The sequence below is a fragment of the Pedobacter sp. UYP1 genome (assembly GCF_040547305.1).
Classification (GTDB): domain Bacteria; phylum Bacteroidota; class Bacteroidia; order Sphingobacteriales; family Sphingobacteriaceae; genus Pedobacter.
Genome location: NZ_JBEPPL010000004.1, coordinates 346,028 through 447,599 on the forward strand (window position 1 = coordinate 346,028; position 101,572 = coordinate 447,599).

Below are 101,572 nucleotides of genomic sequence, written 5' to 3' on the forward strand. Positions count from 1 at the left end.
CCAGACAAACTGGTTATATATGTGTCTTGTGAGAAATTCTGTCAGCAGTTTGTAGAGTCTCTGAAGAACAATACAATTAATGATTTCGTGAACTTTTACCAGGCAATGGATGTAATCATCATGGATGACGTCCATAATTTTGCCGGAAAAGAGAAGACGCAGGATATTTTCTTCCATATTTTCAATCACTTACATCAGTCGGGTAAACAAATTATTATTACTTCAGATAAAGCGCCAAAAGACCTTTCGGGTGTTGAGGAACGCTTGTTAAGTCGTTTCAAATGGGGGCTTTCAGCTGATTTGCAAATTCCAGATCTGGAAACAAGGATCGCGATCTTAAGGAAAAAAATGTATGCCGACGGGATTGAACTTCCTTCGGATGTCGTTGAATATGTAGCGAATAACATTGATAACAATGTACGTGAGCTGGAAGGAGCAATGGTTTCCTTATTAGCACAGTCTACGCTGAATAAAAAAGACATTGATCTGGGTTTAGCTAAATCAATGCTGAAAAACTTTATCAAAAACACCACGAAAGAGATTTCAATGGATTATATCCAGAAACTGGTTTGTGAGTATTTTGAAGTGCCTGTGGAGATGGTTAAATCACCAACCCGTAAACGTGAAATTGTACAGGCACGCCAGATTTCGATGTATTTATCGAAAAGTCTGACTAAATCTTCTTTGAAAAGTATTGGCGCCTTTTACGGTGGAAGAGATCACTCTACAGTAATTTATGCCTGTCAAACGGTTGAAGATCTGATTGATACTGATAAGAAATTTAAAGGATATGTGAATGATATCCAGAAAAAATTAAAGATGAGCTAGATTAATCCTGCTTAAAAGCCGGTTTTCCGGCTAAAATAGAAAAAGGCATTCGTAATTACGGGTGCCTTTTTTGTTGAATTGAATTTTCTCAGGGTTTTAAAAACCTTATATTAAGCTTAAATTATTTAACATGAAAGTAGCCGTTTTTAGTACACAATCTTATGATAAACAGTATTTTAATCTTGTAAATGAAGATTTTGATCACGAATTTGTATTTCTGGAACCAGCCTTAAATGCGGATACAGCAATTTTAGCCAGTGGATGTCGTGGGGTTTGTGTTTTCGTAAATGACAAAGTGGATGCAAAAACATTAGAAATACTGCATCAGCATGGTACAGATACGATTGTACTCCGCTGTGCAGGCTTTAATCAGGTAGACCTTGATTCCGCTAAGGGATTGGGGATAAATGTTTACAGAGTGCCTTCTTATTCGCCAGAAGCGGTAGCAGAACATGCGGTTGCCATGATTATGACTTTGAACCGCAAAACACATAAAGCTTATAACCGGGTAAGAGAGGGGAATTTTTCTTTAGAAAGGTTAATTGGTTTTAATCTGAACGGCAAAAAAGTAGGTATTCTTGGCTTGGGACAAATCGGGCTCGCTTTTGCGAAAATAATGCAGGGTTTTGGTTGTGAAGTGATTGCTTATGATCCGGTAGTAGCTAATGCACCTGCTAATGTTAGTCTGGTAAACCTGGATACTTTGATGACAACTGCAGATCTTATTTCAATTCATTGCCCTTTAAATGAGCATACGCATCATTTGATTAATCAAAAGCGGTTTGAACAGATGAAGAGGGGAGTGATGCTGATTAATACCAGCAGAGGAGCAATTTTGGATACGCATGCTGCAATTGAAGCCCTTAAGCAGGGAAAACTGGGCTACCTGGGGATTGATGTTTATGAGCAGGAAGACAAGCTGTTTTTTAGGGATCTTTCGGAAAGCCTGATTGAAGATGAGCAGATTCTAAGGCTGATGAGTTTCTCCAATGTACTGATTACTGCGCATCAGGGATTCTTTACTACAGAGGCTTTGACTGAGATTGCCCAGACTACTTTGCAGAACTTGAATGCTGCAGAATCGGGCCAGTCTACAGGAAATAAACTGGCCTGATTTCAGGTTTAAGAACTGCAGGATAAGGTAGAACTTCCGGGCTGGTCACTGGCCCATTCCGGTCTTAGTTTAAAGAATTCTTCTTGCGTTGCAGCATAAGGGTTTTTGATGGCTTCCTGCAGTTTTATAAAGAAGGTTTGATCTCCTTTTTCTAATTCTTGTATGGCTTGCAACAGCAAATAATTCCTTAAAATAAAGCGGGGGTTTGTTTTTCTCATCAGCTCTTGTGAAGCTTCAGGTGAAATTTGGTTCTCTCTGATTCTCTTCTGATAAGACTTTATCGTTTGATGAAGCTCTTGTTGTGTAGCTTTGTTGGGAAGCTCATAAAATGAGGGTGAAAAATGAGCCGAAATTAGTTCTTCGGTATCAGTCTGAGCAGGCAGTGTGATCAGCAGCTGATAGAAGATAGTCATATCGGCTTTGAGTAAATTCAGCGTCTTTTCTACCATCTCAATGAGCTCCTGATCGGCTGCTTTGAACTCGTCCAGGCCAAGCTTATTTGCCATCATCGCATGGTACTTGGAGAAGTAAATCGTCTTGTAGTTTTCGAGTGCTGCTGACAGCTGTTCAGTTTCTTCAAACAGGGGAGCGATAGCGCTTGCCAGGCAACCTAAATTCCAGTAGCCGATGGAAGGCTGACGGCCGTAAGCGTATCTTCTTCCTGGAAGATCTGTGGTGTTCGGGGTAAATTCAGGATCATACTGATCCAGAAAAGAGAAAGGGCCATAATCAATGGTGAGCCCAAGGATTGACATGTTATCGGTATTCATTACGCCGTGCACAAAACCTACTCTGATCCATTCTACCATCAGACCAGCTGTTTTCTCTACCACCTCTTCAAACCAGGCCAGTGTTTTGTTTTCCCCTGTCAAATGCGGAAAAAACTTGTCTATAGTCCATGAAGTCAGTTTTTGCAGTTGAGGAAGCTCTTGCCGGGCAGCAAGCATTTCAAAATTCCCAAAACGCAGGAAACTTGGCGCTGTACGCATCACAATTGCACCTTTTTCATAGGCAGCGTTTCCATCGTAAAAGAGATCCCGCATAACCTGGTCACCTGTAGTGACCAGTGCTAAAGCTCTGGTGGTAGGGATACCAAGATAAAACATGGCTTCACTCATTAAATATTCACGTACAGACGATCTCAGAACAGCTCTGCCGTCTCCTCTGCGTGAATATGGCGTTGGACCTGCTCCTTTAAGTTGAAGCTCGTATACAGCCTTATTTGAGGTTTCCCATTCTCCCAGGGTAATCGCACGTCCATCACCAAGTTGTCCTGCCCAGTTTCCGAACTGATGTCCTGCATAACAAGCCGCATAAGGATACATAGAAGGGGTGACCAGGTTTCCGCCAAGGATGCTCACATCTTTGTCATCTGGTTTCTGAACTTGAAGCTCTTGGGCCAGTTCATCAGACCACGCTATTAATTCGGGGTTTTTAACTGGAGCAGGTATTGCTTTACTGTATAAAACACCAGGAGTTTGTCTGGGTGGAAAATTTCCGCTTTCATCACCGTCAAATGTGCCGGTAAATTCATTTTTAAACGTTTTTGTACTTAGGTTTTCCATAAAATCCTGTTTCTTTTTTTCTAAACAAAGGTAGATCCATTTGATGGGGTTTAATAATCTTTCCATTTATTTTGTGTTCTTTTTAAAGTTGATGCTTGTTACTGTCAGGAATTTTTATTAACTTATAAGCGTGTTACCAGTGGGTTGAGATGACTGATAAGGCACGGATTATTTCGGGGAAACCAAAATTATCTCTTAGAAAAAATGAACGGAATGAATGGTGATAATCTATTGCGATGCTTATTGTAAGGCGGTAAATTTAAATAATTACTCAGGTTAAATTAATTAATCATATGAACAGATCCTATAGTCATAAAATTATGGTGATTGCCAGCGATGCCAAAGTTCCTGTTCAGGGAGGTTCATTTGAAAGAGAAATAGTCCTGGAATTAAAGGCACAAAATCAGTTGTCTTTTAACCGGCTATATGTAGCTTATGCAGCTATGTTATTGGGGGTGATCTCCAAACTAGTTTCTTCCAGGGAAGTCGCTGAAGACATTTTGCAGGAGACATTTATCAAAATCTGGAAATCAATTGATCAATACGATGAAGAGAAAGGCAGGTTATTTACCTGGATGGCTTGTTTAGCACGCAATACTGCAAAAGACTACCTCAAAGGGAAAAACTTTGCAAAGAGTATCAGAAATGATGACATTGACAGTGTCTATTCCAAAGTCAATGATTTTCACTATTTTCGTTATAATACCGATATCATTGGCTTGCGTGAGCTGATGAGTGTGTTGTCAGATTCACAGAAGCAAATTCTTAACCTGGTCTATTTTCAGGGCTATACGCAATTAGAAGTATCTGACAAGCTTCATATTCCTTTAGGCACCGTAAAATCAAAAATCAGACTGGCTGTAAAAGAATTACGGTGCTATTTTTAACGGACTATTTGTAAACTTCCAGTTCTGCAATACGCATCAGCCTATTTTCACTATTTTGTAATCTCAGGTATCTTGCTGTTGTTTTTGCAGCTAATGTGATGCGTTGTAAAATAGGGTTGGCCTTAATGTTTGAAAATTCTCCGGTGGCAATCTTCACCCAGCTTTCGCCATCTTCACTACTGAATAATTCATATTTTTCAATAGCTCCGGTTGCAGTTCCATCTTGTCCGGGCAGATAACCTACTGCTGAAAATACCAGGGATTTTCCAAAATCAAAGTCAATATAGTTGCTGCTTTTTGTTTCAAAATAGGTTGATTTATTATTGTCTATACTGTTTTTTAATTCAAGCTGTGCTGTAGCTGAAGAACCAGAAACAGATGCTTTCCAATTTGTTTTGGGATAAGCATTGTCTGCCGTTTGCGTATTTTCTGGTTGAAGTTCTGGTTCCAGGTAAAGGCCAATTTCACTTAAAGCAATAGCTACAGGCGCATAAACATGGATACGGATCTTTGCAGAGGTTTCTGGCTGAGGCAAACGGATGATCCTGTTAGCACCAATGCTGGTTGCTTTTGCCAGTATTTCCCAGCGGTTGTTTTTAAAGACTTCTACAGCCACGCTGTCTATCCTTTGTCCAAGTTTAATATTTTCGCGGAGTTGTACGATACTGAATTGTACAGGTTTCTTAAAATCAAGCTGTGCCCATGCGGAGTGAACAACGTCGTCTGTGGCCCAATAGCTGTATCTGTTTGCGTCGGTAAGGTTGACCGCACCAAATTCGCCTGACTGTTTGTTCCTCGTGTTAGACAGGCTTATTTTAGCTTCTTTAGCCAGGTTATGTGCAAATACTTGTTGAAGTAACTTTCCAAATGCAGCTAGTGTACTGACATCTTTTGGATGAAGAATTCCTTCGGTCGTTGGAGAAAGTCCAAGATCGAGTGCTCCGCCATGACCAACTGATTTACAATAAATGTTAAATAATTCAGCTACAGTTTTAACCTGTCCATCTTGTTCAGCATGATAAAACCACCCCGGACGTAGTGATACATCACCCTCAAATGGTATCCATTGTTTCCCATTTCTTGTACCACTGCCCAGGTTTGAGTCTTGCAGGAAACCGGGCATTGGTGGTTTATTTCCGTTTCCTTTCAGGGTGATAGTTGACCAGCTTGTTTCTGGTGCTATCCCTTTTTCATTTCCTACCCAGCGAACGTCGAGACCGATATCGCTGAAAATACTAGCATTTGGTTGCAGTTTTCTGGTGATTTCCCAGGTATTCAGCCAGTCGTAATAAGTGGACTGGTCTACTTGTCTTTTCTCATTTTTTCCTCCATAAGAACCGTCTCCGCCATTTGCGCCATCATGCCAGCTCATAAAAATATCACCATAATTGGTATACAGTTCTTTAAGTTGATTCCGGTAGATGGTAAGGTAAGCTGGTGTTCCATAATCGGGGTTATTCCGGTCCCATGGGGAACAATAAACTCCGAATTTCATTCCTGTTTGCTTTGCTGCCTGCTGAAATTCTCTGACCATATCGCCTTTACCGTTCTTCCATGGGCTTTCACTAATGTTATAGGCCGCAGTTTTTGTTGGCCAAAGGGCGAAACCATCATGGTGTTTAGCAACGTATACGATCCCTTTAAAACCTCCTGATTTAGCTGCGCTGACAATTTGAAGGGCATTGAATTTAGTGGGATTAAATATTGCGGGGTCAGCATCTCCATAGCCCCATTCTTTGTTTTGAAAGGTAGTAGGAGTGAAATGGATAATACAATACATTTCTGTTTCCTGCCATTTGAGCTGTCTCTCTGTAGGAATAGCGCCATAGGGTTTTGGTGCGCCAGCCACGCGCTGGGCATAAGTACCTGTGGATAATAAAATAGCAGATAGGATTAAAAGATGCTGTTTGTTGAATAACCTCATGTATGATCAATTGATATATCTAAGATAGTATTCTTCTGTTTCTTTTGGCCTGTTTGTCACAGTTTTATCACCTTTTAGTTAAAAAAGGAATTGATCGGCATTTGCAATAATCCTTTTAATTGCTGGGTAGTCAAAAAAGCAAATTGATTCATTTCATTATGAAAACTCTAAATTTTAAATCGTTAATAGTTGTGGTTGCCTTGCTGGTATTCAGCGGACTGACAACAAGTGTTTTTGCGCAAAGAGGTGGACGGGGCGGCGGGGGTGGCGGCAGGTCTTTTCATGGTCCCTCAAGAGGTTCATTTGGCGGCGGCGGCTCAGTGCATATCGGCGTTCGTGCCGGTTATCATTACCGTCCGGTTGGTTGGGGGTTTAGAAGACCGTACTATTCTTACCGCAGTTTTTACAGACCTTATCTGGGTTTTGGTATTCGTATTTTGCCTTTTGGGTATTATCCGTTTTTTTATGGAGATAGCCAGTTTTATTATTCTGGCGGGTTATTCTACAGACAATATGATGATACGTATAAGGTTGTTGTTCCGCCAATCGGAGCTTCAGTTCCTTCATTGCCTTCGGATGCGCAGCAGGTAGTGATTAACGGACAAACATATGATGAATATAAAGGGGTGTATTACAGCGAATCTCAGGATCAGGACGGGAAAACGGTATATATCGTGGCCGGTAAAGATGGGGTGCTGAATACAGACAATGGAAATGATAATCAGGATAACGGCCCGCAGATTGGCGATGTAGTGAATCAGCTGCCTGAGGGTTATAAAGAAGTAATGGTTAAAGGTAATAAATACTATGTTTCTGATTATGGGGTCTATTATGAACAGGTTTTTGGTGATGATGGAAAGGTTTCTTATAAAGTGATTGGGAAATAATTTATAAGGTAGCAGAGAAGTAATCTCTGATCAGATCATTAAGGAGTGGGGTGTGCTTGATTAATTTTTCATGCCCTGCTCCTTTGTAGTTTTCAGACTTTATCCATGGCCGCTCTTTTAAAAAGAGATCAAGATAAGCTGAGTTTACTACAGTATCCTCTTCATCAAACGCAATCCAGTGGTTCAGGGTGTGATCAAAGTTATAATAGGTATCCAGGTCATAATCGGATGCAGGTCTGTTAAAGGTAGCCTGAAAAGAAATAAAAAACTTGTCCTGCAGGTTCTCAGGGACATTCACACTATTCATCATATTACAGAACAGGGCTTTTAGTTTGATAACTGGTGCAATACTGATCAGTACATCGGGCTTGATACCTGCTTGCTGCAGCGCAATTACATTGGCCATTGCGCCCAAAGAATGTCCAATAACGGCCGAAGGCTTTCCATATTGATTGATAATCTTTTTGATAGCTTCTATATAAAGAATCAGATTTGATAGTTCTGCGGGTGAACTTCCATTTCCTGGCGCATCAAAGGCGATGATTTCTGCATCTTCGAGTTTAAGCAATTCTTCCAGTAGTGCAGAGAAATCTGCTGCTTTAGAGCTCCATCCATGGGTAAGCAATATTTTACGGCTTCCTGTTCCCCATTTAAATCCGTTAAATACGAGTTCCTGTTTGGTAAAGTATGTGTCTGTTACCGAGAGTTGAAAGTGTTCAGCTGTGTCTAAGAGTTGCTGTTGTGCCAGTCTCAAAGGGATTTTTGGGGCGTAACAGATCAATTTCCAGAGTAAATCATCAATTGCTGAGCTTTCCATTTGAGTCAGGTCTTTGGCTTGCTGATAGATTTGTCTGTAATGTTTCATCGTAATTTCATGGGTTGGTGGCAATATAGGGCTTCTATTTGAAGTGCTTTTCAACTGAATGTCAAAATTGAGCTAAACTGCTACCTTTGCAGCAATGGAATATTTCAAAAAACTGCTTGATTTACTCAAAACTGAACGTGAAGAAGATCAAAATGCCTACTTAAAATTAACGGAGTCTTCTTCAGTAGCAGATCGCCGGGCGAATGGTTTAACGTGGTACCCGATTGCAATCAGAGGATCTGAGATGAGCCGGGGTGATTATCTGACGGTGGAAATGGAGCGTACTTCTCATCAGGATATTAGTCATCAGCTTCGGTTTGGGGCATCAGTAGTCCTGTTTTCTAACCATGATCCAAAGGTTGACCGGGTTGAGGGAGTAGTTTCTCACCAGTCTGGTAATAAAATCAAGGTTACTTTACGCACGGATGAATTGCCTGATTGGTCGCGCGATGGGAAGTTAGGGTTGGATGTGCTTTTTGATAACAATAGTTATGATGAGATGCAAAATGCGCTTAAGATGGCAGCTTCTCCTTTTGAAAAGGAGGAGGACGGAAGGCTTGTCAGGATTTTGACGGGTGAGTTGTCTCCGTCGTTCAATAGTCAGATTCCTTTGTATCGTATTCCTTCTTTAAACGAGGTTCAGCAGACTGCGGTGGATCAGATTTTGTGTGCAACTGATCTTGCCATTGTTCACGGGCCTCCGGGGACGGGTAAAACCACTACACTCGTTCAGGCGATCAAGGCTTTGATTAAACAGGATCATCAGCAGATTTTAGTGGTTGCTCCGAGTAACACGGCAGTCGATTTACTAAGTGAAAAGTTGGCTGATGAGGGATTAAACGTGTTACGTGTGGGTAATCCGGCAAGGGTTTCTGAGCGGTTAACAGCCTTAACGCTGGATAGTAAAATGTCTGAGCATAGCAGCATGAAGGAAATGAAAAACTTGAAAAAGCAGGCAAATGAGTATAAGAACCTTGCACATAAGTATAAGCGTAATTTTGGTAAAGCAGAGCAGGAACAACGTAAGGCGTTGTTTAGTGAAGCGCATAAGATTATGAAAGAGGTAGGCAATACCGAGCAATATATTATTGATGATCTGGTAACAAAGGCTCAGGTGATTACGGCAACTTTGGTGGGGTCTAATCATTATACGGTCAGAAACCGTCATTTTCATACAGTAGTAATTGATGAAGCCGGGCAAGCGCTTGAGCCCGCTTGCTGGATACCAGTCTTAAAGGCCAGGAAGGTGATTTTTGCGGGAGATCATTGCCAGTTGTCGCCTACGGTAAAATCTAATGTGGCTGCGAGAAACGGGCTGAGTACTACTTTATTGGAGAAATGTGTGGCTTTGCACCCAGAGGCAGTAGTTCTTTTAGAGGAGCAGTACAGGATGAATGAGCAGATTATGGGGTATTCTTCAAAGATTTTCTATGAGGATAAGATGAAGGCTCATGTTTCTGTAGCTACCCGGGTATTGCTGGATGGGGAAGAGCCTGTTGAATTTGTGGATACGGCGGGTTGTGGTTTTGAGGAGAAATTAGCGGGAACAAGTACGACAAATCCAGAGGAAGGCGTGTTTTTGATGAAGCATCTGACGCAGTTGGTGAATAGGGTGAAGGATAGTGGAGTGGCTTTGGCCGATTTTCCTACTATTGCTGTGATTTCACCTTATAAGCAGCAGGTGTATTTGTTAAAAGAGCTTTTATTGAATGCGCCGGAGTTAATGGCTTATGCTGATAAGATTGCTGTGAATACTATTGATAGTTTTCAGGGACAAGAAAGGGACATAGTATATATAGGTTTGACAAGGAGTAATAGTGAAGGAGTAATCGGGTTTTTAGCTGATGTGAAAAGGATGAATGTTGCGATTACCAGGGCAAAGAAGAAGCTTGTGGTGATTGGGGATAGTGCGACGCTTTCCAGGTCGGAGTTTTATAATGGGTTTATTGGGTATGTGGAAGGGTTTGGGGGGTGGAAGAGTGCGTGGGAGTTTGTGGAGGGGTAATCAAATTAAAAAAATACAAGCTATGTGAGGCCGACATTGCCTTCGCCGAAGAGGCTCGGAACGAATGTCCTCACATTAGCTTATATTTTTTTAATTGATTATCCGGTTGGTTGGTGTGGTGGGTTGGAGGATTAAAGAGGATTGTTACTTGTTTGGAGGTGAAAGAAAAAGCTTTTTAGTACTGATAAACTTCTTAAAGTCAATTCTGAAATTGCGGTGTGGGAAAATTAATGGAATGAACAGAGAAAGAACAGAAGTCAGGAATAGAGTGTCAGGGGCTCGTTTTAAGTGGATTATTCTTATTTTATTGTCAGGAAAGGATAATTTTTTTTAAGATATTTCTTTTTATTGCCTTTTATAATTCCATATATTAGATGTTATGGTTTGGTAATCAATGTCTTGTTTGAGAAGATAAACCAAAGCCCTGAAAATATACATATATGGGATTATTTGATTTTTTAGATACCAATGAGAATGATGCTAATGAGCGCGGAGACGATCATCCTTCTTATTTCAGGGGTACTGATATGGGTTTTGTAGAGAATCTGGTTAGCTTATTTGCAAGTAAACCGACTGTACTAAGGGCTTATTTTGGTTTATTGTATGATGAGGAAAAGGATGACAATGATTTGTTTTTGGCGATAGCGCATCTGGGGGATGGGGAAGGGTTGAAGAAGATGACGCATCATATCAAAAAGACATTTATGCCAGATGTTTCTATCTTTTATACCTCTACGGTTGATCAACCGGAATTACTGGATTTTATTGAGGGAAGTAACTTCCCGTTTTATGTAAAGGACAAGCCTCAGCCGCTGAGTGTATTGGTGATGAAACAGTGGTTCGATCCTTCTTATAAGAAGAGTTTTGTAGAGAGGATCAAGCTTTCAAAGGTCACTTCTCTTTTTAAGGATTTTGACCCGCTAAGTAATGGGATCGATTTTCAGACTTTTGTGAGGGAAGGAAAGGAGTTTATTCCGCTGTTTTCAACCAAAGAAATGGTATTCAAGAGTGGGATGACCGAAGTACCAAGTGATTTGACGGTTGCTGAGTTCGACTGGCGAAAGATCGATGAAGCAATTGACGGAAGTTTAAAATCACATTTTTTTGTTCTTAATCCCGGGACATCTTTCGAAGTAGAATTTATTACTTAGGGCAGCTGAAGGCTATATTACTGATGTGACGCAGTAATGATACCTTTTGGTTTTGAACAAAAAAATAGATACGTATCTTTAAAAAATCTTAGAGTCTGTTTGAAGTTTATCTGATAAATTTTAAACAGGCTCTTTTTTAGTCTCGTCTAATCAACATTGCTTTTATTGACAAATGAATAGAATTGAAAATTATGTAGAAGTTTTTTCAGAAAAGATCATCAGTGGTCTGCCAAACTTCATTCTTGCTGTAGTTACCCTTTTAGCCGGTATCTGGCTAATCAAATGGTTTCTTGGTTTTATCCACCGGCACTTTCAACGCAATACAGTTGATATTTCTTTGAGTGAGTTTTTAGTCAGTATTATCAGGGTTATCCTCTATATTTTACTGGTTATTTCCTGCGCTTCAATGATTGGGATACAAACGAGCTCTTTTGTTGCTGTACTTGCTTCGGGCGGTCTGGCCGTTGGCCTGGCTTTACAGGGCAGCCTTTCTAATTTTGCAGGCGGCGTCCTGATCTTGCTGTTTAAGCCTTTTAAGGTTGGACATAATATTAGTGCTGCGAATAATGTCTCCGGAACGGTATTAAAGATTGATATTTTATATACCACCTTGAAAGCTGGGAATGGTACAACGATTTATGCACCTAATGGCCCGCTGGCAAATGCTGTAATTAATAATACATCAGATAATGAAATCCGCCAGGCAGAGTATAAGATCAGTATTTCTTTTGATACAAATATTGATAGTGCGCGTAAGGTTATCCTGGCTGTACTGGAGAGCGATGCGTTAATCCTTAAAGACCCTAAGCCTGTAGTGCTGGTTTCTTCACTGGAAGATAGTGCCGTCGTGTTGTTAGCCAGGGCATGGGCACCAAACGGGAACTTCTGGGCTGTTTATTATGATAACTATCAAAAGATCAAAGAGGCGCTAGAAAAGAATCAAATTATTTTATCAAAAAAAGCTGAAGTATATGTGATGACAAATCGCGTATCTTAAACATTTTAAATCCACCTATAATGAACGAAGAATTTTATCTTCATATCTACAAAAAACAAAGCCAGATTGAAGCCGTGCCCTCTAACCTTGAAATTGCGGAATGGGCTGTGAGCCTGTTAAATTTAGTTTATCCCGAACGTTTAACTAATCCGAGCCATACTTTAGAGGAAATTAAAAAGTATTTTAACCATTCTGAACAAGAATTACTTCATATTCTACAAAAGACAAAGGCTTGTACGGCCTGTAATCATCATGTGATTGCGGAAACTTTTTACAATGAGCTTCCGGAGTTATTCCGCCAAATGAATACAGATGTTACCGCTACGCTGAGTGGTGATCCGGCAGCAAGAAGTGAATTTGAAATTATCCGGACTTATCCTGGGTTTCTGGCGATATCAATCTATAGAATAGCTCATAAGTTATTAAAAATGGGTATTCCATTAATTCCAAGGGTACTGACTGAGTATGCGCATTCGGCAACGGGTATTGATATCCATCCGGGTGCAGAAATCGGGGAGTATTTATTCATAGATCATGGTACTGGTTTAGTGATTGGGGAAACAACGAAAATTGGCAACCATGTGAAATTATATCAGAATGTTACCCTTGGGGCTCTCAGCGTTGAGAAATTCATGGCGGATACTAAAAGACATCCCACCATTGGTGATCACGTGATCATTTATTCGGGTGCAACCATTTTAGGTGGTGATACGGTGATTGGAGAAAATAGTGTGATCGGGGGAAATGTGTGGCTGACTAAAAGTGTTCCGTCAAATTCAACGGTATATCATCAGTCGGCAATGAAAGTGATAGAAACAAAAAGCAAAATTTAAGCATGGGAACATTAATAGATTGCATAGGAAATACGCCTTTAGTGGAAATTACAAAGCTAAACCCTAATCCGGCGGTTCGGATTTTTGCTAAACTGGAAGGAAATAATCCTGGCGGAAGTGTGAAAGACAGAGCTGCTTTAAATATGATCCGCAGTGCGATGGAACGCGGTGAGGTTACAAAGGATACAAAATTAGTCGAAGCGACCAGTGGGAATACTGGTATTGCATTGGCAATGATTGCTTCTATTTATGGACTAAATATTGAATTGGTCATGCCTTCAAACTCTACCAGGGAACGTACGCTGACTATGGAGGCTTTCGGCGCGAAAGTGACATTACTGGAATCTATTGAGAAGTGCAGGGACTATGCAGAGGAAAAAGGTGTTACTCCCGGGTATTTTTTGTTAAATCAATTTGCAAACCCTGATAATTACCTGGCACATTATAAGTCAACCGGGCCTGAAATATGGGAAGATACTGAACACAAGATTACACATTTTGTGAGTTCGATGGGGACTACGGGAAGTATAATGGGGAACTCTATGTATTTAAAGGAGAAAAATCCGGCAATTCAAATTGTCGGTTGCCAGCCTACAGAAGAATCCTCAATCCCTGGTATCAGAAGATGGCCAAAGGAGTATTTGCCTAAAATATTTGATGCGTCAAGGGTAGACAGGATAATGGATGTTTCGCAGGATGAGGCTTCGGAATATACCAGGCAAATGGCAAAAGCAGAAGGTATCTTTGCAGGGATGAGCAGCGGTGGAGCTTTAGCTTGTGCGCTTAGACTGGCTTCGGAGTTAACTTCGGGAGTAATCGTTTTTATAGCCTGCGACAGGGGAGACCGGTACCTGAGCAGCGACTTGTTTTTAAGCAAATAAACTCATATAATTAAAAGAAAAAGCCTCAGCCGATTTGAATCAGCTGAGGCTTTTCGTATATAATGGATAGTAGCTTATTGTGCGTCTACTACAGCAATTGTAATCATATTCACGATTTCTCTAACAGAACTGTCCATTTGTAAAACGTGTACTGGTTTATTCAGACCTAAAAGAATCGGGCCTACTGCTTCTACATTTCCAAGTTCCTGTAATAATTTATAGGCGACGTTTCCTGATTCCAGGTTAGGAAAGATTAAAGTGTTTGCAGGACTTCCTTTTAAGCTGGAGAATGGATAATTGCTTTGCAGCAATTCTGCATTCATCGCAAAATTAGCCTGCATTTCTCCGTCAACAATCATATCAGGATATTTTTCTTTTAGCAATGCAGTCGCAATTCTCATCTTATCTGGAACAGAGCCAGTGTTAGAACCGAAGTTTGAGTAAGATAATAAAGCGATACGCGGCGTGATGTTGAATTCTTTGATAGTTTCATTGATCATTCCGGTAATATCAACCATATCTTGCGCTGTAGGATCAGGGTTTACAGTCGTATCTCCTAAAAATACAGGGCCTTTTTTTGTCAGCATCATGTACATACCAGCGATTTTTTTAACGCCAGGTTTAGTACCGATTACCTGCAACGCAGGTTTTAAAGTCGATTTGTAGTTTTTAGTCAATCCTGAGATTAATGCATCAGCCTGTCCGAATTCTACCATACTTGCACCATAGTAATTACGGTCACGTACCAGTTTTTTTGCTTCGTATAGGGTAATACCACGTCTCTGACGTCTTTGGAAAAGGTGATCTGCATATTTATCAGATTCCTCAGTTCCCTGCCATGGATCAATGATTTCAATTTCGCCAAATTCAATTCCATGTTCCAGCATGATTTTCTGGATTTTGGCTACATTACCTAATAAAATAGGAGTTGCAATACCTTCGTCCTTAACAATCTGTGCAGCTTTTAATATTTTATAGTTATCAGCTTCAGCAAATACCACACGTTTAGGGGCAGATTTTGCTTTGCTGGCAAGGTTTCTCAGGATTTTATCGTCAGCACCTAATCTGACTTGTAATTCTTCCTGGTAAGCATTCCAGTCTGTAATCTGTTTGCGGGCAACGCCAGATTCCATCGCCGCTTTGGCAACAGCTGTAGAAACAATACCGATTAGTCTTGAATCAATAGGTTTTGGAATGATATAATCTTTTCCAAATTTCAGGTTTTTTGCTTTGTAGGCAAGGTGTACAATTTCTGGTACAGGAAGTTTAGTCAATTCAGCAATTGCTCTCACTGCTGCAAGCTTCATTTCTTCATTAATCGATGTAGCACGTACATCAAGTGCACCGCGGAAGATATATGGAAATCCTAATACGTTATTTACCTGGTTAGGGAAATCAGAACGTCCGGTTGCCATAATGATATCTTTACGGCTGTTAATTGCAAGATCATAAGCGATTTCAGGATCAGGATTCGCTAATGCAAACACGATAGGGTTTTTAGCCATGGACTGTACCATTTCTACTGATACTACATTAGCTGCCGAAAGTCCTAAAAATACGTCTGCACCTTTCATGGCTTCAGCTAAAGTGCTGATATCTTTTCTTGGTGTAGCGAATTCCATACGCATTGGGTCAAGATCGGTACGGTCAATATTTACGATGCCATCCTTATCGAATACCAGCATATTTTCCTTTTTGACACCTAATTTAAGGTATAGTTTGATGCACGATACTGCCGCTGCACCAGCTCCACTTACGACCAGCTTTATTTTCTCTATTTTTTTATGCTGCAATTCACAGGCATTCAATAAGGCTGCACTGGTAATAATTGCTGTTCCATGCTGATCGTCGTGCATGACCGGGATATTCATTTCTTCTTTTAAGCGCCGCTCGATTTCAAAACACATCGGCGCAGCAATATCTTCCAGGTTTACACCTCCAAAAGTTGGTTCTAAGGCTTTAACTACATTTACAAATTCATCAGCAGTAGTCGCATTGATCTCTAAATCGAAAACATCGATATCGGCAAAGATCTTAAATAATAATCCTTTACCTTCCATTACTGGTTTACTCGCTGCAGGGCCAATATTTCCTAAGCCCAATACCGCAGTTCCATTGCTAATTACTGCTACTAAATTACCCTTAGCTGTATATTTATAAACATCATCCGGGTTTCTGTATATTTCCATACAGGGTTCCGCTACTCCAGGTGAATAGGCAAGTGCTAAATCTCGTTGTGAATTTGTTGGCTTGGAAGGTACGACTTCAATCTTACCTGGCCGGCCATCAGCGTGATAATCTAATGCGTCCTGTTTGCGGTTTGTTGCTTTGTTCATCTTGTGTGTGTATCCTTGATCTTTGTTGTGCTCGGGGGAGTAGATTACTCCAGAAAGCTAATAAGTGGTCGAAAGTAGGTATATGTTTAAAATAATACTAGAAAATAATGGTGAAATTACCTGAAAGTGACCGTTAGGTGTAAGAAATTTTTATATAGTAGCTGATTTGTGAAAAATCTGACGTACTTTCACAGGAAAAACTAATTGTAGTCTATGGCATTTTTGAGTATAGTATTGGATCCACCAACTTATGGATGGACTGATACTAATGGTAATTTATCGAAGCCGACAACTCGTCAGCTGTTGCAGGAATTCTTTAAACGTCTGAACATTTTTAAAAGCAAGAAAAACTGGCTGCCATTCATGAGCTGGTTAAAAGTTATCATTACTATCCCTTTTCTTTACTTTTTTATCTTTGAATACTTTAGCTGGAGCTTATTGATTGTTGCCTTCTTATATAGTATGATTATCATGGGTACCCATGGTACGATATGGCACCACCGGTTTTGTACGCACAATGCTTATACTTTTAGCAATAGATTCTGGCGCTTTTTTACGCAGAACCTCACTATATCAATGATTCCGGAAGAAATCTATGTGGTTTCGCACCACGTTCACCATGCAAAGTCTGATGCTCCCGGTGATCCTTACAACGCTTCCGGAGGATTTTTATATTGTTTTCTGGCAGATGTGAATCATCAGCCGATAGCGAAAGATTTAAGTGAAAGAAATTATCACCGTGCCGCCAGGTTAATGAAGCATACCGGTGTTCAGCCAAATACATATACTCAATATTTAAAATGGGGTTCTATAGCTAATCCGGCAAGGACAGTTCTTGCCTGGGCTTTAAACTGGGGTTTCTGGTTTGGTATATTCTTCCTTATTGGTGGTTTTGGGTTGGCTTGTACTGTTTTCGGTGCTGCAGGTATCTGGGCAGTAGGGGTTCGTACTTTCAATTATGAAGGACATGGCAAGGGAAAGGATATGCGCAGAGATAATTATGATTTCTCACGTGAGGACATGTCTATCAACCAGCTTTGGCCGGGTATAGTTGCCGGAGAGTGGCATAACAATCACCATTTATATCCAAAGAGTGCAAGAACAGGGTTTTTACCTCACCAGGTAGATATCGCCTGGTATTATATCCGTTTTATGTATGCAATAGGAACTGTTAAATCTTTTAAAGATTCCAAAACAGACTTTTTGGAGACGCATTACAATAAAGTAGCGCTGATGGAAGATGAAGAAGCATTGCTTTTAAAGGAAGAAAAGATGCTGATCTTGCAAAAAGATAAAGGATAATTTACTGCTAAAAGGATTATAGAGTTTTTTAATGTATTCTAAGGATCAGGTTTCCAAATTGAAACAGGCTTTCTGGACGGCCTTTGGCCAGTATATTGCCCCCCAGCTATCTGCTGAGGGGATGAGGATTAACTGGATAAATTACAAGACAGGGATTAAGCACTTGAATTTTAAGTTGCATGCAGATCACAAGTCTGCTTTTATTGCAATTGAGCTCTCTCACCCTGATACTGGTGTTCAGGAACTCTTATTTGAACAGTTTATGGAATTCAAAAATATTCTAAAAGGCTATTTAAATGAGGATTGGGAGTGGGAACAGCATTTGCTGGATGAAAATTATAAGCCTGTAAGCAGGATTTATAAAACATTACCTGACGTCAGTATTTTTAAGGAGGAAGACTGGCCGGAAATCATCTCTTTTCTCAAGCCAAGACTCATTGCCCTGGATGAATTCTGGTGTGATGCGTCCCACAGCTTTGAGCTGTTTAAATAAAATTTACCCTTTCAAATTAAATCATTTGATACATTTGTGGCTTATCAGTGTTTTAACTGATCAGGATTATTATAAATGTATATGTACGATATTTGTTGTGTAGGTCATATTACGCTGGACAGAGTGGTTACGCCAACTACTGAAAAGCATATGGCAGGAGGAACATCATTTTATTTCTCGAATGCTATTCGTAAGATGGGAATAAATTATAGCCTGGTTACAGCTATAGCTCAAAGTGAGATGCCATTTGTATTGGATTTACGTACAAAGGGTACTGAAGTTGTTGTTTTTCCGAGTGTAAAAACCGTTTATTTCGAGAATATATACACTGGAAATCTGGATCACCGTACACAGCGGGTATTGCAGGAATCTGATCCGTTTACTGTGGAGCAGTTTAAGGCTGTTGACGCTAAGATTTTCCATTTGGGGCCGTTATTATCAAATGATATTCCTGTGGAGCTGATCAAAGCGTTAGCGGGCAGGAGCAGGGTTTCCTTAGATGTCCAGGGATATTTGCGTGAAGTAAAGGGGCAAAGTGTTTGTGCAATAGACTGGAAGGATAAAAAAGAAGCGCTTCAATATGTACATACAGTAAAGGCTGATGAAGCCGAATTGGAGGTGCTGACGGGAGTTGTTGGGATTAAAGAGGGAGTGAAGATTTTAAGTGACTGGGGTGTTCAGGAAATCGTGATTACCCGTGCAAGTTTGGGCTCTGTAATTTATGGGGACGGTGTGTTTTATGATATCCCTGCTTTCAGACCAGTAGCTGAAGTAGATGCAACCGGATGTGGTGATACCTACATGGCAGGTTATTTATCTCAAAGAGTAAAAGGGGGTGGTATACAGCAGTCGGGTGAGTTTGGTGCAGCTATGGCCAGTTTAAAAATGGAATCTTATGGGCCTTTTGATGGTACCGAAGAAGATATAATTCAACTGTTAGTCGCAGACAGGGGCTAAGTTCAAAAAAATAATGTCTATTTCCTGATTACAGAGCATGATTTGGGTTTAATTCGTCATAGAAATGTTTTATTTAAAATAATCGTTAGTGTAATTTGTACACTATATAAAAGTTGTATATATTTGTATCAGAAAATAAGCAGTAAATATTTTCCGGATCTAGGATGAGTCATTATAAATGACAGCAACACTGCCGGAATTTTAAAGAGAAAACCCGTTCATACAGGTTTATATTTGGTTAGAATAGGGATGTGTCTGGATGGAACAACCCTTTCTTTTTTTTAAGACCTTTTGTAATGAACTAATAAACTCTTTTTCGAAGGTTAAAACTTAACATTCCTCCTCTATCATTTTTATCTTATCTCATTTTACTAAAGTTGTAATTGATAATCATAATCAATCTCTTTACTATGCTCCAAAGTTTAAACTAGTTGATTATATGAAAGTTATGCTTATTTTTATTGCAAATAAAAAGATACGAAACTAATTAAACGGATCAAGTCATAAACTTGTGGAGCAGGCTCTTTTTTAAGCATAAATTTTGACACGCTAAACAGAAAGTCTTTGCGATCACGGATGCGCTTATGCCTCTGGAAGTTGCGCTGAAAGCTTTCAATTTGCATGGGAATGACTCAGGGGAAACAAGGCCGGGCTGTTAGTAAATAAATTCGAAATAGCTAAATAATAAATCTATACCGGCCGGGTACTGCCTGAGTACTGCCTGAGTAGTCGTTAGGGTAAGAGCAGTGCTAAAGTAACGCGAGAGCATGGCAAGTCTAAGTCAAAACAACTAGTTGAAATGACCTAGACCTGCCATGCTTACAGCCCGTTTACAACCTGGTGTCACCCCGATCTCTATTCAGGCACAACTCAATCATAACCGGATGAAGATTAATGAAATTATAATTTTCCATTGGACTAACGCACGGACAAAGCGGACAATTGCAGACAGCTGCGGACAATTACGGACATTTTTTACGCATCAGGATAATCTTTAACGCTAATAGCCTACATTGGTGGAAAGGCATTTATTTATTATGGGAAGTTTAACGGGTAAATTTTTAAAGGGAATCCTGGGCGATTTCATTTTTAAAGCAGTAGTTTGGAGTACAGGTTGTTTCAAAAGTTCTGTACTGGGCACAATGAAACAATCAATGGAAACCGAAAGGCATCAGAGACCTTTCGTAAAAGTAGCAAGCCTGGAAAAATCAGGATCTTTCCTCCCCCTGAGAATTCCGCTGAAGCGTTGGCCGATCTCTGATCAAAGTAATCAGGAGCGTTTAATAAGGATAAATTGAACTATAAAATCAGGAAGTAATTAGCTTAGTAAAGAATCGTAACCAGCTGCTTTGAACTAAGAAAATATCAAACCAAAACTTGAAATTTAATCCCTGATCCACAAGTTTATGACTTGATCCTTAATATGCGCAAGTCTTAAATTAGCTGATTATGTGAAAGTTATACTTACTTTTATTGCAAATAAAAAGATATGAAACTAATTAAACTCTCATTCCTGATTGCGATATGTTTATTCGTATTTGCAACAAATGCAAAGTCACAGGTTAATCCTTCCAGTACTTACGTATCTGGTTATACCAGAAGTGATGGTACCTATGTAAATGGATATTACAAAACAACTCCTAACAATACTAATAGGGATAACTACACAACCAAACCTAATACAAATCCTTATACTGGAACTAATGGTTATATCCAACCCGATAATAAACCTTTAAATAACGATTATCAAAATACTTCACAGGAGTATAAGTCAACCACTTCGTCTTATAATTCAGAGACGTCATCTTATAAATCAACAACATCATCTTATAATTCAGCACCGTCACCCTATTCAGCACCTGTTTCAACAGGATCACGTGGGGGGCAATATTATATAAATAGCAATGGTAATAAAACCTATATCAAGAGACAATAAGTTCTTTAGTGGATATATAATATTAAAACAGAAGCCTTTCTTATTGAAGAGCTTTTTAATATATCTTTTTTCGGATTTGTATTGTTGATACTAATTTTTTCTAATTTATGTAGTTAATTACCTTGTTGTTAGTATATTAAAATCAAAAGTGTAATCACTCACGGGAATACCAGTTATGGAAACATTAAAAAAATATTCACAGAATGGATCTTTCAGATTTCACCTAAGAGATAAATTAAGCGAATGCTTTATGGACTGCAATGCACCTACTGATGCCAGTGGAGTGTATCTGATCTATGGCATTAAAAATGGATTTGAAGAATTAGTATACATTGGTATATCAGGAAAGCTTTTGTTTAATGGGGTAATTCAACACAGAGTGTCTGGATTAGGCGGATTAAGAGATCGTTTAATTAATGGAAAGCACAGGTATTCAAGTACAGGTAAAAAAGTTACCAGATATATTTTTTGGAAAGAGACAATGGCAAAAGAGGGCTTTGATCAGTTAAAGATTGATTGGTATGCTACTCATCGTTCAAATATTTATGATTCACCAGCTGAAATTGAAGAAAGACTTGTCAATAAATATAAACCCAGATGGAATAGAAAATAACAACAAATAATTACAGTAGGATTAGTCGGTCAATAGGAGTCATCTAAGTAAAGGCAGAAAAAGAAGAATAAGGTCTGTGACACAGTTTGTGGTACACCCTCCAGCCTACCGCATAAAAAAGGCACCAGCTTTTCAGCTGGTGCCTTTTTGAAATTTTATCAGGATCAGAACATTAACCACCTGATCCCATCTTCAAATTATTTTTCTCCTTTGAACATTTTAGTCAAACCTTGTTCAATCTTTACAACGTCTGCTTCAATAATCGCTTTAACTTTTGGAGTTACAGTAGCATTAACCTGAGCTTCGATGCGAATTATATCCGACTCGTTTTTAAGTTTAATATCAAATCTGTTATCACCAAATTTAAACTGAGCAGCAAGCTCCTCTATGTTTTTTTCTGTTGTCTTTAAAAATTCATAACTATCACTTAGTTCATTGAATGATTCTTTAACTGCTTGAAATATGAAATCTGTTTCAATAGTCAGGTCATTCACAATGATCGTAGTAGCTTGTAATGCTTTTTTTAGAGCTGCATCACCTTTAGCGCTATCTTCTATATCTTGCAGCGTTTCTAATAGATCCTCACTGAATAATATTTCTTTTTTATCAGTAATGAAAATTGTAGCGATATCTTCATCAGTGCTATCAAATAATTGTTTAATATGAATTGAATCATTCCCATCTTTTATAATTGAAACGCTTTGTGATTGCGCATCAACTTTAGAATCTGCAATCGCATTCTTAATTACATTTACAATATGTTTCAGAACTGGGTACTGTTTAATTTCGCTCATTGTTTCGTGTGTTTTTTGCAAAGATAACTAAAGGAGAAAATATTCTTAATGTTTGAGATACTTTTTCCTCAGTAATTCTTTGACAATTCTATAATAAAAAGGGTTGTAGCTAAATATACGCTAAATCTATAAAGCCCCGTATGGTAAAATCTGAAAGGATAAAGCTTATTCCAGCCAGGGTTCTAAAAACTCTACTGCTTTATCGGTGATCTTGTAAGGCAGGAAGCAAGACCCTGCAGAATTGGTATCTGTACCACTGAATTTGGCGATCAGTACATTTGTTGGCTCCGGATATTGCTGATTAGTAATGGTAGCCTCATAAACGATTGAATAAGCAGTGATTTTTCCAGCCGATAAGCTGTTGGTGAAATCACTTTGTATCTGATCTACTAATACATTTGCAAGCGGGAGGTCTTCAGTATCGTCTTTGCTTAATCTTTGCATAGTTTTTCCTTCCTGATCGATGCAAACACCTATAGGATAGAATTCGCCTTGTTCTTCCAGAAGGGCTTTCGCCATGGAGTAGCTATAATTTAACAAATTAATAATTGTATCGGGCAGTGGATCCATTGTGATGATTAAATTGAATAGAGCGCCAAATATAGTCGTTTACTTACGCATTAGCTCAAATCATTTAATAATGGAAAACTCAATTGTCTATCCGAAAATCTGATTTCATTGATTTAACTATTAATATGCCTATCAGACTTATTAATACAACCATTATGGTTTCTCCGGTAACGAGTGCCAAATTATAAAAGGGGAAGGCTCCATCTGTGAACTTAATAAAGAATACCAATAAAAGTAGAGCGACTTCTAAAGTGGCGGTTACCAATATAGCTTTTGATAGATTTCCCATGATTAGCCTTGTTTATTCTTAATAATAGGGATATATTATAAGGTGTGCTATTTTATTACGTGAACAGCTACTTTGTCAATGTGAATTCGGATTTATCAGGGTATCTAAACGGAGGAAAAGGGGGTGTTTGTTGCTTTAACGCAAATTTATGAGGTTACAAAAGCTCAATAAACGACCACCTGTCTCAAGTGATGCTCTAAATGCTGTACATAATCATCGAATACAAAGGCCAGGGTTACAGTTTGTTCACCTCCTGTAAAACATAACCGCTCTAAGGCGGCTTCGGGCATCAGTTTAATCAATGCTAAGATTTGCTTGTTATAAGCTATCCAGAAAGAAATGATTTGCTTACCATCAATCTGCTGATAATAATTATAGGTATTGCAATTATTCTGGTCATAAGTGATTCTTGGCATATCTTCAAACTGCCCTCTTACAAAACGCTGATGATTAGTCACAGCGCTATCAATAAGATGACCGATGATTTCTTTCTTACTCCATTGGGCAGGAGCGGGTTTTAAGGAAAATACAGGAGCGTCAATTTTATCCAAAAGCTGAGGTATAGTATCACATAAGTATTGTAGTCTTTGAATTGATTGTAGGGTCATATATTTTCCAGTTCCCGTTATTTTTTTGTTTTCGTTATTTTTCAGGAGTATCTTTTTGTGCTCCTTTTACTTTTATTCTTTTTGCGCTTTTGAGGCTATTATTCAACATCCACTCAATCTGACCATTAACACTACGAAATTCATCAGCAGCCCATTTCTCTATAGCCTTCATCGTTTCTGAATCTATCCTTAACGCAAATGATTTTTTCTCCGACATACTTATTGATTTAATGTCCCGGTATTGATAACGGGTTTTGTCTCGCTATCACCACAAAGGACAACCATTAAATTACTGACCATCGTTGCTTTTCTGTCATCATCAAACTCAATGATTTTCTTGTCAGCCAACAATTTAAGCGCGCTTTCTACCATCCCGACAGCACCTTCCACAATTTTATGACGCGCTGCAACCACAGCAGAGGCCTGTTGTCTTCTCAGCATAGAATGTGCAATTTCAGGGGCATAAGCAAGATATCCGATTCTTGACTCTATAACCTCTATACCGGCAATGTCAAGTCTTTCTGCCAACTCTTTTTCCAGCGCAATATTTACATCATCAAAATTTGTACTTAAAGTAATCGTAGCCGTTTCGTCTTCAAAATGATCATATGGAAAAGAACCCGCCAGTTTTCTTACTGCTGAATCTGTTTGTATCTTGATAAATGTAGTATAATTGTCTACCTCAAAAGCTACTTTAAAAGTATCTTTCACTCTCCAGACCAGGATTACACTAATCAGAATCGGGTTTCCCATTTTATCATTCACCTTGATTTTTTCACTTTCAAAGTTTCTCGCACGCAGGGAATAACTAAACCTGGTATATAATGGATTGATCCAGAACATCCCATTATGTTTAATGCTCCCTTTATACTTCCCAAATAGCAGCAGTACTTTTGAGCTATTTGGGCTGACAATAATTAAGCCCTTAGCCAAAATAATAAATATAGGAATACAGGCTATAATCAGGATGATTTGCTGTTCACTTATGGCATAAGCTAATAAACCCGCAGTCGCAATTAAAAGGAAGATAACCAGATAACCATTAAAGGGAGTAACGATCTTTTCTACTTTCATAAATATAGTATTTAAATGATATTAAATTGATATCATAAATTTAAGTATTAATTAAGCATAATTCCAAATATATTGATTGGTATTTATATCAAAATCAGTTTTTTAAGGAAGTTGATTATTCCAGTCCTGTTTTTTGAGTACTTTTAAATCATCCAGAACATTGATTGCAATATCAACTCCAGCCTTCTTGAAATCTGCTTTTTTATCTTCGCTCTGTATGCAATTGGAAAAGTAATAAACATGATCATTTTTAGTAATATAACCCACATACCAGGAAACATAAAGATTTCCCTGTTTGCCATTTCCGGTTTTAGCTCTGATCACATAATCTTTTGTGGATTTTATGATCATAATATCTTTCACAATATCCATTGAGCGCGCAGAAAACGGAAGTTTATTCTGCTGCAAATTCTGAAGAAAATCTATCTGCTGAGCAGGAGTAATGCGCAGAGCTCCCCATAACCAAAACCCATTTATTCCCCCGGTAATATCACCATTGCCATAGTTTGCTTTCTTTAGCCAGAACTTCATTTTCTCCTCTCCTACGCGTTTAGCTAGTTCCTGATAAAACCAAACCGTTGAATTCTTAAATGCATTCCGCATATCTGTATCTGCATTCCAGGCGGGTACTGGCCGTTCCTTCTTATCCCATTTTGAAACAGTATTCTCGTCTTTAACTGCGCCCGTTTCCAATGCAATCAGCGAATTGCAGATCTTAAATGTCGAGGCAGGGGTAAAGGGAGTATCTTTCTGTTGCTGATTATAATAGATGTATTTGTCATTTTTCTGATCATACAAGATGAAAGAACCTTGTACCTGACACTCATCGTAGTATTTCTTAAGTCCGTCCTCAGGGGAAGCTTTAGACTCAGATTGGAATAAAACCAATCCAAATGTGATGACCAGCAGGAATGGTTTGTATTTAAATAACTGCATAGAAATTTATGAATTAAAGTCCATCACATTATCCAAACCTCTTTTCAAACCAGTAAAAGTATCAACTTTCCTGATGGCCAATAAAGCTCCCTGAACATAAGGTTTTGCACTATTCCCAGCTTCATGCTTAAGGATCAGTTTTTCATCCTCCATTCCAAAAATAGTTTCCAGCGCAATTACATAACCAGGTAACCTTACCGCATGTACCTGCATTCCATTGATGTCTGCACCACGGGTTTCTTTAATTCCTTTTGTATCTTCAATCTGAATAGTCTTGTTGGATGCGCTAACCTTAGCTAACCTGTTTGCAAGTTCCAGCGTACTTCCACTTGGGGAATCTACCTTGGTATCACTCGCGTAATCAATAATTTCCCAGTTCGGCATGTACTTCGCGGCCATTTCTGCAAACTTGTTTAACAATACCACACTAATTGCGAAATTCCCAACGGCCAGTACAGACTGTTTGTTTTCATCAGCTACCGTACCGATCTCTTCATAGTCTGCATCAGAAAGTCCTGATGCCCCAACGACAACATTAACTCCACGCTGAATGGCTGTAATCACCTGATGCTTTGCAATGTCAGGCTTTGTATAATCTACTAAAACATCGCAGGGAATAGTTAAAGCCTCTTCTATTGTTCCGAAAACCGGAATGTTTTGCTTGTTAGATAAGTTCAGTAATTCATTCAAATCTTTACCTGCACTTTTACGCGATACTGCTGAAACCAATTCAAGATCGGCTGTTAAAACAATCCCTTTACAAAGTTCTGAACCGGCCCAGCCAGTTGCTCCAGCAACACATACACGTATTTTTTTCTTCTTTGTCATATTTCTAAGTTCAAATAATAAAGGGCGTAATTCAGTTAAGTAATAAGTAAAATACACTTACTCCAAGGTACTTGATTTTTTCATGGAGAGCGTGATATTTAAGTCAAAAATATGTTAGCTTTGATTTTAAAGCCATATAAATTACATGAAGAAAATTACGCTACTAATCTTTGCAATGCTGTTCTCTACCTTGTCATTTTCGCAAGATATTATTAAACTGTTTAACCGCTCTACGGACTTTTTTGAGCTGATGAATCAAAAGAAATTTACCGAAGCACAGGCATATTTTGATCCAAGCGTATCCTCAAAAATTTCTGTCGGAGATTTACAGAAACTTTGGGATGTTTTTAACGAGAAACTAGGGAAGTTTGAATCTGCCAACGGTGTTGAAAGTAAAGTTAATGGTGACTTTTTTATTGTTATTGTGGACGGGAAATTCGCGAATGCTACGCAGGGTTTCAGACTGATCTACAATAAAGCCGGAAATATGATCGGTTTTACTCCTGCGCCCAATAAATCAGAAGCAAAATATCTGAATCCTGCTTACGCAGATACTACCTTATATGCAGAAAAAGAAATTTATGTAAAGACTCCCGGGCACAGCCTGGTTGGCATATTAACCACACCAAAAAACACAAAGAATTTTCCAATTGTAGTTCTGGTACATGGTTCAGGGCCTGGCGATATGGATGAAACAGTAGGCCCGAACAAGCCTTTCAAAGATCTTGCTGCTGGTTTTGCTGCAAAAGGAATAGCCAGCATACGTTATGTCAAAAGAACAAGGATTTATAGCGGTGAATTTGGAAAAGCATTCACAGTGAAGGAAGAAGTGCTTGATGATGCGGTGGCGGCAGTAGCTTTGGCTGCTACAATTCCTGATATTGATAAAAAACAAATTTACCTGATGGGGCATAGCCTCGGAGGAATGTTAGCTCCTAAAATAGCTGCATTAACACCTGAGTTAAGTGGATTAATACTAGCCGCTGCTCCAGCCAGAAGTTTTACAGATTTAATTGCTGAGCAGGAGAAAGCTGTATTTGATGCATCAAAAGATACCACACAAGCCACTAAAGTAAAGTTTGCTGAGCTAAATAAAGAGCTTGACAGAACCAGATTGGTTGCTTTAGGTAATATGAAACCAGACTCTGCGATTTTAGGTCTGCCAGTATCTTATTGGATCGACCTGAATAAATATAACCAGGTTGAAACTGCAAAAAAAATAAACAAACAACGTATACTGATTGTACAAGGAGGGAACGATTTCCAGGTTTCAACCCGTGATTATGAGTTATGGGATGCTGCATTGAATAAAAAGAAGAATGTAACCTTGAAATTATATCCTGATTTGAACCATTTGCTAAGTTCTCAGGTCGAAAAAGGGGATATTAGTCAATATGCAACAGCATCGAGCGTATCTGAAACATTTATTAACGACCTTGTGGCCTGGATAAAATTAAATAGTAAAAAATAACCCTGTTGATGACGAAATTTAAAGCACTACTTTTTGATTTAGACGGTACACTTGTAGATTCAGAACATTTTCATTACCGGGTATGGAATGAGATATTGGCCGAATCTGATATTCAGCTCGAATACTCAGATTTCCTTAGGAACTTTGCTGGTATCCCTTTGCCGGGAAATGCTAAAAGGTTAAAAGAGTTATATGAAATAGCATCGCCTCTGGAGGTGCTGATCACAAGAAAAGAAGAACTAACTAATGAGCGCTTAAGGACAAGTACTATTGAGCTGATGCCCTATGTAGAGGAAACAATGGATTTCTTTTTATCAAAAGGTATTGCTATGGCCCTGGTTACAGCGAGTAAAAGACCTGATGTAGACGAATTGTTTAAGAAAAACGGACTTGGAAAATATTTCAAACTATTAGTGACCAGGAGCGATGTGACTAAAAGTAAGCCAGATCCGGAATCTTATAATCTTGCTGTTCAGGGAATTGGATTTCCTAAAAATGAATGCCTGGTGTTTGAGGATACGGTAAACGGGTTACTGGCGGCTAAGAATGCTGAGTTAACTTGTTTTGCCATCCAGGGTGAAGAAGAAAGTCATGTAAAGCTTGCCGGCGCTGACCGGATATTTAAAGACTTCAGAGCGGCTACAGCCTATATCAAAGCAAATGAACTGATCTGATGCGCAATTAAGGAGCCTGATAATGAGCGGTAATTAAATCAAGAAGATCTTCGTTGATTCCTGTGCCATTATCAGCCTTCCATTTGTTTTCTTTAGTCATTTTGATTTCGAAATTCTCATGGTCATCTATAGAAACGATATGATTTGTTTCCTCACCATCGGTAACTGAATGTACTGCGACCGGAACAGATTTACCCTCAAAATTAACTTCAAATTTGGTTACTTTATAACTCATTACGCAAAGATATAAAAATGTGTGCACGCTATACCCTTACTAAAGCCCAAAAGGAATTATTAATCCGTTATCAGGTCAAATTTCCTGCCGATTACAAACCTAACTATAACCTTGCACCGACGCAAAAAGGATTGGTGATTACTGCTGATGAACCAGACACCGCACAACTGATGCACTTTGGACTTGTTCCGTACTGGGCCCAAAGTACTAAACTGGACTTTTCTACACTGAATGCACGTTCCGAAGAAATCATGGGTAAGAAAACGTTCGCACCGCTGATTACACACCGTAAAACTTGTTTAGTGCTGGCAGATGGCTTTTATGAATGGGACAAAAAAACCGGAGAAACTTTGCCTTATCGTTTTGTAGTGAAGGACAGGGATTTATTTGCTTTTGCTGGACTCTGGAGCCAATGGAAAGATCAGTTTTCAGGCGAAATCTACCGTTCCTTTACCATTATGACTACGCAGGCTAATGAAACCGTGGGCAAAGTCCATGCGCCTAAATTCAGAATGCCGGTTATACTCAGCAGGGAAGACGAAGCGCTTTGGCTGAGTAAAGATCTGGGAACTCCCGATCTGTTGAATCTTTGCAAAGCCTATCCGGATGAATTGATGGATTGCTACAGAGTAGACAAAGCTGTAAATGCAACGGTGATCAAAGGGGTAATTAATAACCGGCCCGAGCTGATGCAGGCAATCAATTGATAGAAGTATAAATGAATTCACTTATACTTCTATCCTATATTTTCTAACCTTTCTTGTCTCTGTTTTCCAGGTAAACTGTTAAAACACTTTTTAAGTACAATTCTGGCTTAGGCATAGTAATAATTGTTCCAGGCTCTTTATCCTGTGATTGTTTAATGTAATTTGCTTTGATCTTTCCCCAGTCTTTTGAATAAAGCTGGATGAAAGTTTCCACAAATTGTTCATCTGTATAATCTTTTGGAAGCTTACTTAGCACAACTTCTATTTTCTCTTCTTTTCTATGTAATACTGCCATAATGAATTTTAAATGTCTCCAAAGCTATGGAACTAAAAGTGATTTACGTAAACTTTTCTGAGTTCTGATTGTTTTAATACCGTTAATCCTTATAGGATCCGTTCCTAAAAGAAATTAAATCATTGCCTTATGGTAGATCAACTCAGAGCGCAAGGCTTGCAAGATTTCTTTATTCAGTGTTTGCAAGATTTGTATATAGCCGAAAAGAAACTAGTTAATTGTGCCGCAGCACTATCTATAGCCGCATTTACTGAAGAATTGCAACGCGCATTAATCGCACAATCGGAAGAGGCCAATTTGCATGTACAGCGGTTGGATATGGTATTTGAGAGCATGAACCAGCAAGCAGGAGAGGGAAAATGCAATATTATCGAAATTTTAAGCGATAAGGCTGCCTCTATAGTGAAAACAGTAGAAACCGGTACTGCATTGAGAGATGCGGCAATAATTTATGCTGTTCAACTGATTGCGCATTACAAAATAGCAAGTTATGGAAGTTTAATTTCCTTACTGGCAGAACTGGATTATCCAAAAGCTAAAATGCTCTTAAAAGATTGTCTTGCTGAGGAGAAAGCTGCTGATGCTTATTTAACGAAAATTGCAGTTGAATTTATAAATCCAGCAGCACAAAGTGAATCTGGATAATCGATTTACTATAGCTCACCGAAGCTATCTTTTGTAAATTTATCAAGAACTTTATCTGCTAGCGTATAATATTTATCACGCCAATAGTTTCTTTCCTTTTCCATTTCTTCATAACTGATGATGTCTGTAGAATTGCTGGTATGAACCGTTTTCTCTTCAGGGTATTCACCAGAAAAATCATGTCTAAGTGCTTTTCCGTATTTCGAGATTATTTTATAAGGTAATTGAGCTTCCAGGATATGGTTATAATAACTAGTTCTGTCATATCCTGCAGCTTTAGCTACAGCCGTTATCGTCATCCCCGATGTACGGACAATGGCATCTAAAAGCTCACCCTTATGGTTCTTAATATCCTCTTTTTTCACTAAAAACAAGGTAAACCAATAATGTTTAAGAATATTCTACATTTTATTAGTATAATTCTACAATTATGTTGATATTAGTATTTATAATGTAGAATTATACTTTTATTTGAATAATTACTCTACAAATTTGTTTACTTATTTAAATTAATACTATGCGATAGAATATAGATTGATACAAATTTATAATTTTGCAGTTCTTCAATTGAAATGAAGGACTGCTTGACGAGCCTCGTAACAGAAATCTGGTAAATTTCATATAATACCCTACGAGATAAGTCAAGCAGCCTGAACCTATAAATATGGGGTCGGTTGCTTGCTTAAGTTTATTGTAGGGTATATTTTGCAAAAAATATATAGGTTTACCAGAACCTCTGTTACATTAAACGGGCAAGTAGCCGACCCTGTTCTTTTTCCAGAATCCGTCTATTTGCACCGCAGCTCCGTATAAACACCAATTACCTTGATTAAGAAATGGGGTGTGCGGCCGGCAAAATTCTCCTGGTTCAACGCGTAAAAGCTGGCCGCCACGCCTTTTCTATTCTCTTTTATTTCTGAATTAAAAAGCGCTTATGAATAAATATATAGGATCTAAAACAGTGAAATGGGACATCGGTCTGCCAGAAAAAGTTTTTCATATTAAAGGAACAGTCTCCGTTTCCAATAAACTATCAGTACCCGTTAAAACCATCAGGAGGCTATGGGTAAATCATTTAGAAATATTTCCGGAAACTGCTACAGTGCTGCGTCCATTTTATGATTGTAGCTTTGAATGGGGGGAGCTCGGCCAGAATGCCTCTTATACCGCGGCATTGTCGATTTGTTTAGCTATATTTAATAGCGAGCGGCTGGCCGAAAACCTGTTTATCTGTTTCAAAGAAGAATTTGTTCAGAATTTTCCTGATGGCAGCTTTGAACTGGTCCTGGAAGTCACCAGGTTTTTAAATAAGCATAACGATAGATTACATCCCGATTTGTACAGCCGGTTTTGCTTTTCTGCAATCACGAATTCAAGGGAAATTCTTTTGTATAAGGACCCCGAAACTGGTTTAATCACAACCGATCTTGCAGAGAACTATGCAATGCATAGAGAATACATGCCCAATGTAACGCTGCGGAAGCTCAATGAACGTAAACAAAGACTCTTATTCAAACTGTTTGCAAAAGATAATTACATCATCAGTGGCTATGAGTTTCCAGAAGTGATGCGCAGAGTAGAAGATATGATGGCCAGATTTTACTGGAGATCAGTAGAGAAGATTATTACCAGGAAAATTGCAGAGCGCTATGAAGATTAACTATGAGCTATTCCGCATCCAATTCAAAGTATACTCCAAACCTTTTTCTACATCATATAAAGGAGCGTAACCCAGGTCTTCTTTGATCCTGTTTATATTTGCCAGTGAATCATGAATATCTCCTGCCCTGGATGGACCATAAGTCTGTCCGGGGTCAGTACCATGGAGTTTCTTTATCAAGGCCCAAAGCTCATTTAGCGAAATCCGTTCACTATAAGCTACATTATAAATAGTATGCGGAACATCACCAGCAAATAATAAGGCTTTAATATTCGCCTGTACTACATTTTCAATAAAAGTGAAATCCCTGGTCTGGCTACCATCGCCATTAATAACAGGTGCAGAACCAGTCAGGACTGCTTTCATCAATAGTGGAATAACTGCTGCATAAGCGCCTCCGGGATCTTGATTAGGGCCGAAAACGTTAAAATATCTTAAACCTACACTATCAGTTCCGTAAGTCTTTCTGAAAACATCCGCATACAGCTCATTGACTAATTTAGTGACTGCATAAGGAGAAAGGGGAGCGCCGATACGTTCTTCTGTTTTGGGTAATTCCTTACTGTCGCCATAGGTAGAAGAAGACGCTGCATAGACCATTCTCTTCACCTGTTGTTCTTTAACTGCGACCAGCAGGTTTAAAAAGCCTTCTATGTTAACCTGGCTGGTTGTTAAAGGATCTTTAATAGAACGCGGTACAGAACCTAATGCTGCCTGGTGCGTTACATAATCAATTCCCTTGCAAGCCGACAGACAGGTAGCGGGATCACGGATATCACCATTGATAAATTCAAAAGCAGGATTGGCTTCAAACTCTTCCAGGTTCTTCCTGAACCCAGTAGATAAATTATCCAGTACACGTACTTGTCCGGCACCGTATTTTAAAAGGTACTTGACCAGGTTTGACCCGATAAAACCCGCTCCTCCAGTAATCAGGAAAGAAGATTTACTCAGATCCTGGTTATGATAGGGGGTAGTATAAAGTTGATAGTTAGAGTCTTCCATGAGTGAGTTCTGCAGGTAACATCCCTTTTATATCATATATTACTGTATTTTCTTTACACAGCTGCTGTACATCAAGCTCTTCAAACTCAGTATGCGCAACAGCACCAATTATAGCATCAAACTGACGATCCTTAATTGCTTCATTCTGACAAGTAATACCATATTCCTGGTAAACATGTGCAGGATCAGCCCAGGGATCAAGAATACAAACATTTACATGGTACTCCTTTAAACGTGTTACGATATCTATTACCCTTGTATTGCGTACATCCGGGCAGTTTTCTTTGAAAGTAAAGCCTAAAATCAAGACTTCGCTGCCTGTAACCTGTATTTGTTTGCGCACCATCAATTTGATCACTTCGTCGGCAATATATTGTCCCATTCCATCATTCAAGCGTCTGCCGGCGAGGATGATTTCTGGATGATAACCAGCTTCCTGTGCCTTTTGAGCAAGATAATAAGGGTCAACACCAATACAATGCCCACCTACAAGTCCTGGTTTGAAATTCAGAAAATTCCATTTAGTACCTGCAGCCTCCAATATATCCAGCGTATTCAAACCAATCAGATTAAAGATCTTGGCCAGCTCATTGACAAAGGCAATGTTAATATCACGCTGTGCATTTTCAATAACTTTGGCTGCTTCCGCAACTTTAATACTCGGGGCTCTGTAAGTACCAGCTGTAATAATGGTGCGGTACAATTCGTCTACCTGGTCTGCAGCTTCCGGTGTAGAACCAGAAGTGATTTTTAAAATCTGGGTCAGCGTATGTTCCTTATCTCCGGGGTTAATTCTTTCAGGAGAGTACCCGCAATGGAAATCAACGTTGAATTTAAGTCCCGAAGTACGTTCCAGTACCGGCGCACATTCATCTTCGGTCACTCCCGGATAAACCGTCGACTCATAAATTACTATATCTCCCTTTTTTAAAAACTGACCAACTGTTTCACTTGCCTTATACAAAGCAGATAAATCAGGATGATTAAACTTATCAATAGGAGTAGGTACGGTAATGATATAAATACGGGCCTGCTGTAAAGCATTGATATCATTGCTGAATAATAAATCAGACTTGACGTCCAATAATTGTGCTTCAGTGATTTCCAGCGTGCTATCGTAACCGGTATGGAGTTCTGCTATGCGTTTTTGTTTAGTATCGAAGCCTGTCACCTTGAAATACCGGGCAAAAGCTACTGCCAGTGGTAAACCAACGTAGCCCAGGCCAATAACGGCTATAGGTGTGTCTTTGTCAATCCTTGTCATCTATAATCTTCTATTCTGCTTGTTTTTCAACAAACAGGGCGCAATTTATTGAAATAAAACTGAATCTTAAGCATTAATAAAGCTGCCGGAGCTCAGATCATAAAGAATTATAATTAGATGCAAATTTAGAAATGGTTTCTTAGTAGATTTGGTTAAACTAACTGATAACAGATGAATAATTTAAAACTCTCTTTGGGTGTACCCATCATCGCAGGCTCCCTGCTGGTTTTGGCGGCATTCCAATCCTTTCATTCCACAGGAGATCCTAAATCGGGAATTATCCTTGAAAACATGGATAAACAAGTTGTTCCGGGAAATAATTTCATGGAATATGTGAACGGGACCTGGATCAAAAAAACGGAAATCCCTGCAGACAAACCTTCTGCAAGTATCAGCTCCCTGATCAATGATAAAGCTCAGGAAGATGTCAAAGAAATTATAGAGAAAGCCGCATCAGGGAAATTTGCAGACGGTTCTGAAGAACAGAAAATAGGAGACCTTTATGGCTCTTACATGAATATGACTGCAAGAGATGCAGTTGGCGTAAAACCTTTGGCTGCTGATTTCAAAAAGATCGATGGTATTAAAAACCAAAAAGAACTGGCAGTTTATTTCGCTTATGCAAATAAAATAGGCAATATGGTACCGTTCAGCGTTGCGGTTACTGAAGATTTTAAAAATCCTAAAAACTACATGTTGCTAACCTGGCAAGGTGGTTTAGGTCTTCCGGACAGAGAATATTACTTTACTGATAATGCGAAGTCTAAAGAGATCAGAACAAAATATGTGGCGCATATTGAAAAAATGCTGACACTTGCAGGAGTTACTGAAGCTAAACCAAAAGCATCAGAGATTATGGCTTTGGAAACTTTGCTGGCTTCTAAACAAATGAAGAAAGAAGAAACCAGGAATATGGCGGGTTTATACAACAAATATGCGGTAAGTAAGCTGAACACTTTAATGCCGGATTATGACTGGAAAGGTATGCTGACTGAAGCAGGTGTAAAGAATCCGGACAGTATTGTCGTTGCCCAGGTAGCTTATACCAAAGATCTGAATGCGATCATTAAAGATACGCCACTTGCTACCTGGAAAACCTATCTGAAATGGAGCCTGGTTAAAGGTGCTGCTGGTGCTTTGAACACTGCGCTTGATGCAGAGAATTTCAATTTCAATGGGACTACATTAAATGGTATACCAAAACAACGTCCGCAATGGCGCAGAGGCGTTGGAATTGTTAACGGTTCTTTAGGGGAGATGGTTGGGAAGTTATATGTAGAGAAACATTTCTCTCCGGAAGCCAAAGCACGTATGCTGGTTTTGGTAGGTAACCTGCTTAAAGCTTATGAAACCAGTATCAAAGAACTAGACTGGATGAGCCCTGAAACTAAAACTGAAGCCCTTAAAAAGATCAGTAAGTTTACACCTAAAATCGGTTATCCTGATAAATGGAGAGATTATTCCAGCCTGAAAATTGTTAAAAATGATCTTTATGGGAACCTGACCCGTTCTACAGCTTTTGAATACAACCGTATGATGAAAAAGTTGGGAACTCCGGTTGACCGTACAGAGTGGGGGATGACTCCTCAAACTGTCAATGCGTATTATAATCCACCATTGAATGAAATCGTATTTCCGGCCGCTATCCTGCAACCGCCATTTTTTGATATGAATGCAGAAGATGCTGTGAACTATGGTGGTATCGGTGCTGTGATCGGTCACGAAATTGGTCACGGATTTGACGATCAGGGCAGTACTTTTGACGGAGACGGGGTGATGCGTGATTGGTGGACAAAGAATGATTTAAGTGAATTTAAGAAAAGAACCAATGCTTTAGTTGCACAATACAGCGGCTTTAAAGTATTGAGTGATCTGAATGTAAACGGCGAATTTACTTTAGGAGAGAATATCGGAGATCTTGGTGGATTAACTATCGCCCTGAAAGCTTATCATGCTAGTTTGAATGGTAAAACAGCTCCTGTTCTGGACGGTTTTAATGGTGATCAGCGTGTTTTTATTGGTTGGGGACAGGTTTGGCTAAACAAATCAAGAGAACAAGCTTTAAGAAAACAAGTAGGTACAGATCCGCATTCTCCGGCAAGATTCCGTGTGAATGGAATTGTCAGGAATATCCCGGAGTTTTACACTGCATTTAATGTGAAACCTGGAGATTCCTTATATCTTGCACCAGATAAAAGAGTTAAAATCTGGTAAACAGGTATAATCGTGAAAACCTAAAAAGCCGCTGTTCCATTAGGAGGCAGCGGCTTTTTAGGTTTTGAGCTTTAAATTTAGCTGAAAGGCTAAATCAGATCGCCTGATTAGTTTTTAACGAATTCAGTATTGGCGTTAAGTGTAATCTCATCACTTAACATTGCATTTGGATATTTTGAACCTAAAGCAAAATCAGCTCTTTTAATAGTTCCTGTTACTTTGAAACCAGCAGTAGCTTTTTTAGACATTGGGTTAGTAGTTACACCTCTTAAAGTTGCATCTAAAGTAACTGGTTTAGTTACACCATGTAATGATAATAAACCGCTTACTTTAAATTTGTTACCAGCTAATTTTTTAACTGAAGTACTTTTGAAAGTTAATTTAGGGAATTTTTCAGCATCAAAGAAATCAGCAGTTTTCAAGTGCCCGTCTCTTTTCTCATCTTCTGTATTTACTGAATTGATATCAGCACTTAAAGTTACCACTGCATCAGAGAAATCATCTTTTGAAGCTGTGATTGTTGATTCAAAGTTTTTAAATGAACCTTCAACATCAGTGATCATTAAGTGAGTGACAACGAATCCTAATTTTGAATGCGCTTTATCTGCAGTCCAGGTATTAGGCCCGACAGGTTTAAAAGCAAATAGTGCAGCTGATGCTGCTAATAATAATACAACTAATTTTTTCATGTCTGTAATTTTTTTATACGACAAATATGGTATAATTAAATTGTTGTTGTATTGATGTATGGTAAGAAAATCGTCAGAAGCAGAAAAATAGTAAAGGATTAAAAGCTCTTACCTTCTTAAAAGGTAGTTGACCCCAGATTTCGGATGTTTATACTGGTGGTTAATTAAATAAACCTCTTAAATTTGGAGTGAATTAATCTCTCTCTAAATAATATGAAATCATTGGTAGATATGGCTCCTAAAAATTTACTTTGCTTTTCACATCTCCGCTGGGACTTTTTGTTACAGCGGCCTCAGCAATTGTTATTGAGATTTGCTGAGCATAGCAATGTCTATTACTTTGAAAACCCTGTTTTTGATGCAAAAGAAGATCCTTATTTCTCGTTTGAAACCAGATCAGAAACTTTATGGAAGATGGTTCCACATTTAAGGCCTGGGCTCACTTCCAGTCAGATCACCAAATGCTTAAGTCAGTTAATAGATGGATTCCTGGAAAATGTAAAACTTGAAGATTGGACATTCTGGTATTATACAGCCTCTGCTTTATTGTTTACGAAAAAATATAAACCTGGAATTACTGTATATGATTGCATGGATGAAGTTTCCATGTTCAGACATTGTCCTGAAGATATGAGTATCCTGGAAAAGAAACTGGTAGAAAAAGCAGATCTGATCTTTACACAAAGTTATACTATACCAACCTGTAAAAAAGTATTCCATTCCTCTGTTTACCCATTTCCTTCTGTCGATTCACTACAAAATACTGCTCAGACCTTATCATGGAATGATACCTATAGAGCGATGTCACACTTAATCAGAGATACTTCAGCAGGAAAGATCAGTCAGCAAAAATCCTTTAAAAGTAAACGCCATACGGGGCAGCTATTCAGTATTTTTTAGCATACTGATTCCTGCTTTTTAAGTGGAGTTTTATTTTGTATGTCAATGGGAAGATTAATAATTGGTTAATATGAAGTTTATTTGAGAAAAAAAATACTATTCTTATCATTTGAAACATTTCTTTAAACAACGGTGCAGTAGTTACGTTTACAAAAATCACACCTGTAAAAGCTATGGAGCGCACGCTATTGTCATAATTGGAATATGCAAAAGGAATGATTAATATTGTTCCTGAAGCTACGTTGGTTCTGGACAAAGACAGATAAGCACTGGTCGTGAATAATTTGGTTTAACAGCAATTTAATTTAAAAGAGGAAGAAATTATAGAACAATCCTTTATGGAGATTGTTCACAACAAATGGAAAACCAATAAGCTTGACAGTTTGCTCTTACAAACAAGCCCTGCTGACGTATTTATACAACATAATTTCCAGTAGATAAGGCCTAAAGATGTTTTTGTAAAAACCCAACCTGTAAATAAGGTTGAAGAAGGAATAGATTGAGTATCGTTGATAACCTTTAGAAATCAAAACAGTGGATAAAAGTCAAAGTTCAGCGAAAGAAAATAATACATCATTAATTGGTCGTTTATCAGAAAAACTGAAGTATAAAAATGAGAATTTTTCTTCAAAGATAAGTCTGACACTTGATGACGTTAATATCCTGCTCAATGAACTTCAGGTATACCAGCTAGAGCTGGAAATGCAAAATGACGAATTGAAAACTTCCTATTTGACACTGGATCAGGAAAGAGCCAAATTTGTAGGCTTATTTGACCTGGCGCCCGTTGGTTATTTTATTCTTGATTATCTGGGAATAGTTGAAGAAGCAAATCAGAATGGTATAGATCTGCTTAACACAGCCAGACAGACCATTATTTACCAGCGATTTCAGAGTTTCATCTCACCGCAGTCCTGGGAGGATTTTTACAATTTTCTGTATAGGATGCAATACAATGATACCAAGCAAACCGCAGAAATTAAGTTGAAATTAGCTGGTGATCAGGTGATTTTTACCCGGATGGAAGGACGGGCGATTTCAAGCATCACCGTAACAGATGTCAAATATTATATTACCGTTATTGATGTAACAGAAAGCCGTAATGCACAACAAGTTTTAAAAGAGACAAAGGAACGGCTCGAAATGACACTCAGCGCTTCTGCAACCGGTACCTGGACTATATGCGGTGAAACAAGTTCTGTTTTCCTGGATCCACATAGCCATAGTATTATGGGGATCAAAAGCTGGGATTTTAATGGAACTATTTCAGGGTTGATTGCTTTAGTTCATTCCGATGATCAGCAAGAGGTAAGCAACCATCTTCTGGGCGCTATGCAAGGAGTGAAAGATATCGATCTTGAATTCAGGATCGCAACCGGAGAAGACAACTTCAAATACATTGCTGCAAAGGGACATGAAATTAAAATGCAGGAAGAATTCAGTTATTTTGCCGGAATACTTACAGATATTACCGAAAGGAAAAGATTAGAACGTGAAGCTGAATTGTTGAAAAATGACCAGCAAAAGCTAATTCTCTCCGCAACGCTGGTTGCACAGGAAAAAGAGCGTAATCTAATCAGCAGAGCTTTGCATGATAGTGTTTGTCAACTGCTTTATGGAATTAAGCTTAACCTGGAAAGTGTGGAAAGGACTAACTGCCTGAAAGGGGAGTTTAAAAATGTAAATGCATTACTGGATCAGGTTATTAAGGAAACCAGACAAATTTCTTATGAACTTACGCCAACTGTATTGAAAGATTTCGGCTTTGTTGCAGGGATTAAAGAAATGGCGCAGCGTACCAGTACAAACCATTTTCATATTGAGACTTATATCGATAGCGCAGCAGATCATCTGCGATCAGAAGTACAGCTCTATATTTTCAGGATGATACAAGAGCTGATCAGTAACTGTATCAAACACGCAAAAGCGACAAAAGCAGAAATTAAGGTTCGGTTAAATGAAAGCTTGGTTTCTATAAAGGTGGCGGACAATGGAATTGGGTTTATTCCGTGTACAGAACAGGCGGGCCATATCGGATCAGGCTTAAGTGGAATTAAAAACATAGTATACCTATTAAACGGAGAAGTTAAATTTAATAACACTAAACAGGGTTTAGTCGTGACTATTACATTTGAAAATACAGCTGAGTTTTCGGTATAATCCAATTCAAATCACAGCATATGAAAGCAGAAGAAATAAAGAACATTATTACGATTGGTACTTCGGCAGGTGGATTTTCTGCTATCGCAAAATTGGTAGCAAGCTTTAAACAGGATCTCGATGCAGCAGTATTCATTGTGATTCATCTGTCGGGTAATTCAAACTCAGAAATAATTCTAAAGGGAATTCAGAAGCATACACTTTTAAAGTGTAAGGTTGTTGAAGATCAGCAGGAAATCGAAAATAGAACAATTTATCTGGCTAAAGCAGATCATCACCTGTTATTAATCAAGGACAGAATTCTAGTGAGCAAAGGTGCTTTTGAAAACCACTGGCGGCCCGCTATAGATGTACTTTTCAGATCTGCCGCGGCAGCATATGGCAGTTGTGTAACAGGAATTATTTTAACAGGACTACTGGATGATGGAGTTTCGGGAATGTATGCGATCAAAAGGAGCGGTGGATTGTGTATTGTTCAGGACCCTGAAGAAGCGGAATTCCCTGATATGCCTAACAGTGTATTAAACGCTATGGAAGTCGATTATAAAGTAGCGCTGAATGAAATAGGACATATTTTAACCGATAGATTTTCTCACACTCCCTGCGTAGCAACAGAGGTTCCTGCAGACGTAAAACTGGAAGCAGAGATTACCAGAAGAATGACTACAAGTATGAAAGATTTGACTAAATTAGGTGACTTCAGTCATCTTACTTGTCCGGAATGTGGTGGTACAATGGTTAAAATAGCCAATGATACCATACCACGTTACCGCTGTTATACAGGGCATTCATTTACAGAGCGGATTTTTGAAGATCAGCAGTTAAAGGGCATCGAAGACTCTCTGTGGATTGCGATAAGAATGATGGAAGAGCGAAAAAACCTGTTGCTCAATATGGGCAGGCCAAGACTGGCAGATCAGAATTTACCTGTTGATACCACAAGAAATGAAAGGGCCGAAGGAATACAGGTGCATATCGACAGGCTCAGGAAGATGCTGATGGATCTGGGGAAGTTGCCAGCAACAGAAGGATGATGTGTGGTGATATAGAAGAGAATTGTTAAAGTATAAGAAATTAAAGAACGTTTATGTTAAGCCTGATATTAGCAGAAGATCATAATATTGTACGCAACGGGATTCGTATGTTGCTAGAGGCTGACAAAGAAATCAGTATTGCCGGAGAAGCTACGAATGGTTTGGAAGTATTGGAGATTATCGACAGTGGAATTAAAGTTGACATTGTATTGGCTGACATTAATATGCCCGATATGGACGGGATAGCATTGATTAAGGAATTGAAACTGAAAAGCCCGGCTATACAGGTCGTGATGCTTTCTATGCTCGATAATGATAAATATGTTTCTCAGGCCTTTTCTGAAGGGGCATCTGGTTATCTGCTTAAAAGTGTAAGTGCTGATGAACTTATATTTTCTTTGAAACATGTCAGTTCCGGAGGTCAGTATTTATGTGCAGAATTAGCTATGCGTTCATTGAATAAATCAATTTCTACAGTTCCACTGAACCGGATCAATGATAATGTGGAGTATTCTATGCGGGAAATTGAGATTTTAGATCTGATTGCCGAAGGGTTAACAAATAATGAAATGTCTGCCAAACTGTTTATCAGCAAGCGTACTATAGAAGGGCATAGACAAAGTCTGATCGAAAAAACAGGAGCGAAAAATACTGCCGCTCTGATCAGATATGCAGTTTTAAGCGGAATTATTCAATAAATTCATAAAAAGCTCAGCAATTTGTAGCCTAGTTTTTGTGCTTCAAAATTAATCTGGGCCTTTCCCTGCTGATCAAAATAAAACATCCCCTTTTCTGAAATATTCTGAATGTCTTTATCTTCAAGACTGATCTGAAAAGGATATTTTCCTGAATGATCCGGGGTCTCTGAGATGAAAGAGACTTTTCCGGAAATACTGAAAACTTCCTCGTTCCGTGCCACACTGATGGTTACTTTGTGCCCGGTTTCCAATCTGGAAACGTTGAATTTATCGGCTGCTGCCGTACAATAAACCTCTCCCTTGGTCTTAATATCAGGCATGATATAAAATAGGGTATCATCTTTACTGACATAGGTTTTGCTTTTGAACTCAATCTTATTAGGCAGATAATAGCCCGCTTCCGTTGCATACACTGATGTTTCTTTTTGCGCAGATAAATCATAAATGGTAAATAGAAAACTATTTGGCTCGATAGCATCGTTAGTATCAAAGATGTCTTTTTTGATAATACCATTGTAAGGGCTGATTACAGGGACAATTCTGTGCTGCGTATGAAACTGAGCATTGAAAGATATACTATCCTTATAGGGGATCATAAGCGCAGCCAGGACAATTAAGATCATTGAAAGGCATGTTACCACCACATCCCAGTTGAAAAACCATTTCCATAGTTTACCAGCATTAGCGCTGTCTGTCTCTTTCAGTTTCATCAAATTACTATTTCAGTTAGGCCAGCCAGAATATAAAACAAGCCAAGGAGCTAGACCTCCCTGACTTGTCCTTTTCATAGGTAGAAAAGTTATATTTTTGATCAAATTATTGATATAGTCTGGTATTCTGAAATAATTTGGGTTAAAGTAAGTATTTGGGAGGTAAACGTAATTTTTAAGAGGGTTAAAAAAATCTCAAATGAATTATTTAATCAGGTGGATATATAGTACATTCATCGCACGGAATACCAGCTTAAGACTAATTTAAATTGACCGATGAATATTACCTGCTATATTGTTGACGATGAGTATCATGTAATCAGTACTTTAAGAGAGTATATTAGTGAAGTTCCTTATCTTGAATTGGTTGGGTTTAATAGTAATCCTGAAAAAGGGCTGATTGAAGTAAACAGGCTGGCACCAGATCTGGTTTTTCTTGATATTAATATGCCTGCGCTGGATGGAATGGATTTCTGCCAGCTGATTACTACGTCAACTAAAGTTGTTTTTGTAAGCGGATACAGAGATTATGCTTTTGACGCTTTCAGTCATAATGCGGTAGACTACTTATTGAAGCCGGTGTCCCATAAAAGGTTTATGCAGGCTATTCATAAAGTGATCAGTTTTGTCCCGATGTTAAGTGGAAAACCATCGGCTCAAAATTTGCCATCTGCAGTTTCTCACATTTACATTAAACATGGCGTTAAAGGAAGGCTGATCAAGATAGAATTTGATGATATCTATTATGTAGAATCAAATGATAATCAGGTGGTTTTTAACCTGGAAAATGAAAATTACATTGCCTACGTTCCTTTAAAAAATGTCCTTCCTCAACTACCGGAATCGAGCTTTCTGCGTATCCATAAATCCTTTGTAGTGAACCATAAAAAGATTAGCCATATAGAAGGGAATATGGTTGTTTTAAAGAATAAAACTATTCTGCAGCTCGGAAATACCTACAAAGATTCCTTTTTTAAGTACGTGGGTTTAAGTGTGTTAAAAACTAATAAATAAGACCAAATCAAGACTTCCCGATTTCATCCGGGAAGTCTTCACGAAACTTAAAATTGAATACAAATCTTTCCAAAATGATTTCCTGCCTGTAAAGAATGGAAAGCTTCCCTCGCTTCACTGAACGGAAATGTTTTGTAAATGACCGGTTGCATCTGGCTGGCTTCTATGGCTTTATTCATTCTTTCAAACATTTCCTTAGAACCGACTTCAATTCCCTGTAATTTGATTTCTTTGGACATAATTTTCGCGGTATTAATATTTCCATACAGGCCATTGATCACTCCGATTAATGATACCGTACCATCGAAGGATACGACATCAATTGATCGGTTAATATGGTCGCTTCCGACAACTTCAACCACGTGATCAACTCCTGAACCATTTGTTAATTCCAACACCTTATCTTCCCAGTTCGGGGTTGTTTTATAATTGATCAGATGCTTGACGCCCATTTTATTGGCCAGATTTAACTTTTCTTCACTGCTGGAAATAAGAATAACCTCAGCACCCGCCATTAAGGCAAATTGCATGGAAAATATAGAGACTCCGCCTGTTCCCTGAATCAGTACAGTATTTCCTTTATTTATCTTTCCTTTTTCAATTAATCCGTGCCAGGCCGTAAGTGCAGCACATGGTAATGTGGCCGCTGCATCATCAGTTAGAAAAGCTGGCACTTCGATCACTTCGGTTTCACCAAACACAACATATTCCTGTAGCAATCCATCGTGTGCCCTTCCACCCAGGGAATTTGTAAGTTTTTCAGGTCTGAGTTTACCTTCAATCCAGTTCGGAAGAAAAAGACCTGCCACACGGTCACCAACTGCCAGTGAGCTTACCTGGTTCCCGACTTCAACTATTCTGCCAACACCGTCAGAAATAGGTACACGTCCAACTGGTGGTTTCCAATTATCGATACCATTAATGACAAGCAGATCCCTGTAATTCAGGGATACCGAACTCATTTTAACCAATACCTGATGAGGTAATACTTTAGGGTAGTCCTTCTGTACCAAAGCCAATGTTTCTATGTTATAATTTTCTGTAATTTGATAAGCTTTCATTTGAAATAATATTTAGTTTTACTGCCTCAAAATTATGGCTAATTGCTTGTTTAATATATCCTTTTGCCGATTATGAGTTACTAATAATTAAGTGAGTATGAGCACCAAAAAATTCAATTCCACCAATACGCTGAATGAACTTTATCTTGATGAGCGTTGTACCCTGAACAAGGTTTTACGGATCATTGGCAAGCGATGGGTTTCAGAAGTACTGGTGCTGATTAAAGAAGACGTATCCAGGTTTTCTTATCTGAAAGAATGTCTGACTGGAATCTCGGATAATGTATTGTCAAATGTTTTAAATGAGCTGATTAAATCCGAACTAGTTAAAAAGGAAATTTTTAATGAAGTCCCTTTAAGAGTAGAATATAAAATTACAGAAAGTGGGTTAGCGTTAGTGAATGTAATGCACGATTTATGTAGCTGGGGCAAAAAGCATATTCCATACGAAGTCCGGATTAAACCCACATTTCAAAAGAAAACCATTTAAGATATTGCGTAAAGTAGAATTGTCTGCTAATTAACTATTAATACTGAATTCATTATCAGTGGATTGTATACTATTTTCATTTTAATTTGTAATTAGTCTAAATAACTTCTTATACTTGCAGAGTTATTTAAAATAATTCTAAATAGGTTTTTGAATGAAAATTGGTTACCTCCTGATTACAATATTTATATCCACTGCAACTTCTTATGCGCAGAACAAAACTGCTGTTAGTCAGCAGAAAAAAGACACTGTTGGCAATAAATTAAAAGAAGTAGTGGTTACCGGTGAGTATCAGCCACAATCATTAAAGAATTCTGTTTACAGGACCCGTATTATTAACGCAGAACGTATACGTCTGAAAGCGGCAACAAGTATTCAGCAAGTTTTAAATACAGAACTCGGATTCAGGTTTACCAGTGACCCGGCTTTAGGTGTCAGTGATGTACAAATGATGGGGATGAGCGGCCGGAATATAAAAATCCTGCTGGATGGCGTGCCTATGATCGATAGAAATGACGAACGTGAAAGTTTGAATCAGATCGATATCAATACAGTAGAACGTATTGAAATTGTTGAAGGGCCGCTTTCTGTTTCTTATGGTTCTGATGCCCTGATTGGGGTAATTAATGTGATCACTAAAAAACCGGGCAAAGAAACATTGAATATTAACGCAAGAATACAAGAAGAAACTGCTGGAAACGAATATTCTCCTTTTGGAAAATCAGGATCTCATATGCAGCATGTGGGTGGAGAATGGCAAAACAAAGGATGGAGTGTCCTTGCCGGGCTTACCCGCGACGATTTCAACGGATTTAATGTACCTGGACCACTGACCACCACCAACGAGGTTGCTTTAGACCGCAACCGCTGGAAGCCAAAATTAAAATGGATGGCTAATGGGAGGTTGGGCTACAGAAATAATAATTTCAATATCTGGTACAGGCTGAACTATCTGGACGAAAGCATTGATAGTAAAGGTGGCTATATTGTAAATGCAAATAAAGCAATCAACCAGGTATTTACCGTTAAACGCTATATCCATCAATTACAGAGTGATTATCGGTTCAATGATCAATTAACTCTTAGTGGCTCTATTGCTTATAATATGTTGAATCGTGCTACAAAAACGACAGAACATGATTATGCGACCGGCACAGACCAGCTCACTACCGGGCAAGGCCAACAGGATGTAGCTAAATTAAGTTCAGGTGCGTTCCGGACCACATTGGTTTATAAAATGTCGGATCAGGTTTCATTTCAGCCGGGTATAGAAATTAATACCGATCATGCAGAGGGGGCCAGGATTAAGGGAGAACCGACAATTAATGATTACGCATTTTTCGTCTCTTCAGAACTCAATTTGATCAACGGGGTAACGCTTCGTCCGGGACTTAGATTTATTAAAAACTCTGTTTATGATGCGCCACCAGTTATTCCATCACTGAATACCAAAATAGTTTTAACCGGTAAACTTGATTTACGCCTGGGGTATGCTACTGGTTTCCGTGCCCCGGCACTTCGTGAGCTATATTTCGACTTCATAGATGCGAATCATACTATTTTGGGGAATTTAAACTTGAAAGCTGAGCAATCAAACAGCCTGAATGCTTCTCTTTCTCTGGCAACGGTTGAACAAGAGGGATTTACCGTAAAGACGGTGCTGAGTGGATACTATAACTACATTAAAAACAGAATTGACTACGTGACTTCAGCAGCTGACCCTACGCTTTCTGAGCTAGTGAATCTGGCAAAATATAAGACAACAGGCGGTACTTTGGAGAACAATTGGGCATGGAAACATTTTCAGGCATCATTAGGTCTGGGTATGATAGGTACTTATAATCAATACAGTACGGACGCAAAAACCTATGGAGAATCACCAGAATTTGTCTGGTCGCCAGAAATTAATACCAATCTGACTTACAGCCTGCCTCAATATGGTGCAACTGTTAACCTCTCAGCCAAGTTTAATGGAACAAGGAGACAATATGAATCTTTTACAGGCGATAATGGAGAGGGGATAAGATTGACAAAAATCGGCTCTTCCACTCTTGCAGATCTGATGATCACAAAAAAAATATTTAAAGCATTCGCGCTGAATGCAGGTGTAAATAACCTGTTTAACATTACCACACTCAGTAATTCTTCTTTAGGCACTGGAGGTGCACATGGTACAGGAGGGCAGTCTATCCCTACAAGTTACGGCCGCTCTTATGTAGTCGGACTAAGCTTTAACTGGACGAAAAATTAAATAATTATTAATAAACCACAACATGAAAAAATTTACTCCACTAATCACTTTACTTTGCCTGGCAACTGCCTTTACCGCCTGCAAAAAAGATAGTGATCCAATTATTGTAACTCCTGCCTCTTCAGGAAGTACACTTACCTTAAATGGACTGATCGGCTCTGAACCTGGTACAGTTGCGGGAAACAGTGTTTTCGTAGACTTTAGTACAGATAAACAGACTGCTGTCGCCCGTACTTCATGGGATCTTGGATTTTATTCAGGTGATGATTTTAAAGTAATCCTGAACCACACTGTAGGTGCAACTGCCATTGCATTGAATAAAACAGATTTAAACCTGGTTACTGAAACGGATACGACAGCATTAGCAATCTCAGGTGATTTAAACCTGGGTCAGGGTGCAGGTGGGTTTAGCTATATCGATCCAGTTGATGGAGATGCTGCAACTTATTTAGCTGGGACGGTGATTAAAACTATTTCAGCGACCGATGCAGACAATAAAGTTTATATCGTAAATCGTGGTGGTACTACGGGATGGGAAAAAATCCGTGTAATCCGTGCAGGTGCTGGTTATACTTTACAATACGCTAAAATCACTGATAAAACATTCAAGACGCTGAATGTTACTAAGGACGCAGCTTTCAACTTTAAATATGTATCCTTCAAAATAGGAGCAGTTGAGGTAGAACCCGTAAAAGCAAACTGGGATATCCAATGGACATTGGCAACTTATAAAGCAAACGCAACTATACCTTATACATTCTCTGATTTCGTACTGATCAATTTCGTTGGCGGGGTAACTGCAGCAGAAGTGATCGTAGCAGATAGCAAAGTTACTTTTGCAGATTTCGCGGAAGCTAACTTAACAGGAAAAGTATTTGCAGGTAAAAGAGAAGTTATCGCTGGTAACTGGAGAATTACTTCGGGTACGCCAGTAGGTGTAAAAACAGATCGTTTCTACCTGGTTAAAGATGGTGCAGGTAATATCTATAAATTGAAATTTGTGAGCTTCCATGAAAAAGATGCGGGAGTTCGCGGTAAACCAGTAATTGAATACAAACTGGTTAAAAAGGCATAAACTTGGTTAGTTTAGGTTGCGAAGGCGGTCTTTCATGGATATAAAAGCCGCCTTTAGTTAAATGAAAACCAAATCATTATTCAAATAAAAAATTATGAACCCGGCATGATTAAAATAATTATTAAACCCACAGGGCAATAAATATTTTAGTCATCAAAGGCTACATCTAACAAAAACTTAAATAAATAAACAGATGAAACTTACTTTATTAGCAGTGGCGGTAGCAACCATTAGTTTGGGAGCCTGTAATGCAAACAAACAAGAAGCTACAGCAGGTCTTGCTGACAGTGTTAAAATTGTATCCCTAAGCGGATCAATCAGTGAAGTATTGGCTGGTGCGGGTTTAGAAAAGAATATCGTGGGTACAGATATTACCAGTAATTATCCAGAAGGTTTAAAAGCAAAACCAAAGGTAGGGCATAACCGTAACATCAATGCGGAAGGGATTTTAGCCTTACAACCAGGTCTGGTTATCGGTATTAAAAAGGATTTTAGCCCAGCATTGGAAGCACAATTTAAAACAGCTGGAGTAAAACTTTTACTGGTTGATCAGGAGTTTTCTGTCAAAGGAACAAAAGAGCTGATCCACACCCTGACTGATAGCCTGCATGTAAAAACCAAAGGTGACTCATTGATCAAAATACTAGATCAGGATCTGGCAAAAGTTAAACCTGCGGTCAGCAAACCTAAAGTTTTATTCATTTACGCACGTGGTACCGGAACAATGATGGTTGGTGGTACAGGTACGCAAGTAGAGAAAGCAATTGTTTTGGCAGGTGGTCAGAACGCAGTAACCGAATTTGCTGATTACAAACCCTTAACTGCTGAAGCTTTAGTGAAAGCTAATCCAGACGTGATCTTGCTTTTTGATTCAGGTTTGAAAAGTTTAGGCGGGGCAGAAGGGGTGTCGAAAATTCAGGGAATCAAAGAAACGAATGCGGGTAAAAACAAAAAAATTATCAGTATGGATGGTGAACTGTTAGGCAGCTTTGGCCCACGTTTAGGAATTGCGATTCAAGAACTAGCTACTAAAATCAATTGAGTAAAAAGATAAAATTAATTCTGTTACTGCTGCTCATCCTATTATTGTTGGTGGTGATCATCTCTTCTTGTGTAGGAGCGGTAGCGATTACTGTGCCTGAGTTTTTATCGATCATCGCTTATAAAACCGGAATTTCAGAGACGATAAATTTTAAACCACAACAGGCAGCAGTATTAATGAATATAAGATTGCCAAGGGTGGTTTTAGGGGTGTTAATTGGCGCGGGACTTGGTATATCGGGCGCAGCAATACAAGGTTTATTCAGAAACCCACTGGCAGAACCTGGATTAATAGGTATCTCGGCTGGTGCTACATTATGTGCCGTACTGGTCATTGTATTAGAAGTTAGTTTCTTTACCAAAATAGGTGGTGTAATTGGTTTTTATGCCATTTCTCTGGCAGCGTTTATTGGTGCCTGCGTAACCACATTTATTGTTTACCGGATGTCTTCCAGGTATGGCAAAACTGAGATCACAACCCTGTTATTATCTGGTATTGCCATTAACTCTCTGGCACTCGGATTTGTAGGTTTATTAACCTATATGGCTACAAATGAGCAATTACCAGTAATTACTTTCTGGAGTTTGGGAAGTTTGGGCGGGGCAAGCTGGGAAACGGTAAGCGGACTTTTACCATTTATTATTATACCAGTAGTGACCCTTCCTTTTTTAGCCAAATCACTCAATGCGCTAACCCTGGGCGATGCGCAAGCATTACATATGGGAATTAACGTGGTTAACATGAAAAGAATCATCATTGTACTGGCGACGATGGCTGTTGGTGCGTCCGTTGCAGTTGCAGGAGTAATCGGATTTATCGGGTTAATCATCCCGCATATCCTGAGGATGACATTTACCGCCGATAACCGGTTAGTTGTTCCTGGATCAGCGCTTCTGGGTGCAGCTTTACTGACGGCTGCAGATATGGTTGCCAGGACTATTGTTGCTCCGGCAGAACTGCCTATCGGTATTTTAACCGCATTAATCGGAACCCCGGTATTTATGTACATCATCGTAACAGAACGCAATAAAAATAAACTTTAAGCTATGATCCAGGTAGAAAATGTCACTTATCAAATTGGGAAGAAAGAATTAGTAAGAGAGCTGAGTTTTGACGTGAAATCTGGCGAATTATTAGCTGTTCTGGGTGCTAACGGCGCAGGTAAGAGTACATTGATGAAACTATTGTGCAGAGAGATTTCGCCGAATTATGGTGATATTAAACTGGGCGGGCAATATTTGAAAAAATATACTTTGCCAGAACTGGCGAGACAACGTGCAGTACTTTCTCAGCAAAATACGATCTCTATTTCTTTTATTGTGAATGAACTGGTGATGATGGGGAGATATCCCCATTTTGAGCATCAGCCGGGACCCAAAGATTACGAAATCGTAAAACAGGTCATGGAAGAAACCGGTATTACCCATCTTTCGGCGAGAGATTACAATACCCTTTCAGGAGGTGAGCAGCAAAGGGTTCAGCTCTCCCGTGTCCTGGCACAAATTTATGATTGTCCGGATGCCTGCTTGTTTTTAGATGAGCCGACCAATGGTCTTGATCTGCTTTACCAGCAGCAAGTTATGGAGCTTGCCCGCAGGCTGGCCGATCGTGGTTATTGTGTGATTTGTATCTTGCATGATATCAATTTTGCTTCCCGTTTTGCCGATAAAATATTAATGCTGAAGGACGGACGGAAAGTAGCTATGGGGACACCGCTGGAAGTAATTAATTGCGAAAATATACATGAAACCTTCAGTATTAACGTTAAGTTAATGGCATGCGAGGGATATAATTGTCCGCTGGTTATTCCAGCAACTATACAAACATAAAATTAATAACAATGGAAAAAGTATTAGAATTAAAAAGTCAATGGGAAGCTTTCAAAGCAGAAAATCCTAAAGTACGTATAAGAGATGCCGCTAAAAAATTAGCAACTACTGAAGCTGAATTACTAGCGACTTCAATCGGGGGAGCAGTTACCCGTCTGACCAATGCTTTCCAGGAAATTCTGAAAGCAGTAGAGTCATTAGGTAAAGTAATGGCTTTGACCCGCAACGACTATTGCGTTCATGAACGTAAAGGTATTTATAAAAATGTTACCTTTTCTGGCCCTATGGGGCTTCTGGTAAACCCTGATATTGATTTAAGGTTATTCATGATGCAATGGTCATCTGCTTTTGCGGTGGATGAGAATGGCAGAAAAAGCTTACAGTTTTTTGGTAAAGACGGCGCAGCAATTCATAAGATTTACCTGGTAGAAACAAGCGATATACAAGCATATGATGCTTTAGTCGCTGCGTTTACTGCCCCCGATCAGCAGGAAGCTCTTTTGATCAATACAGATAAAAAGGTAGTCGTTGAAAAACCTGATTCAGAAATTGATGCGACAGCTTTTAAAGAAACCTGGCTTGGATTACAGGATACGCACGATTTTCACGGTATGTTAAGGAAATTCGGTGTCACCAGAACACAAGGCTTACGTTTAGCTCCAGAAGGCCATGCAGTGGTCATTACCAAAGAATCTTTAAAAGCAATGCTGGAAAAAGCTGCTGAAACTGATTTGGAAATCATGGTGTTTACAGGAAGTGCAGGCTGTATCCAGATTCATACAGGTCTGGTTAAGAACTTATTGCAAACTGGCCCATGGTTTAATGTTTTAGACCCTGATTTTAATATGCACTTGCGTGAAGACGCAATTGATAAAGTATGGTTAGTTAAAAAACCTACTTCAGATGGTATTGTAACCAGCATTGAGGTATTTGATCAGGCTGGTGAGCTCATCGTTCAGTTTTTCGGTAAACGTAAACCAGGTATTCCTGAGAATGAGCATTGGAGACTGATGGTGAATGAAGTAGCCGTTATTTCTTAGTTTTTGTTGCTATTAATTAAGTTTATACCAGGAAGCCCGGCCGTTATGGCCGGGCTTTTCTGATTTGCGGCCTTCTGTTTTTTTTCCTAGTTTTAGCAGCAGCTAACGCCGCTCAAATAGTCAGTGAAACCTTAAAATTTCTTATTTAATCCTTATATTTTGGACAAGCAATCAATTGATAAAAAAGATCTTGAAAAACAGATCGCAGCCAGAGAAGCCGTTAAATTTATTCAGCAAAATGATATCGTTGGACTAGGTACTGGCTCTACCGCTTTTTTTGCCATTCAGGAAATAGCTGTTTTAGTAAAAAAAGGACTGAAAATCAAAGGTGTACCGACTTCTGAGCATACTGCTTCGCTTGCCCTATCCTTAGGAATTGAACTGCTGCCGATGGATCAGGTTAAATCAATTGATATCACCATAGATGGGGCAGATGAATTTGATACGCAGTTGAATTTAGTTAAAGGTGGGGGTGGCGCATTATTCAGAGAGAAGATTGTGGCTTCCCTTACTAAAAATGAAATTATTATTGCTGATTCGGGTAAACTGGTCACACAGCTGGGGAAATTTAAAGTCCCCATTGAAGTGGTGCCACTTGCACTTAACTATGTGGTACAACAGCTTGGTAAATTGAACGGTAAAGGAGAAGTCCGCATGAAAGACAACTCACCGTTTATTACAGATAATCATAATATTATTGTAGATGCAGACTTTGGACTGATCAGCGATCCTGCTGCTTTATCAGAAAGCTTAAACAAGATAGAAGGGATTTTAGCACATGGCTTATTTGTGCAGCTTACCTCAAAGATTATCATGGGAAAAGGAACCGAAACTATAATATATGCTAGAAATTAACTTTGATCCCTTCCCGACATTGGAATCGGAGCGTTTAATACTCAGAAAAATTACGCCTGCCGACGTTGATGAAGTATTTGCCATCAGATCTGATGCGCAGACGATGAAATATATTCCCCGCCCGCTTGCAAAGACTAAAGAAGATGCGTTGGAACATATCAATGTGGTGAATAAAGCCATTGAAGACAATGTAGGTATCAACTGGGGGATTTCATTTAAGGATGATCCTAAATTGTTGGGCATGATTTGTCTGATCAGAATGCAACCAGAGAACTACCGGACAGAAACCGGTTATATTCTTCATCCGGATTATCACAGGAAAGGGATTATCAGTGAAGCATTTACCACAGTGATTGACTATGCCTTTAATGTGCTTAAATTTCACTCACTTGAAGCTGTAATTGACCCGGATAACACTGCTTCTGAACAGTTATTGATCAAACATAAATTTGTGAAAGAAGGACATTTCAAGGAGAATTGTTTTTATGAAGGCAAGTTTCTGGATGCGGTTATTTATTCACGGATTAATCGTTAAAAGATTTCTTCGTCAGGCTGATTTTACGGCCTTGTTATGGAGCAGATCTGGTATAGTACTGTAGGGTTGTGATACAAAGCCCAGCTACAAACGCTTTGCTGTTTTGTTTATTATTATGATATAAATCGTATATTTGTATTATAATAATGATACTATGGTAAATCTCGAATGGTACCGCACATTTAAAGCTATTTATGAAACAGGCACTTTGACCGGAGCGGCAGAAGCACTTTTTGTGTCTCAGCCGGGAGTAAGTTTGCACCTGAGTTCTTTAGAGTCTTATGTGGGCTATAAACTTTTTGACAGAACGTCCAGAAAGATGGTTCCAACCGAAAGAGGTAAGGTGATGTACAACTTTGTACTGGAAGCTTTACTGAAATTAGAAGAGGCCGAAAAACACTTCCACCGGAGTACTGAAAAGGAAAAACCGACCTTAAGCTTAGGAATGTGTTTTGAGACCTTTCAGCTGATGCTTGAACCTTATTTATCAAGTTTATCCTTTAATGTGATTGTGAAATTCGGGGATTATCCGCAAATGCTGAACGATCTGGATAACGGAATTCTCGACATGGTTATTACCCCGCATATGGATAATACCATGAAGAATATCGCCTATAAGCCATTTTCAAAAGAGCGGATTGTGCTGGTAGGGGGATCAAAAAATGACATGACAGATTTTGACCTGATGCATAAAGATGGAAACCTGAAAGGGATGCAGGAGTGGCTGAAACATCAAATCTGGTATGGTACTTCTGGAGATATGGAGCACCTGATGAGATTCTGGCATTTCAATTTTAATAAAAGACTGGATTTTAAACCTAATTACATTGTCCCTAATATGAGCTCTATTGTGCGCTGTATTAAAGGAATGGAGGGATTTGCGGTGGTACCGGATTTTTTATGCCGCCACGAAATATTGAATGGCAGCGTTAAATTAGTTTGGGAGGGAAATAAAGTCATGGAAAATATTCTGCACTTCGCTATGCGTAAGAAAACAATTTATGCTGCGGAAATTAAAACGATCCAGGATATTTTTGAGAAGGAGATGGTACCGCTGGAAAATGAAACAAGTACATTGATCGCTTCGTAAAACTAATTAGCAATTAAACAGGGGAAATGAACAGGGACATTTGCCCCATTTTTGAATTTATTTCCCGAATTGCGGCATAAAAACCTACCTTTGTCTCCAAGAAATCACCTTGTAAGTGATTCGACACCATTAATTCATTAAATTCACATATAAATCATAGTTGTAGATGATTAACATTACACTTCCGGATGGCTCAGTACGTCCATATGAAAAGGGAACAAGTGCCCACCAGATTGCTTTATCGATATCTGAAGGTCTTGCCCGTAACGTTTTAGCAGCCGAAGTTAACGGCGAAGTCTGGGATTCTTCCAGACCTATTGAAAAAGATTCAGCAGTTAAATTATTAACCTGGAATGATACCGCTGGTAAAGCTACCTTCTGGCACTCTTCTGCCCACATTATGGCCGAAGCATTAGAAGCGCTATATCCTGGTACTAAATTCGGTATCGGTCCTGCTATTGAAACAGGCTTCTATTATGATGTTGATTTTGGAGATCAGGAATTTTCTTCAGATCACTTTAAAGCGATAGAAACTAAATTCATGGAACTAGCCAGACAGAAAGAAGTTTTTGTAAGAGAAAATGTTTCCAAAGCAGATGCAGTTGCGTATTTCACTGAAAAAGGCGATGAGTATAAATTAGACCTTATACAGGGATTGGAAGATGGTAAAATCACTTTTTATAAACAAGGTGAATTTACTGATTTATGCCGTGGCCCGCATCTTCCCAATACAGGATTTATTAAGGCCGTAAAGTTAACAAACGTTGCTGGTGCGTACTGGAGAGGTGATGAGACTAAAAAACAGTTAACCCGTATTTATGGTGTTACTTTCCCTAAGGCGAGTGAATTAACAGAATACCTGTTGATGATCGAGGAAGCTAAAAGACGCGACCACAGGAAATTAGGAAAAGAGCTTGAATTATTTGCTTTCTCTGAGAAAGTAGGGATGGGCTTACCATTATGGTTACCTAAAGGAGCTGCTTTGCGCGAACGTTTAGTAAACTTCTTAACTAAAGCACAGGGAAAAGCAGGATATGAACAAGTAATTACTCCGCATATTGGTCATAAAAACCTGTATGTAACTTCAGGTCACTGGGATAAATATGGAGCTGATTCTTTTCAAGGGATAAAAACACCTCAGGAAGGGGAGGAGTTCATGTTAAAACCAATGAACTGCCCGCATCACTGTGAAATATATAAAGTTAAGCCACGGTCTTATAAAGACCTTCCATTGCGTTTAGCAGAATTCGGTACTGTTTACCGTTATGAGCAAAGCGGTGAGTTACACGGCTTAACAAGGGTTCGCGGGTTTACTCAGGATGATGCACACTTATTCTGTCGTCCAGATCAGGTGAAAGATGAGTTTATGAAAGTAATTGATCTGGTATTGTATGTATTTAAATCTTTAGGATTTGAAAATTACACTGCTCAGATTTCCCTGAGAGATCCGGAAAACAAATCAAAATATATCGGTACAGATGAAAACTGGAAACTTGCGGAAGATGCAATTATCGAAGCCTCTGCAGAGAAAGGTTTGAATACAGTAATCGAATATGGTGAGGCTGCATTTTACGGGCCGAAACTGGATTTCATGGTGAAAGATGCTTTAGGTAGAAAATGGCAGTTGGGAACTATCCAGGTAGATTATAATTTACCGGAAAGATTTGAACTGGAATATACTGGTAGCGACAACCTGAAACACAGACCGGTGATGATCCATCGTGCTCCATTCGGTTCTCTGGAACGTTTTATAGCAGTTTTGATTGAACATTGTGCAGGAAATTTCCCATTATGGCTTTCTCCTGAGCAATTTATAATCCTTCCTATTTCAGAAAAGTATGAAGAATATGCCAAAAAAGTTTCAGATGAACTAAATAATTCCGATATTCGCGGTTTGATTGACTTTCGCGATGAGAAAATCGGAAGGAAAATCAGGGACGCTGAGGTGAAAAAAACTCCTTATATGCTGATTATCGGGGAAAAGGAAATGGCAGAAGGAAAATTATCAGTAAGGAAGCACGGAGAAGGAGATTTAGGAGAAATGACTATCCAGGCGTTCAGCGAATTATTAATTAAAGAAATAACAGTTTAAACAGTATATAAATTTGGCATTAGGCAGACCAGGATTTAATAGGGGACCACGTCCTCCTTTTAAGAAAAAAGAAGCAGAACATAATATTAATCAGTTTATCAGAGCCCAGGAGGTTAGATTAGCTGGCGATAATGTTGAACCGGGGATTTATCCTTTGGCAAAAGCTTTAGCCCTTGCCGATGAACTGGAGTTGGATCTGGTAGAAATATCACCAAACGCAGTTCCACCGGTTTGTAGAATAATCGATTACAGCAAGTTTGTTTACGAACAAAAGAAAAAGCAGAAAGAGATTAAGGCGAATGCTAAACAAACCATCATTAAGGAGATCCGTTTCGGACCTAACACGAATGATCATGATTTTCAGTTCAAACTGAAACATGCAGTTAGTTTCCTTGAGAATGGGGAGAAAGTTAGAGCATATGTGCATTTCAAAGGTAGAGCGATCGTTTACAAAGAGCAGGGAGAGATCTTATTGCTTAAGTTCGCACAAGCTTTGGAAGATATAGGAAAGGTTGAACTTTTACCTAAGTTAGAAGGTAAACGTATGTTCCTTACCCTTGCTCCAAAAGTTGCAAAAAAATAAATAAATTACATAAATAAGAACAGGTTATGCCAAAAATGAAAACCAATTCCAGTGCTAAAAAGCGTTTTTCGCTTACTGGAACCGGTAAAATCGCAAGAAAAAACGCATACAAAAGTCACATTTTAACAAAAATGTCTACTAAACGTAAGCGTAATTTGGGTCACACCTCAATGGTGTCAGCTGCTGATATGGGCAACGTTAAGCGTATGCTTGCTATCGGTAAATAATTAGAATTTTAAACCAGGTACCCGGTAGTAAGTTTGCTGAAATACGCAACACCGTTTATCAAAAAACAACAACACTATGCCACGTTCGGTAAACGCAGTAGCTTCGAGAAGAAGACGGAAAAAAGTCCTTAATATGGCCAAAGGCTATTGGGGATCAAGAAGTAAAGTATTCACTGTAGCAAAAAATACGGTTGAGAAAGGTTTGCAATATGCATACCGTGACCGTAAAGTTAAGAAAAGAGAATTCCGCGGTTTGTGGATTCAACGTATTAACGCTGGTGCGCGTCAATATGGAATTTCTTACTCTCAATTCATTGGTAAATTAGCGGCTAAAAACATTGGTTTAAACCGTAAGGTTTTAGCTGATTTAGCTATGAATCATCCAGAAGCTTTCAAAGCAGTAATTGATACAGTTAAATAGAAATATATAACATCAACGAAAAAGGGGTAGCAATTTGCTACCCTTTTTTTTGTCTTAACTTTTTAAGTTTTATATCCCGCTGCCTATCGTACAAGGATCTACAGTTTGATTGACTGGTTGTGAACTCTCCTTAGTAACTGTTTGCCACGCAATCAGCTGTAATTGGGTTGCTACTGGACTTGGTATACCCAGGCTGTTAGCAGCTTTTTCCTGTGCACCCAAGGTACGTACATCAACACCTGTGATTTGCTGAAAGAGCACGAGGCCACTCAGGTAAGCACCATAAGTATTAGGGTGATGATAATCAGGTTTACTGATCCGAGGATCATTAACTTTGTTCAGACCATACCATAAAATTGGCAGGTTTGAATTACCCAGGTAAGGATCTGCATTAGCTATTTTTGCTGCCCATACATTTACCCATGCTTCCCCTACAGGAGCAACACCAGCAATGTTTCCATCGTGACTCGCGGCACTGTAGTAAGCGTTGTGATTTGCATTGGCCAATGTAGTGAGGTTGGCTGCGTGGTTTGCGCTGAAGCCCGATGCGTTAGGATTACCAATATCGCTATTGGTCAATGAATAAGGAATAGGCTTTACACTGATTTCCTGTAATACTACAGCATTCCATTTTGCTTTTGCAATCACATCAGAGGCAGCAGCATAATTTTTCAGAAAAAAAGCCCCCAGATAGCAGATTGCTTTCCGGAGGCTTCACAGGTGTGATCCTATAGCTTATTCTTGTACTTTATCCGCAGGTTTAGGTCCTTTGTGATGGTCTTTTTTGTCTTGCATTCTGGCTTTCTTCGCTGTGCGCAGTTCATCCAGTTTTTTCTTCTGATCAGCAGTTAAAACCTGGTCGATCTTTGCATCTGTTTCTTTTTTAGAAGTCATGTGCTGATCTCTCTTCGCTTTTCTGTCTGCACTGGTTTGTTTATGCCATGCTTCAGTTTGCTTGTACTTGTCAAGCTCTACTGCGTATACCTTTTGTTTCTGATCGGCAGTCAGATTCAATTCTTTTTCAAGTTTAGCGGTACTTTTCTCTGCTCTTTGTTCAGGAGTCATTTTCTGCTTACCTGTACTTTGCGCATAACTGGAAGCTAATCCAATAAATGCTATGGCTAATGTTAAAACGATTTTTTTCATTTGTATGTTGTTTTATAGCATAGAGTGAAAAACAGAGAAAGGGTTTAAAAGCGATTTAGTTTTTATTCATTTGTGAAATTGACTTCTGCATCTGCGACATCATATTGGTCAGGGTCTCCATCGTTGGTTCAGGCGCTGCATCAGGAAGTGTAGAGCTGATGTAAGCCTTTGCTTTCCAGATTTCCAGGATATCTTCAGCCGGAATATTATAAGGGTCGTACAGCTTATTATCAGATACCAGTTTCAATTCCTTGTTCTCTTTGAAGCGGTTTCCTGCACGTTTATAAACTACGCCTTCATTTTTGCTGACGATTACATAAGTTTCCCCGGTTTTTACATCATTCCAGTTATCCATGTATTCGCCAATAATAATACTGCCCGGTTGAATTGGCAGCATAGAATCTCCAACAATTTCAAATGCTCTGAAAGTGCCTTGTTTTAAGGAGGGCAGGGGCAACTGGAATTTTGGAAGGTCTTTGATATATTCAGGATCTGAGAAGCCGTTCAGGTAACCTGCGCTGGCTTTTACAGGAACCATCTCAATGTTTTCATTATCGCTCTGATCCACAGAAATACTAAGTATCCTTAAGTTTGAACCCTGACTTTTTAATTTAGGCTTCCAGTTATCGTTGATAATTTCGTTGATAAACTCGTCCATTGTTAACTCATAATGTTCTGCTATTTTTTTTAGCAAATCATATTTTGGTTCTGCACGGTCTTCTTCGTAAGCTCCAACCAATGATCTTTTAATTCCCATCAAATCAGCAAATTGCTGCTGTGTGTGGCCTTTTTTCTTTCTTAAGTATTTGAGATTTACGGAAATATTCGACATAAAATAAAAGATTAAAAATAATTTGTTTTTACTAAAATTGTTAGTATTATTGTACCAATAAAGTTAGTAATATTTATTCGCACTGCAAATATATATGCTAATTTAATTAGTGGTGATAATTTAAACTACAAGCAATGAGAAAATTTGTCTACATCGTGACCGATAGAAACCGTACTAGTTTACATGTTGGAATGAGCGCTGATTTAATTAAGACGCTTGATTTTTATAAAAAAATGCCAAGTCTGTTCTTTGACAGCGGCCAGCAGCTTACGCGCCTGGTTTATTTCGAAGAACTTAAAACTGAATCACAGGCACTGAACCGTTTCAAGGTGATCAGCAGATTTACCAGGATGCAGAAGGAACGTCTGGTTCGTGCCTGTAACCCGGACTGGATTGATCTGACTATTGGTCTTGACTTTGAACATATCACGATGAGCAGGCCATTATCCACGCAGGTGAAAATACCATTGACTATTATGTCTTAAATAGAGAGAAACCGGGTTCACTCTACTTGCTTTTACTGAGCAGACAAATAGTCTGCTGATGTCTGGGTCTGGGTTTGATAATTAAAAAGGCCAGTGAGAATATTCTACTGGCCTTTTAGAGGTTATTTGGATTTACCCTCGTTTTTCTTCTTCTCTTCGTCCTTTTTCTTTTCCTCTTCTTTTTTCTTATCCTTTTCTTCCTGACGTTTCTTTTTTCTGAGTTCACGTTCCTCTTTCCTGGTCAGTGGTACGGTTGCTGGTGTCAGCTGTTTTACAGGAGCTTCCGGAGTTTCGCTTTTTACTTCATCCGGTTTCTCTGCTGGTTTATCACCTTCTACAGGTACAGCAACATGCAGTGAATCCGTGGCTACACTATCAGTCTTAGTGGTATCTACCGCATAAACCGGAGTAGGGCAGTTATAGTTTCTTGTAATGGGTACTGTTGCTTTCGGGAATGGCCCATAAGTGTATCCTGTACTCTTATCATGGTAAACCTTTTCCATAAACTTGGCGAAAATAGGTAAAGCCGTGCGTGATCCTTCACCAGTTTCACCATTCTTAAAGTGAGCTGAACGTTCATCACAACCAACCCAGACACCCGTTACCAGGTCTTTGGTAATTCCCATATACCAGGCATCTACGTAATCTGAAGAAGTTCCTGTTTTACCACCAATCTGGTTATTCTCTTTCCAAAGATCCCATTCCCATAACGCCCTTGAAGTTCCTCCTGGTTCTTCCATCCCGCCTCTGAACATATAAAGCATTAACCAGGCAATCTCCTCAGAAATTACTCTTTTGGTTTTAGCTACGAAATCTTCCAGTGAATTACCATCCTGATCCGTGATTCTTTCTACTAAAATCGGATCTGTTCTTACCCCTTTATTCAGGAATGTTCCATAAGCTCTCACCATTTCAAATACAGAAACATCATTTGGGCCTAAACTTACAGAAGGAACAGATTCCAGATGACTGTCAATCCCACACTCATGTGCCCATTTAACTACATTTTCCCAACCTACTTTTTCTGTTACCTGTGCAGTAATTGTATTGATTGAACGGCCCATTGCAGCGCGCAGGGAAGTTTCACGGTAACTATTCTGCCAGTTGGCGTTTCTAGGCTCCCAATATTCTGTTTTGCCTTTTTCTTCGTATTTGATTTTAACCGGCTTGTCAATAAAAGTATCGCAAGGGCTCATGCCACTCTCAAAAGCAGCCAGGTAAGCAAATGGTTTAAATGTTGAACCCGCCTGACGTTTAGATTGGTTCACATGGTCATATTTAAAGAATTTATGATCTAAACCACCTACCCATACTTTAATCTTACCATTGAAAGGATCTAAAGTCATCATCCCGGTATTCATGATCTTGCCATAGTAACGGATCGAATCCAGCGTAGAGAAAAGCGTATCACGGTCACCTTTGTAGGTGAATATTTTCATCTTTTTCTTCTTGTTGAAGTAAGCAGTTACCGAATCAGGATTGTTTGGGTGTTTTTTCTCCAGCATCGCATAAATCGGAAGATTCTTCATCGCACGGCCAGGGTAATCCACTTTTTTCTTTTCAGAATCCTGCCATGGATCTTCTTTTCCCCAAACACTGTAAAACCTGCGTTGAACAACTTTCATTTGTTCTGCTACAGCTTCCTCTGCGTATTTTTGAAGTTTAGAGTCGATGGTCGTATATATTTTAAGACCATCTTCATAAAGATCATATCCATTTTTATCACACCAGGCTTCCAGATATTTTGCTACAGCAGCTCTCAGGTATGAATCACCATCACTGCCTTCGTCTTCTCTGCCTTCTTTAAGTTTTACAGGTGTGTTTTTATATTGTGTAAGTTCAGCGGCTGTGATATAGCCATACTTATTCATTTGTGATAAAGAAACGTTTCTTCTTTCTAACGCTCTTTCAGGGTTTCTGATAGGATTATAAGTAGTCGTCCCTTTCAGCATACCCACTAACATAGCGGATTCAGGTACACTCAGCGAATCAGTTTGTTTATCAAAATAAACTCTCGCTGCTGTTTTAATCCCGTATGCATTGTTCCCGAATGAAACTGTATTCAGGTACATGGTAATAATTTCATTCTTAGAATAGTTGCCTTCCAGCTTGACGGCCGTCATCCACTCTTTTAATTTAGAAACTATAGTTCTGATGACCGGGATATGCTTGATAAAGCCTTGTGATTTGTTATACCTGGTCCGGTACATGTTTTTTGCCAGCTGCTGGGTGATGGTACTTGCACCTCTTTTATCGCCTGTAGCCGTTGAAAGTCCGCTTGACAATAAAGACCTGAAATCAATCCCCATATGTTTATAAAAACGGACATCTTCTGTTGCTACCAATGCATTGATTACGCTTGGAGAGATTTGTTTGAAGATAACAGGGGTACGGTTCTCTTTGTAATATCGTCCTATCAACTTCCCGTCTGAAGTGTAAAGCTCCGAACCTACACTTTGAGTAGGCAGTTTAATATCCTTGTAGGAAGGAGAGTAGCCAAACAGCCACAGAAAATTCAGTTGAAGTGCACAGAAGAAAATGATGATACAGAAAATAAATACGGAGAAATAACGCAGGTATTTATTATGGATCTCTTTAAACATATAGTATGGTCAAAAAATTAGTAAAAATTGTAAGCTTGCTGAGCCTATATCCAAATCAAACCATTAAACGAAAGGGTTGGATTCTTAAGTGTATATACTGGAAATATAGCTCAATTTAGAAGGCAAAGAAAGACAATTTAAACCAAATTCAGAATTTTATAAACAAGAAATAGGTACGGGTAGTATTTGATATGGCTTGATTTTTGGTAAATTGAAATCCCGTCTGATCAGATGCGATTTAAATGATACAATCCATGAGTAAAGAAACCAACCGCTTTTTAGCGCCCGCAGGTCAAAAGATAAAGTTAAAAGACTACAGTACCCATTATAATGGAGACCTGGGTAAGAAGGTTGGTAAGGCTACACTTGCCTCTGTAAAGGAGAAATTAAGCAATCATCAGGAAACATTATATGCTGAAAATTCACATTCAGTACTGATCATTTTTCAGGCGATGGATGCCGCAGGAAAGGATAGTGCAATCTCGCATGTGATGTCTGGTTTAAATCCACAGGGTTGCCAGGTATTTAGTTTTAAAACGCCTAATGCTAATGAATATGCACATGACTTTTTATGGAGGCACTATTTAGCGTTGCCACAAAGAGGGCGGATTGGTATTCATAACCGGTCACATTATGAGAATGTACTCGTTTGTAAGGTTCATCCTGAATATATATTAAATGAAAGAATTCCGGGTTATGAGGATGTTAAAAAAGTAGATAAAAACTTTTGGAAAGCGCGGTATGAAAGCATTCGTAATTTCGAGAAACAACTGACTGAGAATGGAACGATAATTCTTAAGTTCTTTCTTTATGTTTCAGAGGAAGAACAAAAAGTGCGTTTTCTGGACAGAATAAATGATCTTTCAAAAAACTGGAAGTTCTCTTCTGCAGATATTGCTGAAAGAGCACTCTGGAAAGATTATATGGTAGCTTACGAAGATGCGATTACAGAAACATCGACTAAAAATGCACCCTGGTATATTATCCCGGCTGATAAAAAATGGTTCGCCCGTTTGACCATCAGCCAGATCCTTGAAGAAACTTTCAAAGGGATGAAACTCAAATATCCTGTACTGCCCGCTGAGGAAATGGAAAAATTAGAAGGGTACAAGAAAAAATTAATGGGGGAGGAGTAAAAAAATTAAATAGCATGTCATGCTATGTCGCTTATTTTAATAACTTTGCGTCGCTTTTGGTTCCTGATCTCAACGATCTGGATTAAAAGGGAATATGGTGTAAATCCATAACTGTCCCGCAGCTGTAAGCTCCTAAACGGAATTCGTATCCAGCCACTCATGTTATAAATATGGGGAAGGCATGAATATCCGGGAGTAAGTCAGAAGACCTGCCTCTAGCCTTATAATTTCATAGCTTTCGGGGATTGAAGCTAGGGGTGAGTGCTTTTTATTGACGTAATCATTTCCTTAATCTGCTGTTTGCTGTGGGTAACCCTCACAACAAAATGACTAAAAGAAAATTTGCCTTTGATGGCATCTGTAATTCTTTTTTCGGCTTTTCTGCTATACTATGGCTTGGGGTTTTTGTGCCCTTTAGTTCTTCAGCACAAACCGACTCCGTAAAAAAGGCGAATGAGCTGAAAGAAGTTTCTATTCGTGCTATAAAACTTGGCAAACGCCAGCTTTCTGCGTCCCCATTACAAATTTTATCCGGTAAAGATCTCGAAAGATTAAACAGTTTATCGGTTGCAGATGCGATCCGGTTTTTCTCTGGTGTACAATTGAAAGATTACGGAGGGATAGGAGGTTTAAAGACGATAAACGTCAGAAGTATGGGAACTAATCACACTGCCGTATTTTATGATGGTGTACAATTAGGAAACGCACAAAACGGGCAAGTCGATCTGGGCAAGTTTTCCTTAGACAATATCGAAGAAATAGAACTTTATAATGGACAGAAGAGTACCATTTTCCAATCTGCAAGAGGTTTCGCCTCCGGAAGTTCTCTATACCTGAACGCTAAACATCTTGAATTTGAAAATGGGCAAACCGATCATGTTAAAGCTTCTGTTAAAGGAGGCTCATTTGGGCTGATTAATCCAAGCATGTTGTGGCAGCATAAAATCAGCAATGCCATTTCGGCTTCTTTGAGTACAGAATATAAAAATGCTAATGGGCGCTATAAGTTCAGGTATACCAATGGAGTTTATGACAGCACATTTGTAAGAAAGAATGCCGACATCGAAACGATGCGTTTAGAGGCAGGATTGAATGGCAAATTGCAAGACAGTAGTGTTTGGGCAGCCAAAGTATATTACTATAAAGATCATCAGGGATTGCCTGGTGCAATTGTCAGCAATAGATATGACTTCACTCAGCGCTTATGGAATGAGAGCTTTTTTGTTCAGTCCAGCTATAAAAAAGAGGCGGGTAGATATAACTTGATGGCCTCGGCAAAATATGCACAAGATTATGTGCGGTATCTGGATCCGGATTTTGTTAAAGACGATGGATTCCTGGATAACAGATTCAAACAGCGGGAGCTTTATTTGTCACTGACCAACCGCTATAAAATCAATTCGTTCTGGGATGTGGTTTTATCTGGTGATTATCAGTATAACACGCTGGATGCAAATCTTGACTACTTTGCTTATCCCACCAGAAATACCTTTTTGACAGCATTAGCTACTCAAATCCATTTTGAGAGAATAGATGTGCAGGCCAATTTACTGAGCACTTATGTAAATGATAAAGTAAAACAGTTTTTTTCTGCGGGAAACAAAAATGAACTTACGCCTACAGTAATGGTTTCATGGCAGCCATTTGACAACTTGAAGGAATTCCGTATACGCGGTTTTTACAAGAGCATTTTTCGTATGCCTACTTTTAACGATTTGTATTATACCGCTATCGGAAATACATTGCTCAAACCAGAATATACCAAACAATATGATCTGGGACTGACCTATATCAAGACATTTAAAGGACAGAGATTACAACAAATATCGATTCAAACTGACGCTTATTACAATAAGGTAAAAGACAAAATTGTTGCTGTACCCAGCGCAAACCTTTTCCGCTGGAGCATGCAAAACTTAGGCAGGGTAGAAATTAAAGGGTTGGATGTGAATGTACAGACCGCATGGAATATCGCCACGGATCTTTCCTTGACTACCGGGTTAACTTATACTTATCAGCAAGCACTGAACGTAACGGATAAGAACTTGAATTATAGAAATCAGATCGTATACACACCTGTCAACAGTGGTTCTTTTATTTTGGGCGCTGACTGGAAAAACCTGGCCATGAATTATAGTTATATCTATGTTGGTCAACGGTTTAATCAGGGATCCAATAATGTATATAACTATGTACCTGCCTGGTATACGCATGATATTGCCTTTCATTATACCAAAGTGTTGAAGCATGACCGCATTCGTTTTTCTGCCGAAGTAAGCAACTTCCTGAATCAATATTACGATGTGATTGCCAATTTTCCGATGCCCGGCCGCTCTTACCGTTTCACCATAGCTTACTCTTATTAAAATATAACCTTAAATAATCAAACATGAAAAAACAGCTCCTTTATCGTTTATCACTGGCCGTTATGGTGTCAGCATCCCTGTTTTCGTGCAGGAAGGACCCCCAGCCGGCTCCTGAACAAGTCGAAATACTGGAACCAACACCATCTGGTCCTGTAAAAGGCCTTTATCTGCTCAATGAAGGCAATATGAATATGAATAAAGCCTCATTGGATTACCTTGATTTTTCTTCTGGTTACTATAGCCGGAATATCTATAACCAGGCCAATCCTGAAATCGTTAAGGGCTTGGGCGATGTGGGTAATGATATCGGTGTATATGGTTCTAAAGTATACGTAGTTGTGAATCTTTCTAATAAAATAGAGGTTTTAAATGCTAAAACTGGTAAAAAAATCGGTCAGATTCCATTCACCAATTGCAGGTACATCACTTTCTATAAGGGCAAAGGTTATGCAAGTGCCTACTTAGGTACTTTAGGTGATCCTACTGCAGGTAACGGGGTTGTGATTGAGATCGATACGGCAACACTTACCGAAAAAAGACGCGTTGAAGTTGGCCGTCAGCCAGAAGAACTGGCCGTAGTGAGAGGTAAATTATTTGTTGCCAATTCTGGCGGTTACAGTGCTAAAAATTATGAAAGAACTGTTTCTGTGATTGATCTGAATAGCTTTCAGGTAACGAATAAAATCGATGTGGCTATTAATCTTCACCGCCTCAAAGCTGATAAGTATGGTGATTTATACGTGAGTTCAAGAGGGGATTACATGAATATACCTTCTAAACTTTTCGTGATCGATACCCAGACTGAAAAGGTGAAAAAATCATTTGATATAGGAGTTAGTGAAATCGTAATCGATGATGATCTTGCTTATTACTATAGTACTGAATATAGTTATGAAACAGGTGAAAATAAAATTACTTATGGAATGCTTGATGTGAAAACAGAGACCCCATTGAGTAAAAGTTTCATTACCGATGGTACGAATGAAAAAATAACAATTCCCTATGGAATTGCCGTTAACCCGATTACTAAAGATGTATATGTAACTGATGCGAAGGATTATGTTTCTCCTGGTACTTTATATGGCTTTAGTCCTTCAGGCATAAAGAAGTTTGAAGTAACCACAGGTGATATTCCTGCACATTTTGCTTTTGTTTATTAACCAATCAACCAGATAAAACTATGAACACAAATTTAAAATCCTTTTTAATTGCACTGATGGGTGCAGCTGTATTTGCGGGATGTAAAAAAGATGGAAGTGAAACCAACGGATTAACACCTGGAAAAGAAACTACTGCTGTCAACAGTAAATTCATCTCCAGAGTATTTGAATATCTACCTGCTCCAGGACAGTTTATCAATGAAAGCCTGGGTAGTTTAGCTGGTGCACAACGTATAATTGGTGATGTAAGCCAAACAGGTATGGTCTCTTTAGGTGGCTATGGTGGTTATATCGTTTTCGGATTTGATCATTCGATTATCAATAAACAAGGCTACGATCTTGCTATCTATGGTAATCCTTTAGGCCCAGTATTACAATGGTCGGAACCTGGAATCGTAATGGTTAGTCAGGATGTAAATGGTAATGGTTTACCAGATGATGCATGGTATGAGCTTGCGGGTAGTGAATACAATGCCGTGGGTACAATTAAAAATTACCAGATCACTTATACCAATCCTAATGCTACAGCAAATGTAAACTGGACAGATAACCAGGGAGGATCAGGACAAGTGGAAGTAAATCAGTTCCATAGACATAATTATTATCCATTATTTGCACCAAATCAGACTAGTACAACCTTTACAGGAACAAAGCTAAAGTCTACCTGGGGTATGCAGGGTGATATTTATGTGAACCGCGCATTTAGCTATGGTTATACAGATAGCTGGTCAACCGGTGACAATTTTGAAACTAATCAATACAATTCATTCGATATTTCATGGGCTGTAAATAGTGCTGGTCAGCCAGTTACTTTAGCAAAAATCGACTTCGTAAAGGTGTATACGGGACAGAATGAAAAAGGCAATACGATGTTAGGCGAGATTTCTACCGAGGTAAGAGGCGCCGCAGATTTAAATTAACAATTAATAAAACCAATGAATTTTAAAAAATCAATACCCTATTTGTTTGCCGGTCTATCCATGCTGGCTATCGCTTCTTGTAAAAAAGACAATGAAAAAGCACTTTTGCTACAGCCACAGACTACAGAGTCTTTAAAGAATAATGGAAAGGATTCTGTTACAGTTAGTGATACCTTGTTATTGCACCCAAAGCTTGCGAATGCTAAAAATGCAATTTACAGCTGGACGGTGAATGGTGTACGTACCGGATCTGATTCTGTATTTACTTTTAAAGCGGTAAATAAAGGAGACTTTAAGGTGAGCTTTAAAGCTGCTACTGCTGGTGGTGAGGTTACTGTTGATTACCAGATCCATGTTTGGGATAAATATGAAAATGGTTTTTATATCGTGAATGAAGGCTGGTTTGGACATGGAACAGGAACGGTTAGTTTTTACCGTTACAATACCAATAAAATGGAAGACAGCATCTTTGTGAAAGAAAATCCAACCAAAGATCTGAACCCAGTATCTTCTACCTTGCAATCTGGTGTTGTTTTTAAAAACAAGTTTTACCTGGTTTCCAAAGTAGGAGGGCCAATGGTAGTTACTGATGAATACAATATGAAAGAACTGGCCCGTATACCGAGTCAGGGTGGCAATGATTGGCGTTCATTTGTGGGTATTAATGATACTAAAGGACTTTTAAGCTCTGGCAAAGGAGTATTCCCGGTTGACTTAAATACATTGGCTATTGGCCGTAGTATTGACGGTATAGGCGGTCAGGTTGGCGATATGATCAAACAAGGTGATTATATTTTTGTGCTTTCTTCAACCGATGGTGTAGTTATTTTGAAAGCTGCGGACAATACGGTAGTGAAAAAGATTGCTGGTGCTTCTGTTGGTTTTACCCGCACTATAGATGGAAATATCTGGGCTGCAGGTGGTACTAAGCTGTTTAAAATCAGTTCTTCGCTGGATGTTGAAGCCATTACAGTTCCTTTTACAGTCTTTGGTTCATGGGGCGCATGGCATCCTGGGTCTATTACGGCTTCTACCAAAGAGAATGCAGTTTTCTTAGCCAAAAACGGATCTTTTAGTGGTGGTACAACTATCTATAAATATATCCCTGGAAGTGATGCTTCTCTGCAAGCTCCGTTTTTAACGTTACCTACAGGTAAGATACTTTATGGTGCTGGTTTAAGCTATAATGCAAAGTTGGATCAGTTATTGGTAAGTACGGTACAGTCAGGCTTTGGAGAAAACTTTAGTGTAAACAACTTGTATTTCTATAATCCAATAACGGCTGCTATTAAAAAGACAGTTTCTTATAGTGGCTATTATTTCCCTTCGGTGATTGTAGCCCATCAATAGATCATAAAATCTTGTGTGTGTGTTGTTACCCCTTTTACCTTGATGGTAAAGGGGGTTTTTAAAATAAAGTGATTCCTATATTCCAGCCTAACCAACCACTGGTTGTGTTATTGAATGCGTGCGCATAACTGGGTGGTATTTGCTGTTTAAAGCCTTTTACACCAGATCCTTGTGGATGGTCTGTGCCGTAAATAGAGTAGGAGGGGCCACCGAAAATAGCTAGTCCCTTCGCTATTTTGTACTGTAAGTTGAGCTGTAGTTTATTGAGGTTAGAAGACTCAGACCATTTACCTGTAGAAATAAATTGAGAAAGATATTCGGCCCCTATAGCCAATTTTTCATTCAGTTGTATTTCATGTCCGAATCCAAAACCTACAGAAGAAATTTTTGCAGTATCTGAAATATTCCTTCCGGCCATCAGGATCGTGTAGAGTTTTTTAGTGCCTGTTTTGATACTGAGATTGGCATTAATGAGCTCATTACTGGACAAACTGATTTTATGATAGCCATTCTTTTTAACGATGTTGATCAGGCCAATGCTATAACCCGAAGAGCTATCGGCAACATTTACCAACCCAAACTGTACGCCTTTCACGTTTTTTGCATAATTAAATAATCCAGCAATTTGTGCGCCTTTTAAAGTTCCGTTAGCTATATTCACTGCACCGGCCATTTGTAGTCCATTAAAATCTTTGCGGGTATAGTTATATAATCCGGCAGCTTGAAATCCATGCAAATCTCCTTTAACCAGATTCATTACTCCGGCCATTTGCAGACCAGTAGTATGACCACGGACAGAATTGACCAGGCCCCCAGCTTGCATCCCATCAACATTTCCGATAACTGAGTTTACGGCGCCTGCCATTTGTAAGCCTTTGACAGACCCGCCGACAATATTAAACAGGCCTGCTATCTGTATCATGCCTACATCTGTTTTATCCATATTGAATAAACCTGCCATTTCAAGACCATCCAGTCCTGCTGAATATCCTCCTAATATATTGAAGGAAGCTTTGTTGATCACTTGCGAGCTCATCATCCCGTGAGAGCTTAAACCTGGGGTCAGAGAGGCTTGAAACGGACTGTTGGCCAGAAAGCCCGAGAGGTTTAAACTCTGTAACCTTTGCCTGGAAGAAACGAAGAACCTTCCGATGCCCATGTTTTCTACCAGGTTGCTTACTTTGCTTTTACGTGTCGAAGACGTGTCTTCATAACCTTGAGGTTTGATTGTGATATTAGACAGGAAGATCAGCGTCGTATCACGGTAGGCCTCTTTGCTGGCGGTGAGGATTACTTCATTATAATCACCCTTGAAACGGAGTTTAAAATATCCATCGTTATTGGTTAAGGTAGATTGAAGTAATCTTTTTTCGTAGACACTGGCCTGTTTGACTTTGGCGCCTGTTTTAGTGTCGATCACATATCCGCTAATCAGGTATAATCGTTCGGCCGTGGTAATATTGTCGGGTTCTATGGTGAGGCGCAAGTTTGCTGAACGCAGAATAATATGCTGCCCGTTTTCTTTATAATCTATTTTGCCTCTGAATAACTGGTCAAGAATGGTTCTTACGGGGGTATTTCGAACGGAAACATTAACGAGGCTGTCGGTATTGAATAAGTTACCCTGGTAAGAAAAGTAAAAATTGCCGGAAGTACTGATCTGAGTGAGTACTTCGGCAATCTTTTGATTTTTCACCTTGATGGTGACGCGTCTGGATAAGTTTTCAGCGTCCTGCTGCGCATAGATTTTACAGGTGATGAGCGATAAAAAGCACAGTAAAAGTAATTTCCTGTTCATTATGATTTGTTTACCAACAGGATTTTGCCCTCGCTGTGTACTTGTTTAATATTAAAAGTTTCACAGATAGTTTGTAAAATATGGTCTAGTGAATCTTCTGGAAAAGTAGTGGTCAAGAGCAGGTTTTTGATTTGTGGATCTTCAATAACAATATTTACCTGGTAAGCTTCATTTAATGTTTCTATAACTTTTGACAGCGGAGTATTGTTCAGGATCAAGATCTTGTTCCGGTAGAAAGTATAAAGTTGATCAGTATTGATCTCTTTTTTCAATTCAGCAGTACCATTTTTGACGATCACTTTCTCTCCTTTGTGCAATTCAACATCAGCGCCGCTGATGCTCACCTTAACGGTTCCAGTTTCTACGATAACTTCTGTTTGTTCATTCAGATATTTCACATTGAAAGAAGTACCGACTACTTTTATTTTTACTTTTTCTACGTCAATAATAAATGGCTTCTCTTTATTTGGTGTCACCTTAAAGAATATTTCTCCTTTTTGCATACGAATTGCCCGGTGATCTTTGAAGTTACTGGCAAAACTTAGTAAAGAGTTTCTATTCATTGTGATGGTTGATCCGTCGGGAAGTGTTTTGACCAGGACTTCTTTTCCGGCACCGACCGATATATAATCTGCAGCGCTAAAAATGTGGTAGGTGCTCCATATACCTGCGGCTATGAGAAATACAGCTGCAATTTTTAGCCATCCATATTTATAACGCAATGGAACAACTTTAGCTTCCTGTTGATTTGAAGGGGTTACTTTAGCTTTAAAGTTCTTCCAGGCCTGATCTTCGTCTATGGCACTTTTTGATTCCAGTACTTTACTCGTATCCCAAATCTTTTTAAATTGGTTGTAATATTCCTTATTAGCTGGATCTTCAGCTATCCATTGCAGTACTTCAGTGTTTTCTTCCGTACTGGTTTCGTTTAATAAGTATTTTATTAAAAGTTCATCTCTATCGCTCATCTTAATTCAAAAAATCCTTGTAAAACCATACTCCCAATAAAAGGAGAACTAAAAAATCGACCAGTTTTAAGCGTAATATTCTTAATGCTTTACCCATTTGGGTTTCTACGGTTTTAATAGAGAGCCCCAGCTGGTCTGCGATTTCTCTGTATTTTAACTCTTCAAACCTGCTCATGTGAAATATAAGCCGGCATTGTTCGGGTAAATCTTCCATAGCTCCATGAATTTTGGAAGCTAGTTCATTTAATTCTACCCGGTGTGAAGCGGGTTCACTTTCGGCAGTGGAATGCATTGTGAAATTCTGATGGCGTGTTTTTACTTTTTCATGCTTCAGAAAATTCAAAGTGTCATTGTGAACGCATTTATATAAATAGGCTTTAACGGAAGTTTGTATATCCAGCAGTTCCCGTTTTTCCCAGAATTTCATAAATCTGTTCTGTACTATTTCTTCTGCCATTTCCTCATCACGGATCATGGTGTTTACATAGACATGTAATGCCTTGTAGTGTGCTTTAAACAGTTGTTCAAAGGCTGCGTCATCGTAAATTATAGGTGCGGTATAGCTCACAGGGTATGTTAAATTCACGTTTTATGTCTCTTCAAATATATTAGAATTCTGCTTGTGATCCGATATTAATTCTTCGTAAAATCTCCCTTCCATTTGCTGTATCAACGGCAACCAGATCAATGTATTGCACTTTTGGATACCAAAAGGAACATCTGTCGAGTTTGATAAATGCTCTTTTTAGTAGATAGTGAGTGTCTTCATCTTTAATATAGATTTTGTACTTGTTGTCGGTTTGAGAGCGCTTCAGGTATAAGGGTAATTTGGTGCAGGCCATTAAATGGATTTCATATTCATCATTCCCAAGGTCCTGACTTTGCACACCATAAACGTATTTCTTTTCTATGTTGCTGAGTTCTTCTCGTTTTCCGTCTTCGGCGTATTTGATCCAGGAAACTTTAACTGGGGCCTGCGTGCAAATTGTACCATCTTTGTTAAGGTTCAATTCGTAGATTACTGTATTGGCATCCGGGTTTTTCTGGACGAAGAATAACAGATTCTCTATTCGGGGATGTTTTATTTCATCTGCTGGCTGTGCACTTAAGGGGTTGACCACCGCCAGCAGAACCAGTAATAGGAGTTGAGTAGTTTTAAGGGCTTTGTGGAGTGAGGTCATAGGTTTAAATTTGTTATATTTAGAATACGTACTGTACACCGGCGGTATAGCCTGCATAGATTCCTTGTATTCTGTTGCCGTTTTTACTTTCCCATTTGGAGATAAATTTCTCTGTTAATTTTCTTCCTTCTTCTGTATTTGTGTTGACATAGTTGAAAGTTGGGCCTCCAAAGATTTCCAGGTGAGGTGTGATTTTAAATGCGGGCAGAATCCTGATGGAAGATTTAAAGTATTCTCCGGCTTTGAAGTCTTGCAGGGTAAGGCCGGCTAGTTCCAGGTTTAAGCGAAAGGCCTGAGAGGTGTAAACGTGTGCGCCCATACCTGCTTCGGCTGCGTATATTTCTTTTTTGTTTTTGAAATTATAGCCTATTCCAAGGATTCCGTAAAGTATTCTTCCTCCTGATCTGAAGGATACCAGGGTGGTGAGGTTGTCATCAACAGTTATAGCGATACTTTTTTCTCCGTTTTTAATGAGGTTAATAAAGCCGATTGGGTAGTCGGAGCTATCGGCTATGTTCAGGAAGGCGGCTACTTGTACGCCTTTGACTTTTTTCGCGATGTTCATGAATCCTGCAATTTGTGAGGAGGTATTTTTGGCTTTGTTCATAAAACCTGCAACTTGTATCCCTTTAATGTCCTGAGCAATGTTTGCGAACCCGGCAACCTGAAATCCGTCTGAGGTTTTTGCAAGATTCATAAAGCCGGCTATTTGTGCGCCTTTCATGTCGTCTGCTTTGTTGAGGAAACCAGCAACTGATGCGCCTTCGCTTTCTCCGGAGTGGTTCATGAACCCGGCTACTCTTACGCCTTGTGCTTTTTGGCCGATGTGGTTAGAGAAGCCTGCAATCTGAACACCTTTGGAGTTGTGGTGAATGAGGTTGGTTACTCCGGCAAGTGTAAAGCCATCTTCTGCTGCGGAAACGCTGGCAATGAGGTTCAGGGAAAAGGTATTGCTGTCTAGCGGGGCGTGTTTTCCGTTGCTGCTTAAGGGGTAGATTAAACCGATATGGGTTCTGGATGGTTTTGTTTGAGCATATAGTGTAGTTGTTAAAAGAGTTAGGGTAATGGTTTTTAGCAAGGTGCGTGTGTAAGGTTTTATGTTCATATAGTTGCTGTTTAATCTAGGGACAACGTGATGAAGGTTTACCCTTACGCGGGTTTGAAAGTTTTTTATTTAAATTAATGGAGATCACAGATTTTTACCTCCATCTGGGTTTGATAAAATAAATAACCAGGTTGAGTATATACCGGATTAAATTTGTTAATGGGGATATTAAGCACAATAGTTATACCTGATGAGGTGGTGATGAACAAGATTTATGTAGTTCGTGAGCAGAAGATTATGCTGGACAGAGACCTGGCGGAGTTGTATGGTGTGGAGACTAAAGTGCTGAAGCAGGCTGTAAGACGTAATATCCCCCGTTTTCCAGAAGATTTTATGTTTGAGATGAATAAAGATGAGCTGGAAAACTTGAGGTCACAATTTGTGACCTCAAGTTTTAATTGGGGAGGGTCACGGTATATGCCTTTTTGTTTTACTGAGCAGGGAGTTACGATGTTGTCTTGTGTGTTGAGCAGCGAAAGGGCTATCCATGTGAATATACAGATCATCAGGATTTATACACGGATTCGTGAGATGCTATTGTTGCATAAGGATGTTTCTTTATTAGTAGAGCAGGTGGAAAAGAAATTACTGAAGCAGGATCAGAAGATAGAAGTGTTGTTTACTTATCTGAATAAGTTTATTGAAAAAGAGGATAAGCCGCGTGAGGAAATTGGATTTAAAAGAAAGAGTAAATCCGGGTCTGTAAAGTCTCAGGATGCCGAATTATGAAATTTTATAACAAAATGATGTAAGTCTTTGGGTAGGGTAGGGCCTATCTTTGTATCATATTTAAGAAAGATGTCAGATTTAAAGAACATACAAACCATTTCCCTTCCTGTGCTAGGTATGACCTGTGCGGGTTGTGCTTCTAGTGTGCAGTCTATGATTGAAGCGCAGGATGGTGTTCAAAGTGCCGAAGTAAATTATGCTACACAACAGGTAAAGGTCAGTTATGAGCCAGGTAAAATTACGCCGGAACAGTTTCAGGCAGCAGTACAATCTGTGGGATATGACCTGATTCTGGATACACTGAATGGAAAGGAAAAGCAGGAGGAGGTGCAACAGCAGAATTATAATGCTTTGAAAAGAAAGACTATTCTGGCTGGATTACTGACATTGCCGGTCGTGATTATCGGAATGTTTTTAATGGATATCCCGTATGCGAATTATTATATGCTCGCTTTAACGACTCCGGTTTTGTTTGTGTTTGGAAAGGATTTTTTTATTAATGCTTATAAACAGGCGCAGCATGGCCGGGCAAATATGGATAGCCTGGTTGCATTGAGTACAGGTATTTCTTACCTGTTTAGTGTCTTTAATACCTTTTTTGCTGATTTCTGGCATGCTAAAGGGATTCATCCTCATGTATATTATGAGGCGGCAGCTGTAGTGATTGTTTTTATTATGCTGGGTAAGCTTTTGGAAGAGAATGCGAAATCAAATACCTCTTCTGCAATTAAGAAGCTGATTGGGTTACAGCCAAAAACCGTGATGCTGGTTACTGAAGATGGGGAACAGGAAATAGCGGTGTCAGCTGTTAAGGCCGGCGACCGGTTACTAGTGAAGCCCGGTGATAAAATTCCGGTGGATGGTGTGCTGGATGAAGGTCATTCGTATGTAGATGAAAGTATGATCAGCGGAGAGCCGGTAGCGGTATTGAAGGAGGCGGGTGCGCAGGTTTTTGCAGGGACGATCAATCAGAAAGGGAGTTTTAAGTTCCGTGCGGAGAAAGTTGGTGCGGAAACTTTATTAGCACAGATCATTAAGTTAGTTCAGGATGCGCAGGGATCAAAAGCCCCGGTTCAGAAATTGGTGGATAAGATTGCTGGTATATTTGTTCCGATAGTTCTTTTTATTGCGGTTTGTACTTTGGGGGTATGGCTGCTGTTTGGTGGAGAATATAAATTGAGCCAGGGCTTGATGGCTATGGTTACGGTGTTGGTGATTGCATGCCCTTGTGCTTTAGGACTAGCTACTCCAACAGCAATTATGGTTGGAATTGGTAAGGGAGCTGAGCACGGAATACTGATTAAAGATGCGGAAGCATTGGAATCGGGTTATAAAGTGGATACGGTTATTTTAGACAAAACGGGTACGATTACTGAAGGTAAGCCTTTAGTTACAGGTATTGAATGGGTTGATAATGAGGTTTCAGACCCGGGTGAAATGCTAAGTGTTTTCCTTGCAATGGAGCAGCAGTCTGAACATCCGCTGGCTGAAGCTGTAGTGAGTTATATCAAAGAGGCTGGTGTTAAAGGCGCTTCGATTACTGATTTTAAAAGTTTGACGGGAAAAGGAGTAGCGGCTGTTTTTAATGGGGAAACCTATTTTGCGGGAAGTCATAAGATTTTAACTGAAGCGCATGGAGAACTGCCCGCAAAAATAAAAGAGGTCGTTCATCAATTTCAGCAGGAAGCCAGGACTGTGATCTTTTTTGCAAGTACCAGACAGGTGCTTGCGGTAGTCGCAATTTCCGATCAGATTAAGACGGGCTCAAAGCAGGCTGTAGAAGAGCTGCAGGCACAAGGGATAACAGTTTATATGCTGACGGGAGATAATGCCTTTACAGCGGCTGCAATTGCGAAACAGGCTGGGATTTTAAACTATAAGGCAGACGTGCTTCCTTCAGAAAAGGCGGATTTTGTCAAAAGCCTGCAGCAAGAGGGCAAAATCGTAGCCATGATAGGTGATGGCATCAATGATAGCCAGGCGTTGGCTCAGGCAGATCTTTCGATTGCAATGGGCAGGGGATCTGATATTGCAATTGATGTAGCCAAGCTAACTTTGATATCTTCTGATTTAAGGCAGGTTTCTAAGGCGCTGAAGCTCTCAAAAGCTACGGTAAGAACAATACGCCAGAATTTATTCTGGGCGTTTATATACAACCTGATAGGCATTCCTCTGGCTGCGGGAATATTATATCCGCTAAATGGGTTCCTGCTGAATCCGATGATTGCAGGAGCGGCTATGGCATTAAGCTCGGTTTCTGTAGTGGGAAACAGCCTCAGGTTGAAATTGACTAAATTAAACTAATTTTAAAACACAAGTCCTGATTAATGAATGGACACTATTAAAAATCAATATTATGGAAACTCTGAAATTTAAAACGAATATTAAATGTGGTGGATGTGTTGCTACGGTAACTCCTCATTTGAATGCAATGGATGGTCTTGAGCAGTGGAAGGTGGATACTGATGTAGCTGATAAAGTTCTTACCGTTACTGGTGATGCTGAGAACTTGCAGAAAGAAATTGAGGAGACTTTAAAAAAGGCTGGCTTCCAGGGGGAGTTAATCTGATATGCAGCTGCATATTAAAAATATGGTCTGCGACCGGTGCATTCTGATCGTCAGACAACAGCTGGAAAATCTTGGCTTCGCTGTGAATGAGATTTCATTGGGAAGAGTGACTGTTTCGCCGGAGCCAGATCCGGCGAAACTACAGGATATCTCAGCGGCCTTCCAGGTGCTTGGTTTTGAGCTGATCGACAAAGATAAAGATCAGCTTGTGGAGCAAGTAAAGACTCAGGTGATTGAGCTGGTTCATTACTCGAACCTATTCGAATTGAAGCAGAGTCTGATGAGCGTAATTGCAGAGAAATTAAACAAGGAATATGTTTACCTCAGCAGGCTGTTTTCTGATGTCGAGGGGATCACAATTGAGAAATATATTATTCAGCAAAAGGTGACAAGAGTGAAGGAATTGCTGGAGTATGGTGAGCTCAATCTGAATGAGATTGCTTACCAGATGGGCTATAGCAGCAGCGCTCATTTGTCTACACAATTCAAGGCTGTAACCGGGCTTACACCGAGTAAATATAAGGCTCAGCCAAGCGGTGACCGGAAACCTTTAGATCAAATCAACTAATCTCTGGATTTTAAGTTTATACTTAATCTTTTGATTAGTTGATTTTTGTTATAGTTTGAATATTAGTATTTTATTTATATTGAAATGTTGCTATTCGAAAGAAGTTTCGAACCTTTCAAAGCATTTTCTCTCCAGGTTTTCACGGTGATCCGGATGTGCAAGCTCGATTAATGCCCTGGCGCGCTGCTTTAAACTTTTCCCGAAAAGATTCACTTTTCCATACTCAGTAACCACCCAATGTACATGTCCGCGGGTGGTTACTACACCACCTCCTTCTTTTAAAAATGGTACAATTCTGGAGATCCCTTTTGAGGTAATTGATGGTAGCGCAATGATCGGTTTTCCTCCTGGAGACAGAGACGCACCGTGGATAAAATCCATCTGTCCGCCGATGCCTGAGTATTGAAAAGTTCCCATTGAATCAGCGCAAATCTGCCCTGTTAAATCCAGTTCAATGGCAGAGTTTATAGCAGTGACTTTTGGGTTTTGACGGATCACACTTGTGTCATTTGCATAGGAAATATCCATCACTCTGATACTCGGATTATCATTTACAAAATCGTAAAGTCTACGCGTTCCGATCATAAATGAGGTGATGGATTTGCCCTTGTTAATCTTGTTCATACTGTTGTTAATGATCCCATTTTGTATGAGTGGAATCACGCCGTCCGACAACATTTCTGTGTGCAAACCAAGGTTTTTATGGCTACCTAAATTCTTTAAAACCTGGTCGGGGATGCCGCCTATTCCAAGCTGAAGGGTCGCGCCGTCTTCTACTAAAGAGGCGATATGCTGACCAATAGTAACCATTGCACTGCTCACTTTTGCTGAATAATCAACTTCTGGTAATACCGATTCATGCCACACAAACGTGTTTATTTTACTGCTGTGCAGATAGCCGTCACCGTGCGTACGCGGCATATTCGGGTTAACCTGGGCAATGACATGTTTTGCCGTATCAACGGCTGCTCTTGCGATATCTACAGAAGTTCCCAAGGAACAATAACCGTGTACATCGGGTGGCGAAACCTGTACTATAGCCACATCAAGGGGTAAGAATCCTTCTTTAAAGAGCTTCGGGATCTGACTTAAAAAGACTGGGACATAATCGCCATTGGCACTATTCACAACAGAACGGGTGTTCGCTGAGGTAAATAAGGAATTGAAAAAGAAGCTTCCACGCCATTCAGGATTGTTGAAATCTACATCACCCAGGGTTGAAATACTAACCAATTCTACATTTTTAAGCTCAGCATGCCGCTGTTGAAGGGCTTTGATCAATAATACCGGGGTTGCTGCACTGCCGTGAAGGAATACACGCTGTCCGGATTGGATGTGTTTCACAGCATCTGCTGCACTACTATATTTTGGTTGGCTCATAAGCTGTTCTATTAAACTGCAATTAGAACAAATAAGCTGGGATAATGTGTGATTGTTGTCAATATCCGGAATGATGTAGGTTAGGTTTAAAGGTTTTTTATTACCTTTTACCGATATAAAATATTGTTAACAGATATCAATCAATTTTCATAAAAGAATGGATTTAAACACAATCAGAAAAGAAACCAGAGGTTGTACAGATAAAATTTTCCTGAACAGTGCGGGATCTTCATTAGTGACCGATACCGTATTTAATCAAATGATAGATAGTCTGACTGAAGAAGCTCAGATTGGAGGATATACACTTGCTTCTTTAAACCAGAACGGGGTAGATGAGTTCTATACAGAAACCGCTAAACTACTTAACTGCACTGCTGACAATATATCTTTCCAGAACAGTGCTACAGATGCTTATGCAAAGGCGATTTCTTCTATTGAATTTAAAGCCGGAGATGTTATTCTGACCACAGATGATGATTATATCTCCAATCAAATCTCTTTTCTTTCTTTGAAGAAACGTTTTGGAATTGACATCATCAGAGCGGGTAATCTGGCTAATGGAGATCTTGATTTAGTCGCATTTGAAGAATTAGTTAAGCAGCATAGGCCAAAATTAGTTGCGCTGACGCATATTCCAACCAACTCAGGACTAGTACAGGCAGCCGCAGAAGTAGGAGCGATTTGCCGGAAATATGATTGCTGGTACCTGGTTGATGCTTGCCAATCTGTAGGGCAACTGGTAGTCGATGTCAAAGAAATAGGATGTGATTTCCTGGCAGCTACAGGAAGGAAATTCCTGCGCGGGCCACGTGGTACAGGTCTTCTTTTTGTATCTGACCGTGCTCTTGAAGCTGGTTTAGCTCCATTGATTATTGATATGATTGGTGGGGACTGGACTTCGGTTGACAATTATACCCTGCAGCCTACTGCTAAGCGCTTTGAATTCTGGGAATCTTCACTTGCAGGCAGATTGGGTCTTAAAGAGGCTGTCAAATATGCCAATCAGGTTGGAATGGCGAATATTGAGAAGTATAATGCGGATTTGATGGCGCAATTCAGAAGTCAATTAAAAGAAGTAAAAGGGATGAATTTACAAGATTGGGGATCAAGGGTCAGCAGTATCCTGACTTTTACCATGGATCACCATACCACAGAAGAAATTGCAGAACACCTTCGTGCGCATGATGTTTATTTCTCTATTGCCTCTATAGGCTCTGCAATGATCGATTTTCCGAAGAAAAACATAGAAAGTGCAATCCGTCTTTCGCCTCATTATTTTAATACCGCTGAAGAATTAGAAAAAGTTGTCGCCATTTTGGATTTTTAATTGTTATTCGTTTAATGAAGGAATTTGACGCAATAGTAATCGGTGCAGGTCAGGCTGGCGTGCCCCTGGCTAAGAAATTAGCAAATGCAGGCTGGAAAACTGCATTGATAGAAAAAAGAATGGTTGGTGGTACTTGTATCAATGATGGATGTACGCCGACTAAAGCTATGGTCGCTTCTGCCAGGTTGGCTTACCAGGCTGGCAGAAGTAAAGACCTCGGGATAGATATACCTGCTTATGAAATCGATTTCAAAGCAATTATGGCCCGTAAAGCAGCTATTGTAACTCAATTCCGTGAAGGCTCAATTAAGGGAATCGAAAAAACAAAGAATCTGACCTTAATTTATGGGGAAGCTAAGTTTCAGGATGACCATACGGTATATGTGAATGAAAGAGATGGTAATTTTGAAAATTATACGGCCAAACATATTTTCATTAATACAGGTGCGAGTCCGGGGATACCGGATATAGAAGGTGTTAAAGCCATTAAATACCTCACCTCAACCACTATTCTTGAACTTAAAGAGGTTCCTGAACATCTGCTTATTGTTGGGGGAGGCTACATCGGACTGGAATTCGGTCAAATGTTTAAGCGTTTTGGTTCCAAAATTACCATTCTGGAACAAGGAGTACAGCTGATGCCAAAAGAAGATAATGATGTTTGTGAAGTCATGAGCGATATTTTCAAAGAAGAAGGAATGGAAGTGCTAACAGAAGCTAAAGTCGTGAAATTTGAAACATTAGCTCAGGATAAAATTAAAGCTACTGTAGATTTAAAAGGCGAAAAAACGACCATTACCTGTACTCATGTACTGCTTGCGTCAGGCAGAGCACCTCAAACAACAGCCTTAGGGCTAGAGAATACAACAGTGGAATGTGATCCGCATGGATTTATTAAGGTGAATGAATTTCTGGAAACTAAAGCATCAAATATATATGCTTTAGGAGATGTAAAAGGTGGCCCGGCCTTTACACATATTTCATATAATGACTATATTGTAGTCACCAAAAATCTTTTGGAAGGAAGTAAAATGAGTATTAAAGACCGTATGATACCCTATTGTATGTTTACTGATCCTCAACTGGGCAGGATTGGTCTGACCGAAACGCAGGCTGCAGCACAGGGAATCGACTATCTGGTTGCTAAAATTCCAATGCGAAATGTAGCCAGGGCGATTGAAAATGCTGAGACCAGAGGTTTTATGAAAGCTGTGGTCGATAAAAAAACTAAACAGATTCTCGGCGCAACAATTATCGGTGAACAAGGAGGAGAGATTATGTCCATTTTGCAAATGGCAATGATGGGCAAGATCACTTATGAAGAAATAAGATTTACTATTTTTGCACATCCATTATACGCTGAATCCCTCAATAACTTATTTATGTCAATCGCCTAAATGATTAAAGCAGAAAATCTGATCAGGAAATTTGGCAATTCAATCGCCGTTAATGATATCAGCTTTGAGGTGAAAGAGGGTGAAAATCTGATTTTATTAGGCACAAGTGGCTGTGGTAAAACAACTACACTGCGCATGATCAACAGGCTGATTGCTCCTGATTCAGGAACCATTTTTCTGGATGGGGTTGATATCAGTACGCGGCAGCCAGAAGAATTAAGACGTGGAATAGGGTATGTATTGCAGAACCACGGTCTTTTTCCACATTATACCGTCGCTGAAAACATTGCTATTGTACCCCGGTTGCTGAAATGGAAAAACGAGGATATCCGTAAAAGAGCAGATGAACTATTTCAAAAGTTAAATCTTGATCCTGTTTTAGCGGACAAATATCCGGCAGCTTTAAGCGGTGGACAACAACAAAGGGTAGGTCTTGCCCGGTCACTAATGGTTAATCCACCGGTACTATTAATGGATGAGCCGTTTGGTGCATTAGACAATTTAACAAGAATTAGTATCCGTAAAGAGTTTAAAGCTTTGGATGAACTGGTTAAAAAGACGGTTGTTATGGTTACACATGATGTGCAGGAAGCTTTTGAAATGGGCGACCGGATTTGCCTCATGGACAAAGGTGAAATCAAACAAATCGGAACTCCTGAAGATTTACTTTTTCATCCTGCAAATGACTTTGTAGCTGATTTCTTTAAAGAGCAGCGTTTACAACTTGAATTGAAATCTGTGTTCATCGCTGAACTATTGCCCGGCTATTCAAACCAAAAGATTACAGTTTGGGAAAGAATGGAGGAATTGCTTCAAACAGACAGCAATGAGGATTCTGTTGGTATGGAAGACTTGATGCGTGCTTTTTCAGCCTATAAAAAACAATAATATGGAGCAGGCACAAAGTTTCTGGGAATTTATCGGGCAGCAGTCAGATAAATTATGGAGTCAGACCTGGGCACATATTGGGCTCACTTTGATTTCACTCCTGATTGCAATCCTGATTGCTGTTCCAGTAGGAATATTGATCACCAGGAAGCAAAAGCTATCTGGTATTGTATTAGGAGTAGCTGGTATTTTACAAACTATTCCAAGTATTGCCTTGCTGGGTGTGCTGATCCCTTTCTTAGGCATTGGGCCTAAACCAGCTATTCTTGCGCTATTTCTTTATGCACTGCTGCCGATTATCAGAAATACCTACACTGGTATTATGGAAGTAAATCCTGCCGTTGTTGAGGCGGCTAAAGGAATGGGAATGAGTAAATGGCAGATCCTGATGAAAGTTGAATTGCCTTTGGCCTTTCCTGTGCTAATGGCTGGTATCCGGACGGCTACAGTAATTAATGTAGGAGTTGCGACTTTAGCGGCCTATATTGCTGCGGGTGGTTTAGGCGAGTTTATTTTCGGCGGTATCGCTTTAAATAATTCTAATATGATCCTGGCAGGGGCTATTCCTGCTGCTTTATTAGCCATTATACTGGACTTTTTATTGTCATTCATTCAAAAACTTAATCTGAAAAGTATTCGTATCTCTTATCTGGTACTTCCTTTTGCTTTGATTACACTGAGTTCTTTCTATTTATTACCAACTCAAATTGGGGGAAAGATGTTAGGTGGCTTTACTCCTGAATTTATGGGCAGAGAGGATGGGTATTTGGGACTGAAAAGAATCTATAAATTGGGAATTGAAACTGTAGTGATCAGTGATGCTGTAATGTATAAAGCTGCTTTTGAGAAAAAATTAGATGTAATTAGTGGCTATAGTACCGATGGAAGGCTGAAGGCTTACGATCTGGTTATTTTAGAAGATGACCGGCATATCTTTCCTCCTTATTATGCTGCTCCGGTAGTGCGGCAGGAAGTGCTGGATCAATATCCTGAGCTTGAAGGTGTTTTGAATCAGTTGTCGGGCTTTATTAATGATTCAACGATGATTGCGATGAATTATAAAGTTGATCAGTTAAAGGAAAGTCCTGAAAAGGTAGCATTGGATTTTACCAAAGCACATCATTTATATAAGCCAGCCAGAGCGGCTGGAAAAGGGACGATCAGAATAGGATCAAAAATATTTGGTGAGCAATATATACTGGCTCAGATCTACAAAATACTGATTAAAGGGAATACCGATTTGGAAGTTGTAACTAAGACGGGTCTTGGAGGAACAAAAATATGTTTTGATGCACTGACTAATAATCAGATCGATTTTTATCCGGAGTATACAGGAACAGGTTTTTTAGTGCTGCTTAAACCAGACGCGAATACTATAAATAAGCTGACAGGAGATGTGGATGGGGTATATCAGTATGTCAGTGATGAATTTAAACATCAGTTCAACATAAAGTGGCTTAAGCCAATAGGCTTTAATAATGCCTATGCGCTGATGATGAGAAGAGAACAGGCACAAAGTTTGCATATTAAAAGTATAACAAACTTAACCAACCATCTAAACCAAAATTAATATGTCACTTTTGGAGCAATACTCCGCAGTGAGGTCACATAGCGTCATGGTGTGCGATAAACTGCAAAAAGAAGACTACGTGGTACAGCCGGCAGAAGAAGTCAGTCCGCCTAAATGGCATCTTGGGCATACTACCTGGTTTTTTGAGACTTTTATTTTGATCCCTCATGCTGTTGCTTATCAACCATTCAATCTGGATTATAACTATGTTTTTAATAGTTATTATGAAAGTATAGGTGCCAGGGTAATTCGTACAGACAGAGGTAACCTGAGCCGGCCTACGGTAGATGAAATTTTCCATTACCGCGCTTATGTAGATGAGGCCATGGAGAAATTCCTTTTATGTGGTGTAAGTCAGGAGATAGAAGAACTTTTGATATTGGGTTTGAATCATGAACAACAGCATCAGGAATTGTTATGGTATGATATTAAATACATACTGGGGCATAATCCATTATTTCCAGCCTATGCTGCCGATAATATAGAAAAGGGATTAACGCTTGCTAAAGAAGGTTGGGTGGATTTCAAAGAAGGTGTTCATGAAGTTGGGTACCAGGGAGATGCTTTTCATTTTGACAATGAGCTGGGCAGGCATAAAGTTTATATTCAAAACTTCAGTATTTCAACCCGCCTGGTTAGTAATGCAGAGTACCTGGAATTTATTAAAGCTGGTGGCTACCAGGATTTTAGTTTATGGCACGCACAAGGCTGGGATTGGGTAAAAGATAAACATATCAATGCGCCATTATATTGGTATGAAATAGATGGACAATGGCATCGCTATAGTTTATCCGGACTGGAAAGTTTGAAAATGGATTCTCCCGTTTCCAATATCAGTTACTATGAAGCCTCTGCTTATGCACAGTGGAAAGGCATGCGTTTACCAACAGAATTTGAGTGGGAAGTAGCGTCTTCTTCATTTGAATGGGGTAAATTATGGGAATGGACTGAAAGTGCATATCTGCCATATCCGGGCTTTTCCAAAGCTGCCGGAGCATTAGGGGAATACAATGGTAAATTTATGGTGAATCAGAAAGTGTTGCGTGGGGCATCGATTGCTACCCCTGCAAATCACAGCAGAAATACCTATAGAAACTTCTTTCACCCTGATATGCGCTGGATGTTCAGTGGTATCAGGCTTTCAAAATAATGATATGAATCAATTTTTAAAAGAGGTTCTACATGACCTTAGTCAACCACAGAAAACTTTAAATGCGAAGTATTTTTACGATGGAAAGGGTGATAAACTTTTTCAGGAGATTATGAATTGCCCTGAATATTACCCCACTAACTGTGAAAAGGAGATTTTCAGAGAGCGTTTTAAAGACTTGGCAGTCACTTTAAAAAACGGGTTTAACACTTTCGATCTGGTCGAAATGGGAGCGGGAGATGCTACTAAGTCGAGTTATCTGCTCAAAGAGCTGGTAGATACGCAAGTAGACTTTACTTATATGCCGATTGATATTTCTTCTACAATGATTGCACATTTAGAGCAGACATTACCTGAGAAAATTAAAGGTCTTAAGGTACAGGGTTTAAATGGAGAGTATTTTGATATGCTTGAAAAGGCAAATCGTGTTTCTTCCCGAAAGAAAGTTGTGATGCTGCTTGGTGGAAATATTGGAAACGAAACACCAGAAAATGCGATCGGATTTTGCCGTAAAATCCGTGCTTCACTACAAGAAGGAGATTTGGTATTAATCGGTTTTGATCTGAAAAAGAATCCGCATACTATTCTTGCCGCGTATAATGATGCCGCTGGCTTTACACGTGATTTTAACTTGAACCTGTTGCATCGCATAAATGATGAATTAGGCGGTGATTTTAAGGTTTCTCAATTTCAACATTATCCGAACTATGATCCGATAACTGGTGCTTGTAAAAGCTATCTGGTGAGTAAGAAAAACCAGAAAGTGAATATTGCTGACCAAACTTTTCAATTTCATGAAAATGAAGTTATTTATATGGAGATTTCTCAAAAATACAGTATACCTGAGGTAGAGAATATGGCTAAAATATCTGGATTTAAGACTGTTACGCACTTTTATGATCATAAGAAATGGTTTGTAGATACAGTTTGGCAATGCGTATAATTCAATTGTAAATCGGAATTCCTAATGGGCTGCAAAGGCTTAATTACTCTTATTAGGGTAGTTAAGCCTTTTTTATTGTCAATTTTTTGTCTGAGAATCAGGCTTATGTCACTTTGTATTATTTAATAGGGATATCGGGAAATTCCGATATACATTTGTGACATGGATCAGGTAGAGGTATTTAAAGCATTGTCGAACAAGACAAGATTAATGATTTTACAATGGCTGAAAGAGCCTGAATTACATTTTCCACCGCAAGACCGGGATATGAAGGAAGTTGGTGTTTGCGTGGGTCAGATACATTGTAAAGCACAGCTGACGCAATCTACAATTTCCGAATACTTGTCTATTCTGCAAAGAAGCGGATTGATCGAGTCGACCCGGATAGGCCAATGGACGTATTATAAAAGAAACGAGGCCGCCTGCCTTGAACTTAAACAGTTAATAGAAACTTCAATATAATAAAATAGCTATGAATACAGAGAGTTTGTTCCAGCCCTTTAAGCTGAAAACATTGAATATGAAAAATAGATTGGTGATGGCACCAATGACACGGGCTTTCTCACCAAATGGTATACCAACAGCAGATGTAGCCGATTATTACCGTAAAAGAGCAGCTGGCGATGTAGGACTGATTTTGTCTGAAGGTACAGTGATTGACCGTCTTTCTTCGGCAAGTGATCCAAGCATTCCTCATTTTTACGGTGAAAAAGCATTGGCAGGATGGGACAAAGTAATCAAAGATGTACATACCGCTGGCGGACAGATGGGTCCTCAGATCTGGCACATGGGTATACAGGCTGACCATAAATCTGGCTGGGTTCCTTCTGTAGAATTTGAGGGGCCATCAGGATTTGTAAATCCTGGACAGCAAAAAGGAAAAGCAATGACTGAAAGTGATATTGCTGATGCAATTTTATCTTATGGACGTGCTGCAGCAGATGCTAAAAGATTAGGTTATGATACGGTGGAAATACATGGTGCACATGGTTATCTGATTGACCAGTTTTTCTGGGATCAATTGAACCACCGTACCGACAATTATGGCGGTAAAACAATTGCTGAAAGAAGCCGTTTTGCGGTAGAAGTAGTTAAAGAAGTGCGCAGACAAGTTGGTAACGATTTTGCAGTTATCCTCCGTTTATCACAATGGAAACCACAAGATTATAATTATAAACTTGCAACTAACCCAACAGAAATGGATAGCTGGTTAAATCCTGTTGTAGATGCTGGTGTTGATATTTTACATTGCTCACAACGTCGTTTCTGGGAGCCTGAGTTTGAAGGTTCAGATCTGAACTTTGCAGGATGGGCTAAAAAAATTACCGGTGCGGCTACGATTACGGTAGGATCTGTAGGTTTAAACGGAGATTTTACTGCTGCTTTTGCTGGTGAGTCTTCACAGCCTAGTTCTCTGGATGAATTGGTTAGAAGATTAGATAGAGGCGATTTTGATTTAGTTGCTGTTGGAAGACCACTTTTGGCTGATCCAACTTGGGTACAAAAGATTCGTGATCATCGTGAAGATGAGCTAAAAGGATTCACTGCTGCGGCACTGGCTGAACTTGTTTAATACAAATATGCAGTCGTCCGTAAGCTTAAAGATTTCATCTGGTCTGGAAATTTCAGATCAGATGGATTCTAGTTTAAAACAACTGATCCTTCAGACTATTCATACAAATGAAGATCAGGTTGGTTATATGCTTCAAGTCTATTATCCGCGAGAAAAAGTAAGTCAATTAACTGTTGTTCCTGATAGTGTTTCTGAAAACCTCCAGGTGATTACATTGAAGCTTCAGTATGTATTGGAAGAATTTAGTGCTTGCAGTGCAATCGATACTTTACTGCAGGAAAAGATGACTCTAACAGTTCATCTGGATAAAAATGCAGGAGAATTAGAATTAAAAGGGGAGTACTGGCCAGAACGGGATTCTGATTCGTAGTTGTAAAATTTGTAAACAAAAAAAAGCAGGTGTCCATTGGAGACACCTGCTTTTTTTATTTATTTAAACTGTTCTGATTAAAATAAAGAGAATTCAACTCTTCTGTTTTTCTGACGACCAGCAGCAGTTTTATTAGATGCAATTGGTTGGTTTGGACCGTAACCTGTTGCTTCAATACGAGATGCATTAGCACCTTGTGAAACTAAGTAAGTTTTGATCGCTTCAGCTCTGTCTTTAGATAGACGTAAGTTTAAAGCCATTGAACCTGTGTTATCAGTGTGACCAGCTAATTTCAAGCTAAAGTTTTTCTCTACTAATAATGCTGCAACTCTGTTTAAAGTGTTATAAGAAGTAGGACGGATAGTCGCTTTGCTTAAGTCAAACTCTAAGTTTCTGATAGCTTCATCAACAACTTTACGATCTTCAGCAGTAACGATTACTTTTTCTTTGATAATTTGTTTTGGTGTTTTTAAAGGACAACCAGCACCATCAACAGTAGTGTTTGCTGGGGTTCCAGGACATTTGTCAAATTTGTTAGCTACACCGTCTCCATCTTCATCACCCATATCTTTAGCATATTGTTCCTGATCTCTCAGTCTGTTTTGCTCAGATGTAGATAATGCTCTTCTTAACTCAGCGCTTTCTGCTGCACTTTCTTCACGAACTGCTGCAACTGCACTGAAGTTTTGTAATTGAGAAGTTCCTCTTTTACCAAGAGCGATCTCAACACCAGCGTGTGCATAAGTGAATTTGTCGTTAGTTGCGCTTTGTACACCGTCAAAGTTGTTAGTTTTCATGAAGTTAACTGTGTAACCTAAATCAAGGTTCACACCTTTTGATAAACCAACTTTAAAACCTGCTCCAACTGGAATGAACCAGTGCTCACCGTAGCCTGTGTTTCCAGCAGGTACAGCAGCCGTTCCAATTGCATTGGTATTTGCACTTGAAGACATATAACCAGCACCAGCTGTTAAGTAAGGTGAAAGTACAGTACGTTTGTGGTTTAAGCTCATGTTAGCAATAGTAAAGTTACCACTAACAGCTGCCGACCAGTCAATACGAGTTTCGAAACTAGTACCTGCTTGAGTAGTACCGTCTGGGTTATTAGCTCTGAGACCTTTTACTTTACCAGCAAGGAAGTCGGCCTGGATACCAAATCCCGGAAGAATTTGTTTCTTAATGTAACCTCCGTAACCCCAGCTTTCTTGTGGAGTACTAAAATCGCCGTTAGCTCTATTATTGAAAGGAGTATAGTGCGTTAACATACCACCGTTTAAACCTATTGACCAGGTACGGAAGTCTTTTTTGTCGAAGCGTTTTGTTGAATCAGGCATAACATCCTGAGCGAACAACGAGGTTGATAGTCCTACTAAGGATAGTATCAACGCTGATTTTGTAATTCTTGAGTTCATCTTTATTTATAGTTAGATATTAAATCATCAGTACTCTACTGAATGATTAGCCAACACGTAATAATCCTGCCAATTGAGATTTAATTGAGATTAGAAATATAGAATAAACTGATAATGAGTAATTTATGAGGGAATTTGTTTTCTTAGTTAATACTGACTATTCTTTGTTGAAGTTCAATAAACTGTATAGTATTTGCTACAGAATGATTCGTTTAGATAAATTATAGTTCAAATACTTCGCCTTTTTCTGGTATAGCCACAGTGTATCCAGCGTCGGTTATTGCAGCAGCCAGGCTGTCCAGACTTTTACTTTCACCATGCACAAGGAATACTTTTTTGAGTTTTTCGGGGCGTTGTTGTTTTACTGTGCTTAGCAAATCGTAATGGTCACCATGCCCGCTCAGCAGGTCTGTTTGTTTGATGGTTGCAAAAACCATTAAATCACGATGACGTAAGCGGACAATAGGGTCGCCTCTTAAGAGTCTGTTTCCTAAAGTTCCTTTAGCACAATAGCCGATGAATAAAATAGTGCAGTAGTAATTTTGAATATTATGGTACAAATGATCCTGAATCCTCCCGCCTTCCAGCATTCCTGCCGATGATATAATAATGCATGGCTCGTGGTAATTAGAGATTGAAATACTTTCTCTCTTATCTTGTACGTAGGAAAGTTCTTCAAATTCAAACTCATCGCCTTTACGTTTATAAAAGTCCTGAGATTCTTCATTAAGTAAATGATGATGTTTGCGGTAAACATCTGTCGCAAAACTAGCCAGCGGACTATCCACAAATATTTTTACAGGCGGAAGTAAACCTTCGCTGAATATTTTATTGAGTGAATAAACCAGGGCCTGAGTTCTGCCTATACTAAAAGCAGGAATAATTAAACGTCCAGGGAATTTAACACAAGTTTCATTGATTGTTTCGACTAGTTTCTGTTCAATTGTGGTGTCTTTACTATGAAGCCTGCCACCATAAGTAGACTCAGATACTAAATAGTCAACTTCCGGAATCGGCTGCGGATCGACTAATACGGGATAGTTTTTACGGCCAATATCTCCGGTAAAAGCAATTCTTTTTTCCTGCCCGTCTTCTAAAATGTTCAGTACAACAGCTGCTGCCCCTAACAAGTGGCCTACAGGAATAAAGCGGAGGGTAATCCCCTGTTTAATTGTAAAATCTTTATCAAAGCCAATAGTCACAAAACGATCTACAGTATCCATCACATGTTTGTGCAGATAAAGTGGCTTAGGGCCGGATGCTGCCCGTTTACCTCTTGCTCTCTTATTCTGTTTGCTTAAAAATATATTTACTGAATCCATTAGCAGGAGTTCTGTTAAATCTGCCGTTGGTGGTGTACATAAGATTTGACCATTAAAGCCCATTCTTAAAAGCGTAGGTAAATTTCCAGAATGGTCAATATGGGCATGTGTTAAAATAACAACGTCTATTGAAGCCGGATCGAAGGGGAAATATTGATTTTCTTCCTGATAAGTTTCTTTTTCATAATCAAGTCCGCAATCTATAAGTATACTATACTCTTGTGATTGAAGCAGGTGCATACTGCCTGTTACCTGTTTCGCTGCTCCCCAAATCGTTAATTTCATGTCTGTATATATTTTTCCGCAATCTAAGGGCCTGTTTAAAGCATCTATAGTAGAAGATAAACAATTTTAATTGCAAAAGCCCGGATTCTTTAAGCTTAAAAAGAATAAAAAGATCAGCAAGATATCATTTTAAAAGGTAAAGACCAGCAGGATTTGGAATTCATTTTTTATAGCTATCTTTTGTTTTTATCATTGATGACACCTTATTGTTTGATTTAGAGAACTGTAGGTCAGGTTACATATTTGTTCCAATAAGGCTATTTAGTCCGACCTTAAATTCATAGTTGAGTTTTGTAGCTATATATATACTATATACCGATTTCCACTTAAGTAGTTCATCATTAAACTGAGGTAACGCTAATCCTGAGTTTGCTGCTGCGGCAGTATAAAACCTGGAACGGGTTGGATGATCTGCAGCACAAGCATTAAATATATAACCAAAAGCTTGTTTTTCGATAATGCTCAATGTTAAACCAATACAGTCCGATAGGTGAATCAGATTCACAGGGGCATTTCCATTTGGTATAGCTGATTTACCAGCAAAGAATCTTCCGGGATCTCTGCCTGGGCCTATCAGTCCGCCAAACCTGAGTATGGTAGTTATAAAATTGGGATTAGCTGTTAAAGTTTTTTCGGCAGCTAAAATTGCCTTGCCGGATTCTGTTTCAGGATTTGGAATTGTCTGTTCATTAACCTCCTGGTTGTAATCTCCATATACAGAGGTTGCACTGATAAAGATAACATTCGGAATATTGCCTTCCACTGCGGCTTTTGATACTTTCTGAATCTTTGATAAAAAGGTATGTTGTTCTGCTGTATTTCTCTTTGGAGGAATACTGATAATGAGTAAATCACAATCAAAAAAATCACTATCGACTGTGTTTTCCTCTTCCGTGAAATTTATAAGATAGGGGAGTATGCCAGTTTGTTGTAAACTTTCTAATTTATCAGGAGTAGTAGTCGAACCTTTTACGATATAGCCGTTTCTTATCAATTCTTTAGCAAGCTCGAGTCCGTACCAGCCACAACCCAGTATGCTGATTTTGTTATTTGATGATTGCATTTATACTGCTTTTTGTTTCTCCAGATTTTGTATCGCTGTAGCAGGGATTTATAAAAAAAAGGGGTGATGCATTGCATCACCCCTTTTTAAATTTTAACGAATTTCTTAAAGAACAGTTACATTAGAAGCCTCAGGGCCTTTTTTACCGTCATTCAATTCGAATTCTACATTGTCACCTTCATTCAATTCTCTGAATGAATCTCCTGCAATCGCAGAAAAATGTACGAAAATATCTTTTCCTCCATCTTCTGGAGTTATAAAACCAAACCCTTTTGCAGAATTAAACCATTTAACTTTTCCTGTTGTACGCATATTAATGTTATAAATTTCGCTGTGAAAATAATCAATTGAATACTAATATCCAAAATCTTAATTGCTTATTGTATTCATTTTACATGAATTGAGTAAAACCAGTGCTTATTGTTTTTGTTGTTAGAAATATAAAAGATTAAGATTATGATAAATTCAGGATCAAAAGCAGACAAAAGTAAAACTGAAGAGGTAAATAAGGTTAAAGCAGTGCATAAACCCGAAGATTTGGAAAAGTATCAGGAAGCAGACAATTTAGGATTGGATGCAGATGGTTCTTCTGTGAATCCTGGGAGCGCTAATTATAACAATGATAATGACCGGATTTCTTATAATCCTGACGGAGAAGATGATAGTCATGATACAAGAGAATCACCTGGCTATTCACCTTTAATGGATAAATAAGATGTGTTTAAATAAGTTTAAGAGTTATTGTAACGGGAATATTAATCTTGGCATCATTTTAGCAAATAGCTAATAGACTTTAATATCCAGACAACTAAAAAAACACAAAATGAAAAATACGTTCGCAATATTAGGTATAGCGCTTGCTTTTACAGCATGTACTAATGCCAAGAAAGAAGAAGCAATTAAGGTAGCTACGATCAAAGCTGTAAAAGATAGTATGAGATTAGATAGCTTCAAAAGAGCAGATGCTGCTGAAAAACAGCAGGCGGCCAAAATACAGGAAGAAAAAAGAGTTTTAATGCTAGCTTCTGCCAAAGCTGCTGAGAATGCCCCGGCTGCTACCATGGCATCTACACGCAGTCATTCTGTAGATCATCAAACAACTACAACAACTAAGAAGAAAGGTTGGAGCAGTGCAGCGTTAGGAACTGTTATTGGTGCAGGTGCAGGTGGATTAGGTGGTGCGCTTATTGATAAAAAGAAAGGTAGAGGTGCTATTATCGGTGGTGTAGCAGGTGCTGGTGCCGGATATTTAATCGGTCGTGGACAAGATAGAAAATCAGGCAGGGTTCAGCCTAAGAACTAGGTATCTGTTTGATAATATAGTATTGATTTACCAATCTTAAATTAGATTTAAGATTGGTAACTAAAATAAAAAATCCTGATTTATCAATTGATAAATCAGGATTTTTTATTTATTTCTTTTCAGGTGCTTTTTCCGGAGGTGTAGATACAATTTCACCGTATTCATTCACGTATGCCATCATACTTTCCAAATCGCCGCCTGTTGAATTTTGCTTGCGTTCTTCTTTGCGTTGCTCTTTATCTTCTTTTTTCTTCTGCCTGTTTTTTTCTAGTTGCTTCTTCATGAAGGTCGCCTGAGACTTAGCCATAAATTTCCGTATTTAGTTAAAAAATAACTCTTCTCTGCTGTTACTTGTTAAGGCGTTCCATAAACAATATAGTACTGGATCGATCTAGCCCGAATAAAACTTAAATTCCCGGGCAACAACGGTAGGGGAGCCAGGAGAAATTGAATCTAATCAAATGGATTGATTAGCAAGTAAGTATTAAGAGAGTTTGAGTTTATACTCCGTTCTACGCAAATATACACAAAATAATTTATTTACAAAAGCCCAGGCTGAATATGTATTGATCTGTTTGAGGAATATGTTATGATCTGGCTAGCTGATTATGGGGAATTATTCCATTGGGGAGTAATAGTGCTATTTGAAATTTCCTTAAGGTAATGATGTCAAATCCCGTTATAGTTATAATAAGGATAAAAGTGTTCTTTTAAGTATTGAGATTGTTGTTTTGTCTGGTATTTAATAAATATTTGGTTGATGTATTTCTTTTTACGGTTAATTTTTGCAAAGTGTGTATTGGATGCTTGTGTGTATTATATTACCCGTATTGGGTATTTGTTACTCATTTAATGTTTTGTTGTTAAATGTTTAATCTGATTGCTCTCGACGTTAAGGATGCTATTTGTATAAAATCCATAATTTGTTAATCAGCCTTTGAGCGGCTTATAATACGATTTAGTTATATTATTTTCATTAATGATTCCTTATAGGAGTGTTTATTTTGATGTTTTTGTCTTTAAATATGTTTTTTGGCATAAAAATTATTAAAAGCTGATTTTGTCGGTCTAAAATTTGGATAATAGTATTAATTGTGCCTATTTTGTGAGTGTAAATTGTATAATTAACTAATGTGAAATATTGATTCTTAGATGATTAGGATTTTTAACTTTCAGAATTTGTCTCCTGTGAGCTATAAATTTTGAAATATATTTTAGCACTAGTGATTGGCAATTTGTGATAACTATCTACGCTATCGCCTCCTATGAATAGATCTCTCCGTTTTAAACTCTTAACAAAGTTTACTTCGCTGATTCAATCGTTAACAACGCAAATGAATCGCAGGGGGATTTCGGCAAGAAAAGGGTTCTTGACAATAGTGAGTGTAGGTTTGTTTATTCTATTTGTACTAAATCCTTTTTCTTCGCGTGCACAGTTCCCTTACGATGAAAGTTTTAGAAATTCAACTACCAATAAGCCGGATGTGAAATTTGGCGGGGAGCCTACTGCATTTCTTACAGCGCTTTATCCAATTGCCGGCTCAGTGACAGATGCACAAGGTGAAGGATATTTGCGGCTGACAAATAATAAAACTAAACAAAAAGGTTATGTATATTCTAATAATGTTTTTCTTGGAACTTATGGTTTAAATATCGAGTTTGAGTACTTTACTTATGGAGGTGGCGCTAATGGTGCTGATGGTCTTAGTTTCTTCTTATTTGATGCGGCGGTTGCCGATGCTGATTTTAATATTGGCGGATTTGGCGGATCGCTGGGATATGCTCAACTCAATAAGGATGGCAAAGATTTTAAAGGAGTTAGCAAAGGATATTTAGGTATTGGTTTAGATGAATTTGGGAATTTTTCAAATCACGGTGAGGGCAGACAAGGTAATAAAGATCAGATTCCTAATAGTATAGTTCTTCGTGGTGCGGGAGATGGATTCGCTTATGTACCTACAAACTACCCTTTACTTACGACAGTTAAAACCTCAGAGCTTGTAACTGATCCATTTAATATCGCAGGAGGTTCACGAACTGCAAAGGATGGAGATCCAGAATACCGCAAAGTGTTTATTAATTTGGTACCAAGATCGGGAGGCGGATTATTAATTAGTGTGAGCGTTAAACATGGTAGTGTGATTACTCCGGTAATTGTTAAATATCCTTATACCACACCTATTCCTGCAAAAGGCCTGAAATATGGAGTTGCTTCTTCAACAGGTGATAATGTTAATTATCATGAAATTAGAGGTCTGACGTTGACGGTTGATAAAAGCGTATTGAGCCAGCCTGTGGCTCCAAGTCCTTCGATGATTATTTGCCAGGGTGCTTCTGGCAGTTTGGATATCCTGACTGGAGCAACAAAACCAAATGCAGGAGGAGATCCCAATCCGGATAATGTAGACCTTAATCCTCTGACTCCAGAAATTGACCGGCAAGTGGTAATAGATAATGTAGGTACTTTTGTATTTGATAATGTGAATACTAAATTGCTTACGTTTACCCCTAAGCCGGGTTTTAGTGGTAGTTCTGCATCCATAGACTTTACTTTTATGGATGTTTACGGAGCTAAATCAACGGTAGGAACAGCTACATTTAATATTAATTCTCCAATAATTACCACACAGCCGATAGGTGCAACTATTTGTGAAAACTCTGTTTTTACACCTACAGTAGCAGCCACAGGGCCGAATCTTTCTTATCAATGGCTTGTTAATACCGGTAGTAGCTGGGATCCTGTTGCTGATCCTGATGGGTCATTGGGATCGAAGACAAATACGCTTAATATCAGCAGAGTGCCATTTACTTATAATGGCTATAAATATAGGGTTCAGGTTAGTTCTCCAGGTGGATGTAATGTTCTTTCTGATATCATTAACTTAACGGTTAATCAATTGCCTACGGCAGCAATCTCACCTTTAAAGCAAGATGTATGTCAGGATAGCCCTGATATTCCGGTTACATTCAGTGGAAAGTATGGAACAGGACCTTATACATTCTATTATACGATTAGTGACGGAACAGTTAAGAGCGCTATTAAAACTATTACTACAACAGGTTCTAATAACAGTATTACGATAAATCACCCTGCTAATGTACCTGGGGTCTTCACTTATGAGATGGTAAAGGTTTCCAATTCAACTTGTAGCAATGACCTGATATCAAGGAGTAAACTTACTATTATACCTAATGCTTCAGTCGGATTGGTTCCTTTATCTGGTGCTGCTATTCAAAATGTATGTGTAGGTATGCCTATGCAATCCATAGTTTATCAGATTAAAGATGCTGATGAAGCGACTGTGAGTTTTAGTAAAATTAATTCAGATATAACGTTTGTTTATGATGCTGTAAAACAAACAATAACGATCAGCGGAACTTCCTCTTTAGTAGGAAAATTTCCTTTTACAGTGAGAACAATTGGTGGTTGTTCTACAGCTAACACTTCAGGAGAGATCAATGTTTTACCGAATACTACGATCGCATTGACTTCAGCAGTGAAAAGTGATCAGCAGAATGTTTGTATTAATAACGCAATTACTCAGATTGAGTATCAGGTGATTAACGGGAAGGCTGCTACTATAGTTGGTTTACCAGCAACGCTGACACCGAATTATGATGAATTGACCGGCAAGTTTACGATCAGCGGTACGCCAACAGCAGCCGGTTTGATTACTTATACGATCACTGCAACAGGAGATTGTCAACCGACAAGCATCACAGGTACGATCAACGTGAAACCTGATGTGACGATTGCCTTGACTTCGGCAGTTAAAACCGACCAGCAGGAACTGTGTGTGAACAAAGCGATTACACAAATTGAATACCAGGTTACCAATGGCAAAGCGGCTACGATTACCGGTTTACCATCAGAGTTAGTTTCAGCTTACGATGTCTTAACAGGCAAATTCACCATCAGCGGTACGCCTGCTACAGCCGGTCTGATCACTTATACGATTACTGCAACAGGCGATTGTAAACTGGCAGGTATCACCGGAACGATTAATGTAAAACCAGATGTAACGATTGCTTTAACTTCGGCAGTAAAAACTGACCAGCAGGAATTGTGTGTAAACAAACCAATTACACAAATTGAATATCAGGTTGCCAATGGCAAGAGTGCTACTGTGGTTGGTTTGCCGGCAGAGTTAGTTTCAGCTTACGATGTCTTAACAGGCCAATTCACCATTAGCGGTACGCCTGCTACAGCCGGTCTGATTACTTATACGATCACAGCCACCGGAGATTGTAAACTGGCAAGTATCACCGGAACGATTAATGTGAAACCGGATGTAAACATTGTATTGACTTCGGCTGTAAAAACTGACCAGCAGGAATTGTGCGTAAACAAACCAATTACACAAATTGAATACCAGGTGGCCAATGGCAATGCCGTAACCGTGGTTGGTTTACCGGCAGAGCTGACAGGAGTTTATAATGGTGCAACCGGCAAATTCACCATTAACGGTACGCCTGCTACAGCCGGTTTGATTGCTTATACAATCACTGCCACAGGAGATTGTAAACTGGCAAGTATCACCGGAACGATTAATGTGAAACCGGATGTAAACATTGTATTGACTTCGGCTGTAAAAACTGACCAGCAGGAATTGTGCGTGAACAAACCAATTACACAAATTGAATACCAGGTGGCCAATGGCAATGCTGCAACCGTGGTTGGTTTACCGGCAGAGCTGACAGGAGTTTATAATGGTGCAACCGGCAAAGTCACCATTAACGGTACGCCTGCCAGAGCCGGTCTGATCACTTATACGATCACAGCCACCGGCGACTGTAAGCTGGCCGATATTACCGGTACAATCAATGTGAAACCAGATGTAACGATTGCTTTAACTTCAGCAGTGAATACTGACCATCAGGAACTGTGCGTGAATAAAGCGATTGATCAGATCGAATACCAAATTACCAATGGCAATGCTGCAACAGTTTCTGGGTTACCAGCAGAGCTGACAGGAGTTTATAATGGTGCAACCGGCAAATTCACCATTACCGGTACGCCTTCCACAGCTGGTCTGATTACTTATACGATCACAGCCACCGGCGACTGTAAGCTGGCCGGTATTACCGGTACAATCAACGTGAAGCCTGATGTGGCAATTGCCCTGACTTCGGCAGTGAATACTGACCGTCAGGAACTGTGCGTGAACAAACCAATCACACAAATCGAATACCAAATTACCAATGGCAATGCTGCAACCGTGGTTGGTTTACCGGCAGAGCTGACAGGAGTTTATAATGGTGCAACCGGCAAATTCACTATTAGCGGTACGCCTGCCAGAGCCGGTCTGATCACTTATACGATCACAGCCACCGGCGACTGTAAGCTGGCCAATATTACAGGTACAATCAATGTGAAACCAGATGTAACGATTGCTTTAACTTCAGCAGTGAATACTGACCGTCAGGAATTGTGCGTAAACAAACCAATCACACAAATCGAATACCAAATTACCAATGGCAATGCTGCAACAGTTTCTGGTTTACCGGCAGAACTGACAGGAGTTTATAATGGTGCAACCGGCAAATTTACCATCACCGGTACACCTTCCACAGCTGGTCTGATTACTTATACAATCACAGCCACCGGCGACTGTAAGCTGGCCGGTATTACCGGTACAATCAATGTGAAACCAGATGTAACGATTGCTTTAACTTCAGCAGTGAATACTGACCATCAGGAACTGTGCGTGAATAAAGCGATTGATCAGATCGAATACCAAATTACCAATGGCAATGCCGTAACCGTGGTTGGTTTACCGGCAGAGCTGACAGGAGTTTATAATGGTGCAACCGGCAAATTCACCATTAGCGGTACGCCTGCTACAGCCGGTTTGATTACTTATACGATCACTGCAACAGGAGATTGTAAACTGGCCGATATTACCGGTACAATCAATGTGAAACCAGATGTAACGATCGCTTTAACTTCAGCAGTGAATACTGACCGTCAGGAACTGTGCGTGAATAAACCAATCACACAAATTGAATACCAGGTGACCAATGGCAATGCTGC

General features: G+C 39.2%; 95 protein-coding genes, 1 pseudogene and 1 riboswitch (1 of these 97 only partly in view). Of the genes and pseudogenes, 62 read left to right on the forward strand and 34 right to left on the reverse strand.

Translation table 11 applies throughout. From position 1 onward, the window contains the following. Both dnaA and ABIB30_RS11610 read left to right on the forward strand, forming a co-directional pair. On the forward strand, positions 1 to 828 hold the 3' portion of the coding sequence (gene dnaA, locus ABIB30_RS11605; RefSeq protein WP_068401097.1) for a chromosomal replication initiator protein DnaA. 603 nt of this gene lie to the left of the window's left edge; 828 of the gene's 1,431 nt are visible here — the last part of the coding sequence; the start codon falls outside the window, past its left edge; its stop codon occupies positions 826 to 828. 130 nt (positions 829 to 958) lie between these two features. Then, complete coding sequence (locus tag ABIB30_RS11610; RefSeq protein ID WP_354302166.1) at positions 959 to 1,942, forward strand: 2-hydroxyacid dehydrogenase; 984 nt, start codon at positions 959 to 961, stop codon at positions 1,940 to 1,942. An 8-nt stretch (positions 1,943 to 1,950) separates the two neighbouring features. On the opposite strand, the gene ABIB30_RS11615 is transcribed toward ABIB30_RS11610, so the two are convergent. After that, complete coding sequence (locus ABIB30_RS11615; protein ID WP_354302168.1) at positions 1,951 to 3,573, reverse strand: protein adenylyltransferase SelO; 1,623 nt, start codon at positions 3,571 to 3,573, stop codon at positions 1,951 to 1,953. Positions 3,574 to 3,800: 227 nt separating this feature from the next. Here ABIB30_RS11615 and ABIB30_RS11620 point away from each other — a divergent pair, with 227 nt between their 5' ends. Then, entirely contained in the window at positions 3,801 to 4,394 is a 594-nt protein-coding gene (locus ABIB30_RS11620; RefSeq protein WP_354302170.1) for an RNA polymerase sigma factor, read from the forward strand. A gap of 4 nt (positions 4,395 to 4,398) precedes the next feature. Here ABIB30_RS11620 and ABIB30_RS11625 read toward each other — a convergent pair whose 3' ends face one another. After that, the gene (locus ABIB30_RS11625) at positions 4,399 to 6,318 is read right to left on the reverse strand and encodes an alpha-L-fucosidase (RefSeq protein WP_354302171.1); all 1,920 of its coding nucleotides are present in this window, start codon (positions 6,316 to 6,318) and stop codon (positions 4,399 to 4,401) included. A 158-nt stretch (positions 6,319 to 6,476) separates the two neighbouring features. Here ABIB30_RS11625 and ABIB30_RS11630 point away from each other — a divergent pair, with 158 nt between their 5' ends. After that, complete coding sequence (locus ABIB30_RS11630) at positions 6,477 to 7,205, forward strand: DUF6515 family protein (protein ID WP_354302173.1); 729 nt, start codon at positions 6,477 to 6,479, stop codon at positions 7,203 to 7,205. A 1-nt stretch (position 7,206) separates the two neighbouring features. Here ABIB30_RS11630 and ABIB30_RS11635 read toward each other — a convergent pair whose 3' ends face one another. Then, positions 7,207 to 8,070 carry an alpha/beta fold hydrolase gene (locus ABIB30_RS11635; protein ID WP_354302175.1) on the reverse strand — a complete coding sequence of 288 codons (864 nt, stop codon included), beginning with the start codon at positions 8,068 to 8,070 and terminating at the stop codon, positions 7,207 to 7,209. Positions 8,071 to 8,164: 94 nt separating this feature from the next. On the opposite strand from ABIB30_RS11635, the gene ABIB30_RS11640 reads away from it, so the two are divergent. The 5 genes from ABIB30_RS11640 (at position 8,165) to cysM (ending at position 13,937) form a co-directional block, all read left to right on the forward strand. Then, positions 8,165 to 10,075: an AAA domain-containing protein gene (locus ABIB30_RS11640; protein ID WP_354302177.1), complete on the forward strand. Its 1,911-nt coding sequence runs from the start codon at positions 8,165 to 8,167 to the stop codon at positions 10,073 to 10,075. A 440-nt stretch (positions 10,076 to 10,515) separates the two neighbouring features. Beyond that, positions 10,516 to 11,226 carry a hypothetical protein gene (locus tag ABIB30_RS11645; protein ID WP_354302179.1) on the forward strand — a complete coding sequence of 237 codons (711 nt, stop codon included), beginning with the start codon at positions 10,516 to 10,518 and terminating at the stop codon, positions 11,224 to 11,226. 172 nt (positions 11,227 to 11,398) lie between these two features. Beyond that, positions 11,399 to 12,223 (forward strand): mechanosensitive ion channel family protein, encoded by an 825-nt coding sequence (locus ABIB30_RS11650; protein WP_354302181.1) that lies wholly within the window; start codon positions 11,399 to 11,401, stop codon positions 12,221 to 12,223. 20 nt (positions 12,224 to 12,243) lie between these two features. After that, positions 12,244 to 13,056 (forward strand): serine O-acetyltransferase EpsC, encoded by an 813-nt coding sequence (gene epsC / locus ABIB30_RS11655; protein WP_354302183.1) that lies wholly within the window; start codon positions 12,244 to 12,246, stop codon positions 13,054 to 13,056. Between the two features lie 2 nt (positions 13,057 to 13,058). Next, positions 13,059 to 13,937: a cysteine synthase CysM gene (gene cysM, locus ABIB30_RS11660; protein WP_354302185.1), complete on the forward strand. Its 879-nt coding sequence runs from the start codon at positions 13,059 to 13,061 to the stop codon at positions 13,935 to 13,937. Positions 13,938 to 14,011: 74 nt separating this feature from the next. Here the strand turns inward: cysM and ABIB30_RS11665 are convergent, their stop codons facing one another. After that, positions 14,012 to 16,273: an NADP-dependent malic enzyme gene (locus ABIB30_RS11665; RefSeq protein WP_354302187.1), complete on the reverse strand. Its 2,262-nt coding sequence runs from the start codon at positions 16,271 to 16,273 to the stop codon at positions 14,012 to 14,014. A 213-nt stretch (positions 16,274 to 16,486) separates the two neighbouring features. Between ABIB30_RS11665 and ABIB30_RS11670 the strand changes: the two genes are divergently transcribed. From ABIB30_RS11670 to ABIB30_RS11695, 6 genes are all read left to right on the forward strand, one after another. Next, a complete protein-coding gene (locus ABIB30_RS11670) occupies positions 16,487 to 17,575 on the forward strand; it encodes a fatty acid desaturase (RefSeq protein ID WP_354302189.1) in 1,089 nt (362 codons plus the stop codon). Between the two features lie 31 nt (positions 17,576 to 17,606). Continuing rightward, positions 17,607 to 18,068 carry a DUF4268 domain-containing protein gene (locus ABIB30_RS11675; protein WP_354302191.1) on the forward strand — a complete coding sequence of 154 codons (462 nt, stop codon included), beginning with the start codon at positions 17,607 to 17,609 and terminating at the stop codon, positions 18,066 to 18,068. A gap of 81 nt (positions 18,069 to 18,149) precedes the next feature. After that, positions 18,150 to 19,025, forward strand: coding sequence for a PfkB family carbohydrate kinase (locus ABIB30_RS11680; RefSeq protein ID WP_354302193.1), 876 nt, complete (start codon positions 18,150 to 18,152; stop codon positions 19,023 to 19,025). Between the two features lie 1,037 nt (positions 19,026 to 20,062). Continuing rightward, entirely contained in the window at positions 20,063 to 20,323 is a 261-nt protein-coding gene (locus ABIB30_RS11685) for a hypothetical protein (protein WP_354302195.1), read from the forward strand. Between the two features lie 191 nt (positions 20,324 to 20,514). Next, entirely contained in the window at positions 20,515 to 20,961 is a 447-nt protein-coding gene (locus ABIB30_RS11690) for a hypothetical protein (RefSeq protein ID WP_354302197.1), read from the forward strand. A 250-nt stretch (positions 20,962 to 21,211) separates the two neighbouring features. Then, the gene (locus ABIB30_RS11695; protein ID WP_354302199.1) at positions 21,212 to 21,574 is read left to right on the forward strand and encodes a hypothetical protein; all 363 of its coding nucleotides are present in this window, start codon (positions 21,212 to 21,214) and stop codon (positions 21,572 to 21,574) included. Between the two features lie 197 nt (positions 21,575 to 21,771). Here ABIB30_RS11695 and ABIB30_RS11700 read toward each other — a convergent pair whose 3' ends face one another. The 7 genes from ABIB30_RS11700 to dapB form a co-directional block, all read right to left on the reverse strand. Further along, positions 21,772 to 22,368 (reverse strand): hypothetical protein, encoded by a 597-nt coding sequence (locus ABIB30_RS11700; RefSeq protein ID WP_354302201.1) that lies wholly within the window; start codon positions 22,366 to 22,368, stop codon positions 21,772 to 21,774. 165 nt (positions 22,369 to 22,533) lie between these two features. Beyond that, the gene (locus ABIB30_RS11705) at positions 22,534 to 22,887 is read right to left on the reverse strand and encodes a hypothetical protein (RefSeq protein ID WP_354302204.1); all 354 of its coding nucleotides are present in this window, start codon (positions 22,885 to 22,887) and stop codon (positions 22,534 to 22,536) included. 504 nt (positions 22,888 to 23,391) lie between these two features. After that, a complete protein-coding gene (locus ABIB30_RS11710) occupies positions 23,392 to 23,835 on the reverse strand; it encodes a DinB family protein (protein ID WP_354302206.1) in 444 nt (147 codons plus the stop codon). Between the two features lie 34 nt (positions 23,836 to 23,869). After that, positions 23,870 to 24,052, reverse strand: a complete 183-nt coding sequence (locus ABIB30_RS11715) for a type II toxin-antitoxin system antitoxin (RefSeq protein WP_354302208.1) — start codon at positions 24,050 to 24,052, stop codon at positions 23,870 to 23,872. Positions 24,053 to 24,054: 2 nt separating this feature from the next. After that, a complete protein-coding gene (locus ABIB30_RS11720; protein ID WP_354302210.1) occupies positions 24,055 to 24,909 on the reverse strand; it encodes an SPFH domain-containing protein in 855 nt (284 codons plus the stop codon). 102 nt (positions 24,910 to 25,011) lie between these two features. Then, positions 25,012 to 25,845 (reverse strand): class D beta-lactamase, encoded by an 834-nt coding sequence (blaOXA, locus tag ABIB30_RS11725; RefSeq protein ID WP_354302212.1) that lies wholly within the window; start codon positions 25,843 to 25,845, stop codon positions 25,012 to 25,014. A gap of 6 nt (positions 25,846 to 25,851) precedes the next feature. Further along, positions 25,852 to 26,673, reverse strand: a complete 822-nt coding sequence (dapB, locus tag ABIB30_RS11730) for a 4-hydroxy-tetrahydrodipicolinate reductase (protein ID WP_354302214.1) — start codon at positions 26,671 to 26,673, stop codon at positions 25,852 to 25,854. 145 nt (positions 26,674 to 26,818) lie between these two features. Here dapB and ABIB30_RS11735 point away from each other — a divergent pair, with 145 nt between their 5' ends. Continuing rightward, a complete protein-coding gene (locus ABIB30_RS11735; protein ID WP_354302216.1) occupies positions 26,819 to 28,144 on the forward strand; it encodes a DUF3887 domain-containing protein in 1,326 nt (441 codons plus the stop codon). 8 nt (positions 28,145 to 28,152) lie between these two features. Then, positions 28,153 to 28,818: an HAD family hydrolase gene (locus ABIB30_RS11740; RefSeq protein WP_354302218.1), complete on the forward strand. Its 666-nt coding sequence runs from the start codon at positions 28,153 to 28,155 to the stop codon at positions 28,816 to 28,818. A 7-nt stretch (positions 28,819 to 28,825) separates the two neighbouring features. On the opposite strand, the gene ABIB30_RS11745 is transcribed toward ABIB30_RS11740, so the two are convergent. Further along, entirely contained in the window at positions 28,826 to 29,053 is a 228-nt protein-coding gene (locus ABIB30_RS11745) for a hypothetical protein (protein ID WP_354302220.1), read from the reverse strand. Positions 29,054 to 29,070: 17 nt separating this feature from the next. On the opposite strand from ABIB30_RS11745, the gene ABIB30_RS11750 reads away from it, so the two are divergent. Then, on the forward strand, positions 29,071 to 29,760 hold the full coding sequence (locus tag ABIB30_RS11750; RefSeq protein WP_354302222.1) for an SOS response-associated peptidase: 690 nt from the start codon (positions 29,071 to 29,073) through the stop codon (positions 29,758 to 29,760). Between the two features lie 43 nt (positions 29,761 to 29,803). On the opposite strand, the gene ABIB30_RS11755 is transcribed toward ABIB30_RS11750, so the two are convergent. Then, entirely contained in the window at positions 29,804 to 30,055 is a 252-nt protein-coding gene (locus tag ABIB30_RS11755; RefSeq protein WP_068401002.1) for a hypothetical protein, read from the reverse strand. A gap of 129 nt (positions 30,056 to 30,184) precedes the next feature. Between ABIB30_RS11755 and ABIB30_RS11760 the strand changes: the two genes are divergently transcribed. Continuing rightward, positions 30,185 to 30,700: a DUF892 family protein gene (locus ABIB30_RS11760; RefSeq protein WP_354302225.1), complete on the forward strand. Its 516-nt coding sequence runs from the start codon at positions 30,185 to 30,187 to the stop codon at positions 30,698 to 30,700. A gap of 8 nt (positions 30,701 to 30,708) precedes the next feature. Here the strand turns inward: ABIB30_RS11760 and ABIB30_RS11765 are convergent, their stop codons facing one another. Beyond that, positions 30,709 to 31,065: a hypothetical protein gene (locus ABIB30_RS11765; RefSeq protein WP_354302227.1), complete on the reverse strand. Its 357-nt coding sequence runs from the start codon at positions 31,063 to 31,065 to the stop codon at positions 30,709 to 30,711. A gap of 569 nt (positions 31,066 to 31,634) precedes the next feature. Here ABIB30_RS11765 and ABIB30_RS11770 point away from each other — a divergent pair. Then, positions 31,635 to 32,360 carry a hypothetical protein gene (locus ABIB30_RS11770; protein ID WP_354302229.1) on the forward strand — a complete coding sequence of 242 codons (726 nt, stop codon included), beginning with the start codon at positions 31,635 to 31,637 and terminating at the stop codon, positions 32,358 to 32,360. On the opposite strand, the gene ABIB30_RS11775 is transcribed toward ABIB30_RS11770, so the two are convergent. Beyond that, positions 32,361 to 33,365 (reverse strand): SDR family oxidoreductase, encoded by a 1,005-nt coding sequence (locus ABIB30_RS11775; protein WP_354302231.1) that lies wholly within the window; start codon positions 33,363 to 33,365, stop codon positions 32,361 to 32,363. Further along, entirely contained in the window at positions 33,352 to 34,629 is a 1,278-nt protein-coding gene (locus tag ABIB30_RS11780; RefSeq protein WP_354302233.1) for a nucleotide sugar dehydrogenase, read from the reverse strand. Before ABIB30_RS11780 ends, ABIB30_RS11775 begins: the two co-directional genes overlap by 14 nt. A 171-nt stretch (positions 34,630 to 34,800) precedes the next feature. Between ABIB30_RS11780 and ABIB30_RS11785 the strand changes: the two genes are divergently transcribed. Beyond that, a complete protein-coding gene (locus ABIB30_RS11785) occupies positions 34,801 to 36,843 on the forward strand; it encodes a M13 family metallopeptidase (protein WP_354302235.1) in 2,043 nt (680 codons plus the stop codon). 107 nt (positions 36,844 to 36,950) lie between these two features. On the opposite strand, the gene ABIB30_RS11790 is transcribed toward ABIB30_RS11785, so the two are convergent. Then, positions 36,951 to 37,532: a YceI family protein gene (locus ABIB30_RS11790; protein WP_111636195.1), complete on the reverse strand. Its 582-nt coding sequence runs from the start codon at positions 37,530 to 37,532 to the stop codon at positions 36,951 to 36,953. Positions 37,533 to 37,745: 213 nt separating this feature from the next. On the opposite strand from ABIB30_RS11790, the gene ABIB30_RS11795 reads away from it, so the two are divergent. From ABIB30_RS11795 to ABIB30_RS11810, 4 genes are all read left to right on the forward strand, one after another. Further along, positions 37,746 to 38,432, forward strand: coding sequence for a glycosyltransferase family protein (locus tag ABIB30_RS11795; RefSeq protein ID WP_354302238.1), 687 nt, complete (start codon positions 37,746 to 37,748; stop codon positions 38,430 to 38,432). A 534-nt stretch (positions 38,433 to 38,966) separates the two neighbouring features. Next, positions 38,967 to 40,592 carry a PAS domain-containing sensor histidine kinase gene (locus ABIB30_RS11800; protein ID WP_354302240.1) on the forward strand — a complete coding sequence of 542 codons (1,626 nt, stop codon included), beginning with the start codon at positions 38,967 to 38,969 and terminating at the stop codon, positions 40,590 to 40,592. 20 nt (positions 40,593 to 40,612) lie between these two features. Then, positions 40,613 to 41,626 carry a chemotaxis protein CheB gene (locus ABIB30_RS11805; protein WP_354302242.1) on the forward strand — a complete coding sequence of 338 codons (1,014 nt, stop codon included), beginning with the start codon at positions 40,613 to 40,615 and terminating at the stop codon, positions 41,624 to 41,626. 53 nt (positions 41,627 to 41,679) lie between these two features. Next, complete coding sequence (locus ABIB30_RS11810; RefSeq protein WP_354302244.1) at positions 41,680 to 42,324, forward strand: response regulator; 645 nt, start codon at positions 41,680 to 41,682, stop codon at positions 42,322 to 42,324. Between the two features lie 2 nt (positions 42,325 to 42,326). Here ABIB30_RS11810 and ABIB30_RS11815 read toward each other — a convergent pair whose 3' ends face one another. After that, a complete protein-coding gene (locus ABIB30_RS11815) occupies positions 42,327 to 43,034 on the reverse strand; it encodes an HlyD family secretion protein (RefSeq protein WP_354302246.1) in 708 nt (235 codons plus the stop codon). Positions 43,035 to 43,310: 276 nt separating this feature from the next. On the opposite strand from ABIB30_RS11815, the gene ABIB30_RS11820 reads away from it, so the two are divergent. Continuing rightward, positions 43,311 to 44,048, forward strand: a complete 738-nt coding sequence (locus ABIB30_RS11820; RefSeq protein WP_354302249.1) for a LytR/AlgR family response regulator transcription factor — start codon at positions 43,311 to 43,313, stop codon at positions 44,046 to 44,048. Between the two features lie 47 nt (positions 44,049 to 44,095). Here the strand turns inward: ABIB30_RS11820 and ABIB30_RS11825 are convergent, their stop codons facing one another. Then, on the reverse strand, positions 44,096 to 45,109 hold the full coding sequence (locus ABIB30_RS11825; RefSeq protein ID WP_354302251.1) for a zinc-dependent alcohol dehydrogenase family protein: 1,014 nt from the start codon (positions 45,107 to 45,109) through the stop codon (positions 44,096 to 44,098). Between the two features lie 97 nt (positions 45,110 to 45,206). Here ABIB30_RS11825 and ABIB30_RS11830 point away from each other — a divergent pair, with 97 nt between their 5' ends. From ABIB30_RS11830 to rplT, 14 genes are all read left to right on the forward strand, one after another. Continuing rightward, a complete protein-coding gene (locus ABIB30_RS11830) occupies positions 45,207 to 45,599 on the forward strand; it encodes a winged helix-turn-helix transcriptional regulator (protein WP_354302253.1) in 393 nt (130 codons plus the stop codon). Between the two features lie 154 nt (positions 45,600 to 45,753). Next, positions 45,754 to 47,850 (forward strand): TonB-dependent receptor plug domain-containing protein, encoded by a 2,097-nt coding sequence (locus ABIB30_RS11835; RefSeq protein ID WP_354302255.1) that lies wholly within the window; start codon positions 45,754 to 45,756, stop codon positions 47,848 to 47,850. A gap of 22 nt (positions 47,851 to 47,872) precedes the next feature. Continuing rightward, positions 47,873 to 48,925 carry an HmuY family protein gene (locus ABIB30_RS11840; RefSeq protein ID WP_354302257.1) on the forward strand — a complete coding sequence of 351 codons (1,053 nt, stop codon included), beginning with the start codon at positions 47,873 to 47,875 and terminating at the stop codon, positions 48,923 to 48,925. 193 nt (positions 48,926 to 49,118) lie between these two features. After that, entirely contained in the window at positions 49,119 to 49,967 is an 849-nt protein-coding gene (locus ABIB30_RS11845) for a heme/hemin ABC transporter substrate-binding protein (RefSeq protein ID WP_354302259.1), read from the forward strand. Further along, positions 49,964 to 51,010 carry a FecCD family ABC transporter permease gene (locus ABIB30_RS11850; protein ID WP_354302261.1) on the forward strand — a complete coding sequence of 349 codons (1,047 nt, stop codon included), beginning with the start codon at positions 49,964 to 49,966 and terminating at the stop codon, positions 51,008 to 51,010. Before ABIB30_RS11845 ends, ABIB30_RS11850 begins: the two co-directional genes overlap by 4 nt. Before the next feature lie 3 nt (positions 51,011 to 51,013). Beyond that, a complete protein-coding gene (locus ABIB30_RS11855; RefSeq protein ID WP_354302263.1) occupies positions 51,014 to 51,796 on the forward strand; it encodes a heme ABC transporter ATP-binding protein in 783 nt (260 codons plus the stop codon). A gap of 11 nt (positions 51,797 to 51,807) precedes the next feature. Beyond that, entirely contained in the window at positions 51,808 to 52,836 is a 1,029-nt protein-coding gene (locus tag ABIB30_RS11860; RefSeq protein ID WP_354302265.1) for a hemin-degrading factor, read from the forward strand. Positions 52,837 to 52,995: 159 nt separating this feature from the next. Next, positions 52,996 to 53,691, forward strand: coding sequence for a ribose-5-phosphate isomerase RpiA (rpiA, locus tag ABIB30_RS11865; protein WP_354302268.1), 696 nt, complete (start codon positions 52,996 to 52,998; stop codon positions 53,689 to 53,691). After that, the gene (locus ABIB30_RS11870; RefSeq protein WP_354302270.1) at positions 53,678 to 54,226 is read left to right on the forward strand and encodes a GNAT family N-acetyltransferase; all 549 of its coding nucleotides are present in this window, start codon (positions 53,678 to 53,680) and stop codon (positions 54,224 to 54,226) included. The genes rpiA and ABIB30_RS11870 overlap by 14 nt, the downstream gene beginning before the upstream one ends. Positions 54,227 to 54,380: 154 nt before the next feature. Then, a complete protein-coding gene (locus tag ABIB30_RS11875) occupies positions 54,381 to 55,316 on the forward strand; it encodes a LysR family transcriptional regulator (protein WP_354302272.1) in 936 nt (311 codons plus the stop codon). Between the two features lie 166 nt (positions 55,317 to 55,482). After that, complete coding sequence (gene thrS / locus ABIB30_RS11880) at positions 55,483 to 57,408, forward strand: threonine--tRNA ligase (protein ID WP_354302274.1); 1,926 nt, start codon at positions 55,483 to 55,485, stop codon at positions 57,406 to 57,408. A gap of 13 nt (positions 57,409 to 57,421) precedes the next feature. Then, the gene (gene infC / locus ABIB30_RS11885; RefSeq protein ID WP_051759761.1) at positions 57,422 to 57,991 is read left to right on the forward strand and encodes a translation initiation factor IF-3; all 570 of its coding nucleotides are present in this window, start codon (positions 57,422 to 57,424) and stop codon (positions 57,989 to 57,991) included. Between the two features lie 26 nt (positions 57,992 to 58,017). Beyond that, positions 58,018 to 58,218 carry a 50S ribosomal protein L35 gene (gene rpmI / locus ABIB30_RS11890; RefSeq protein ID WP_041887185.1) on the forward strand — a complete coding sequence of 67 codons (201 nt, stop codon included), beginning with the start codon at positions 58,018 to 58,020 and terminating at the stop codon, positions 58,216 to 58,218. 76 nt (positions 58,219 to 58,294) lie between these two features. After that, positions 58,295 to 58,639, forward strand: coding sequence for a 50S ribosomal protein L20 (gene rplT / locus ABIB30_RS11895; protein ID WP_068400926.1), 345 nt, complete (start codon positions 58,295 to 58,297; stop codon positions 58,637 to 58,639). A 69-nt stretch (positions 58,640 to 58,708) separates the two neighbouring features. Here the strand turns inward: rplT and ABIB30_RS11900 are convergent, their stop codons facing one another. From ABIB30_RS11900 to ABIB30_RS11910, 3 genes are all read right to left on the reverse strand, one after another. After that, a complete protein-coding gene (locus ABIB30_RS11900) occupies positions 58,709 to 59,287 on the reverse strand; it encodes a hypothetical protein (RefSeq protein ID WP_354302278.1) in 579 nt (192 codons plus the stop codon). Positions 59,288 to 59,374: 87 nt separating this feature from the next. Continuing rightward, positions 59,375 to 59,785 (reverse strand): DUF4890 domain-containing protein, encoded by a 411-nt coding sequence (locus tag ABIB30_RS11905; protein WP_354302279.1) that lies wholly within the window; start codon positions 59,783 to 59,785, stop codon positions 59,375 to 59,377. Positions 59,786 to 59,840: 55 nt separating this feature from the next. After that, the gene (locus ABIB30_RS11910) at positions 59,841 to 60,617 is read right to left on the reverse strand and encodes an XRE family transcriptional regulator (RefSeq protein WP_354302281.1); all 777 of its coding nucleotides are present in this window, start codon (positions 60,615 to 60,617) and stop codon (positions 59,841 to 59,843) included. 134 nt (positions 60,618 to 60,751) lie between these two features. Here ABIB30_RS11910 and ABIB30_RS11915 point away from each other — a divergent pair, with 134 nt between their 5' ends. After that, positions 60,752 to 61,102: a GIY-YIG nuclease family protein gene (locus ABIB30_RS11915; RefSeq protein ID WP_068400917.1), complete on the forward strand. Its 351-nt coding sequence runs from the start codon at positions 60,752 to 60,754 to the stop codon at positions 61,100 to 61,102. Positions 61,103 to 61,224: 122 nt separating this feature from the next. Here ABIB30_RS11915 and ABIB30_RS11920 read toward each other — a convergent pair whose 3' ends face one another. Beyond that, positions 61,225 to 63,705, reverse strand: a complete 2,481-nt coding sequence (locus ABIB30_RS11920; RefSeq protein WP_354302283.1) for a penicillin-binding protein 1A — start codon at positions 63,703 to 63,705, stop codon at positions 61,225 to 61,227. A gap of 254 nt (positions 63,706 to 63,959) precedes the next feature. Between ABIB30_RS11920 and ABIB30_RS11925 the strand changes: the two genes are divergently transcribed. The 5 genes from ABIB30_RS11925 (at position 63,960) to ABIB30_RS11945 (ending at position 70,637) form a co-directional block, all read left to right on the forward strand. Then, positions 63,960 to 64,841, forward strand: a complete 882-nt coding sequence (locus tag ABIB30_RS11925; RefSeq protein ID WP_354302285.1) for a polyphosphate kinase 2 family protein — start codon at positions 63,960 to 63,962, stop codon at positions 64,839 to 64,841. A gap of 40 nt (positions 64,842 to 64,881) precedes the next feature. Next, positions 64,882 to 65,072: riboswitch (cobalamin riboswitch) on the forward strand. A 95-nt stretch (positions 65,073 to 65,167) separates the two neighbouring features. Further along, on the forward strand, positions 65,168 to 67,207 hold the full coding sequence (locus ABIB30_RS11930; protein WP_354302287.1) for a TonB-dependent receptor plug domain-containing protein: 2,040 nt from the start codon (positions 65,168 to 65,170) through the stop codon (positions 67,205 to 67,207). Positions 67,208 to 67,230: 23 nt separating this feature from the next. Continuing rightward, on the forward strand, positions 67,231 to 68,367 hold the full coding sequence (locus tag ABIB30_RS11935; RefSeq protein WP_354302288.1) for a YncE family protein: 1,137 nt from the start codon (positions 67,231 to 67,233) through the stop codon (positions 68,365 to 68,367). 20 nt (positions 68,368 to 68,387) lie between these two features. Continuing rightward, on the forward strand, positions 68,388 to 69,287 hold the full coding sequence (locus ABIB30_RS11940; protein ID WP_354302290.1) for a PKD domain-containing protein: 900 nt from the start codon (positions 68,388 to 68,390) through the stop codon (positions 69,285 to 69,287). Between the two features lie 15 nt (positions 69,288 to 69,302). After that, positions 69,303 to 70,637: a DUF5074 domain-containing protein gene (locus ABIB30_RS11945; protein ID WP_354302292.1), complete on the forward strand. Its 1,335-nt coding sequence runs from the start codon at positions 69,303 to 69,305 to the stop codon at positions 70,635 to 70,637. 58 nt (positions 70,638 to 70,695) lie between these two features. Here ABIB30_RS11945 and ABIB30_RS11950 read toward each other — a convergent pair whose 3' ends face one another. From ABIB30_RS11950 to ABIB30_RS11970, 5 genes are read right to left on the reverse strand one after another with little or no spacing between them, the layout of a single operon-like run. After that, on the reverse strand, positions 70,696 to 72,435 hold the full coding sequence (locus ABIB30_RS11950; protein WP_354302294.1) for an STN and carboxypeptidase regulatory-like domain-containing protein: 1,740 nt from the start codon (positions 72,433 to 72,435) through the stop codon (positions 70,696 to 70,698). Then, positions 72,435 to 73,403, reverse strand: a complete 969-nt coding sequence (locus ABIB30_RS11955) for a FecR domain-containing protein (protein WP_354302295.1) — start codon at positions 73,401 to 73,403, stop codon at positions 72,435 to 72,437. Before ABIB30_RS11955 ends, ABIB30_RS11950 begins: the two co-directional genes overlap by 1 nt. 1 nt (position 73,404) lies before the next feature. Next, complete coding sequence (locus ABIB30_RS11960; RefSeq protein WP_354302297.1) at positions 73,405 to 73,989, reverse strand: RNA polymerase sigma-70 factor; 585 nt, start codon at positions 73,987 to 73,989, stop codon at positions 73,405 to 73,407. A gap of 22 nt (positions 73,990 to 74,011) precedes the next feature. Further along, a complete protein-coding gene (locus ABIB30_RS11965) occupies positions 74,012 to 74,584 on the reverse strand; it encodes a DUF4833 domain-containing protein (protein ID WP_354302298.1) in 573 nt (190 codons plus the stop codon). A 19-nt stretch (positions 74,585 to 74,603) separates the two neighbouring features. Further along, positions 74,604 to 75,689, reverse strand: a complete 1,086-nt coding sequence (locus tag ABIB30_RS11970; protein WP_354302300.1) for a hypothetical protein — start codon at positions 75,687 to 75,689, stop codon at positions 74,604 to 74,606. Between the two features lie 159 nt (positions 75,690 to 75,848). On the opposite strand from ABIB30_RS11970, the gene ABIB30_RS11975 reads away from it, so the two are divergent. The 4 genes from ABIB30_RS11975 (at position 75,849) to ABIB30_RS11990 (ending at position 79,555) form a co-directional block, all read left to right on the forward strand. Then, positions 75,849 to 76,418: an ORF6N domain-containing protein gene (locus tag ABIB30_RS11975; RefSeq protein ID WP_354302302.1), complete on the forward strand. Its 570-nt coding sequence runs from the start codon at positions 75,849 to 75,851 to the stop codon at positions 76,416 to 76,418. A gap of 69 nt (positions 76,419 to 76,487) precedes the next feature. Continuing rightward, on the forward strand, positions 76,488 to 78,722 hold the full coding sequence (locus ABIB30_RS11980; RefSeq protein ID WP_354302304.1) for a heavy metal translocating P-type ATPase: 2,235 nt from the start codon (positions 76,488 to 76,490) through the stop codon (positions 78,720 to 78,722). Between the two features lie 52 nt (positions 78,723 to 78,774). Further along, entirely contained in the window at positions 78,775 to 78,987 is a 213-nt protein-coding gene (locus tag ABIB30_RS11985; RefSeq protein WP_354302306.1) for a heavy-metal-associated domain-containing protein, read from the forward strand. 1 nt (position 78,988) lies between these two features. Continuing rightward, positions 78,989 to 79,555: a helix-turn-helix domain-containing protein gene (locus ABIB30_RS11990; protein ID WP_354302308.1), complete on the forward strand. Its 567-nt coding sequence runs from the start codon at positions 78,989 to 78,991 to the stop codon at positions 79,553 to 79,555. Positions 79,556 to 79,645: 90 nt separating this feature from the next. Here the strand turns inward: ABIB30_RS11990 and ABIB30_RS11995 are convergent, their stop codons facing one another. Then, positions 79,646 to 80,935, reverse strand: coding sequence for an acetyl-CoA hydrolase/transferase family protein (locus ABIB30_RS11995; protein WP_354302310.1), 1,290 nt, complete (start codon positions 80,933 to 80,935; stop codon positions 79,646 to 79,648). A gap of 157 nt (positions 80,936 to 81,092) precedes the next feature. On the opposite strand from ABIB30_RS11995, the gene ABIB30_RS12000 reads away from it, so the two are divergent. The 9 genes from ABIB30_RS12000 to ABIB30_RS12040 all read left to right on the forward strand — a co-directional run bounded on the left by ABIB30_RS12000 (position 81,093) and on the right by ABIB30_RS12040 (position 90,153). Beyond that, complete coding sequence (locus tag ABIB30_RS12000; protein WP_354302311.1) at positions 81,093 to 82,262, forward strand: aminotransferase class V-fold PLP-dependent enzyme; 1,170 nt, start codon at positions 81,093 to 81,095, stop codon at positions 82,260 to 82,262. Positions 82,263 to 82,276: 14 nt separating this feature from the next. Next, entirely contained in the window at positions 82,277 to 83,659 is a 1,383-nt protein-coding gene (gene lpdA, locus ABIB30_RS12005) for a dihydrolipoyl dehydrogenase (RefSeq protein WP_354302313.1), read from the forward strand. Further along, positions 83,660 to 84,547 carry an ABC transporter ATP-binding protein gene (locus ABIB30_RS12010; RefSeq protein WP_354302315.1) on the forward strand — a complete coding sequence of 296 codons (888 nt, stop codon included), beginning with the start codon at positions 83,660 to 83,662 and terminating at the stop codon, positions 84,545 to 84,547. It begins immediately after the preceding gene. A 1-nt stretch (position 84,548) separates the two neighbouring features. Further along, positions 84,549 to 86,117, forward strand: coding sequence for an ABC transporter permease/substrate-binding protein (locus tag ABIB30_RS12015; protein ID WP_354302317.1), 1,569 nt, complete (start codon positions 84,549 to 84,551; stop codon positions 86,115 to 86,117). 1 nt (position 86,118) lies between these two features. Further along, on the forward strand, positions 86,119 to 87,267 hold the full coding sequence (egtB, locus tag ABIB30_RS12020; protein WP_354302319.1) for an ergothioneine biosynthesis protein EgtB: 1,149 nt from the start codon (positions 86,119 to 86,121) through the stop codon (positions 87,265 to 87,267). Positions 87,268 to 87,271: 4 nt separating this feature from the next. After that, entirely contained in the window at positions 87,272 to 88,210 is a 939-nt protein-coding gene (locus ABIB30_RS12025) for an L-histidine N(alpha)-methyltransferase (protein ID WP_354302321.1), read from the forward strand. Between the two features lie 162 nt (positions 88,211 to 88,372). Next, positions 88,373 to 88,672, forward strand: a complete 300-nt coding sequence (locus tag ABIB30_RS12030; protein ID WP_354302323.1) for an ArsR/SmtB family transcription factor — start codon at positions 88,373 to 88,375, stop codon at positions 88,670 to 88,672. 10 nt (positions 88,673 to 88,682) lie between these two features. After that, positions 88,683 to 89,783, forward strand: coding sequence for an NADH:flavin oxidoreductase (locus ABIB30_RS12035; RefSeq protein ID WP_354302325.1), 1,101 nt, complete (start codon positions 88,683 to 88,685; stop codon positions 89,781 to 89,783). 7 nt (positions 89,784 to 89,790) lie between these two features. After that, complete coding sequence (locus tag ABIB30_RS12040; RefSeq protein ID WP_354302327.1) at positions 89,791 to 90,153, forward strand: hypothetical protein; 363 nt, start codon at positions 89,791 to 89,793, stop codon at positions 90,151 to 90,153. Positions 90,154 to 90,230: 77 nt separating this feature from the next. Here ABIB30_RS12040 and ABIB30_RS12045 read toward each other — a convergent pair whose 3' ends face one another. The 4 genes from ABIB30_RS12045 to ABIB30_RS12060 all read right to left on the reverse strand — a co-directional run bounded on the left by ABIB30_RS12045 (position 90,231) and on the right by ABIB30_RS12060 (position 94,547). Beyond that, a complete protein-coding gene (locus ABIB30_RS12045; protein WP_354302329.1) occupies positions 90,231 to 91,565 on the reverse strand; it encodes an OmpA family protein in 1,335 nt (444 codons plus the stop codon). Positions 91,566 to 91,786: 221 nt separating this feature from the next. After that, positions 91,787 to 93,172 (reverse strand): MBL fold metallo-hydrolase, encoded by a 1,386-nt coding sequence (locus ABIB30_RS12050; RefSeq protein WP_354302331.1) that lies wholly within the window; start codon positions 93,170 to 93,172, stop codon positions 91,787 to 91,789. 235 nt (positions 93,173 to 93,407) lie between these two features. Continuing rightward, positions 93,408 to 94,235, reverse strand: a complete 828-nt coding sequence (locus ABIB30_RS12055) for an NAD(P)H-binding protein (RefSeq protein ID WP_354302333.1) — start codon at positions 94,233 to 94,235, stop codon at positions 93,408 to 93,410. A gap of 105 nt (positions 94,236 to 94,340) precedes the next feature. Continuing rightward, positions 94,341 to 94,547, reverse strand: coding sequence for a cold-shock protein (locus ABIB30_RS12060; protein WP_037438206.1), 207 nt, complete (start codon positions 94,545 to 94,547; stop codon positions 94,341 to 94,343). A gap of 144 nt (positions 94,548 to 94,691) precedes the next feature. Here ABIB30_RS12060 and ABIB30_RS12065 point away from each other — a divergent pair, with 144 nt between their 5' ends. Both ABIB30_RS12065 and ABIB30_RS12070 read left to right on the forward strand, forming a co-directional pair. After that, positions 94,692 to 94,949 (forward strand): hypothetical protein, encoded by a 258-nt coding sequence (locus ABIB30_RS12065; RefSeq protein ID WP_354302336.1) that lies wholly within the window; start codon positions 94,692 to 94,694, stop codon positions 94,947 to 94,949. A gap of 109 nt (positions 94,950 to 95,058) precedes the next feature. Further along, positions 95,059 to 95,538, forward strand: coding sequence for a glycine zipper 2TM domain-containing protein (locus tag ABIB30_RS12070; RefSeq protein WP_354302337.1), 480 nt, complete (start codon positions 95,059 to 95,061; stop codon positions 95,536 to 95,538). Positions 95,539 to 95,647: 109 nt separating this feature from the next. Here ABIB30_RS12070 and ABIB30_RS12075 read toward each other — a convergent pair whose 3' ends face one another. After that, positions 95,648 to 95,845, reverse strand: a complete 198-nt coding sequence (locus tag ABIB30_RS12075) for a hypothetical protein (RefSeq protein ID WP_068400825.1) — start codon at positions 95,843 to 95,845, stop codon at positions 95,648 to 95,650. 958 nt (positions 95,846 to 96,803) lie between these two features. Between ABIB30_RS12075 and ABIB30_RS12080 the strand changes: the two are divergent. Next, a pseudogene (locus ABIB30_RS12080) lies at positions 96,804 to 101,572 on the forward strand (hypothetical protein); the annotation flags it as partial.

Bases quoted from the DNA above. Each gene is read 5' to 3' on its own strand.
- ABIB30_RS11910 (WP_354302281.1), bottom strand. From the start codon at position 60,617: ATGTCGAATATTTCCGTAAATCTCAAATACTTAAGAAAGAAAAAAGGC.
- ABIB30_RS11635 (WP_354302175.1), bottom strand. From the start codon at position 8,070: ATGAAACATTACAGACAAATCTATCAGCAAGCCAAAGACCTGACTCAA.
- ABIB30_RS11905 (WP_354302279.1), bottom strand. From the start codon at position 59,785: ATGAAAAAAATCGTTTTAACATTAGCCATAGCATTTATTGGATTAGCT.
- thrS (WP_354302274.1), top strand. From the start codon at position 55,483: ATGATTAACATTACACTTCCGGATGGCTCAGTACGTCCATATGAAAAG.
- dapB (WP_354302214.1), bottom strand. From the start codon at position 26,673: ATGACAAAGAAGAAAAAAATACGTGTATGTGTTGCTGGAGCAACTGGC.
- blaOXA (WP_354302212.1), bottom strand. From the start codon at position 25,845: ATGCAGTTATTTAAATACAAACCATTCCTGCTGGTCATCACATTTGGA.
- ABIB30_RS11720 (WP_354302210.1), bottom strand. From the start codon at position 24,909: ATGAAAGTAGAAAAGATCGTTACTCCCTTTAATGGTTATCTGGTTATC.
- ABIB30_RS12050 (WP_354302331.1), bottom strand. From the start codon at position 93,172: ATGAAATTAACGATTTGGGGAGCAGCGAAACAGGTAACAGGCAGTATG.
- ABIB30_RS11690 (WP_354302197.1), top strand. From the start codon at position 20,515: ATGAAACTAATTAAACTCTCATTCCTGATTGCGATATGTTTATTCGTA.
- ABIB30_RS11975 (WP_354302302.1), top strand. From the start codon at position 75,849: ATGGGGATATTAAGCACAATAGTTATACCTGATGAGGTGGTGATGAAC.
- ABIB30_RS11755 (WP_068401002.1), bottom strand. From the start codon at position 30,055: ATGGCAGTATTACATAGAAAAGAAGAGAAAATAGAAGTTGTGCTAAGT.
- ABIB30_RS11965 (WP_354302298.1), bottom strand. From the start codon at position 74,584: ATGACCTCACTCCACAAAGCCCTTAAAACTACTCAACTCCTATTACTG.
- ABIB30_RS11870 (WP_354302270.1), top strand. From the start codon at position 53,678: ATGCTAGAAATTAACTTTGATCCCTTCCCGACATTGGAATCGGAGCGT.
- ABIB30_RS11630 (WP_354302173.1), top strand. From the start codon at position 6,477: ATGAAAACTCTAAATTTTAAATCGTTAATAGTTGTGGTTGCCTTGCTG.
- ABIB30_RS12025 (WP_354302321.1), top strand. From the start codon at position 87,272: ATGAATCAATTTTTAAAAGAGGTTCTACATGACCTTAGTCAACCACAG.
- ABIB30_RS12045 (WP_354302329.1), bottom strand. From the start codon at position 91,565: ATGAACTCAAGAATTACAAAATCAGCGTTGATACTATCCTTAGTAGGA.
- ABIB30_RS11775 (WP_354302231.1), bottom strand. From the start codon at position 33,365: ATGGAAGACTCTAACTATCAACTTTATACTACCCCCTATCATAACCAG.
- ABIB30_RS12060 (WP_037438206.1), bottom strand. From the start codon at position 94,547: ATGCGTACAACAGGAAAAGTTAAATGGTTTAATTCTGCAAAAGGGTTT.
- ABIB30_RS11710 (WP_354302206.1), bottom strand. From the start codon at position 23,835: ATGACCCTACAATCAATTCAAAGACTACAATACTTATGTGATACTATA.
- ABIB30_RS11955 (WP_354302295.1), bottom strand. From the start codon at position 73,403: ATGAGCGATAGAGATGAACTTTTAATAAAATACTTATTAAACGAAACC.
- epsC (WP_354302183.1), top strand. From the start codon at position 12,244: ATGAACGAAGAATTTTATCTTCATATCTACAAAAAACAAAGCCAGATT.
- ABIB30_RS11620 (WP_354302170.1), top strand. From the start codon at position 3,801: ATGAACAGATCCTATAGTCATAAAATTATGGTGATTGCCAGCGATGCC.
- ABIB30_RS11670 (WP_354302189.1), top strand. From the start codon at position 16,487: ATGGCATTTTTGAGTATAGTATTGGATCCACCAACTTATGGATGGACT.
- ABIB30_RS11980 (WP_354302304.1), top strand. From the start codon at position 76,488: ATGTCAGATTTAAAGAACATACAAACCATTTCCCTTCCTGTGCTAGGT.
- ABIB30_RS11925 (WP_354302285.1), top strand. From the start codon at position 63,960: ATGAGTAAAGAAACCAACCGCTTTTTAGCGCCCGCAGGTCAAAAGATA.
- ABIB30_RS11760 (WP_354302225.1), top strand. From the start codon at position 30,185: ATGGTAGATCAACTCAGAGCGCAAGGCTTGCAAGATTTCTTTATTCAG.
- ABIB30_RS11795 (WP_354302238.1), top strand. From the start codon at position 37,746: ATGAAATCATTGGTAGATATGGCTCCTAAAAATTTACTTTGCTTTTCA.
- ABIB30_RS11855 (WP_354302263.1), top strand. From the start codon at position 51,014: ATGATCCAGGTAGAAAATGTCACTTATCAAATTGGGAAGAAAGAATTA.
- ABIB30_RS11945 (WP_354302292.1), top strand. From the start codon at position 69,303: ATGAATTTTAAAAAATCAATACCCTATTTGTTTGCCGGTCTATCCATG.
- ABIB30_RS11790 (WP_111636195.1), bottom strand. From the start codon at position 37,532: ATGAAAAAATTAGTTGTATTATTATTAGCAGCATCAGCTGCACTATTT.
- egtB (WP_354302319.1), top strand. From the start codon at position 86,119: ATGTCACTTTTGGAGCAATACTCCGCAGTGAGGTCACATAGCGTCATG.
- ABIB30_RS11930 (WP_354302287.1), top strand. From the start codon at position 65,168: ATGACTAAAAGAAAATTTGCCTTTGATGGCATCTGTAATTCTTTTTTC.
- ABIB30_RS11835 (WP_354302255.1), top strand. From the start codon at position 45,754: ATGAAAATTGGTTACCTCCTGATTACAATATTTATATCCACTGCAACT.
- ABIB30_RS12070 (WP_354302337.1), top strand. From the start codon at position 95,059: ATGAAAAATACGTTCGCAATATTAGGTATAGCGCTTGCTTTTACAGCA.
- ABIB30_RS12000 (WP_354302311.1), top strand. From the start codon at position 81,093: ATGGATTTAAACACAATCAGAAAAGAAACCAGAGGTTGTACAGATAAA.
- ABIB30_RS11685 (WP_354302195.1), top strand. From the start codon at position 20,063: ATGGGAAGTTTAACGGGTAAATTTTTAAAGGGAATCCTGGGCGATTTC.
- ABIB30_RS11915 (WP_068400917.1), top strand. From the start codon at position 60,752: ATGAGAAAATTTGTCTACATCGTGACCGATAGAAACCGTACTAGTTTA.
- ABIB30_RS11805 (WP_354302242.1), top strand. From the start codon at position 40,613: ATGAAAGCAGAAGAAATAAAGAACATTATTACGATTGGTACTTCGGCA.
- ABIB30_RS11940 (WP_354302290.1), top strand. From the start codon at position 68,388: ATGAACACAAATTTAAAATCCTTTTTAATTGCACTGATGGGTGCAGCT.
- ABIB30_RS11860 (WP_354302265.1), top strand. From the start codon at position 51,808: ATGGAAAAAGTATTAGAATTAAAAAGTCAATGGGAAGCTTTCAAAGCA.
- rplT (WP_068400926.1), top strand. From the start codon at position 58,295: ATGCCACGTTCGGTAAACGCAGTAGCTTCGAGAAGAAGACGGAAAAAA.
- ABIB30_RS11695 (WP_354302199.1), top strand. From the start codon at position 21,212: ATGGACTGCAATGCACCTACTGATGCCAGTGGAGTGTATCTGATCTAT.
- ABIB30_RS12015 (WP_354302317.1), top strand. From the start codon at position 84,549: ATGGAGCAGGCACAAAGTTTCTGGGAATTTATCGGGCAGCAGTCAGAT.
- rpmI (WP_041887185.1), top strand. From the start codon at position 58,018: ATGCCAAAAATGAAAACCAATTCCAGTGCTAAAAAGCGTTTTTCGCTT.
- ABIB30_RS12065 (WP_354302336.1), top strand. From the start codon at position 94,692: ATGATAAATTCAGGATCAAAAGCAGACAAAAGTAAAACTGAAGAGGTA.
- ABIB30_RS11750 (WP_354302222.1), top strand. From the start codon at position 29,071: ATGTGTGCACGCTATACCCTTACTAAAGCCCAAAAGGAATTATTAATC.
- ABIB30_RS11675 (WP_354302191.1), top strand. From the start codon at position 17,607: ATGTATTCTAAGGATCAGGTTTCCAAATTGAAACAGGCTTTCTGGACG.
- ABIB30_RS11875 (WP_354302272.1), top strand. From the start codon at position 54,381: ATGGTAAATCTCGAATGGTACCGCACATTTAAAGCTATTTATGAAACA.
- ABIB30_RS11845 (WP_354302259.1), top strand. From the start codon at position 49,119: ATGAAACTTACTTTATTAGCAGTGGCGGTAGCAACCATTAGTTTGGGA.
- ABIB30_RS12035 (WP_354302325.1), top strand. From the start codon at position 88,683: ATGAATACAGAGAGTTTGTTCCAGCCCTTTAAGCTGAAAACATTGAAT.
- ABIB30_RS11680 (WP_354302193.1), top strand. From the start codon at position 18,150: ATGTACGATATTTGTTGTGTAGGTCATATTACGCTGGACAGAGTGGTT.
- ABIB30_RS11995 (WP_354302310.1), bottom strand. From the start codon at position 80,935: ATGAGCCAACCAAAATATAGTAGTGCAGCAGATGCTGTGAAACACATC.
- ABIB30_RS11715 (WP_354302208.1), bottom strand. From the start codon at position 24,052: ATGTCGGAGAAAAAATCATTTGCGTTAAGGATAGATTCAGAAACGATG.
- ABIB30_RS11735 (WP_354302216.1), top strand. From the start codon at position 26,819: ATGAAGAAAATTACGCTACTAATCTTTGCAATGCTGTTCTCTACCTTG.
- ABIB30_RS11950 (WP_354302294.1), bottom strand. From the start codon at position 72,435: ATGAACAGGAAATTACTTTTACTGTGCTTTTTATCGCTCATCACCTGT.
- ABIB30_RS11920 (WP_354302283.1), bottom strand. From the start codon at position 63,705: ATGTTTAAAGAGATCCATAATAAATACCTGCGTTATTTCTCCGTATTT.
- ABIB30_RS11815 (WP_354302246.1), bottom strand. From the start codon at position 43,034: ATGAAACTGAAAGAGACAGACAGCGCTAATGCTGGTAAACTATGGAAA.
- ABIB30_RS12010 (WP_354302315.1), top strand. From the start codon at position 83,660: ATGATTAAAGCAGAAAATCTGATCAGGAAATTTGGCAATTCAATCGCC.
- ABIB30_RS11640 (WP_354302177.1), top strand. From the start codon at position 8,165: ATGGAATATTTCAAAAAACTGCTTGATTTACTCAAAACTGAACGTGAA.
- lpdA (WP_354302313.1), top strand. From the start codon at position 82,277: ATGAAGGAATTTGACGCAATAGTAATCGGTGCAGGTCAGGCTGGCGTG.
- ABIB30_RS11785 (WP_354302235.1), top strand. From the start codon at position 34,801: ATGAATAATTTAAAACTCTCTTTGGGTGTACCCATCATCGCAGGCTCC.
- ABIB30_RS11780 (WP_354302233.1), bottom strand. From the start codon at position 34,629: ATGACAAGGATTGACAAAGACACACCTATAGCCGTTATTGGCCTGGGC.
- ABIB30_RS11840 (WP_354302257.1), top strand. From the start codon at position 47,873: ATGAAAAAATTTACTCCACTAATCACTTTACTTTGCCTGGCAACTGCC.
- ABIB30_RS11665 (WP_354302187.1), bottom strand. From the start codon at position 16,273: ATGAACAAAGCAACAAACCGCAAACAGGACGCATTAGATTATCACGCT.
- ABIB30_RS11935 (WP_354302288.1), top strand. From the start codon at position 67,231: ATGAAAAAACAGCTCCTTTATCGTTTATCACTGGCCGTTATGGTGTCA.
- ABIB30_RS11990 (WP_354302308.1), top strand. From the start codon at position 78,989: ATGCAGCTGCATATTAAAAATATGGTCTGCGACCGGTGCATTCTGATC.
- ABIB30_RS12075 (WP_068400825.1), bottom strand. From the start codon at position 95,845: ATGGCTAAGTCTCAGGCGACCTTCATGAAGAAGCAACTAGAAAAAAAC.
- ABIB30_RS11645 (WP_354302179.1), top strand. From the start codon at position 10,516: ATGGGATTATTTGATTTTTTAGATACCAATGAGAATGATGCTAATGAG.
- ABIB30_RS11810 (WP_354302244.1), top strand. From the start codon at position 41,680: ATGTTAAGCCTGATATTAGCAGAAGATCATAATATTGTACGCAACGGG.
- ABIB30_RS11615 (WP_354302168.1), bottom strand. From the start codon at position 3,573: ATGGAAAGATTATTAAACCCCATCAAATGGATCTACCTTTGTTTAGAA.
- ABIB30_RS11625 (WP_354302171.1), bottom strand. From the start codon at position 6,318: ATGAGGTTATTCAACAAACAGCATCTTTTAATCCTATCTGCTATTTTA.
- ABIB30_RS11820 (WP_354302249.1), top strand. From the start codon at position 43,311: ATGAATATTACCTGCTATATTGTTGACGATGAGTATCATGTAATCAGT.
- ABIB30_RS11700 (WP_354302201.1), bottom strand. From the start codon at position 22,368: ATGAGCGAAATTAAACAGTACCCAGTTCTGAAACATATTGTAAATGTA.
- ABIB30_RS11770 (WP_354302229.1), top strand. From the start codon at position 31,635: ATGAATAAATATATAGGATCTAAAACAGTGAAATGGGACATCGGTCTG.
- ABIB30_RS12055 (WP_354302333.1), bottom strand. From the start codon at position 94,235: ATGCAATCATCAAATAACAAAATCAGCATACTGGGTTGTGGCTGGTAC.
- ABIB30_RS11985 (WP_354302306.1), top strand. From the start codon at position 78,775: ATGGAAACTCTGAAATTTAAAACGAATATTAAATGTGGTGGATGTGTT.
- ABIB30_RS11610 (WP_354302166.1), top strand. From the start codon at position 959: ATGAAAGTAGCCGTTTTTAGTACACAATCTTATGATAAACAGTATTTT.
- ABIB30_RS11650 (WP_354302181.1), top strand. From the start codon at position 11,399: ATGAATAGAATTGAAAATTATGTAGAAGTTTTTTCAGAAAAGATCATC.
- ABIB30_RS11745 (WP_354302220.1), bottom strand. From the start codon at position 29,053: ATGAGTTATAAAGTAACCAAATTTGAAGTTAATTTTGAGGGTAAATCT.
- ABIB30_RS11740 (WP_354302218.1), top strand. From the start codon at position 28,153: ATGACGAAATTTAAAGCACTACTTTTTGATTTAGACGGTACACTTGTA.
- cysM (WP_354302185.1), top strand. From the start codon at position 13,059: ATGGGAACATTAATAGATTGCATAGGAAATACGCCTTTAGTGGAAATT.
- ABIB30_RS12030 (WP_354302323.1), top strand. From the start codon at position 88,373: ATGGATCAGGTAGAGGTATTTAAAGCATTGTCGAACAAGACAAGATTA.
- ABIB30_RS11830 (WP_354302253.1), top strand. From the start codon at position 45,207: ATGAGCACCAAAAAATTCAATTCCACCAATACGCTGAATGAACTTTAT.
- ABIB30_RS11970 (WP_354302300.1), bottom strand. From the start codon at position 75,689: ATGAACATAAAACCTTACACACGCACCTTGCTAAAAACCATTACCCTA.
- ABIB30_RS11705 (WP_354302204.1), bottom strand. From the start codon at position 22,887: ATGGCGAAAGCCCTTCTGGAAGAACAAGGCGAATTCTATCCTATAGGT.
- ABIB30_RS12040 (WP_354302327.1), top strand. From the start codon at position 89,791: ATGCAGTCGTCCGTAAGCTTAAAGATTTCATCTGGTCTGGAAATTTCA.
- ABIB30_RS11825 (WP_354302251.1), bottom strand. From the start codon at position 45,109: ATGAAAGCTTATCAAATTACAGAAAATTATAACATAGAAACATTGGCT.